Raw genomic sequence first — 110803 nt, 5'->3', positions numbered from 1 at the left:
GGCCGGTCGGACGCCGGATAGGTCGTGGCCAGGAACACCGGCGTGCCCAGCGGCACGAAACCCGCGTCGACCGCGATCGAACGCATGGGGGCCAGCGGCACCGCGTAGGCGCCCTTGGGACCTTGTTCCGGATCGACCACCGCCTCTTCGCGGAAGAACACCACCGCCGGGTTGGCGTTGAGCATTTCCGGCACGCGCTTGGGATTGCGCTGGGCCCAGGCGCGGATGTTCTGCATGGAAGCCTGGTCGGCCGACAACTCGCCGCGGTCGATCAGCCAGCGGCCGATGGAGGCGTAAGGCTGGCCGTTGTGGTCGGCATAGGCCACGCGGATGGTCTTGCCGGAATCGGGACCGTCGGTCAGCTGCACGCGGCCCGAGCCCTGCACCTGCAGGAAGAAGTTGTCGACGGGGTCATCCACCCACACCAGCACAGGCGGACGCCGGCCGGAGGACTCGATGGCGGCGCGCGAGTCATAAGGCACCACCCGCTTGCCGTCCAGCTTGCCGCGCACGCGCTTGCCCGCCAGTTCCGGATAGATCGAGCCCAGGTCGATGGTCAGCAGGTCCGCGGGCACGGTGTACAGCGGCCATTGATGGCTGCCGCCCTGGCGGCGCGAGCCGCGCACCAGGGGCTCGTAATAGCCTGTCACGGTGTTGGTGGCCGGCTTGCCGTCGGCGGCGTTCAGACGCCAGGGCTGCAGATAGGTCTGCAGGAAGCGGCGCACGCCCTCGCCATCGCCCGCGGCAGGCGCGCGGGACGGATCTGCGGCGGCCGCGCAGACCGGCTGCCAGGCCCGCGGCGTGGCGCGCGCGGGCGCGGCCAGGTTGCCGCTGGTCGGCCGCATCAGGCCGCGGCAATTGCGCAGGAACAGAGGCCAGAAGCGCGACAGGTCATCGTTGGTCCAGCCGGGCATCTCGGCCCAGTTGGCCGCCTTGTACTTGCCAGCCAGCGCACGCGGCGGAGTATCGGGCAAGGACGCCAGCGACGGCACCACCAGCGGGCCGTCGGCCGCGGGCGCGGACGGGCCGGGGATGCCGGTCGAACCGGAGTCGGGAGGAATGTCAGAGGGGGTGGAACATGCCGCCAGCAATACGGACAGCACGGACAGACTGAGAATGCGCTTCATGAGCAAATGAAAAAACGTGCGACGGATGGCCGGGCCATTCAATGCAGGGTACGCGGCATGGCCAGGACGAATTCGGAGATCGGCACTTCGAACGGTATGCCGTTCTCGCCGACGCAGTGGTAGGTGCCGCGCATCGTGCCCACCGGCGTGGGCAGGGGACAGCCGCTGGTGTACTCGAAGGTTTCGCCGGGCGCGAGCAAGGGCTGCTGGCCCACGATGCCCAGCCCGCGCACTTCCTGCACGCGCTGGTTGCCATCGGTGATGATCCAGTGGCGGCTGATCACCTGGGCGGGATGCTCGCCGGTATTGGTGATGCGGACGGTATAGGCGAACACGAACTGCTGTTCGCCAGGATCGGACTGTTCAGGCACGAAGCGCGGAGAGACAGAGACGCTCAGGTCGTAAGGTTTCACAGTCCTTCCCTGTGTGGTGCTGGCGGGCGGCCGTGGTACGGCGCCGGACGCTGGAAAAGACGCGGTTCCCGGACCCGCCGGGCCGGGCCATTCCCGGTACCGCGCCTCAAACTGCAATAATGGCACATTATGCCCTCCCCGATCCCGAACATCATGTCTACCCAACAGGCTTCCACCCGCATCACCCCCAGCATCCTGTCGGCCGACTTCGCCCGCCTGGGCGAGGAAGTCCGCAACGTCGTCGCCGCCGGCGCCGACTGGATCCACGTGGACGTGATGGACAACCACTATGTCCCCAATCTGACCATCGGCCCGATGGTGTGCGCGGCCATCCGCCCCCACGTCCAGGTGCCGATCGACGTGCACCTGATGGTGGAACCGGTGGACGACCTGGTGCCGATGTTCGCCAAGGCCGGCGCCGACTACATCAGCTTCCACCCTGACGCCAGCCGCCACGTGGACCGCACGCTGTCGCTGATCCGCGAAAACGGCTGTAAGGCCGGCCTGGTGTTCAACCCCGCCACCCCGCTGTCCTACCTGGACTACGTGATGGACAAGATCGACCTGATCCTGATCATGTCGGTGAATCCGGGCTTCGGCGGCCAGAGCTTCATCCCCGGCGCGCTGACCAAACTGCGCGAGGCGCGCGCGCGCATCGACGCCTGGACGCAGGCCGGCGGCCAGGAAATCGTGCTGCAGGTCGACGGCGGCGTGAAGATCGACAACATCGCTGAAATCCGCCGCGCCGGCGCCGATACCTTCGTGGCCGGCTCCGCCATCTTCGGCAAGCCGGACTATGCCGGCATCATCAAGTCCATGCGCGAACAGATCGCCATCGGCGAAACCACCGCCATCTAAGCTCCGGGAACCGACATGACCGCTTTTCGCGCCGCGCTGCTGGACCTGGACGGCACCCTGCTGGATTCGATTCCCGACCTGGCCTTCGCCGCCAACGCCATGCGCGTGGAGCTGGGCATGTCGCCGCTGCGCGAAGACGTGGTGGCCACCTTCGTGGGCAAGGGCGTGGACAACCTGGTGCGCCGCAGCCTGGCCGGCAGCCTGGACGCGGTCGACCCCACCGCCGCCGAGTTCGATGTCGCCCGCGCCGCCTTCTATCGCCATTACCACCTGTCCAATGGCGAAAAAGCGCAGATCTACCCTGGCGTCATCGACGGCCTGAAGCTCATGCGCGAGCAAGGGCTGAAGCTGGCCGTCGTCACCAACAAGCCCACCGAATTCACCCTGCCGCTGCTGCAACGCACGGGCCTGGCGGGCTTTTTCGATGCCGTGGTCTGCGGCGACACCTGCGAGCGCCGCAAGCCCGATCCGGATCAGGTGGTGCATGCCTGCGACCTGCTCGGCGTCGCTCCGCACGAAGCCGTGACCATCGGCGATTCCGTCAATGACGCGCAGGCGGGCCGCAGCGCCGGCACCCAGGTCCTGGTCGTGCCTTACGGTTACAACGAAGGCCGGGACGTGCGCGAGCTGGATGTCGATGGTATAGTTGACACGCTAGTCGCCGCCGCCCAGTGGGTCGCGCTCTGGAATCAAAACCAGAACGCGGCAAAAACAGGCTCCTGAACAACGGCGGCTCACCGCGAATTCAATACTGAACAAAGCTCAATGAACGTTTCCATCCAGAACCAAATGCTCGGCGCCTCGTGGCGCTGGTGGCGTTTGTCTTCCGGGTGGCGATGATCCCTCCCGGCCCTGGACGCGTATGCCGCCTAGTGCCGTAGCTGTGTAAACACAGAGCCAAGCCCGGAACCAGTAACCTGGACCGGGCTTTTTTGTTGCGCGCCTGGTCCGATAGCAGATAAATCGCTCACGAGACCCGACATGACCGAAATCGAATTCAAGGCCCTCGCCGCACAAGGCTACAACCGCATCCCCCTGGTCGCCGAAACCTATGCCGACCTGGACACCCCGCTGGGCATCTACCTGAAGCTGGCGCACGCCGGCCCCCAGGGCGGGCGCATGACCTGCCTGATGGAGTCGGTGGTGGGCGGCGAACGCTTCGGCCGTTATTCCTTCATCGGCCTGCCGGCCCGCACGGTGATCCGCGCCAGCGGCACCCGCACCGAGGTGCTGCACGACGGCAAGGTCGCCGAAACCCATGACGGCGATCCGCTGGCCTTCATCGAGCAATACCAGAGCCGCTTCAAGGTCGCCCTGCGTCCCGGCATGCCGCGCTTCTGCGGCGGCCTGGCGGGCTACTTCGGCTACGACACCGTGCGCCACATCGAGCCCTGCCTGGGCCCGGCGGTCAAGCCGTTCCCCGCCGGCATGGAAGGCGGCACGCCCGACCTGATGCTGATGCACGTGGACGAGCTGGTCATCGTCGACAACCTGGCCGGCCGCATCTACCTGATGGTCTACGCGGACCCGGGCCAGCCCGAGGCCTACAGCCGCGCCCAGCAGCGCCTGCACGACCTGCGCGCCCGACTGCGACGCCCGGTGGAAATTCCCTACAGCCACGCCAGCATGCAGACCGAAGAGCGGCGCGACTTCAAGAAGGAAGACTATCTGGCGGCCGTGCACCGCGCCAAGGAACACATCGCCGCCGGCGACCTGATGCAAGTGCAGATTGGCCAGGTCATCGCCAAGCCCTTCCGCGATTCCCCCCTCTCCCTCTACCGCGCCCTGCGGTCGCTCAATCCCTCCCCCTACATGTACTTCTGGAACTTCGGCGACTTCCAGGTGGTCGGCGCGTCGCCGGAAATCCTGGTGCGCCAGGAACGCGTGGTGGAAAACGGCGAACCCAAGTCGCAGATCACGATCCGTCCCCTGGCCGGCACCCGCAAGCGCGGCGGCACGCCCGAGGAAGACGCCGCCCTGGCCGCCGAACTGAAGGCCGATCCCAAGGAAGTGGCCGAACACGTGATGCTGATCGACCTGGCGCGCAACGACGTGGGCCGCGTGGCCCAGGTGGGCTCGGTCAAGGTCAGCGACACCATGGTGATCGAACGCTATTCGCACGTGATGCACCTGGTGTCCAACGTCACCGGCACGCTGAACCCGGGCATGAGCAGCATGGACGTGCTGCGCGCGTCCTTCCCCGCAGGCACCCTGACCGGCGCGCCCAAGGTCGAGGCCATGAAGATCATCGACGAACTGGAACCCGTGCGCCGCGGCATCTACGGCGGCGCGGCCGGCTACCTGAGCTACGGCGGCGAAATGGACGTGGCCATCGCCATCCGCACCGGCGTCATCAAGGACGGCACGCTGTACGTGCAGGCCGCCGCCGGCATCGTGGCCGATTCCAACCCTGAAGCCGAATGGGCCGAAACCGAAGCCAAGGCCCGCGCGGTGCTGCGCGCGGCGGAGCAGGTGCAGCACGGCCTGGACGAGCCCATCTGAGGCCCCGCCCCCACCGGACATATCCGGGCCGCCGGGCGGCCCCACAGGAGAATTAAATGCTGTTGATGATCGACAACTACGACTCTTTCACCTACAACCTGGTGCAATACTTCGGTGAACTGGGCGAAGACGTGCGCGTGGCGCGCAACGACCAGATCACGCTGGAAGAGATCGCCGCCATGAACCCGGACCGCATCTGCGTGTCGCCCGGCCCCTGCTCGCCGGCCGAGGCAGGCATCTCGGTGCCCGTGATCCAGGCCTTCGCGGGCAAGAAACCCATCCTGGGCGTGTGCCTGGGCCATCAGGCCATCGGCGCGGCCTACGGCGGCGACATCGTGCGCGCGCAGCAGATCATGCACGGCAAGACCGTGCAGATCTCGCATACCGGCACGGACATCTTCACCGATCTGCCCACCCCGTACACCGTGATCCGTTACAACTCGCTGACCATAGACCCCGCGACCCTGCCCGACTGCCTGGCCGTGACCGCGACCGCGCCGGACGGCGACATCATGGGCGTGCGCCACAAGACCCTGCCGCTATACGGAGTACAGTTCCATCCCGAGTCGGTGCTCAGCGAGCACGGCCATGCCCTGCTCCGCAATTTCCTGAACCTCGCCTAAGAAGGACGCATCGTGACTATTTCCCCCGCCGAAGCGCTGACGCGCTGCATTGAACACCGCGAAATCTTCCACGACGAAATGCTGCATCTCATGCGCATGCTGATGCGCGGCGAAATGTCGCCGCAGATCGCAAGCGCCTTGCTGATGGGCCTGCGCGTGAAGAAAGAGACCATAGGCGAAATCACCGCCGCCGCACAGGTCATGCGCGAATTCGCCACGCCCGTGGTCACGCCCAACCCCGCCGACCTGCTGGACATGTGCGGCACCGGCGGCGACGGCAGCCATACCTTCAACATTTCCACCACCGCCATGTTCGTGGCGGCGGCGGCCGGCGTGCCGATCGCCAAGCACGGCAACCGCAGCGCCTCGTCGTCCAGCGGCAGCGCCGACGTGCTGGAAGCCCTGGGCGCCAACCTGGTGCTGACGCCCGAACAGGTGGCCGAGTGCATCCAGGCCACCGGCATCGGCTTCATGTTCGCGCCCGCCCACCATGGCGCCATGAAGAACGTGGCCGCCGTGCGCAAGGAACTGGCCGTGCGCACCATTTTCAACATCCTGGGCCCGCTGACCAATCCGGCCGGCGCCGCCAACCAGTTGATGGGCGTGTTCCACCCCGACCTGGTCGGCATCCAGGTGCGCGTGCTGGAACGCCTGGGTTCGCGCCACGTGCTGGTGGTGCACGGCAAGGACGGCATGGACGAGGCCTCGCTGGGCGGCGCCACCCTGGTCGGGGAACTCAAGGACGGAAAGGTCCTCGAATATGAGATCCATCCCGAGGACTACGGGCTATCCATGATGTCCAACCGCAGCATCAAGGTGTCCAATCGCGAACAATCGCGCGAGCTTGTCATCGAGGCGCTCGAAAATGTCGAGGGCACCGCCCGCGACATCGTCGCGCTCAATGCGGGACTCGCCATTTATGCTGGCAATAAGGCCGATTCCATTCCCGAGGCATTGGCTCTAGCATTTGAACTTATCTCCACCGGCGCGGCGCGAGCCAAGCTGGAAGAATTCTGCGCATATACCCGGAAATTCCTGAAATGAACGATATTCTCGCGAAGATCCTCGCCGTCAAGGCCGAGGAAGTCGCCGCCGCTCGCCAGATGCGCAGCGAAGCCGAAGTCCTGCGCGAAGCGCAGGCGCGGCAGGACGTGCGTGGCTTTGCCCAAGCCATCGAAGACAAGATCTCGCAAGGCAAGCCCGGCGTCATCGCCGAAATCAAGAAGGCCTCGCCGTCCAAGGGCGTGCTGCGCGACCCTTTCAATCCCCCGGAAATCGCCGCCACCTATGCGGTGCACGGCGCGGCCTGCCTGTCGGTGCTGACCGACGTGCAGTTCTTCCAGGGCTCCCACGACCATCTGCGCCAGGCGCGCGCGGCCTGCTCGCTGCCGGTGCTGCGCAAGGACTTCGTGATCGATCCCTACCAGATCATCGCCGCGCGCGCCATGGGCGCGGACTGCGTGCTGCTGATCGTGGCCGCGCTCAGCCCGGCGCAACTGCGCGACTATGAAACGCTGGCGATGGAACTGGGCATGGACGTGCTGGTGGAAGTGCACGACGCCAAGGAACTGGACGTCGCGCTGACCATGAAGACGCCGCTGCTCGGCATCAACAACCGCAACCTGCGCACCTTCGAGACCAGCCTGTCGAACACCCTGGACCTGCTGCCCCGGATTCCCGCGGGCAAGCGCGTCGTAACCGAAAGCGGCATCCTCAAGCCGGAAGACGTGCAGCTGATGCGCCAGCACAAGGTCGACGCCTTCCTGGTGGGCGAAGCCTTCATGCGCGCCAAGGATCCGGGCGCGGAACTTGCGCGCCTGATGGGCTGACCGGCCGGCCCGGGAGCCCATGGACACCACCTTCCTGCTCAATTTCATCCAGGTCATCGAGCAGGGTTCGATCGCCGAGGTTGCGCGCAAGAACGGCCTGACACCGGCGGCGGTCAATCAGCGCATCAAGAAGGTCGAGGACGAACTGGGTTTCAAGCTGGTGGTGCGTTCCGGCCGCACCGTCAAACCCACGGTCGAAGGCGCGCAGATCCTGGCGCAGGCCAAGCACGTCATGGAAGAGGTGCGCAACCTGAAGGCCGCGTCCCAGGGGCCGGTGGTGTTCGGCCACCTGACCCTGGGCGCGTTCGATTCGGCCATGACCACGCTGATGCCCACGCTGCTGGCGCGTCTCATCGACCGGCATCCCAATCTCGAAATCAGCCTGGTCAAGGGCTATTCCGTCAATCTCTACAGCAAGATCTGCGACGGAGAGATGGACGCGGCACTGATACTGCAGCCGCAGTTCCAGATGCCCAAGAACCTGGAATGGCGCCGGGTGCGTGACGAGCCGCTGGTGGTGCTGGCGCCGGCCTCGCTCGCCGAGACCGACCCGCACCAGCTGCTGCGCGCCAATCCGCTGATCTGCTATGACCGCAAGCTGTGGGGCGGGCAGCTCGCCGCCAACTACTTCCGCCAGCACAGCATACGGCCCAAGATACGCATCGAAACCGCTTCCATCGAGGTCATCGCGCTGCTGGTAGGCCAGGGACTGGGCGTGTCCCTGGTGCCGGACGGCGCAGGCGAACTGCGCCCGGACTCCGGGCTGCGCAAGATCCCCCTGCCGGACGACGAGCACTTCCGCAGCGTCGGCCTGCTATGGAACCGGCAATCGGTCCGCGCCGCCCTGATCGAGGAAATATACGAGATCGCGCGGGCCGCCTGAGGCGGGGCCTCAGCAGGTTCCCTCGGCGCCCAGGATGACCGTGGACTGGCTGGACAGCGTGCCGCCGTTGCCGTGCGCCAGGGCCAGGCGCGCATCCCGGACCTGGCGCTCGCCCGCCTGGCCGCGCAACTGGCGCACCGCTTCGATCACCAGGAACACCCCGTACATGCCCGGATGGACGCAGGACAACCCGCCCCCGTTTGTGTTCACCGGCAGCCTGCCACCCGGCGCAATGCCGCCGCCGCGCACGAAGGCCCCGCCCTCGCCCTTGGCGCAGAATCCCAGGTCTTCGAGGAACAGGATGGTGTTGATGGTGAAGGCGTCGTATAGCTGCGCCACGTCGATGTCGGCTGGACGATAGCCGGCCATTTCGAACGCCAGCGCGCCCGACTGGCGCGCCGCGGTGGTGGTCAGGCTCTCCATCGCGGATATCTGGCGGTTCCATACGGCGGTCGCGCTGCCCAGGATGTAGGCGGGAGGCTGTGGCAGATCCCGGGCGCGGTCGGCCCGCGTCATCACGAAGGCGCCCGCGCCATCCGTCACCAGGCAGCAATCGCGGACAGTCAGCGGATCCGATACCCGGCGCGCGCTCAGCACCTCATCAATTGATAGTGGATCGCGCGAATATGCTTCGGGATTGAGTTGCGCCCAGCGGCGCGCCGCCACCGCAACTTCGGCCAAATCCTCGCGCCGGGTGCCAAACTCGTGCATGTGGCGCCTGGCGGCCAGCGCGTAGGCGCTGGGCGGATTCAAAGGTTCATACGGCATTTCGTAGGGCTGAGGGTCCAGCGCCTTGCGCGTGGCCGCAATCGCCGAGCGTCCGACGGCAGCTGTCTTCTGCGCGCTGCCGTAGCAGACCAGCACGGCATTGCACTGCCCCGAATCCAGCGCATGGGCCGCGGCCAGGATGTAGGACATGAAGCTGGAGCCGCCCAGGCAGGTTCCATCGATGTAGGTGGGGCGGATGCCCAGGGTCTCGATGACGGACATAGGCCACATGCTGGCCGCCACGCTGGAGGTCGCGATGCCGTCGATGTCGCGCATCTGCAAGCCCGCATCCCGCACCGCCGCATGGGCGGCCCGCACCAGCAGCTCCATGTCCGTGTAGCCCGGCGCCTGGCCGAGGCCGAAGTGGCCAACGCCGGCGATGACCGTCTTACCCCGCAATTGCCGGTAGTTCATTGCTGCGCCTCCTCGAACAACACGGCGGCGGCGCCGTCGCGTTCGCCGATTGCGGCCCTTACGGCCATGCCGATGCGCACCTGGTCAGGCGGCATGCCCACGACGTTGGACATCATCCGCACGCCCTCCTCCAGATCGAGCAGCGAAACGTTGTAGTCGCCGCCGGCCTCGGGCTTGCGCGCGACAGTGGTGCAACTGTAGACAATGGCCCGACCCGTCGGTGCGACCCAGGTCAGCGCCTCGCTGCCGCAATGTGGGCAGATTTCGCGCGGCTGGAACACGTGCCGCGCGCAATCGGCGCAGCGCTGGATCAGGAAGCGGCCCTGCGCCAGGTGGTCGAAGTACTGCTTCTGGGTGCCTGCATTGGCGGCTGCGCTGTTCATCGCGATTCTCCCTGGCTTGCGGGCTGCTGCAGCGCCGCGATTTCAGTGTCGCTGCATCCGAGCCTGGCGCTCAGGACGCTCTGCGTATCGGCTCCCAGCAAGGGAGCCGCGTTGCGGTAGGCGACCGGGCTTTCCGAGAAACGCATCGGACTGCGGACCTGCGGCACGCTTCCGCAGACTGGGTGCGGCAACGAGAATTTCAGGCCGCGGGCGCGCACCTGCGGATCCTCATGAACCTGGGCGATGTCGTTGATCACGCCTACCGGCACGCCTGCGGCATCCAGCAGGCCGACCCATTCGTCGCGGCCTCGCGTGAGAAACAGCCGCTCGAGTTCGGGAATGAGCACGCCCTTGGCGAGCACGCGCCCGGTATTGGTCAGGTAGCGCTCATCTTCAGCCAGATCGGGCCGGCCCGCCGCGGCGCAAAATTTCTGGAACTGACCGTCGTTGCCAACGCCCAGCACCACATGCCCGTCCGCCGCCTCGAACACCTGATAAGGGGCCAGGTTGACATGCGCGTTGCCTTCACGGCGGGGCACCTCGCCCGACAGAAAGTAGTTGAAGTTCTGCACGCCCAACGCCGCCACCTGGCAATCCAGCATGGAGATATCGATGTGTTGGCCCAGGCCGCTGCGGCCGCGCTCATGCAGCGCCGCGAGGATGGCGCTGGTGGCGTACATGCCCGCCATCAGGTCGGCGGCGGCGTTGCCGGCCTTCTGCGGACCGCCGCCAGGCAGCGCGTCCTTTTCCCCAGTGATGCTCATCAGACCGCCCAGCGCCTGGATCACGAAGTCATAACCGGGCTTTTCCGCGTAGGGACCGTCCTGGCCGAACCCCGTGATGGAGCAATAGATGAGCCTCGGGTTCAGCTCCCGCAGGCTGGCGTAGTCCAGGCCGTACTTGCGCAGGCCGCCCACCTTGAAATTCTCGACGAAGATGTCGCATCCGGCTGCCAGCCGGCGCACCGCGTCCGCGCCAGCCTGGGTTGCGATGTCCAGGGCCAACGACTTCTTGTTGCGGTTGGCGGCCAGGTAATACGCCGACTCCTGCGTGCGCCGGCCTTCGGCGTCCATCAGATTGGGCGGCCCCCAGCCGCGGGTGTCGTCGCCCGATAGCGGGCGTTCGATCTTCAGTACTTCGGCGCCCAGGTCGGCCAGGTTCTGCGTGCACCAGGGACCCGCCATGATGCGGGTCATGTCCAGCACGGTGATGCCGCTAAGCGGAGGTTCTCTGTTAGACATAGGATGTGTGTACGTGGATGACGGAAGGGAAAGCCTCAGCGAGGGTAAAAGCCGCCGCCGTCGCGCGCCTGGGCGAGCAGCAGCGGCGCGGGCGTCCAGTACTGCTCGCCTGCCAGGCTGGCGTAATGGCGGATGCGCTCGCAGAGGCGCGCCGCGCCGATCTGGTCCGCATGGAACATCGGGCCGCCGCGGAACCGCGGAAAGCCGTAGCCGTTGAGCCAGATGGTGTCGATGTCCTCCGGCCGGCTGGCGACGCCCTCCTCCAGGATCAGCGCCCCCTCGTTGATCATGGCGTAGAGGCAGCGCTCCAGGATCTCTCCGTCGGAAATCTCGCGCCGCCTGATGCCGCGCCGTTCCGCGTTGTGCACGATCAGTTCGGAAATGGCCGGGTCCACCGACCGTTTGCGCTGCGCATCATAGGTATAGAACCCTGCCCCGGTCTTCTGCCCCAGCCGTCCCGCCGCGACGATCTCGTCCAGGATGTTGCAGGCCACCTCGCGTGGGCTCAAACGGTCCAGCCGGCTTTGGCGGTTGCGCCAGGCCACGTCCAGGCCCGCCAGGTCGTTCAGCTGGAACTGTCCCATCGGAAAACCGAACTCGCACAGCACGCGGTCGACCTGCTCGGGCAACGCGCCTTCCTCCAGCATGAAGTAACACTCGCGGGTGCGTCGCGCCAGCATGCGGTTGCCGACGAAACCATCGGACACCCCCACCATCACCGCCACCTTACCCAGGCGCTTGCCCAAGGCCTGGATCGTGGCCAGCGCGCGCGGCGAACTACGCGCGCCGCGCACGTTTTCCAGCAGCTTCATGATGTGGGCAGGGCTGAAGAAATGCATGCCGACGACGTTCTCCGGGCGGCGCAGGTCCGCCGCCAACGCATCGATGTCCAGGAACGAGGTGTTGGTGGCGATCAGCGCATCCGGCCGCAGGTTCTCTTCGATGCTGGCCAGTACCTGCCGCTTGACGCCCATGTCCTCGAAGACGGCCTCCACCACGAGGTCGCAGTCGCACAGCGGCTCGTATTGCTGCGTCGGCGTCAGCGCGCCGTTCCGCGCACGCTGCGTGGCTTCGGTGATGCGGCCCTTCGCCACATCGTTGCTATAGGTCTTGCCTATGGTCTCGACGCTGGACGCCAGCACCTTTTCGTTCTGCTCGACCAGCACGACGGGGATGCCCGCATTCAGAAAGCACATGGCGATGCCCGTGCCCATGGTGCCGGCGCCGACCACGCCGGCCTTGCGCACCGGCGCCGCGTCCTCGGCGGGCAGGCCGGCGGGCTTGGTCGCGATGCGCTCGGCGAAGAACGCGTGGCGCAAGGCTTGCGCCTGCGGCGACGCCACCAGTTCCCGGAAGCGCTCGCGGCCATAGACCACGCTGTCCTCGAAACTCGAAGCGACGCTGCGCATGGCCACGTCGACGCAAGCCTGCGGCGCCAACTGGCCTCGATGGCTGACCTGGAACCTGGCGCGTGCGGCCTCGAACAACTGAGGTTCGCAGGCCGGAACCGGCAATTCCCGCGTGCGCCGCGCGCCCTGGCCCTCCGCCAGCAAGCGCTGGGCGTACGCAATGGCGGCGGCCCGGACATCCTCCTGTGCTAACGCGTCCGCCAAACCGGCTTCCAGCGCCTCGGCCGCGTCTATTGGTTTGCCGCCCGCAGCCATGTCCAGCGCCTTCTCGACGCCCGCCAGGCGCAGCAGCCGAGGAATACCGCCCGCCCCGGGGATGATACCCAGGGTGGACTCGGGCAGGCCCAGGCGGGCTCGCGCATCCACCACCCGGTAGTGGCAGCCCATGGCCAGTTCCAGCCCCCCGCCCAGCGCGGAACCGTGGATCGCCGCGACCACCGGCTTGGCGCTGGATTCGATGGCGTGTATCACCTGCGACAGGTGCGGGTCCAGCGGCGGCTTGCCGAACTCCTTGATATCGGCCCCGGCCACGAAGGTAGCGCCGGCGCAGGCAATGACGATGGCCCGGGTATCGTCATCGCCTGCCGCCTGCTCCATGGCCTGCAGCAGGCCGGCGCGCACCGCCTGGGACGTGGCATTGACCGGAGGGTTGTCGATGACGATGACGCGGATGTTTCCGCTAAGCGTGGAAATTACGGCTTGCATGGTTGTCCTGGAGTGATGGCGGCCTCGCCGCCGGTGTTCAGCGCGATGCCTGCAGCGGCACCTTGGCCGTCTTGATGACCTGAGCCCACTTGTCCTTTTCCTGGCTGATGTAACGCCCGAAGCCCTCGGGCGTATCGGTCTGCGGCTCCATACCCTGTTGCCGCAGCCATTGCGTGAAGTCGGGCTTGTCCACCATCTCGCGCAGCGCCGCGTTGAGTTGCGCGACGATCGGCTGCGGCGTGCCGGCGGGCGCGAGCAGCCCATACCAGCCTGCCGCCTGGAATCCCGGATAGCCGGATTCGGCCACGGTTGGCACCTCGGGCAGCGACTGGATGCGCTGCGCGGTTTCGACCGCGAGAGGCACCAATTGCCCCGACTGGATCAGCGGCACCAGCGTGATCGCGTTGTCGCTGACCGCGGAGATCAGGCCCGACTGCACGTCGACCAGCGCCGCCGAACTGCCCTTGTAAGGCACGTGCAGCATGTCCACGCCCGCAGTCGACTTGAGCAGTTCCATTGACAGATGCTGCGTCGATCCGGTGCCGGCCGACCCGAAGGTCAGCTTGCCAGGATCCTTCTTAGCCAGGGCCAGGAATTCACCCAGGGACTTCGGTCCGAGCTTGGGACTGACGGCAATGACCAGGGGCGAGACCGCCACGATGGTGATGGGCGCGAAGTCCTTGACCGGGTCATAGGGCAGTTGCTGGTACAGCGAAGGATTGATGGACATCGCGCCCGAGAAGGTCATGCCCAGGGTGTAGCCGTCCGCGGGCGCCTTGGCGATGGCGGACATGCCCACGATGGCGGCCGCGCCGGGCTTGTTCTCGATGACCACGGGCTGGCCGAATTTCTCCGTCAATCCACGGCCTATCATGCGCGCCAGCGTATCGGCGGCGCCGCCGGCCGCGGCCGGCACGATCATGCGGATAGGCTTGTCGGGATACGGCGCGGCCCAGGCGGCCGTCGCGGCCATGGCCGCGCAAGAGAGGGCAAGGCTCTGCAGGATGCGTTTCAAGATTGTCTCCTTATGCTTGTTATGTGTTGCGGCCGGGTTCAGCCGCGGCGGCGGGTGATGGTTCCCACCTGGACCTTCTTTCCGTCAGCCAGGGTGCAGGCGTAGGCCAGCTCCAGCCATCCGGGTTCGCTGCGGGTCACTTCGAATGCAACGTCCACGGCCTCCCCCGGCCGCGTGAACGCCACGAACTTCGCCTCGATCTCACTGCCGTCGAGCCACGTATCGCCAAGCAGATCGGCGGCCATGTCGAGAACTGGCGCCATCACCAGCGCCCCCTGCACGATGACTCCGCCGAAAACGCTGTTGCGCGCATATTCGGGATCGGTGTGCGTCCTGCCGGTGGTACCGTGCAGCGCGCCGAAGCGGTTGATGTCTTCCTGTTCCGCGCCGCGCGCAACGCTACGGAACTTGTCGCCTACCTTGAATTCCATGCCGGCCTCCTCAGTTGGGCCAAACCAGGCTGCGCTCCGCCACCAGAGCGACGCGCGCGTTTTCCAGCTTGCGGACGGTGATCTCCAGCACCACGAAACGCTTGTCGTTCTTCAGGTACTTGTCCTTCACCAGCACGCTGGCCTCCAGCTCCTCTCCTGGATACACGGGCGCCAGCAGACGGACTTTCTCGCGGGCGTGCAGCACGCCAGTCGGCCAGGCAAAGGCCGCGTGCTGCGGCTGAAAGCTGCCGACCAGCACCGGATGCACGCTGCGCACGGGCGCGCCGCCTTGCGCCAATACGGCGCGGCCGCTGCCGTCGAGGACCGGAGTGTGTTCGAAGGTGCCGATGAAAGCGTCGCTGTCTGCGGCGCCGATGCTGTAGCGGCTGGGAGGAAAGAGACGGCCTATTTCGAAGTCGTCGTAGAACAGCTCGTTGCTTGCCATGTCATCACCTGGGTTGAAGGGGATGCGGGCATCGTAAGCAGTTCTTCCCGTGTGCTGGGATAGTTAACCTATCTTCAAAAGATAGTTTTTGTGCACGCCTTGCGTACACGTGGAAAACATCGGCGCAGCCGCGCGCGCAAGGAACGGAAAATTCCGCTAGACCGGACGCGGCAGGCGGCGATAAAGCGTGCTGCGGTGTACGCCCAGCGCGCGCGCTGCGCGGCTGACATTGCCGCCGTGGGCGGCCAGGGCGTCGCGGATCGCGGCGTCCGTCATGGCTTGCAGATTGGTCGGGTCATCGCCGCCCGCAGCGGGCGGCGGTGGCGCCGCGCCACGGATATCGGCAGGCAGCATGTCGGCCTCGACGACACCGGCAGGTCCCGCCAGCACGTGCAGCGTGCGCAGCACGGCCACCAGTTGCCGGTAATTGCCGGGCCAGGCGTACGCAACCAGGGTTACTTCGATGTCGGGCGGCAGGACCGGCCCCGCGCCTTGCGCCGCCCACAGGCCGCGCAGCAGTTCCAGGCGGTCGGCGCGCGCGCGCAGCGGTTCCAGCGTGACGGTGTATTCGGCGATGCGGAAATACAGGTCCGGGCGCACCGGCGCATCGGGCCCTTCATGGGCCAGCGGCCGGTGCGTCGCGCATACCAGTGCAAAGTCCACGGCCACCGGCCTCGCCGCGCCCAACGGCGAGACTTCGCGCGTCTGCAGCACACGTAGCAGGCGCGATTGCAGCATCAGCGGCATGTCGCCGATCTCGTCCAGGAACAGCACGCCGCCGTGCGCCTGGCGCAGCAGCCCTTTGCTGCCCTGGCGCCGCGCGCCGGTGAAGGCGCCGTCTTCGTAGCCGAAAAGTTCGGATTCGATCAGGCTCTCAGGCAACGCTGCGCAGTTCACCGCCACGAACGGCCCGCAGGCGCGCTTGCTGCGCGCATGCAGCTGACGCGCGAACACTTCCTTGCCGACGCCGGTTTCGCCTTGCAGCAGAATCGACACACCCGCATCCGACAAGTGCACGGCGCGCGCCAGCGCGCCCAGGGTTGGGGCATCGAAACTCGGCGCAGCGGGGCGCGAGCCGGCCGCGGGCGGCAGTGACGGCAGTGACGGCGCTTGCGGGGCGCGCGAGCGCGGCCAGCGCAAGCGCGCGTGGTACACGACGCCCGAACGCGCCTGCACCCGGCCCGCCGCGTCGGGGCAGCGTTCCATGTCGCCGTCGAACACGTCGCCGTAGCGGTACACGCCCAGAGCCGTGGGCGCCAGGCCGAGCGCCTGCAAGGCGCGGCGGTTGGCGCCGATCAGCAGGTCGCCCTGGAAGGCCAGCAGGCCCTCGCCGGGCGCGCCCAGTCCGGAGCGATCCACATGCAGCCGCAGCACGGCGTGCTGCTCGTAGGCTTGTTCGAACAAGCGGTGCTCGATCAGGTCGACGGCGGCGCGCACCAGTTCCAGCACGTCGGGCCGCAGGTCGCGCGCCGGGCTGGACAGGTCCAGCACGCCCAGCGTGCGGCCCTCGCTGTCGGTAATGGGGACAGCAGCGCAGGTCAGGATGCGGTTGGGTTCGAAATAGTGTTCCGCCCCGTGCACGGCGATGGGCCGGCCTTCCACCAGGGCGGTGCCGATGGCATTGGTGCCTGCCGCCGCTTCGTCCCAAGGCGCGCCGGGCATCAATGCCACGCGCGAGGCGCGCTGGGCGAAACCGGTGTCGCCGTCGGAATCCAGCACCAGGCCCTGGGCATCGGACAGGATCACCAGGCCGCCGCTGCCGCCAGCCTGGCGGCGCAGCATGGACATGGCGGGTTCGGACAGCCGGCGCAGCGCCTCGTTGCGCTGCTGGGCCTCGCGCAGCTCGCCCTGGGTCATGAGTTCGGCGCGGCGCACGCCGCGCATGTCGAAGCCCAGGTCGGCGCAGCGCCGCCAAGACCGCAGGATGGGCTCGGCGACCACGCCGCCGGGCACCGCGCCTTGCTGGTTGAACAGCAGGCGCGCTTGCGTCAGCGCATGCTGACGGGATTGAGTGGCCATGCATGTCTCCTGGGACAGGCGTTCTGCGACACCTGTTCCGCGACGATGTCGCAAAAAGCGACAGGGAGCGAGCCCTCACGCCGCGCCCGCTACGCGGACTGCCTGCCCCCTGGGGAGCTGACCCGACTAGGGGCGGCCCGGCGGCGGGCCGGCCCTCTGGGGCATTGCTGCACGTCGCCCCGTTTTGGAAACCTACTTTCGCATGCAACCCGCAGGCTGTCCAGCGGGGAAGCACCGACTGGCACGCTCCTTGCTTGATACGGGACAGGCAGCCGACTGCCGCACCCCCACAATACCGGAGACAAGCATGGACATCGCGACCCGCATCACCCCCGACTCCTACGGCACCCGCCTGGACCTGAAAACCCAGTACGACAATTTCATCGACGGCAAATGGCAGAAGCCCGCCGACGGCGAATACTTCGACAACGTCACGCCGGTCACGGGCCAGGTGCTGACGCGCAATGCCCGCTCCAAGGAGCGCGACATTGAACTGGCGCTGGACGCCGCGCACCGCGCCGCGCCCAAATGGGGAGCGACCCCGGCCGCGCAGCGCGCCCGCATGCTGATGCAGATCGCCGATGTAATGGAGGCGAACCTGGAACGCCTGGCCACGGCCGAAACCTGGGACAACGGCAAGCCCATCCGCGAAGCGCGCGCCGCCGACATTCCGCTGGCAATCGACCACTTCCGCTATTTCGCTTCCTGCATCCGCAGCCAGGAAGGCTCGCTGTCCGAGATCGACCACGACACGGTCGCCTATCACTTCAACGAACCGCTGGGCGTGGTCGGCCAGATCATTCCTTGGAACTTCCCCATCCTGATGGCGGCATGGAAGCTGGCGCCGGCCCTGGCCGCAGGCAACTGCGTGGTGCTCAAGCCCGCCGAGCAGACGCCGCTGGGCATTCTGCTGCTGATGGAACTGATCGGCGACATCCTGCCGCCGGGCGTGGTGAACGTGGTCACGGGCTTCGGCCTGGAAGCCGGCAAGCCGCTGGCGTCCAACAAGCGCATCGCCAAGATCGCCTTCACCGGCGAGACCACCACCGGCCGGCTCATCATGCAGTACGCCTCGCAGAACATCATCCCGGTCACGCTGGAACTGGGCGGCAAGTCGCCCAACATCTTCTTTGCCGACGTGGCCGCGCAGGACGATGACTTCCTCGACAAGGCGGTCGAGGGCTTCGTCATGTTCGCGCTGAACCAGGGCGAGGTCTGCACCTGCCCCAGCCGCGCGCTGATCCAGGAATCCCTGTACGACAAGTTCATGGAACGTGCGCTCAAGCGCGTGGCCGAGATCAAGCAAGGCAATCCGCTGGACGCGGACACCATGCTGGGCGCGCAGGCATCCACCGAGCAGCTGGAGAAGATCCTGTCGTACCTGGACATCGGCAAGCAGGAAGGCGCCGACGTGCTGGCCGGCGGCTCGCGCGCGCAGATGCAGGGCGCGCTGGAAGGCGGCTATTACGTGCAGCCCACGGTGTTCAAGGGCCACAACAAGATGCGCGTGTTCCAGGAGGAAATCTTCGGGCCGGTGGTGGCCGTGACGACCTTCAAGGATGCCGACGATGCGCTGGCCCTGGCCAACGACACGCTCTACGGCCTGGGCGCGGGCGTGTGGTCGCGCGACGCCAACACCTGCTATCGCATGGGCCGCGCGATCAAGGCCGGCCGCGTGTGGACCAACTGCTATCACGCCTATCCGGCGCATGCGGCGTTTGGCGGCTACAAGCAATCGGGCATCGGACGCGAGAACCACAAGATGATGCTCAACCACTATCAGCAGACCAAGAACCTGCTGGTGAGCTACTCGCCGAAGAAGCTGGGTTTCTTCTGACCCCGCCATGGCCTGGCGCCGGGCCGCGAGGCCCGGCGCGCCTCAAAGGAGCCTGACATGGCAGAGCAAACGCCGCGCGTGGTCGCCACCGACGAGGCGCGCAGCCTGATCGAGACCCTGCGGGCCAAGCATGGCCCGCTGATGTTCCACCAGTCCGGCGGCTGCTGCGACGGCAGTTCGCCCATGTGCTACGCCCAGGGCGAATTCATGGTGGGCGGTTCGGACGTGCTGCTCGGCGAACTGGAAGGCTGCCCGTTCTACATGGGCGAGGACCAGTTCGCGTACTGGGAGCACACCCAGCTCATCATCGACGCCGTGCCCGGCCGGGGCGGCGCGTTTTCGCTGGACAGCGCGGAAGGCAAGCGCTTCCTGCTGCGTTCGCGGCTGTACTCGGACGAGGAGTGGGCGCGGGTGGCGCCCGTCAGCAAGGGCTGACTGGCCCCTGCCGGCGTATGGCGCGGGGCCCTAGCGGCCCCGCGAGCCGCCTTGCGGACTGCCCTTGTCCGGCATGCCGACTGCTGCGGCCTGTTTCCACTGGAACGACACGCGCCGGATGCGCGCGGCCCGGAATTGCGTGAACGAACGGCCGCCCGGCATGGGCGCGCCGCGATAGGCACTGCTGGCGTTTTTCATTGCTGAAGTTGGGTTGACGAAAAAACTTGTTTGGGCGGCGCTCAGGCGCGCGTGGCCGATGCATTCCAGGCGCTGGCGGGCGCCTCGCGGCGGGTCCATTCCAGCGCGTCTTCCAGGCGGTCGTTGCCCCAGAACATCTCTCCGTCCACAAAGAACGTGGGTGCGCCGAACAGGCCCAGGTTGCGGGCACGGTCGACCTGGCGGCGCAGCGCCTCCTTGGCCGCTTCGGACTTGCCGCGGGCGATCAGCGCCGCGGCGTCCAGCCCCAGGTCCGTCAGCAGCCCGTGCACCACGTCCTCGGACTGGATGTCCAGGTCGTGCTGGAAATTGGCGCGGAACACCGCCACGCAGAAATCGCGGCCCCAGGGCTCGTCCTGCCCCAGCAGCGCGATGCGGGCGGGCAGCACGCTCATGCGCGGAAACAGGCGGGGACGGTTGTAGACCAGGCCGTACTTTTCGGCCAGGCGGGCGATGTCGCGCATCATGTAGGCGCCCTTGCCCGGAAACAGCCGGAACGGCGTGTCGTTCCAGCCTTGGGCCTGGAAGATAGGACCCAGCAGGAAAGGGCGCAGATCGACCCGCACCCCGGCCTCTTGCGCCAGGGCGTCGATGCGTTCGATGGCCAGATAGCTGTACGGGCTGGCGAAATCGAACCACATCTCGATGCGGGGCGTGTCGGGCAGGGGCGCGGTCATGACTGGAGCTCCGGGGCAAGCTGCTACGAAATTAGCGCGACCTGCGCATCCGGCAGGCCGCTGAGAACGACATCGCGATCGCTGCCGACGGTGATGGAATCCCCGGCTTGAAGCACGCTGTCATCGAAGCGCCGGTACTCGGAAAGCCACAAGGTGCCGGCGTGACACACGATGCGGACGCCCGAGGCGTGCTTGAGCAGCATAGTCGAGCCGCCGGCCAAACGGAATGACATTCCCGCAGTGCAACATACCTGGATCATGGCGTACCCCTGGGCCGCGGCGGCGGCGATCGCGGCGGATTGCCGGGCTTTGCGCCCTTACACCCGTCGTCTGAGTCCTATTGAACGCCCTGGAGGTACTATTGCTCAAGCGACATTTCCGTCCGATACGCATGAGTTTTACGAATGCCATATCCGCTGGCCAAACTCCCGCCGCTTGATCTGGTCCGAGGCTTCGTGGCCGTGGGCCGCCGCATGAGCATCACGCTGGCCGCGCAGGATCTGCATGTGACCCAGTCGGCCGTGAGCCGCCAGATCCGGGCGCTGGAGGCCCACCTGGGCGTGGCCCTGCTGGTGCGCGGATTCCGCAGCGTGTCGTTCACCTCCGAGGGCGCGCAGCTGTTCCGAATGGCCGACGTGTGGCTGAGCCAGCTGGGCGACCTGACCGAGCAGCTGCGCGCACCCGAGCGCCGCACGCCCGTTACCGTCACCACGACCATCGGGGTGGCCTCGCTGTGGCTGTTGCCTCGTCTGGGGGACTTCCAGGCGGCGCATCCGCACATCGACGTGCGCGTGGCGGCCGACAACCGGCTGATCGACATCGACCGCGAAAGCGTGGACATCGCCATTCGCTACAGCCTGCGCGATGGCGTGCCAGACAGCGCGGCCTGGCTGTTCGGCGAGGCGGTGGTGCCGGTGGCCCACCCCTCGCTCAAGGCCCGCCTGCTGGATGCCGAGGAACTGCAACGCCATGTGCTGCTGGAATTCGACGACCCGACGCGCCCCTGGCTGCAATGGTCGGAATGGCTGAATGCGCGCGGCCTTTCCCGGGTGCCCGCCCGGGGCATGCTGCGCTTCAACCAGTATGACCAGATCGTGCACGCGGCGCTGGCGGGCCACGGCATCGCGCTGGGCCGGCTGGCGCTGATCGCGCCGATGCTGGCGGACAAACGGCTGGAGGCCGTCGGCGGCCAGGCCGCCAGCGCCACCGAGCACGCCTATTGGCTGGTGCGCAATACACGCCGCGCCACGCCGGACGCCGAGGTCGTCACGCGTTGGCTGATCGAACAGGCCGAAGCCACCGCGCGCGACCTGACCGTGTAGGCGCCGCGCCGCTACAAAATCCATACAGATCTTCATAACTTGGGATGGCTGCTCCGGTAGATTGCGGCGCTGGTCCGTAACCCTGCTCCCAAGATGTTGATTAGGCTTTTCCGTCCGGCGTTCGGGTGGCAAGACTGGTTCGTCAATTTTCAACGATCCTTTCTGGTCCTGCTGGCCCCCTGGCTGATCAGCGTCCTGGCGCAAAGCGCCGGGCGCGGCTACCTGCTGCTGCGCTATGCCGCGCCGGGGACCTATGACGCGTTGCCGCAGGACGTGCGGCGCACCCTGGCGACAGGGCTGCTGTTCGACATCAAGGTCGCCAGCATCGCCTGTTCGGCGCTGCTGCTGCTGTCCATGGCAGCGGCGGCCAGACCCGGCCTGCAACGGCGCTGGCAGCGCCATCTGCCGGGGCTGGGCGCAGCCATGGCGACGCTGTTCGCGGCCATCACGATCATCAGCGTCTTCTACTTCGCCACATTTTCCCGTTCGATCGACATCTTCGTGTTCGGGCTGGTGGACGACGACACCCAGGCCATCCTGATGACCCTGTGGCATGGCTACCCGCTGGCGCAGGCTGGCCTGCTGCTGGCGGCGGTGCTGGCGGGAACCTGGTGGCTCGGCCGCCGTTGGCGTGGCTGGGTGCAAGGCATGCTGTTCAAGCGCCGCGCGTTCATCCCCAGCCTGTTGCGGTTTGCGCTGATCATAGGCATTACCGTGCTGGCCTGCAGAGGATCGCTGGGCAAGTTTCCGCTCAACAAGGACGACACCAGCATCTCGTCGCTGCGCCTGCTCAACGACATCGCGCCCAATGGCGTCTCTGCCTTTTCCTGGGCCCTGTCCGACCGCGGCAACGACAAGCGCTTCGAACCCGTCACCTTGCGAGAGGGGCGCCAGCTCTATGAGCGCTTCCTGGGCTGGCCGGATGTTGGCCTGCGGCCCTTCATGGCCGCAACCGGGCCCAATCCGGCGGCTGCGGCGCGGCCTCCGCACGTGGTGCTGCAGGTCATGGAGAGCATGGGGGCACACCTGAACTCGTATGACCGTCCGGGGCGCGACGTGCTCGGCGCGCTGCGTCCGCACTGGAGCGAGGACTGGGTGTTCGAGCGCTTCGTGGCCGAAGGCAACGGCACCATCGAATCATTGAGCCTCCTGCTGGTGCGTAGCCCCATTGCAGCCGTCGGCCAATCGTCGGCGGTGGACACGCCATTCGCCAGCAATGCCTTCACGCCCTTTTTGCAGCGCGGCTACCGGGTCGTCTTCGTTACGTCCGGCGCCGCCACATGGCGCAACCTCGGCGTCTTCGCCACCAAGCTGGGCGCACATGAATTCGTGGACCAGCAGACCCTCAAGGTGCGCTATCCGCAAGCACGGGCCGGAACCTGGGGCGTACCGGACGAGTACATGTTCCGCTATATCGAAGAACGGCTGGCGCAAGGCAATCAGGACAGCCAGCCGCTCTTCATCGTCGCCTTGTCCACCACTCACCATCCGCCGTTCATCGTGCCCGAGGGCGGGCAGCGCGGCGGCCTGCCCCTGGACGATGTGGCCAGCCTGCCCTACTTCAAGACCTGGGATGCGCTGGCTGCCGCATTCGACACGCTGCGTTACGCCAACGATCAGCTGGGTCGCTTCCTGACGCGCCTGAAGGCATCGGACTATGCGTCCCGGACCATCGTCGCCGTGACCGGCGACCACAACATCCTGGGTATCGATTATCAGGACCCGAAGGACGCGGCGCTGGCGCGCGCGGTGCCGTTCTACCTGTACGTGCCGCCGGCCTACCGGGCGCAGGCGCGCTACGACCCGGCGCGCGTGGGCAGCCACAAGGACATTCTGCCCACGCTGTATCACCTGAGCCTGCCGCAAACAGCCTACTTCCGCAGTGGCTGCGACCTGCTGGCCGCCCAGCCCGATCCGGCCTGGTGCTTCGGCTTCAACAGCAAGCACGTGCTGCTGACCGATGAAGGCGTATTCCGGCCGGGCAAACCCGGCCGCATCCTGCCCTGGGCAGGTCCATCAGGGCTGGCGCTGGAGGAAGAGCAGGACGCGACGGCGGAACAATGGGCGGAGCAGGTTCGCCTGAACGCCTACACGGAGCTGCTGCACTGGCAGATCAACTACCAGGTGCAGGAATTGGGCCGCGCCGGCCAGGCGCGCTAGCGCCCAGGCCAGCCAGGGGCCTTCAGTCGACGCGCACTTCCGGCTCGCCCGCCCGCATGTCGCCGATGATGGCCGCCTGCTCGAAGCCGTGCTGGCGGAACAGGTCCAGCACGGCCTGCGCGGCGTCCGGCGAGCAGGCCACCAGCAGTCCGCCGGCGGTCTGCGGATCGGTCAACAAGGCCCGCTCCGTGTCGCTCACGCCCTCGCCCAGGCGCACGGACGCGCCATAGGAAGCCCAATTGCGGCCGGACGCGCCGGTGATGACGCCGTCCGCGGCAAAGGCCTGCACGCCGGGCAGCCAGGGCAGCGCATCGCGCCGCACATGCGCCGTCAGCTGCGCGCCGCGCGCCATTTCCAGCGTATGTCCCAACAGGCCGAAGCCCGTCACGTCAGTGATGGCGTGCACGCCTTCCATGGCGGCCAGCGCAGGCCCCGGCCGGTTCAGACGCGTGGTCTCGGTGATCATGGCGCGGTAGCCGGCGTCGTTCAGCCGGTTCTTTTTCAGCGCGGCCGACAGGATGCCCACGCCCAATGCCTTGCCCAGGATCAGCACGTCGCCAGCGCGCGCGTCGGCATTGCGCTTGATGCGGCCGGGATGCACCAGGCCCATCGCCGCCAGGCCGTAAATGGGTTCGACGGAGTCGATGCTGTGGCCGCCGGCCACCGGAATGCCGGCGTCCTTGCAGACCGATTCGCCGCCGCGCAGGATGTCGGCAATGACGCTATGCGGCAGCACGTTGATCGGCATGCCCACGATGGCCAGCGCCATGATGGGCGTGCCGCCCATCGCGTAGACGTCCGACAGCGCATTGGTCGCGGCGATGCGGCCGAAGTCGTAGGGGTCGTCGACGATGGGCATGAAGAAATCGGTGGTGGCGATGAGCGCCTGCTCGTCGTTCAGCCGATAGACCGCCGCGTCGTCGGCCGTCTCGGTGCCCACCAGCAGATCAGGGTAGCTGACCGCCGGGCCGAAGCGCTTGAGCAACTCGGACAGCACGCCGGGTGCGATCTTGCAGCCGCAGCCGCCGCCGTGCGAAAGCGAAGTCAATCGCGGCACCGCCGCGCTGGCAACATCCTGGGTGGTCATCTGAATCTCCATAGGTCAGTGGAAAAGGATAGCACCGCCCCCGGGATTGGCCCTATGATGATCCGGCAGCACGCAGCAACGGACGGCCGCCCGGCCCCGGGCGCACCGACAGCCAATCTTCACCGTGAGTGAGGGCTATATGGATCGCCGACATTTCCTCCGTTTCTCGGGCGCCCTGTGCGCCGCCAGCGCGGCCCTGCCCAGGGCGGCGCACGCGGGACTCGCCCCTGTCAGCGCCGGATGGCGCGCCTTCGAACTGACCACCGACATCACCGTGCAGGATCCGGGCGCGCACGCGCGCATCTGGATCCCGGTACCCTACTCCACTGACACCACCTACCAGCGCGGCGCGCAGAGCGCCTGGCAGGTCAGCGGCGGCGGCGTGGCCCAACTGACCCAGGCGCCCGGCTACGGCGTGCAGATGCTTGCCGTGCAATGGCCGGACGCGCAGGCGCCGCGCCAGGTCACGGTCACCAGCCGCTTCCAGACCCGCAACCGGCGCGTGGACCTGAGCCAGCCGCCCGCGGCCGACGTTCCCCGTGAAAGCGCGGCCGCGCTACGCGAATTCCTCCAGCCTACCGCGCTGCTGCCTACCGACGGCATCGTCAAGAGCACCGCCGACCGCATCACCCGCGGCCACCGCGGCGATCTGGCGCAGGCCCGCGCCATCTACGAATGGGTGGTCGAGAACACCTGCAGAACCGCGTCCACCCGCGGCTGCGGCGTGGGCGACGTGCGCTACATGCTCACGGCCAATGATCTGAACGGCAAGTGCGCCGACATCAACTCCCTGTTTGTCGCACTGGCCCGCGCCGCCGGCATACCGGCCCGCGATGCCTATGGCCTGCGGGTGGCGGACTCCGAGTTCGGCTACAAAAGCCTGGGCAAGGCGGGCGACGTCACCAAGGCGCAGCATTGCCGCGCCGAGTTCTATGCCGCGGGCTACGGCTGGGTGCCGGTGGACCCTGCCGATGTGCGCAAGGTCATGCTGGAAGAGCCGCCCGGCGAACTGCCGCTGACCGATGCCAAGGTTCGCGCCGCGCGCGTCATGCTGTTCGGCGCCTGGGAGATGAACTGGGTGGCATACAACCACGGCCACGACGTGGTCCTGCCGGGCGCTGCCCACGGTCCCGTGCCTTTCCTGATGTATCCCAACGGCGAAACCTCGGACGGCCGGCTGGACAGCCTGGATCCCGCCAGCTTCAGCTACAAGCTCAACGCCAGGCCGCTTTCCCTCTGAGTCCACCCGCTGCCCACCCACGGGGACCGCCATGATCAGCCGCCGTCTACTCCTGCAGTCCGGCCTGTCGCTGGCGGCCCTGCCCTGGTATGCCCGGGCCGCCAGCGACGATGCGCTCAAGAAGGCCACCGGCCCGGACTGGGCGCCCTGGACCGCATCCACGCCGCCGCTGGCCCTGCCCGATCTGGCCGGCCGCGAAAAGAAGCTCGCCGCCTGGCGCGGCAACGTGATCATCGTCAGCTTCTGGGCCACCTCGTGCGACCCTTGCCGCGATGAAATCCCCATCATGTCCGCCATGGCCAAACGTCACCGCGAAGAAGGCCTGCGCCTGGTGGCCGTGAACGTCGGCGATTCGGCGGCCAGGATCAACGCCTTTCTGGCGAAATGGCCGGTCGCGGGTACCGTGCTGCACGACAGGAACAGCACGGCGTCAAAGCAATGGGATGCAGTCGGCCTGCCCGCAAACTATCTGGTGGACCGCGGCGGATCCGTCCGATATTGGCATCTGGAACAACTGGACTGGAAATCGGACCGGGTTGGCGGCGTGGTGACAGGGATGCTGCGGGCTTAGCGCGCCGCGCAAGGGATGGCGGAAGGCAGCAGGAGTCGAACCTACCTGGGAACGTCTGACGCCCCCAACTGGGTTTGAAGCCCAGCCGTGCCACCGGGCACGAATGCCTTCCACGGTGGCCGCCCATGATACCGGGTTACTGCGCCTGCCGCGGGCTTCCGTAGGCGCTTTCCTGGCGCAACACGTGCGTGTCGCGCAAACGCCGCGTGTACCCCACGCGGTCGAAGAACTCCAGGATCTGGATCGCGCGCTTTCTGCCCAGGCCCGTAGCGTCGCGGAACGACGCGGCGTTCAAGCCCGCGGGCTGCGCCGCCAGGCCTTGCGCCAGCGCTGCCAACGCCGCCACCTGGTCGCGGTGATAGAACAGGTCCTTCACCACCTGGGCCACGTCGCCGCGCCGCAGCAGCTTGCGCAGCAGCTGCCGCATGCGGTCCTCGGGCTCGCCCAGCGTGCGGGCGAGATCCCGCACCCAGGGCGGGTCGAAGGCGCCGGCCGCCAGCAGAGGCAGCACGCGCCCGGCCAGCGCCGACTCCTCGGGCGCCAAGGTTGCGCTATGACCCGGCAGGTGCAGCCAGGGGCCATTGCGCACGATGCGGCCATCGCGCTGCAGATCGTCCAGCGCCGCCTGCCACAGCGCATCCGGGCCGACGGGCATGGCCATGCGGCGCAAGCGCGGGCCGTCAGGGCCTGGCTCGTCGGGCGCGCCTTGATGGAAGGCCGCCAGCGCCTGTTCCACGCGCGCGCGCAGCGCATCCCAATGGGCAGTCAGGATCAGGGTGCGCGGCGCCTGCGGCGTGCGCGCCTCCAGCCATACCGCAACGGGCGGCGCAGCGATCTCATTTACCGGTTTGCCCGTCAGACGCTGCAAGGCGTCTTCGTCCAGCCCCAGCGCAGCGTGCTCCAGCACGGGATGCAGGCCGGCGCCGTCCAGCATGGCCGCCAGCGCCTGCAGCCACTGCATGCGCGCGGCGGACCGGCGCTTGCGGTCAGGAGCGTTCGGGTCCAGCACCCGGCCACCGCCGACCGTGCGCGTGGCCTGCGCGTTGCGCACAATGTAGCGGTCGCCCGGCATGACGCAGACGGGTTCGTCGAACACCAGCTGCACCCAGCCGGACTGTCCCGGGGCAAGCGATTCCGCGCTCAGCGGCACCACGTGCGCCACGTGGCGCGCGGCGCCGATGTGCACATGCAGCGGCGCCCATGCGCGCACCGGCGCGTCGGCGGTTGCCAGCAGCGTCAGCGCCACGTCGACATGGCGCGACGGCAAAAAGCAGCGCGCATCCGCGATCCAGTCGCCGCGCGCGATGGCGTTCTTGTCCATACCGGCGAGATTCAAGGCGCAACGTTGGCCGGCCGCGCCGGTTTCGCTGCGCTGGTTCTGGGCATGGATGCTGCGCACGCGTACGCGTGTGCCGGCAGGCATCAGCCGCAGGTCGGCAGCGTCGTCGTCCGCACGCGCCAGTCCGGCATGGGCCGTGCCTGTCACCACCGTGCCGTGGCCGGCCAGGGTGAACACGCGATCGACGGCCAGCCGGAACAGGCCCGCGCTGTCGCGCTGGCGCAGGGCTTGAGCCTCGCCGTGCAGATAGTCTTTCAGTTCCGCCACGCCCGGGTCGCCGGCCTGCGACGCGCATACGGCGTATAGCGGCGCATCCTGCAGGAAGGTACCCGCGGACAGTTCGGCGATTTCCGCGCGCACTGCCTGCAGCCGCCCGGCATCGGCGCGGTCGGTCTTGGTCAGCGCCACCGCGCCGCGTTCCACGCCCAGCAGGGTCAGGATCGCCAGGTGTTCGCGCGTCTGCGGCATGACGCCGTCGTCCGCCGCCACCACCAGCAGGCCGAAATCAATGCCGCTGGCGCCGGCCGCCATGGTGTGCACAAGCTTCTCGTGCCCGGGCACGTCGATGAAGCCCAGCACGTCGCCGTTGGGCAACGGGGTGTAGGCATAGCCCAGCTCGATGGAAATCCCGCGCGCCTTCTCTTCCTTGAGCCTGTCGGTATCGATGCCGGTCAGCGCCCGCACCAGCGTGGTCTTGCCGTGATCGATATGGCCTGCGGTGCCGATGATCACGCCAGGCGCTCCGCGAGTTGCGCGGCGAAGGCCGGTTCGTCGCGCGCTTCCAGGCAACGCAGATCCAGCCATAGGGCGTCGTCCGCAATGCGGCCGATCACGGGCACGGGCAGGCGGCGCAATTGCGTCTCCAGTTTGTCCAGGTGCCGGCCGGCGCGGCCGCTGCCGGTGTAGCGCGCGGCCAGGCCGTAGCTGGGCAGCTGGTCCACGGGCAAGGCGCCGCTGCCGATCTGGCTGAACATGGGCACGGCCTCTACCGCGTAGTGCTCGCCCGCCGCATGCGCCAGGACGCCGCGCAGGCGCTCGGCCTGCGGCTGGATGTCGCGTTGCGGGCGGGTCAACAAGCGCAGCGTGGTCAAGCGATCGGCCAGGAATTCGGGCGCGCGGTACAGGCCCAACACCGGCTCCAAGGCCGCCAGCGTCAGCTTGCTGACGCGCAGCGCGCGCTTGAGCGGATTCTTCTTGATCTTGCGGATCAGGTCCTTGCGGCCCACCAGCAGGCCGGCCTGCGGGCCGCCCAGCAGTTTGTCGCCGCTGAAGGTGACCAGGTCCGCGCCGGCCGCGATGGTTTCGCGCACGGTGTCTTCCTTGGGCAGGCCGAACTGGGTCAGGTCGACCAGCGTGCCGCTGCCCAGGTCCACGGTAGCGGGCAGGCCGCGCGCGTGCGCCAGCGCCGCCACCTCGGCCACGCTCACGCTCTTGGTGAAACCGGTGACCGCGTAGTTGCTGCAATGCACCTTCATCAGCATGGCGGTACGCGGGCCGATGGCGTTTTCGTAATCGGCGGCATGGGTGCGGTTGGTGGTGCCGACTTCGACCAGCTTGGCCCCGGCGCGCTTCATGATGTCCGGGATGCGGAACGCGCCGCCGATCTCGACCAGTTCGCCCCGGGACACCACGACTTCGCGCCGGTCTGCCAGGGCATTGAGCATCAGCAATACGGCGGCCGCATTGTTGTTGACGACGGTAGCGGCCTCGGCCCCCGTCAGTTCGCACAACAGTTCGTCGATCAGGTCGTCGCGGTCGCCGCGCCCGCCGGTGTCCAGGTCGAACTCCAGGTTGGCGGGGGTGGTGAGGGCGCGCAGCACCGACGCCACCGCCTCGTCGGGCAGCAGCGCCCGGCCCAGATTGGTGTGCAACACCGTACCGGTCAGGTTGTACACGGCCCGCAGCCTGGGCTCGGCGGCGCGGGCCAGGGCCGCGGCCACGCGCGCCGCCACGGCGTCGGCTTCCAATTCCTGGCGCGGCAACCCGCCGGCCAGCGCGCGTTCGCGCATCGCGTCCAGGTCGCGGCGCAGGGCCGCCACCACCTGCGTGCGGCCGTGCCCGTCCAGCGCGGCGCGCATGGCCGGCGCATTCAGCAACCGGTCCAGCGACGGGATCTCCGAGACCGCGGCCACGCCGCCTGCGGGCGCTGGCGCGGCCATCACTGCTCTACTCCCGGCTCCGATCCGTGCCACAGCAACGGATTGCCGCTGGCCCGCGAATAGCCGGCCTCGCCGACCAGCACGTCCAGCATCAGGCTGGCCAGGTCGTCGGCCACGGGCTCCACCTGCAGGTCCTTGTCCTGGTAGAAGATCTTGCGATAGGTGTGGCAGTGGTCGCAGGTTTCGGCCTTGATGGCGGGCGTGCGGCCCTCGATGGCCTGGTAGGCCACCGATTCCACGTCTTCGCAGTGCGAGCATTTCACCCGCACCATGTGCCACTGGGTCGCGCACAGGCTGCAGCACAGGTAGCGGTAGCCTTCGAACTGCCCGCCCACGCGGACCACGCTGGCCACCGGCAGGCTGGCGCAAACGGGACAGACGCCGAAGGGACTGGCCACTGGCAACTGCTTTTCGTCGAAACGGCTGGCCAGATCGGTCCAATAGACTTGCAGGGCCGCCATCACGAAGGGAGCGGCGGCGCCGTCCACGCCCTGGTCCTGCTCGGACAGCACGGCCTCGGCCAGATCCTCCAGCGACTCCGGGGACTCGGTCAGCGCGCGGCGCAGGCCGGCGCAGACTTCGATGGCCTCGGCCGGCACGTCCTTGGCGCTGGCGACGTGGTCCAGCAGCTGGCCCAGGATGTTGCGCCACAAGGGGTCGCGCGGCCAGCCCACGGCCTGCAGGGGCGGCATGCCATGCGCCTGCGCCAGCGAAATGCGCTCCTCGGAGGCCGCGGGCGCGGCGCAATCCTGCAAGGCGCGGTGCTGGGCGTCGACCAGATGCGCCATCAGCAGCAGGTAGTCGGCCACCGGGCTATCCGCCGCCAGCTGCCGCAAGCGGGCTGCGCGCGTGGCAAAAACCGACGCGCGGTCCGGCAGGCTGACTTGGGGAATGCGGTTATGGTCTAGCGCTTCGATCTCGCCGCGCGGAAGAATTCGCTGCACTTGCGTCTCCAGATAAAAAAACACGGCTGCCAGCCTTCAAGGAGAAGGATAGCAGCCGTTGGGCGGATGCGTGGGCGCCAGGAGAGGCCCATTTGCCGCAGAGCAAGCGGGACGCGCCTGCCAGCGCGCCCCGTCAGCTTTATTTTCTGATTTGTTCGCGGAACCAGGCGCGGTGATGCTTCCACGCCCAACCCGCCGTCACATACCCGCGCAGCATCGCGGTCAGCGAACCCTTGACCCAAATGGCAGCGTAGATGTGCACGATGATGGCGCAGATCAGCACCAGCGCGCTGACGGCATGCACCACCGAGGCGGCGCGGATGATCCAGATCGGGAAGTAGAACGCGAAGTACTCGCGCCAGATCACGATGCCGCTGACGAACAGGCCCAGCATGCAGAGGATCAACACGTAGAACAGCAGCTTCTGGCCGGCGTTGTACTTGCCGACTTCCGGGAGCTTTTCCTCGCGGTTCTCGACCACGTCGTTCAGTTGCCGCATCCACTGGCGATCGGCCTTCGTCATGAGGTTGTGCCGCCACATGTGGCCGGCGAACACGACGAAGCAGACGAACATCACGATCCCGATGAAGGGATGCAGGATGCGCGTCCAGGGACCGCCCCCGAACAGGTTGGTCAGCCAGTACATGGACGGGTGGAACAACGCCAGCCCGGACAGTGCCAACAGGATGAACGTGAAGGCGATGATCCAGTGGTTGGTGCGCTCACCTGGCGTGTAGCGCTTGATCCGGCGGTGATGGCGGTCTTCACTCATGGCGCACCTCCTCTTCGGCACGGCGTTCGTCTTCCTCGGACACCTCGTTGCGGCCAACGCGGGCGTAGTGGAAGAAGCCCGCCAGCGCGGTCAGGGCCATGGCGGCCACGCCCAGCGGTTTGGCCAGGCCCTTCCACAGCGAAACCATGGGGCTGATCTGCGGGTCCTTGGGCAGCCCGTGGTACAGCCCGGGCTGGTCGGCGTGATGCAGCACGTACATGACGTGGGTGCCGCCCACGCCCTGCGGGTCATACAGGCCGGCCTTGTCGAAGCCGCGCGACTTGAGGTCGACGATCCGTTCCTCGGCGTGCTGCGTCATGTCTTCCTTGGTGCCGAAGACGATGGCGCCGGTGGGACAGGCCTTGACGCAGGCCGGCTCCTGACCGACGGCCACGCGGTCGGAACACAGGGTGCACTTGTACGCCTTGTGGTCCTTCTTGGAGATGCGCGGCACGTTGAACGGACAGCCAGTGATGCAGTAGCCGCAACCGATGCAGTTCTCTTCGTGGAAATCCACGATGCCGTTGTTGTACTGGATGATGGCGCCCGGCGAGGGACAGGCCTTCAGGCAGCCCGGATCCTCGCAGTGCATGCAGCCGTCCTTGCGGATCAGCCATTCCAGGTCGCCTTGCGGATTCTCGTATTCGGAGAAGCGCATGACGGTCCAGGAATGCTCGGTCAGGTCGGCAGGGTTGTCGTAGACGCCCACGTTGGTGCCGATCTCGTCGCGCAGATCGTTCCATTCCATACAGGCGCTTTGGCAAGCCTTGCAGCCGATGCACTTGGAGACGTCGATCAGCTTGGCCACCGAGCCCGTGACGGGCTCGCGGATGCCCGGCGGCGGCGTGGTGGTGGCGGAGCGCCGCTTGATGTCTAGGGATTGCATGGACATGTCGGTCTCCTTAGGCCTTCTCGACCTGCACCAGGAACGACTTGAATTCCGGCGTCTGGGAATTCCCGTCGCCCACGAACGGCGTCAGGGTGTTGGTGAGGAAGCCAGGCTTGGCCAGGCCCACGAAGCCCCAATGGATGGGGATGCCCACGTGGTGCACGGTCTTGCCCTCGATGGTCAGCGCGCGCAAGCGCTTGGTGACCAGCGCCACCGCCTTGATGTAGCCGCGGTTGGACGACACCTTCACGCGCGACCCGTTGGCAATGCCCAATTCCTTGGCCAGCGCCTCGCCGATCTCCACGAACTGCTCCGGCTGGAGGATCGAGTTGATGCGGACGTGCTTGGTCCAGTAGTGGAAGTGCTCGGTCAGGCGGTAGGTCGTGGCCACGTAGGGGAACTTGTCCACGGTGCCCATCGCGGCCAGGTCGTCCTTGAAGACCCGCGCGGCCGGATTGCTGGTGACGCCCTTGGCCTTCGGATACAGCGGGTTGTAGCCCAGCGGCGTCTCGAAGGGTTCGTAGTGCTCGGGGAACGGCCCTTCGGCCATGCCCGCCCGCGCGAAGAAGCGCGCCACGCCCTCGGGGTTCATGATGAACGGCCCCATGCCGCCGTCGGGATTTTCATCGCCCTTGAAGTCGGGGATGTCCGCGCCGGTCCAGAACTTGCCGTTCCAGGAGATCAGGCTGCGGCGCGGATCGAAGGGCTTGCCCGCCACGTCACAGGAGGCGCGGTTGTACAGGATGCGGCGATTGGCCGGCCACGCCCAGGCCCAGTTCAGGGTCTGGCCGATGCCGGTCGGGTCGCTGTTGTCGCGCCGCGCCATCAGGTTGCCGCCAGGGCCCCAGGCGCCCGCGAAGATCCAACAGCCGCTGATGGTGGAGCCATCGTCGCGCAGTTCCGCGAAGCCGGCCAATTGCTCGCCGGCCTTGCGGGTGACCTTGGACGGATCCTTGGGGTCGGTCAGTTCCACCAGTGCCTTGCCGGTGTATTCCTTGGCCAGCTCTTCAGCGGTGGGATTCTGCGGATTGGAGTACGGCCACGACAGGTTGACGATGGGATCGGGATACTTGCCGCCCTCGTCCTGGTACATCTTGCGCAGGCGCGTGAACAGCAGCGCCATGATCTCGATGTCGCTCTTGGCTTCGCCCGGAGGCTCCGCGCCCTTCCAGTGCCATTGCAGCCAGCGGCCGGAGTTCACCAGCGTGCCGTCTTCCTCGGCGAAACAGGTGGTCGGCAGACGGAAGACCTCGGTCTGGATCTTGGACGGATCCACATCGTTGGCCTCGCCCGCGTTGCGCCAGAACTCGGAGGTCTCGGTGACCAGCGGATCCATGATGACCAGGAATTTCAGCTTGGCGAAACCGGCGTTCAGCTTGGCCTTGTTGGGCGCGGCCGCCAGGGGGTTGAAGCCCTGGGCGATGTAGCCATTCATCTTGCCCTGGTTCATGAGCTCGTAGACCTGCAGCATGTCGTAGAGCTTGTCCAGCTTGGGCAGGTAGTCGAACGCCCAATTGTTTTCGGCCGTGGCGGACTTGCCCCACCAGGCCTTCATCAGGCTCACGTGGAACTTGCTGTAGTTCTGCCAGTAGCTAAGCTGATTGGGCCGCAGGGGTTTCTGCGTGCGCGACTCGATGTACTTGCCGTAGTCCTGCTCGGGCTCGTTGGGCAGGGTCATGTAGCCGGGCAGCAGGTTCGACATCAGGCCCAGATCGGTCAGGCCCTGGATGTTCGAGTGCCCGCGCAGCGCGTTCATGCCGCCGCCGGCGATGCCGATGTTGCCCAGCAGCAGCTGCACCATCGCGCCCGTGCGGATGATCTGCGAACCGATGGAGTGCTGCGTCCACCCCAGCGCGTAGAGGATGGTCGCGGCGCGGTTGGTGGTGGCAGTGGAAGCCAGCATCTCGCACACCTTCAGGAACTTGTCCTTGGGCGTGCCGCAGACGCGCTCGACCATGTCTTCGGTGTAGCGCGAGTAGTGCTTCTTCAGCAACTGGTAGACGGTGCGCGGATGCGCCAGCGTCGGGTCCGTCTTGACGTAGCCGTCGTCGCCGCGCTCGTAGTCCCAGCTGGCCTTGTTGTAGGTGCGCTTTTCGGCGTCGTAGCCGGAATACAGGCCTGCGTCGAACGCGAAGTCCTCGCGCACGATGAAGGAAAAGTCCGTGTAGTTGCGCACGTACTCGTGCTGGATCTTGTCGTTGTCCAGCAGATACTTGATGACGCCGCCCAAGAAGATGATGTCGGTGCCGGTGCGTATGGGCGCGTAGAAGTCCGCCACGGATGCCGAGCGCGTAAAGCGCGGATCCACGACGATCAGCTTTGCCTTGTTATGGGCCTTTGCTTCCGTGACCCATTTGAACCCGCAAGGGTGGGCCTCGGCGGCATTGCCGCCCATGATCAGTACTACGTCCGCGTTCTTGATGTCGACCCAATGGTTCGTCATCGCTCCACGGCCAAACGTCGGGGCAAGACCTGCCACCGTCGGGCCATGTCAGACACGGGCTTGGTTATCGAACGCCAGTATCCCCATGCTGCGCACAGTCTTGTGCGTGATGTAGCCGACCTCGTTGCTGCTTGCCGAGGCCGCCAGCATGCCGGTGGTCAGCCACCGGTTGACGGTCTTGCCGTCCGCGGTCTTCTCGACGAAGTTCGCGTCGCGGTCCGCCTTCATGAGCTTGGTGATGCGGGTCAGGGCGTCGTCCCACGACATCCGCACCCACTTGTCCGAACCTGGAGCCCGGTATTCCGGGTACTTCAGGCGGTTGGGGCTGTGGATGAAGTCGATCAGGGCAGCGCCCTTCGGACAGAGCGTGCCGCGGTTGACGGGGTGGTCGGGGTCGCCTTCGATGTGCATGATGCTGGCACGGGCGTTCTTGGAGCCGTCGCCCAAGCCGTACATCAGCAGTCCACAGGCGACCGAACAGTAGGGACAGGTGTTGCGCGTTTCAGTCATGCGCGCAAGCTTGTACTGGCGGACTTCGGCCATGGCCGTGCCGGGGGCTGCCCCCAGCAAAGCCAGGCTGGAGCCTGCCAGCGTCGCACCGGTCACCTTGAAGAACTGGCGGCGATTCATGTTGACCATGAAACACTCCTCTCCTGGTGAAATGGAGGAAGCCGTTGGCTGGCCGAAGCAAAAAGCCCTACGGTTTCCAAGGATATTTTTCCAAGTATAGGCTTTGCGGGACGGACGCGCCATGGCATCCGGCCCCAAAGAGACCTTCCTTATGTCTGAAATTTGGCGGCGAAATAGGGTTTTTTCGCAGATTTTGGATGATCCTGCGGCTGCTACCATTCCCGGCTGCCTGGACTGGCCCCCACGCTCCCCATTCGGGGACGCCGCGCCTCCAGCCTTCCATCCTGTTTTCCGCATGACCGTAGGAGCGCCGATGCGCCGCCTTGTTGCCCTGGCCCTGTCCATCACCGCCGCGCTCGCGCCCGCCACGCTGACCCGCGCGGCCCCGGCCGCGCTGACTCCCGCGGCGGCGGCCACCGAGGCCGCCCACCAGACGGGCATGGAAGGCTATCTGTACTTCTATCCGCTGGTCACGATGGACCTGACCCGCCGCCAGTTCACCCATCCGTCCCGCGGCAACGACGGCGCGCCGGCCAACACCTTTCTGCACGCGCGTGCGCTGCCGCAGCCGGGCGCCGCCACGCCCTGGGCCAACCCCGACATGCTGCGCAGCGTCGGCTGGCTGGACCTGACGTCCGGGCCGGTGGTGCTGTCGGTGCCGGATACCCAAGGCCGGCTCTATACGCTGACGCTGCTGGACATGTGGACCGACGTGTTCGCCACGCTGGGTAAGCGCAGCACCGGCACGGCCAAGGGCAATACCGTGATCGTTCCACCGGGCTGGAACGGCGTGCTGCCCTCGGGCATGGCGCGCATCGATGCGCCCACCGCCTATGTTTGGGCCAAGAATCTGATCCAGGCCGATGGGCCTGCCGATTACCCCGCGGTCCACGCCTTGCAGGACGGCTTCCTGGTGACGCCGCTGGCGCAATGGAACCTGCCCGCGCAGGCGCAGCGGTTGAAGGCCGATCCTTCCCTGAATCTGCGCATCCCCGTGCGCGAGCAGGTCGAATCCATGCCGACCGACGCCTACTTCGAATATGCGGCGGAGCTGCTGCGCAAGAACCCGCCGCATGCCACCGACCAGCCGGTGCTGGCCAGGCTGCGCGGCGCCGGGCTGGTCGCCGGCCGGCCATTCGACTTCGCCCAGCTCGACCATCCTGCCAAACAGGGCTTGCGCCGCGGCCTGCGGGCGGCGCGCGAGCGCATGACGGCGGCAGCCGGCGCCACGGTGCGCAGCGTCAACGGCTGGCACCAGGAAACCGCCAGCATCGGCGTCTACGGCAATTCCTATCTGCGGCGCGCCCTGGCGGCGCAGGCGCAGCCGGGCGCGGGCCTGCCCGAAGACCTGAGCGTGCTGCTGCTGGCGGCCGACAGCCAGGGCGCACCGCTGGATGGCGCGCATGGCTACACGCTGCATTTCGAAAGCGGCCAATTGCCGCCCGCCGCGGCGCTGTGGTCGCTGGCGGCCTATGACGCGCAAGGCATGCCGTCGGCCAATCCGCTGAACCGCTACGCGCTGGGCGACCGCGACCCGCTGCGCTACAACGCCGACGGTTCGCTGGACCTGCGCATCAGCCATGCGCCGCCCGCGCCCGAGGAACAGTCCAACTGGCTGCCGCTGCCTGCCGCCGGCGCGGTCAGCGTGCTGCTGCGCGTGTATGCGCCGGAATCTGCCCTACTGGACGGATTGTGGACGCCCCCCGCCCTGCTGCGCGACGCCCCGCCCGAAGAAGCGACGCAAGAAACCCCGGAAGCCGCTGAAAAGACGCAGCCATGACAGGCGCCTGCCGCTACCATAGGCGTTTTATCCAAGATTGAACGCCCGCCATGGACGAAGCCTTTAGCCACCAATTGTCGATGACCATCCTGATGACGCCGGACATGGCGAATTTCTCAGGGAATGTGCACGGCGGAACCATCCTCAAGTACCTGGACCAGGTGGCCTACGCCTGTGCCAGCCGGTACGCCGGCCAATATGTGGTGACCCTGTCCGTGGACCAGGTCGTGTTCCGCGAACCGATCCACGTGGGCGAACTGGTGACCTTTCTGGCGGCGGTGAACTACACCGGCCGCACGTCCATGGAAATCGGCATCAAGGTCGTCACCGAGGACATCCGCAAGAAGCTCGTGCGCCACACCAACAGCTGCTATTTCACGATGGTTGCGGTGGATGATCAGGGCGCGCCGACCGCGGTGCCGCCGCTGGAACCGCGCAACCTGGAAGAGAAGCAACGCATGGAAGCCGCCCGGCTGCGCCGCGAACTGCGCCAGGAAATGGAACGCCGGCACGGCGAGATCAAGCGCGAAACCACGCACGACGCGCAACCCTGAAACGGAATTCCCTGCCCGCCCAAAACAAAACGAGCCCAGCGGGCTCGTTTTTTCATGCGCGGCCTTTGAGGCCAGGCCGCTTTCAGGCGCGTTCAACCGAGGCCGGAGGCGACGGCGGCGCGGCGGCGGGTTCGCGGTCGCGGCCCACCATGCGTTTCAAGCCCAGCCACTGCTGCGACCAGAAGCCGCGGCCGTAATCACGCCCGCCCAGTTCCGCCTGCTGGTCATGAATGCCCGTGGGGCCGTAGCCCACGCCGAAGCGGGCGGTGCGGAACAGTACGTCCCAGATGGGAAACAGCGCCGCAAAGTTGTAGCCGCCCACCGGACCCGGCGTGGAGGCGTCGTAGGCGATGGAATGGTGGTGGCGGTGAAAGCGCGGGCTGACCAGCAGGCGCTCGCCGATGGCGCCGAAATGCATGCGCAGATTGGCGTGCGAGAAACTCTGCGCCAGCTGAGTGATGGCCACCACCATGACGAACTGCGCCGGCGGCACGCCCACCAGTTGCGACACGAACACCACCAGCACGTCGCGCAGCATATCGTCCAGCAGGTGGTTGCGGTCGTCGCTCCAGATGGTCATCTGGCGCTGGCTGTGATGCACGGCGTGCAAAGCCCAGAGCCAGCCGAAACGGTGCTGGGCACGGTGGTAGATGTAGTCCACCGCGTCGAACAGCAACAGGTAGATGATCAGGCTGACCCAGGCCTTGTCCGTCACGCCGGGCCAGTACTGGTCCAGCTGGAAAGGCGCGAAACCCCAGACGTGCAGCTGACCAAACACGCTGTCCCACAACGGGTCGATGGTGAAGAACAGCAGCAGGCGGAAAGCGCCCAGCCGGTGGATCAGCGTGTACAGCACGTCGATGCCGATCTGGCGACGGTCGGTAACCGCCTCCACGGGGCGCAGGCGCTGCAGGGGACCGAACACCAAAACCAGCACGACAATCTGCAGCAGGCCGACCAGCAGCCACATGGTGGCGTCGTAGCCGTCCTCGATGAAGTTGCTCATGCCCAGGTGGAACAGCGCGGGCTGAATCGCCGTTTCGAAGAGCCATTGCTGGCACTCTCCGAACAATTGACTAAGCGTATCCATGATCAGTGATGATTAGCGATCCAATCGCGATAGGACGGGTGCGTGTCCAAGGTAGCAAAACAATAGCCCTTGCGCTGCAAACCTTCAATCAGCGGCTCCAGCACGGCTGGCGCCCACGGATCCTGGCGCGACCAGATGCCCAGGTGGGCCAGCAGGATATCGCCGGGCTTGATGGTGCGCAGCGCCTGGTCCAGCAGGCGGGCGTTGGGGTATTTGTCACTGGGCAGTTCATCGCCCAGGAAGCCGGCGGGCGCCCAGCCCACGTGCTCGAAGCCGCAGGCCTTGGCCGCCTTCAGCAGCGCAGGCGAGGTCTTGCCGCCCGGCGCGCGGTAGATCGGCAGCATGTTCTTGCCCGTCATCTGATGGAAACGGGTGACGGACCGCTTGATCTCGGCGCAATACTGCTCGGGCGTCCATTCGGCGCGCTTGCCCGCGTCCGGGCCGGCGCTGGGCTTGACGCGGAACTTGCCGCCAGGAAGATCCGCCTGCCAATAGACGTGGTCATAGGTGTGCGAGCCGAAGACATGGCCTTCGGCCGCGCGCGCCTTCCACCAGGGCGCCCACACGTCATCCAGGCTGGAGCCGTCGGTCAGCGTGCGCTCATTGGCCAGGAAAAAAGTGACCTTGACGTTGTGCCGGGCCAATACGTCCGCGATCAGCGGGGCCACGCCCATGTGGCCGGTATCGAACGTCAGGTAGACAGGCTTGTCGCAGGTCGCTGGCGCTGCCATTCCCATGCTGGGAAAGGCCAGCGCAAGCATCACCGCGGCGTGGACGCGCTTATCTCGTAGGAGCATGGTTCAGCGTCCAGACGCCGTGAGGCGACTTGCCCACCGGCACCTGATTGACCACCTTCTTCTGCTCCAGGTCCACCACGGTGAGCTTGCGGGCCCAGCGCGAGGTGACCAGCAGGGTCTTGCCATCGGCCAGCACGTCCATGCAGTCGGGACCGCCGGGCACCGGGAAGGTGTCGGTGACGGCCAGCGTCTGCAGGTCGATGCGGCTGATGGAGTTGGCGGTGCGGTTGCTGACGAACAGGTGGCGGTGGTCGCCCTGCGCGCGGAAGGCGTGGGCGCCCGCGGCGGTCTTGATGCGCGTCACCAGCTTGGCCGGGCCGTTGCTGACGTCGTAGGCCTCGACGTAGGAGTCGCCGGTCAGCGCCACCAGCAGGGTTTTCTGGTCGGGCGTCAGGAATACGTCCGCAGGCGTCTTGCCCACCGACACCGTCCATTTCGGCGTCTGCGTGGCCAGGTCGATGGCGATGAGCTGATCGCTGTCCTGCAGCGTCACGTAGGCCGTGGTGCTGGCCTTGTCGATCATGATGTGACTGGGCGTCTTGCCAGCCTGGATGCGCTTGACCAGTTTGAGGTCGAAGCCTTTTTCCAGCGGATGCCAGGAATAGATGTCGATGTGGTCCAGGCGGTTGGCCGCGGTCACGAACCACTTCATGTCCGGCGAGAACTGCAGCTGGTAGGGATCGACGATGCCGGTCAGCGTGCGCTGCACTTCACCGGTCTTGGGATCCATCAGCGTGATCGAATCGCTGGTGGCGTTGGCCACCATGAGCGACTTTTCGTCGGGAGTCAGGTACAGGTGATGCGGCTCCTTGCCCGTGGGCACGCGCCGCAATTCCTTGTAGGTGGCCGGATCGACGATGCTGACGTTGGCGTCCAGGGAGTTCAGGACGAAAATCGGGGCCGAGGCCGCCGCGGCGCTAAGCGCCATCCCTACGCCGAAGAGGGCGTAGCGGACAAAATGCATGGGGTTCAATTTCTAGGTCCGGCAAAGGGGTATCGGGCAGGGTCCCGGTGCTCGCCATTTTAGGCACAGCGGGCTGACAAAAGGGCGTCGCGCTACCCGATGCGGACAAACGGACACGCCTGTTGCGACCCAGCAACAGGCGTGTCCCGATTACTCTTCGGAAGCCGGAAAAATCATTTGCTGCCAACGGGTTGCGCGTCGGCGTCGGTCCAGGTTCCGGCACTGATATCGCGTTCCCGCAAGGCCGCGGCGCGTGCCGCGGACGCGGGTCCCAGGTCGGCTTCCAACACGCGCCCGTCGGGACCGACGACGAAGGAGTCGATGCCCGTCTGCCCGTAGCGCGCCGGCCAGGCCACGATTCGGTACGAGCCTCCGTCCGCGCCCGGTATCACCTTGTACCGGTAGCCGTAGTAAGCGTCGTCCAGCGGCACCTCCGGCCCCATGCTGAGCGCGTCCAACCCGTAGGCCTGCTGCGGTGCGCCCGGCACCTCGGGCCAGTACAGCCCGTCGCGTTGTCCCGGACGGCTGACCAGGCGGCTCGCGTAGCGTCCCTGGCCCACGCTGTCCTTGTATCGCCCCTGCGCGGCCTGCAGCTCGCGCAGCGTTTCGATGGCGGTCAGTTCGTTGCGGCCGATGGCGCGGCGGCGGATTTCCGCCGTGCCCGCCGCCGGGTCGAAACGCCAGCCCTGCCCGGCGCGCACGATGGGTACGGGCAGCGTCCAGCCCGAATCCCCGACCGCCAGCCAGGAACGGCCGCCATCGGCCACGATCTCGTGCTTGCGCGACCAGGCCGCCAGGAAACGGTAGATGTCGTCCTGCGCCACGCCGCCCGGCACGATCTTGCGATGATTCGGCCCCAACACCTTGGCCAGTTTGTCGAGGTCACTGGTGGCCATGGCGTCGACGAAGGCGTCGGCGGCGGCCTGCGGACTCGGATAAAGGCTTTGCGCCGCGGCGGGGGCCGCAAGGCCCAGCGCCAGCAGCGACGCGGCGCCCAGCGCGCGCAAACGAGCAATGGTCATGAGAGTTCCCTTGTCCATGATGCTTATCTCCGGCCGCCGAAATGTCCGCCGCCGCCACCGCCGCGTCCGCCGCCCCCATGTCCGCCGCCGCGCGGGCCGCCACCGCCGCCGCGGCTCATCTCGCTGCGCGTGTGCTGCTGCCGCATCTGGTCGCCGTTGCCGGCGCCGCTCAGCGCGTTGGCGCTATTGGAAGCGCGGCCGCGGTCGCGTGCGGCCGCTTCGTCGGCGCGCTGGCGCTGGGCCGCGGCCTGGCGGTCCTGCGTGGACACGCTGGAGGCAGGCCGGCTGTGCTGCGCCTGCCCGCCGCCCTGCGCCCGGTCGCGGGCGCCTTGTCCGCCCTGCCCGCCTTGTCCGGCCCGCTGCCCTTGTCCCTGCCCGCGATTGGCCGCGGCGTCTCCCCTGCCCGCCCCCTGGCCGCGCCCCGCGCCCGGTTCGGAATGGCCGGGTATGGACTGCCCGGTACGGCCTTCGAACGACTGCGCCGCGCGCTGGCGCGCGGCATCGCGGGAGTTCGGCGCTGCCGCTGCGCCCGGCGCGCGGCCCCCCTGCGCCCGGTTCTGCACGCCGGCCTGACGCTGGCTGTCGAAGCGCTGGCGGCTGGCCTGGTCGGCATACGGCGTATTGCCGCGGTTGGCCGGGTTGTGCTGCCAGGTCGTTCTATTGTTGTTGATGTTGTTGCGGTCGATGCGCTGGTTGACGTTGATGTTGTTGTAGCGGTTGACGTCGATGTCGACGTCGTTATGCCCCCAGTCGAACCCGCCCCACATGGAGTTGACCGCAGCCACGCCCAGGCCGAAGCCGATGCCGGCCACCAGCGAGGTGGCGAACACCGAGCCCGGAGGCGGCGGATAGTAGTAAGGCGGATAGGAGGGATAGGCCCAGGTGCCGTACACCACCGTCGGGTTGTAGCTGGGCACGTACACCACCTGCGGATCGGCCGGCTCGATCACCACGACGGTCTTGTCGTTGGTGGTGCTGGAGGTGACCTTCTGCTGCGGCGTGCTCTTCAGGTTGCCGGCCTTCTGCGCCTGGACGCGCAGCCGCTGGACCGAATCCATGACGGCGTCGGGCTGCGCCAGGAAGGCGTCGCCCACGGATTTCACCCAGTCAGGCTGGCGGCCCATCATGTCCATGACCGAGGGGAAGGCCACCAGGGATTTGACGCTGGGATCCCAGGACTCGCCCTCGACCGCCTTGACGGCCTGGTCTCCGGATTCCGAGGTGTGGGCGGCCGACCATTTGGCGGCCGCCGCGACATCGTCGGGGTAGGTCGCACCCATGAGGATTTGCGAGAGCAGCGAATCCGGATACAGCGCCACGGGCGCCATCAACTGATCCAGTTGCGCGTTGTCCAGCTTGGTCTGCGCCGTGGCGGGAAGGCAGACCGCCAACCCCAGGCATAACCAGCCGATGAACCATTGTTGCAGTCGACGCATTTTCCGTTCTCCGTGTATCGCCAAGCGTAAAGCCACAAGCCAGGAGGAACTGCCGGATATCGCGCTGACAATATATGCCTAACCCCGGCGCAGGGGAAGCGCCGGCGTGGGTCTGCCTCGGTTCACAGTTTGGCGACGGAAACCTCGGTCGCCTTGACGAAAGCCAGCACCTCGGTGCCGACCTCCAGGCCCAACTCCTTGACCGACCGGGTGGTGATCACCGAGGTCACGATGCCGGCCGGCGTATCCACGTCCACCTCGGACACCACCGGACCCAGGATGATCTCCTTGATCTTGCCGCGGAACTGGTTGCGGGCGTTGATGGATTGAATGCTCATGGTCTTGCTCCTGGGGTAAAGGGCGGCGTCATGCCGCCCATGGGGGAATCGCCGGGCGCGGTTTCAGACCGCCAGCCTCAGGTGCCGGATCTGGATGACGGGCGCCAAGGGACGGCCAGCGTCCGGCGTGTCTTGTTGACGCAAGGCGGCGCGCAGCACGCGGGCCTCCAGGGCGGCGACAGCGGCCGAACCGCGCACGCGGGGACGCGCCAGGCCGACGCGCTCGTCCAGCGCCACGCCGCCTTCGTCCAGCACCAGGATGCGGTCCGCCACCGCCACGGCCTCGGCCGCGTCGTCGGTCGCCAGCACGGCGGTAAAGCCCTGCTGGCGCCAGAGATCCTCCAGCAGCCGCTGCGCCTCGATGCGGCTCAGCGAATCCAGCTCCTGGAAAGGCTCGTCCAGCAACAACAAGCCGGGACGGCGCGCCAGGGCCCGGGCCAGCGCCACGCGCTGGCGCTGCGGTTCGGATAGCTGCGCGGGCCACTCGCCGCCGCGGCCGTCCAGTCCGACCTGCCGCAACGCTTCGGCCGCCGGCGCCGTGCCGGGCAACCCCAGGGCGACGTTGTGCAGCACGGTCTTCCAGGGCAAAAGGCGTGAGTCCGACAGCAAGAGACGCACGCGGGCGTCGGGCTCCCAGACGGGAAAGTTGTCGAACAGCAGCGGCGGACGGCCCGGCTCGCCACCTTGCTCGCCGCTGGGCGCAAGCTTGCCGGCCAGCAGATGCAGCAAGGTGCTCTTGCCGCTGCCGGCGCGCCCGACCACGGCCACGAACTCGCCGGCCGCGATCTCCAGGTCCAGCGGCTGCAAGGCAATGCGGTCGCCGTGGCGCTTGGCGAGCTTGCGCAAGGTCACGCGCAGCGCAGCCTGCGGCTCGGCCTCGGGCGCTTTCGTCCGGCTCCGTCGGCTGGCGCACGTCCAGGTGCTGCAATAGCTCGAATTCGTTGGGATTGATGAACATCATCGCGGCCTCCAGCGCAGCAGCCAGCGCTCCAGCGCGCTTACCAGCGCCCCCGAGCCCACGCTGAGAGCCGCGTAGAGCGCAATCGCCAGCAACAGCGTCGTCGCACCCGGCGGACCGCTGCCCAGCCATTGCGGAATTCCCAATCGCGTCGGCGTCGCGAACAGTTCCAATGCGATCAGGATCAGCCATAGAAGTCCCAGCCCCTGCCTCAGGCCCGTCAGGATGAACGGCAATGCGCCCGGCAGCAGCACATGCCAATAGAGCGCCCAGCCGTTCAAGCCATGAGACCGACCGGTTTCGACCAGCGCCGGATCCGCCGCGCGTATGCCGCGCACCGTCTGGTACAGGAGCGGCGCAAGCAGGCTCAACGCCGGCAGCGCCGGCCTGGCCGTCTCGCTGCCGCCCAGCCAAAGTGCGGCGAGCAGCGCGCCTCCCAGCCAGCGCAGAGCCGGGGCGTCGGGAGCGTTGCGGGCGTGGGCGCGGCGCATCGGTCAGACGCTGAAGGCGCCCGCCAACGCGAGCCGGCCCAGATCGTAGGATGGGCTGGAAACGGCGACGCGCGGCAAGACCAGCTCGGACAGACGCTCCACCGAGTCATCCAGCCGCCGGCTGACCTCCCCGTCTATCTCGCGCGCGCCGAATTCGTCCAGGCGAACCTGCGTATCGGTGGCGTAGACGCCCGCCAGGATGTGGCGCGCGCCCAGCGCTGACAGCACGGGCTTCAAGCCATACTCCAGCGCCAACAGATGCGCCGGGCTGCCCCCCGTGGCGATGGGCAACACCACCTTGCCGGCCAACGCCTTGGGATCCAGCAGGTCCAACACCGCCTTCAACCCGCCGGAAAAGGAAGCCTGGTAGACCGGCGAGGAAATCACCACCGCGTCTGCCGCCGCCACGCGTGCGCGCAGCGCGTTGGCCGCGGGGCCGGCGTAGTTGCCTTCTATCAGGTCTTCGGCGGGGATATCGCGCAAGCCCAGTTCTCCCACGCTCAAGCCCCGCCGCTGCAGGATCCCGGCGGCGTGCCGCAGCAGCACCGAGGAACGGGAGCGCTGCGATGGACTGCCGGCGATGGCAAGGACGCGGACGTGAGCCTGGTGACGTGGCGATGACATGAAGGGTCGTTTCCGGCGGTGGGTTCAAGAAGTCGAACCGATTCTGTCATCGCCGCGCGGCGCCGAAAAATACTTAGTCGATATGAGGTTATGTTGAAGCGCGGGTTCGGCCGCTTTGGGAAATATGCGAAGACTGCCGCCCGGACGCCTCGTCCGTATGCAGGACTGGCTTGCACCTGGCGGCGAGCCTATACTGGATTGGCTAGTTGCTCCCGATTCCTTTTCCTAAAGGAGAGGCAACATGTATAAGCACCTGCTCGTCGCCGTGGACGGCTCCCTGCTGTCTGAATCGGCTTTCAAGCGCGCTCTTGTTTTCGCCAAGGAAATGGGAGCCACCGTCACGCTCATCCGCGCCATTCCGGAGGACCATCTGCTGGTCTACCAGGCCGAAATGCTGGGCACCACGCAGGCGCACCACACCGACCAGGCGCGCAAGAATGCGCAAACCTACCTGGACAACCTGGAAATGGAAGCGCGCCACGCGCTGGTGCCGTGCAATGCCGTGGTCACGGTCAACGACCATCCGCACGAAGCCATCGTCGAGGCGGCGCAGAACCAGGGCTGCGACCTGATCGTCATGGGTTCGCACGGCCGCCACGGCATGACGGGCTTCCTGCTGGGCAGCGAAACCCAGCGCGTGCTGGCGCGCACCAAGCTGCCGGTGCTGGTGTACCGCTAGGCGCGGCCGCTCAGGCCGCAGCCAGCGCGTGCTGGAAGGTGAAGCTGTCGGAGTACATGTGATCCAGGCTGGCGCCGCGCGCGGCCAGCAGGCTCTTGGCTTGGTGGATCATGTCCGGCGCGCCGCACAGGTAGAAGGCGTGCTCGGACAGATCCTGGTGGTCCTCCAGGACCGCTTGCTGCACATGGCCGCGGCGGCCCTGCCAATCGGCGCCCGCGCGCGACAGCACCGGCACGAAGTTGAATTCGTACAGCCGCCCCGCCCAGCTTTCGATCTCGTCGCGCAGATACAGGTCTGCTTCGGTGCGCATGCCCCAGTAGAGCGTGACGGGCGGGCAGTCCTCGTTGTCCAGCAGCGATTCCAGAATGGCCTTGATCGGCGCGATGCCGGTCCCCGTGGCCATCATGATGAGCGGCCGCCAGTCTTCCTCGTGGTAGCTGAATACGCCCAGCGGCGCTTCGATCTCCACGCCGGCGCCGGCTTGCGCCTGGCCCAGCCACTGATCGGTGTAACGGCCGCCGGGAATGCGACGCACATGGAAATCCACCAGGTTGCCGGCGGGCGCCGAAGCCATGGAAAAGCTGCGCGTCTCGCCGTCGGGCAGCACCACGTTCATGTACTGGCCCGGCACGTACTCCAGGCCCGCTTCTGGCAGCGCCAGCGTCAGGTGGATGACGTCATCGCAGAAGCGCTCGATGCGGTGGATGGTGGCGGGCAGGCGGCGCGGTTCGGGAAACGACTGCCGGCTGCTGGCCACGCTGATGCAAAGATCGCCCAGGGGCCGGGCCTGGCAGGCCAGCGCGTAGCCTTCGGCCGCTTCTTCGGGTGTCAGGGCCATGGGGAACTCTTCGTACTCCACGGCGCCGGATTCCAGCTTGATGCGGCAGGTGCCGCAGCCGCCGAAGGTGCACTCGTGCGGCAGCTTCACCGCCGAGCGTTCGGCGGCCTGCAGCACGGATTCGCCTTCTTCGACCTGGAACGACTCGTCGGTTTGCAGGATGTGCACGCGGTATGCCATGGCCGGCCTCGCTTATTTCTTGATGTCAGCCTCGACCAGCACTTTCATGCCGCGCGGCTCCAGCAGCGTCGCCAGTGCCGCAAGCGCGGCCAGACCAGCCTTGGTGTCCTGTTCGCCGTTGCCGCCGCTCAGGCCCACGCCGCCGATCACTTCGTTGTTGACCACAATGGGAAAGCCGCCGACAAACACGGCGAACTTGCCGTCAAAGCTCCACTGGATGCCGAACGCTTCGTTGCCGGGCAGCGCGGGACCGTTGGGCGGCGTGTTGAACAGATGCGTGGAACGCTTGTGCCCGGCCGCTGTGAATGCCTTGTTCCAGGCAATCTGCGGGCCGGTGATGCGGGCGCCGTCCATGCGTTCCAGCGCGATGGGATAGCCGCCGTCGTCGACGATGCAAATCGTCTCCAGCACGCCGATCTCTTCCGATTTGGCAATGGCCGCGCGCACCATCATGCGCGCTTCTTCAAGTTCCAGACGATAGACCTGCTTCATGGGGATGACCTCCTTTGCTTGCGTGTAGGGACCGCAGCCTCAGCCGGCGCGGTAGACAGTCTTGATCTGCGTGTAGAACTCCAGTCCCACGCGCCCCGATTCGCGGAACGTGGAAGTGCTGGAGTGCTTGAGTCCGCCGAACGGCGCGTTGATCAGGTTGCCGGTGGTGGTCCGATTGATCTTCACGGTGCCGGCCTGGATGTCGCGGGCGAAACGGTGGGCATAGCGCGCATCGGTGGTGGCGATGGCGGCCGACAGGCCGTATTCGGTGTCGTTGGCGCGGGCAATGGCGTCTTCGTAGCCGTCCACTTCAATCAGCGCGATCACCGGGCCGAAAATCTCTTCACGGGCGATGCGCATCTGCTGCGTGACGTCGGTGAACAGCGCGGGCGACACGTAATAGCCGCGCTCGAACCCGGCACCCGTCAGGCGGTCGCCGCCGTACAGGTGCGTGGCCTCCTGCTTGCCGACCGCCACGTAGCCCAGCACGTTGTCCAGCTGCTTGGCGGTGGCCAGCGGCCCCAGGTCGAAGTTGCCGTCCAGGCCGTTGCCTATGGTCAGCGTCTTGATGCGGGCCAGCAGCTTGTCGGTGTAGGCCTGGCGCACGCGCTTGTCCACCAGCACCCGGCTGGTGCCGGTGCAGGCCTGGCCGCTGAGCGAAAAGCCGCCCTTCACAGTCAGGTCCACGGCTCGGTCCAGGTCGGCGTCCGCCAGCACGATCAAGGGATTCTTGCCGCCCAGTTCCATCTGCGTGCGGGTGGTCAGGCCGGCGGTCCTGTGTATCTGCTCGCCCGCGGCGGTGGAGCCTGTAAAGGAAATCGCCCGTACCGCGCGCGCACCGGTGATGGCCTCGCCCACGGCGCCGGCCGGGCCGGTCAGGAAGTTCAGCACCCCGGCCGGCAGGCCTGCCTGCACGAAGGCTTCGGTCAGCCGGTAGCCCGACATGGGTGCGTCGGACGAGGGCTTGAACACCACGGTATTGCCCGTGATGAGCGCCGGGGCAATCTTGCGGGCGGGGATGGAAATGGGGAAGTTCCAGGGGGAAATCACCGTCACCACGCCCAGCGGTTCGCGCTGGCTGTAGACCACCATGTCCGGATCGTCGTTGGGATAGGTTTCGCCCGTGAATGACTGCCCTTCCACTGCGTAGAAGCGGATCGTCTGCGCCGAACGCAGCACCTCGTCCCGGGCCAGGTTCAGGCTCTTGCCCTCTTCGCGGGTCAATTCGCGCGCGATGTCGTTGGCGTGGTCTTCCAGATACTGGGCCGCGCGGAACAGGATGGCGGCGCGCTTGGAGATCGGCGTATCGCGCCAGCCGGCGAAGGCGGCCTCGGCGGATGCCACCGCCTGGCGGGCGTCTTCGGCGTCCGACACCTGGAAACGGCCCACGATGTCGCTGGTGTCGGCCGGGTTGATGTTGGGCGCCGTCTTGCCGGTGCCGCTGGGCACCCAGCTGCCGCCGATGTGGTTCAGGAATGTTTGCTGCGAGAGATCGTCCACGGAAGCTCTTCCTTAGTCTGCGCCCGTCTGGCCGCGAGTGCCTGGGCGGGTTGGCTTATGAACATTGTATACTTTAATCAATATGGATCGATACGTGTAAACCCCCGCTCCGGAGAGGTCGCCACCTGGAAAAAAGGGTCCCCGCAGGGACCCCAAAGCAGCGCCACAAACAGGTATCAGCTCCAGATCAGCACGGCGCAGATCGTGGAGACGAACAGCGCCAGCAGCACCGGCACCAGCAAGGCGCGCACCAGCGACAACACGTTCACCCGCGCAAAGCCCGCCACCGCGATCAGCGAGGACCAGGCGATCAGCGTGCCGCCGCCCGTCCAGACCGCGCCCATCTGGCCCACTGCCGCCAGCGTCGCCGGGTCCACGCCCACTACAGGGCCCAGGGCGCCGGACAGGGTGCCGGTCAGGGGCAGGCCGGCGAAGCCCGATCCGTCGATGCCGGTGATCATCCCGACCAGCAGCACGCCGAACGCCACGAGGAAATGGTTTTCAGGGATCAGGTGCTGGCCGGCGGAGATCACCTCGAACAGCAGGCCCGGCGCCTGCGCTTGCGGCACGCCCAGGATCTGCGCGGCGGTTTCATTGGCGCCCACGAAGAAGAAACCCGCGATCGGCAGCACCGAGCCCATGGCCTTGAAGGCGAACACGAAGCCGTCGGTGACGTGTTCCGGACAGACATCCAGCATCTTGCGCGGGCCTTCCGCGGCCAGGGTCACCAGCATCATCACGACAAAGGCCACGCCGCCCACCAGCGCCGCCGCATCGCCGCCGCGCAGCGCGGGCAGGGACGGGAACAGGCGCGGCAGCACCATGACCGCGATCACCGCGAGAAAGGCCAACGGCGTCACCACGGCAAAGGTCTTGGACCAGCGCACGCGGCGGCGCTCTTCGTCGCTCAGGGCCGGGCCGCTGGGCAAGGCAGGGTCCGCGCCCATGGTGCCCCGGGCCAGCTCGGCCTTGTCGAAGGAGCCGGACTGTTCGATGCGCGCCAGGCTGCCGTCCTGCGCGCGGGCCTGCCAGGCGGACAGGAGCCCAGCATCGGCCGGCACGATGTGCTTGCGGATCAGCAGGTAAGCGGCCACCAGCGCGACCCCGCCGGTGATGAGCGATAGCACCAGCGCGCGGTCCGCGACCACGGCGGCGCTGACCGCCGCCCCGGCAGCCTTGGCGCTGATGCTGGGCGCCACGCCGATCACGTAGTCCGAGGACAGCGCCATGCCCTGGCCGGCGATGGCGATGGCCATGGCGCCCGCCAAGGGTGGCAGGCCCGCCGCGATGGCCGCGGGCAGCAGGATGGCGGACACCAGCGGCACCGCCGGCGTCGGCCAGAAGAACAGCGAGATCACATAAGTACAGAGGGCGATGATCAGGAAGGACGAATGCCCGCCCCGCATGACGCGGCGAAACGGCTGCACCATGCGCACGTCCGCCTGCAGGGTTTTCAGCGCATTGAGCAGCGCCGTCATGAAGGTGATCACCAGGAAGATGTTGAAAAGCTCCTTGGCCGCCACGAAGCTGGCCGAGAAGATGCCTATCAGGGCGCTGATCGGATTGCCCGTGATGGCCAGCACCACCAGAAAGGTGCCGATGACCGACGGCACCACCACGTTGGCCCGCAGAATCATCGTCAGGATGATGGCGGCCACGCTGATCAGGTACATCCAGTGAGCAGCGTTAAGCACTACGTCCGCTTGCATGTGCTATTCCCCTTGTATGCGTGGCAGTTATGTCGCCACGTTCGGTATACTATATTTCGTTTGTAGTCATACCAATCAAAATATGCAGCGCCTAGGGAAAGCGATAATTCTGAAAAATCCATGAATAGCTCCGAAAAATCAGGGGATTACCCTAGTTTTTGAAGCACTTCATGAAATTCGGAAAAATCCTGGATAGACTATCGTATACATAGTAAAGACTACTCCAGGCATGCCATCCTCCCTGCCGTATCCCGATCTTCTGCAGTACGCCACCATGGCCGCCGTGGTGTTCGGCGCCGCGATCGCGCAGGGCGTGGGCGGCGTGGGCTTCGCGATGTTCGCCGCGCCGGTGGCGGCCATGTTCTTTCCGCAGTTGGCGCCGGGGCCGCTCTTGACGCTGGGCGGCTTCATTTCGCTGCTGACCGCATTGCGCGAGCGGGCCGCCATCGACTGGCCTTCGGTGTCCTACGCGCTGGCGGGACGCGCCGTCGGTACGCTGATCGCGATCTACGCCATGACGCGCTTCGCGCCGCAGGCGCTGGGGGTGCTGTTCGCCGCCCTGATCCTGGTGGCCGTGGCGCTGAGCGCGGCCGGCCTGCACTTTTCCGCCACGCCCGGACGCGTATCCGGCGCGGGCGTGGCCTCGGGCATCATGGGCACCATGACCTCGGTGGGCGCGCCGCCCATCGCCATCGTGATGCAGCACGCGGCGCCGCCGCGCCTGCGCGCCACGCTCGGCATGGTGCTGTTCCTGGGATCGATCTTCTCGCTGGCCATGCTGGCATGGGCCAAGCGGTATACGGGCTATCACGCCGGACTGGCGCTCAGCCTGGCGCCTTTCCTGCTGGCCGGTTTTGCGGTCTCCAACCGGCTGCGCCACCGTCTGCCGCCGCGCGCGGTGCGCGGCGTGCTGCTGGCGGTATGCGCCTTGGGCGCGCTGGGCGTACTGGCAAAGGCTTTTTGGGGACACTGATGCGGTGCGCCCCCAAGCCATGCAGCTACACCCGGTAATACAATGGAGACTGTATCCATTAAGCCAAACCTGCTCGCCATGACAACCTCACCCGTCAGCCCGCAAGCCGCAGCAACGCAGCATTCCGCCTCGCTGAAGATCGGCGAGCAGCATCCGCAGTTGTTTGCCGTCATCCGCGACAAGCTGCGCGAGCGCATCCTCAGCGGCGAGTTCACGCCCGGCGACCGCCTGGTCGAGGGCCGCCTGTCCGAGGAAATGGGCGTCTCGCGCATCCCCGTGCGCGAAGCGCTGCGCGCATTGGCCGCCGAAGGCCTGGTGACCATCGAGCCGCGCCGCGGCGCGTCCGTGTCGGTGCTGTCCGACGCCGTCGCCTACGACATGGTGGAGGTGCGCGCCACGCTGGAAGGCCTGAACGCCAAGCTCGCGGCGCAGCGCCGCGATGAGAAAACCGTGGAACGCCTGCAGGCCTTCCTGCGCGAAGGCACGGAAGCGGCGCGCGGCGAACAGCTGGACAAGTTCCTGGCGCTGAATTCCCAGTTCCACGAAATGCTGGCCACCATCGGCGGCAACGTGGTGCTGACCGACCTGATGCGTTCGTTGCGCGACCGTACGGCGCTGCTGTTCGCGCCCAGCAATATGCTGCGCGCCAAGCAGAACTGGGATGAGCATTCGCAGATCCTCAACGCCGTCATCGCCGGCAACGGCGACCTGGCCGCGCTGCTGGCCAGCCAGCACGTGCATAACGCCGCCAAGGCCTATACGGAAGCCCAGCAGCAGCCGCACGCGTCGGTGGCCTGAACGGGCCTGCCGCGCCTGAAACTCATCACACCGAGCCGGCCGCGCGGCCAGGAGCCAGCGCCGGTCGGCCAGGGCCTTGCAGCCCTCAGGTCGCCGCTTCCACGGGATCGGACGCCGCGCCGACCACCACGCCCTTGCCGTTCTGGATCACCCACGACACCTTCACATCGCCATTGACGAAGGTCTGGCAGGCCATGCGGTAGCCGGCCTCGAAGTCTTCGGGACGCAGATGCTTGCGCTCCTTCGGCTTGATGGCGTCGGTGTTTTCCAGCCCTTCCTCGATGCGGCACTTGCAGGTGCCGCACAGGCCGCCGCCGCACTTGAAGGGAATGCCGCCCTTTTCCTTGAGCGACACGCGCAGCAGATTGCTGTTCTCGGGCGCCGTGGCGACCTTGCCGCCATTGGAGATGAATGTGATCTGGACCATGTTGTTCAGTGCTCCGCGGCGACCGCGCCGGAGCGCAGCGTCAAGGTCGATTCCATGCTGCCAAAGCGCGTCAGGTGGGCCAGTTCCTTGCGGGCGGCTTCCACCGACGCGAACTTCTCCAGGAATTTGGAGGGCACGCGGTTCACCACGTAGGGCGGCGTTTCCTCGGTGACGATGAGCTTGGTGTCGCCATGCAGGCGGGCGATGCGGTAGACGGCCAGCGCGCGGCCGTAGAACGCGTAATCGTAGGTTTCAAGGATATCCACCGCGCCATCGTCCGCTTCCGTGCGGAATACGCCGGGCTTGGTGGTCAATATGACGTATACCGGGTCCATTGCCGCTATGCCTCCACGTCCTGGACCAGCTCGATGTCACTGGTAAGCCAGAGCTGGCACGCCAGCCGGTAACCCTGGTCGATGCGTTCGCCCAGCTGCTTTTTTTCCTTCCAGTTCACCGGCGGCAGATGCTCGGCCCCGGCCAGCACGCGGCAGGCGCACTTGGCGCACTTGCCCATGCCGCATTCGTAGCGCAGATGCGGATACGGAAACTGCTTGATGCCGGCCCGCACCACCAGGTTGGTGTTGTCCTTCACCACGTCGGTGTAGGTCTGGCCGCCCTTATGAAACACGATGGTAGGCATGGATACTCTGCTCTGGGGTCTGCGGGGCCGCGGCCGTCCGGCGCGAAAGCGCCAGACGGCCTTGCGGTGTGCTCAGGCGGCAAGGCCCAGTTCGGGCAGCGTGATTTCCTGCTGCACGTAGTCGGTGTAGAGCGCGGTCGTGTACAGCAGCCGCATCTGCGCGCCGATCTCGCAGATCTTCAGGCAGCGCTGCTGCAGGTCCACCGTGTTGGCGTGCTCCAGCACGATCTGGTAGCCGCGTTCGCCGTGGATTTCGTCGGACACGATGTGCAGGTCGAAGAACTCCACTTCCTCGTCGGTGAAACCGTACTTCTCGCGCAGGGTCGGGGTCTGCTTGCGGTAGATGGACGGCACTTGCGATTCCAGGCCCACCACCAGCCCGGCCACCGCCACGATGGGGTCCTCGCGCATGGCCACGGCGTAGCACCAGCTTTGCAGGGCGCGCGTGGTGGGCGACATGTTGTCGGGGTTGGTGACGCGTTCGCGGGTGGTGCCGCAGGCTTCGGCAAAGCGGATCAGCAGGTCCGTGTGGCGGTCGCCCCCGATTTCCTCTTCATACATATTGGCCAGCAGGAAGTCCTTGGCCTCGGTGTAGGAGTCGGGCGTGCGGGCGTACAGATAGCCCAGGTAGTCGGCGAACGGGCCCACGTAGTGGTAGTGGTTCTCGGCCCAGCGCTGCAGATGCTGGCGGCTGAGCTTGCCTTCTGCCCAGGCGATGGAAAAGGGCGAAGCGTTGGCGCTCTTGCCCTTGATCGCGTTTTCCAACGCGGTACGGAATTCATCTCGGTTCATCAGTTCAGCCATGACTCGCTCCAGGTCCATTGGTGAGGATTCCAGGCTGGTCTAAGCCCGGGCATGTTGAACATTGTATACCGTCTACTATTTTGAACTGCTAGGGCAATCCCGGAGATTGGTCAAACGCTGCCCAATAAACAGGGACAGTCTTTATGGATCAATGACTTGGCGCGCGCACGCGGGGGCTGGCCGGAATGCGCGCGCACTGGTACAATGAATACACTTTCAATGCAATACGGAAATACCATGAATACCCGCCATCCCCTGGGAGACGCCCCGATCGGCCAACAATTGCTGACGCATTACGCCCGCCGCGACGCCGTGCGCCACGCCACCCCGCTGTTTCCTTCGTCCTGGGCCGAGCTCTTCGCGCCGTTCCGCAACGCCCGCCTGCAGCCGCTGCGCGCAGCCAAGCCCGCCGCGCACGCGCACGACGACGCGCCGGTCTGCCAGGCAGGCTGATTCCCTGATGGAAGCCCGGCTGATTCGGCCGGGCAGAAAGACGAAAAGCGCCTAGGCGCCGCGCAACGCGGCGCCCCGCCGCCGGTTCCAGGCGGCCAGCGCCAGCACCAGGAAGAATCCCAGCGTATAGGCCAGCATGTCCCACCAGTCGGGCACGCTGCCCAGGATCACGCGCAATACCGGCTGCTCCAGCCGCCAGCCGAAATACCGGGCCAGGTACTGCCCCAGTTCCACCGCGTAGCCGGTGCACAGCGCGGCCAGCGCCAGCGGCAGCACGCCCGCGCGGATGAAGCTGCGATACACCAGATAGGCCCAGCCCACCGCCACCACGTCGCCCACGAAGCCCCGCAACAGGGGATAGGGCGCGCCCAGGGTGGCGATCAGCGCTTCCAGCGCGGTTACGGCCAGCAGCGCGGCAAAGGCGCGCTTGTTGAAGGTCAGGGTCATCGGTGCGAAAAACGCGGAAATTGAAACGGGCAGCGCGGACGTTAACGCATTTGTCAGGCCGCCGCGCGTAGGCTCGTCTGAACGCGCCGGGGCAGGGCGCTGACAAGAACGAGGAGACACCAAGATGAGCACATCCGACCCGAATGGGCGCCGGCGCTTCCTGCGCCAGGCCTGTACGCTGGGCGCCACCGGCACGCTGGCCGGCCATGCGCTGACCAGCCTGGCGGCGCCGGCCACCGTCACGCTGCCGTTCGCCAACGGCGAGCGCGACCTGATCGCCTATCCGCAAAAGCGGCCCCTGATCCGCCAGACCTCGCGCCCGCCGCAGCTGGAAACGCCGTTCGCGGTCTTCAATGAGAACATCATCACGCCCAACGACGCGTTCTTCGTGCGCTACCACCTGGGCAACATCCCCACCGCCATCGACCTGAACACCTACCGCATCAAGGTCAGCGGGCTGGTGGACAAACCCCTGGAGCTGTCGCTGGCGGACCTGAAGCAGCAGTTCGGCAAGCCCGTGGAACTGGTGGCTGTCACCCAGTGCTCGGGCAACAGCCGCGGCTTCTTCGCGCCACGCGTGGGCGGGGGGCAACTGGGCAACGGCGCCATGGGCAATGCCCGCTGGCTGGGCATCCCGCTCAAGCGCGTGCTGGAAAAAGCCGGCATCCGCGCCGGCGCGCGCCAGGTGACGTTCGAGGGCATGGACCGCCCGGTGCTGCCCGGCACGCCGGAGTTCATCAAGGCGCTGGACGCCGCCCATGCGCTGGACGGCGAAGTCATGCTGGCCTACGCCATGAACGGCGCCGACCTGCCCATGCTCAACGGCTATCCCGTGCGCCTGGTGGTGCCGGGGTACTACGGCACCTACTGGGTCAAGCACCTGGCCGACATCAAGGTGCTGGACAAGGAGTTCGACGGCTTCTGGATGCAGAAGGCCTACCGCATTCCCGACAATGATTGCGCCTGCACGCCGCCGGGCAAGGCGCCGGAGAAGACGCGCCCCATCGGCCGCTACAACGTGCGCAGCTTCATCACCAGCCTTGCCGAAGGCGCCCGCGTCGCCCGCGGCAAGCCGGTACAGGTGCGCGGCATCGCCTTCGATGGCGGCAAGGGCATACGCGAGGTCCAGTTCTCGTCGGACGACGGCAAGACCTGGCAGGCCGCCAAGCTCGGCCGCGACCTGGGCCGTTATTCCTTCCGCGAATGGCACGCCGATTTCACGCCCAAGACCGCCGGCGACTACACGCTGAAGGTCCGCGCCACCAACACGGCCGGCGAAACCCAGCCGCTGGACCCGCTGTGGAACCCGGCCGGCTACATGCGCAACGTGGTCGAAGCCGTCCGCGTCACCGCCGCCTGAGGAGAGCGCCATGAACCGCCTTATCCGTCGCTGCCTGCCGGCGCTCGCGCTGGCCTGCGCCTGTCTCTCCCCGGCCGCCCAGGCCCTGGAAATCAAGCTGCCCCAGGAAACCGCCACGCTGCATTCCGGCACCGGCGCGGGGGCCCAGCATGCGGCCCTGTGCCTGATGTGCCATTCGGTGGACTACGTATCGTCGCAGCCGCCCATGCCCCTGGGCTTCTGGGACGCCGAGGTCAAGAAGATGGTGGGCACCTACGGCGCCCCCATACCCGCCGACCAGGTGCCGTTGATCGTGGAATACCTGAACCAGGCCTATCCGCCGGCCCCTGCGCCGGCCCCGGCCGCCAAGCAATAGGCGGCCTCCCTGCAGCAGCCCCGGGGCGGCGCGCGACCGCCCCGCAGCGCCGCGCGCGCTCCCTTCGATCGCTGGCTTAGGCGTACCATTACCCGACCCAGACCACGTCCGAAAGGAGCGCCCGCGCGGCGCCCCGGAAGAACCCCATGCTGCAACCCGTTTCGGCCAACACCGATCTGCCCGCGGACGCGCCAGCCGCCCCCGCCCCCGTGCTGCAGGTCAGCACGCTATCCCCCTTCGCGTTTCCGGCGTTCCGCATCATCTGGATCGCCAACCTGTTCGCCAACCTGGGCACCTGGGCGCAATCCGTCGCTGCCGCATGGATCATCACCACCGAGCAAAGCAGCCCGCTGATGGTCGCCATGATCCAGGTGGCCGCCGCCTTCCCGCTGGTGGCGCTGTCCATCCTGACCGGCGTGCTGGCGGACAACTACGACCGCCGCAAGGTCATGCTGACCGGCATGCTGCTGGAGCTGACGGGCGGCGTCTTCATCACCATCCTGGCCTTTGCCGGCCTGCTGCATCCCATCACGCTGATCGCGTCGGTGTTCTGCATCGCCATCGGCAGCGCCATCGTCACGCCAGCCTGGCAGGCTGCCGTGGGCGAACAGGTGCCGCGCGCGCACGTCGGCAGCGCGGTACTGCTGAACAGCGTCAACTTCAACGTGGCGCGCGCGGTAGGCCCGGCCATCGGCGGCCTGCTGCTGGGCGCCATGGGCGCGCCCTGGGTGTTCCTGCTGAACTGCTTTTGCTACGGCGGCCTGATCTGGGCGATCTGGCGCTGGAAACGCGACCTGCCCGTGCGCCGCCTGCCGCCCGAAGGCATCCTGGAAGGCGTGGTCGCCGCGCTGCGCTACACCCAGCATTCAACCGTCACCCGCGTGGTGATGCTGCGCTCGTTCGCCTTTGGTCTGTCGGCCAGCGCGCTATGGGCCTTGCTGCCGCTGCTGGCGCACGAACACGAAGGCGGCAGCGCCCTGCTGTACGGCTACATGCTGGGCGCACTGGGCCTGGGCGCGATCCTCGGCAGCGCCGTGGTGCGGCGGGTCCAGGCGACCTTGGGCGCGAGCGGCCTGATCAGCGTGGCGGCGGCCCTCCTGGCCGCGTGCCTGCTGGCGCTGGGCCTGGCCGGCACCCTGTGGGTGGCTTTTCCCGCGCTGCTGCTGTCCGGCAGCTGCTGGATCGGCGTGCTGGCCACCTACAACACCACCGTCCAGATGCTGGTGCCGGACTGGGTCAAGGCACGCGCGCTGGCGCTGTACCAGACGGCCATCTTCGGCGGCCTGGCGGCTGGCTCCTTCATGTGGGGCCATTTCGCCGGCACCATGGGCGTTTCCGGCGCCCTGGCCACCGCCGGCATCATGCTGGGCATCACCGTCGCGCTGATGTACCGCTCGCGGCTGCCCGAACATCTGGACACCACGTCGCTGGCGCGCGCGGACGCCACCGAGCCGGCGATGGCCGCGGTCGGCTTCAACACGCAGCACGGCGCGGTGCTGGTCGCCGTGGAGTACCTGATCGAAAAGGAAAAGCTGTCCGCGCTGATCGGCGCGGCGCATCCGCTGCGCCTGATGCGGTTGCGCAACGGCGCGCAGCAATGGCAGCTGTTCCGCGACCTGGAGCGCGAGGGCGTCTGGCGCGAAGTCTTCCTGGTGGAAAGCTGGATGCAGTACCTGCGCATGATCGACCGCATGACGCTGGAGGACAAGATGGTGCTGGACAAGGTGCGCGCGCTGCACGCCGGCGACAAGCCGCCGGTGGTGTCGCGCAACGTCAGCTATCTGGCCATGAACGAGGCGCAGGGCTTCTCGCTGCGCCGCGATCCGGAGTCTCTGTAGGCGCCGCGCCGGCGGGCCTGCCGGGCTTCAGGCGGCCGTTTCGGGCGCCCAGCCCGCGGCCGTGCGGCGCATGCGCGGCGACTCGAACGCACAGGCCACCGGAATCGGCGCGCCATCCGCGTCCACCAGCCGCTCGCGCCAGCGCTCGCCCTGGCACATGGCCACGACGATGCCCGCCACTTCCGCGCCGCAGCGCGCCAGCAGTTCCAGCGCGGACAGCATCGTCTGCCCCGTGCTGACGGCGTCGTCCACCACCAGCACGCGGCGCCCCGCCAGGCTGCCCGCCAGATTCGGATCCACGTACAGCAGCTTTCCGGCATCCGGCGTGGTCAGCGACTGTACCGGCACGGCCAGGCGTTCGTCGTACCAATACTTGCGCGAATAACCGAAGGGCACGTAGCGCGTGAACCCCAGGCCGCGCGCCACCATGGGCGCGAAAGCGAGGCCCAGCGTCGGCAGGCCCACGACCACCTCGGCCTTGAAGGCGCGCGCGCGCTCGGCCATGAAGCCGGCCAGGGCATCGACCACCTCCAGGCTGGCATGGTTGGCAATCAGCGAGGCCACGCAGCGATCAGGGTCGCCGGGCACGCCGCGCAGCGGCAGCACCAGGTAGCGGCCGTCAGGCAGCCGTGCTGGATAGCCGCGGGAATAGGGCGGACCCACCGGCAGCGCCAGCGCATCGGCGCTGACGATCTCCTGCCAGTAGTCGGTGGTGGCGTCGAAGGCCGGCGCGCCGGCGGCAATCGGGTCGTGTGAGGCAGTCATGCGTCGCGGAAAATAGCGGCTGCCGGTCAGCGCGCGCCGGCGGCCAGATAGGCTTCCGCCAGCGTCACCCAGTAGCTGGCCGTGACCGGCAGGATGTCGTCGTTGAAATCGTAATCGGGGTTGTGCACCATGCAGCCGCCTTCGCCCTCGCCATTGCCAACGATGAAATAGCTGCCGGGCACCTGCTCCAGCATGAAGGCGAAATCATCGCTGGCCTGCAACGGCTCCAGGTCAGGGATCAGCAGGTGTTCGCCCAGCCAGCCGCGCGCGACCTCGGCCGCGAACTGCGTGGCGGCGCGGTCATTGACCACCGGCGGATAGCGCCAGCGGTAGTCCACGTCGACGCTGGCGCGGTGCACGGCGGCCTGCGCCGTAGCGATCGCCGTGATGCGCTGGCGCAGCAGCGCGCGCGTTTCAGGGCGGCGTGCGCGCACCGTCAGGCGCAGCTCCACCGACTTGGGAATCACGTTGGGCGCGTCACCGCCGTGGATGGCGCCTATGGTCACCACCGCCATGTCGTTGGGATCGATCTCGCGCGAGACGATGGTCTGCAAGGCCAGCACGATGCTGGCCGCCGCCACGATGGGGTCCACCGCCACGTGCGGCATGGCCCCATGGCCGCCCACGCCGCTGACGGTCAGGATCACCGTGTCGGACGAGCTGTACATCACGCCGGAGCGGAAGCCGAAATGGCCGGCCGGATAGCCCGGCTCGTTGTGGAAGCTGTAGACGGCGTCGCAAGGAAAGCGTTCGAACAGGCCGTCGGCAATCATCTTCTGCGCGCCGCCATGGCCTTCCTCGGCGGGCTGGAAGATCAGGTGCACGGTGCCGTCGAAACGGCTGCGTTCGGCCAGCGCGCGGGCCGCGGCCAGCAACGTGGCCGTGTGGCCGTCGTGGCCGCAGGCGTGCATCTTGCCGGGATTCTGGCTGGCGTAGGGCAGGCCGGTGGTCTCATGGATGGGCAGGGCGTCCATATCGGCGCGCAGGCCCAGCCGGCGCGCGCCGCTGCCCCGGCGCAAGGTGCCCACCACGCCGGTCACGCCCAGGCCGCGATGCACTTCGTAGCCCCAGGCCGCCAGCCTTTCGGCCACCAGTTCGGCCGTGGCGACCTCCTGATAGGCCAGTTCGGGATTGGCGTGGATGCGATGGCGCAGCGCCACCATCTCTTCCTGGATGGCCTGGATCTCGGGCAGCACGGGGGGTGTATTCATGGCATGGCTTCCTGCAAAGGGGCAGGCCTATTCCTGCTGGATGTTGGCGCTCTTCACGATGTGCGCGTACAAGGCTTTTTCCTTCTTCAGGAAAGCGGCGAAATCCTGCGGCGTGCCCTGTCCGGGCATGGCGCCGCCTTCGGCCAGGCGCTTTTGCACCTCGTCCATGCGCAGCACCGCATTCAGCTCCAGGTTCAGCCGCTCGACCACGGCGGGGTCGGTGCCAACCGGCACGAACACGCCGGTCCAGGTGTTGAGTTCAAAGCCCTTGAGCGCCGGCGTCTCGCCAAACGCCTGCACCTGCGGCAACGTGTCCACGCGCGCGGCGGACGTCACGCCCAGCGCGTGCAACTTCTTCTGCTGCACCAGCGGCGTGGCGCTCGTGGTCACCAGCAGGCCCAGGTCCACCTGGCCGCCCATGACGTCGTTGGTGATCTGCGCGCCGCCGCGGTAGGGCACATGCACCAGTTTGACCTTTGCCTGGTCCTGCATCACCTCCATCGCCAGATGCAGCACGGTGCCCACGCCCGACGAAGCGTAGGTCAGCGTGTCGGGTTTCTCGCGCGCCAGCGCGATCAGCTCGTCCATGTTCTGCACCGGCAGGCCCGGACGCGCCAACAACACCACGGGCGCGGTGGTCACCAGCGCCACCGGCGCAAGATCGGCTTCGGCGTCGTACTTCACGGCCGAGTTGATCAGCCGGGCCACGCTGATCGGGCCGTCAAAGCCCATCACCAGCGTGTAGCCGTCCGGCTTGGCATGCACGGCCTTGGTCACGCCCAGCACGCCGCCCGCGCCCGCCACGTTGTCGACGATGACGGACTGCTTGAGGCGGTCCGACAGCTTTTGCGCCACCAGGCGCGCCGTGGTGTCGACGTTGCCGCCCGGACTGAACGGCACGATCAAGGTCAGGGGCCGGGCGTCGGGCCAGGTGTCGGCGCCGGCCGCAGGGGCAAGGCACAGCGCGGCGACCAGCGCGGACACGGACAGGAACAGGAACAGGCGTTTGAACATGGAAGGAGCGGGGTCGGAGCGAGGAACGCGCGTGGAACCGGCAGCGCGGAGGAGGGCGACGGCGCCATCCTAACCAGATCCTGGTGATAACTGAAATGCTATATTTTTATAGATTCATCAGGCAAATCTATGACCAAGCGCCCTGCTTCCGATGGCCACGCTGCCCCCGCCCGCCAGCCCACGCTACGCCAGCTGCGCGGTTTCAAGGAAGTGGCCCGCCACGCCAGCTTCAGCCGCGCCGCCGAGGCCCTGGCGCTGAGCCAGCCGGCCCTGTCCGCCGCCATCCGCGAGCTGGAAACGCTGATGGGCGTGGCCCTGTTCGAGCGCAGCACCCACCATGTGCGCCTGACGCCCGCCGGACAAGCGGCGCGCGCGCAGATCGAATGGCTGCTTAACAGCTATACGCAGGGCGCCGAAGACCTGCAGCGCCTGCTGGACACGCAGGCCGCCACGGTGCGCATCGGCTGCATTCCGTCCACCATGCACCTGCTGGCGCCGGTGGTGGCGCAATGGCGCCTGCGCCATCCCGAAATCGTGCTGATCCTCAGCGACCACCTCAACGACGAACTCATGGCCGCGCTGGGCAATGGCGAACTGGATATTGGCCTGGGCCTGGACTTCGGCCTCACGCCCGGCGTGGCCGCGGCTTTCGTGGCCGAGGACGACCTGGTCGCGGTGCTGGCCGATACGCACCGGCTGGCGCGGCGCCAGGCGGTGACCTGGCAGGATTTGAAGGCGGAGCCATTGGCCGTGCTGTCGCGCGGCAGCACCTACGAAATGATCGTGGCCACGCTGCGCCAGCTGGGCTCGGACCTGGCCGCGACCGACACCCTGAATTACACCGACACGCTTTACAGCCTGGTGCGCGCGGGATTGCGCGTGGGCCTGATCTCGCGCCTGTACACGCAGGGGCAGCGGCAGGACGGCCTGGCCATCGTGCCATTGCAGCGTCCGCGGCTCACGCGGCGCATTTGCCTGATGATGCGCGCGCCCGAACAGCAGGCCCGCGCCGCGGTGCGGCTTTGCCACGCCGAACTGGCCCAATTGCTGCGCGAACGCGCAGCCATCCGGACACCCTAGAAAGCCGGACGCGGGCGCTCAGCCGCCCGTCCGCGCACGCCAGGCCACGGCGCGTTCGGCCCAGGCCTGATGGATCGCGTTCATGTTGCGCGCCAGCGTGGCGGCATCGCCGAAATTCACACGCGACCCCTGCAAGTGCAGCTGCATGCGGACTTCCTCCGATTCGAGCGCCCGCGCCACCTGCTGCTGCAGTTGCTCGACGCGGGCCGGCGCCACGCCGCGCGGCGCGAACAAGCCGGCCACACCGCCGCGCTCCAGTCCCGCGAAGCCCTGCTCGGCAAAGGTGGGAACATCGCCCAGATCGGCATGGCGGCCTGGACCCGAAATCGCCAGCAGGCGCAGCCGCCCGGCGCTTGCCGGCTCCCGCAATTCGGCCAGGGATGTCAGGCCCAGCGCCAGATAGCCGGCCTGCAGGTCGGTCACCAATGGCGCGCCGCCGCGATAGCACACTGCCGTGGCCGCCACGCCGAAACGCTCGGCCAGCAGCTCCACGGCCAGCTCCGGCACGCTGCCGGGCGCAGGCACGCCCACCGGCAGCGGCCCCTCGTGTCCGCGCAGATCCTGCAGCTTCAACCAACGCGAATCCGCCCTGACCGCCAGCGCAATGGCGCTCTGGTCGGTCGTCTGTGCCACCGCCGCGAAATCATCCGGCGACGCAAAGCCGGCCTGCGCCACGATATGCGGCAAGATGGCCAAGGTGTGCTCGTTGGTGAACAGCAGGGTATGCCCATCCGGGCGCGCGGCCAGCAGCTCCTGCGCCGCCAGCAAGCCCCCCGCGCCGGGCCGATTTTCGACCAGCACCACCTCGCCCAGGCCGGCCTCCAACTGCCGCGCCAACAAACGGGCGATCACATCCACCCCGCCCCCCGGCGGAAAGCCGACCAGGATGCGAGTCAGAGGCACGGCCCCAAGACGCCCTGCCGCCGCAGCGCCCAGAACGCCCAGCGCGAGCGCCGGCAAGAGCCGGCGACGGCGCTGGGATACGCCAAATTGCATGGTCGACCACTCCTTGGAAACGCGGCCCGGTGCCGCGCAGGCGGCAGGATAAGGAGAAACGCCCTGCAAGGAAAGCCAGCTCCCCACCCGGTCCGCGGGCCGGATCCCTTAACACGTTCTAGAATCAGTGATCGCAGCTTCCGGCCCTCTGTCCGGACGCGTTGCCCCCCGTGGTCCCGTACATGCTCTCGTTCTCCCGCAATACCGTCTATCCGGCCGGCGTCGGCCTGCCGGCAGCCGAACGCCCGGGCGCGCTCCTGGCCGTCATGCTGGCCCTGTGCATGGCCAGCCTGGACACCGCCATCGCCAACACGGCGCTACCCACCATTGCGCGCGACCTGCAGGCCAGCGATGCCGGGTCCATCTGGATCGTCAGCGGCTATCAGCTGGCCATGGTGGCGGGCCTGCTGCCGGCCGCGGCGCTGGGCGAAATCCTGGGCCACCGGCGAGTCTATATCGTGGGGCTGGCGATCTTCATCCTGTCTTCGCTGGCCAGCGGCCTGGCGCCGTCCTTGCCCACGCTGGTGATCGCGCGCGTGCTGCAAGGCCTGGGCGCGGCCGGCGTCATGAGCGTCAATGGCGCGCTGCTGCGCTTCATCTACCCCTCGCACCTGTTGGGCCGCGGCCTGGGCCTGAACGCCATGGTGGTGGGCATCTCCTTCGCGGCGGGGCCGACCGTGGCTTCGGCCATCCTGCTGCTGGGATCCTGGCACTGGCTGTTTCTGATCAACGTGCCCATCGGCCTGCTGGCGTTCGCGCTGGGCCTGCGCAAGCTGCCCGGGACCGCGCGCGCGCCGCATCGCTTCGACGGCCTGGCCGCAGTGCTGTGCGCCCTGACGCTGGGCCTGTTCGTGCTGGGGTCCAACGAATTGGCGCACGCCGCCCCCTGGCCGCGCGTGGCGCTGGAATGGGGCATCGCCGCAGCCAGCCTGTGGCTGCTGATGCGCCGGCAGGCCGGCCACCCCGCGCCCATCCTGGCGGTGGACCTGCTGCGCCGGCCCTTGTTCGCGCTGTCCGCAGCCACAGCCGTGTGCGCGTTCGCGGCGCAGGCGCTGGCCTTCGTGTCGCTGCCGTTCCTGCTGCAAGCCACGCTCGGCTACAGCCAGGTGCAGACCGGCTTTCTCATCACGCCCTGGCCGGTAGTGGTGGCGATCATGGCGCCGATAGCGGGACGGCTGTCGGACCGCTATGCGGCCGGCGCCCTGGGCGGCGTGGGTTTAGCCCTGCTGGCGCTGGGCCTGGCCTCAATGGCGCTGATGCCGGCCTCGCCATCAGTCTGGGACCTCTGCTGGCGCATGGCGCTGTGCGGCGCCGGCTTCGGCTTCTTCCAGTCGCCCAACCTGCGCGCCATCATGATGTCGGCGCCGGCCTCGCGCGCCGGCGGCGCCAGCGGCATGATAGGCACGGTGCGGCTGCTGGGCCAGGCCTCGGGCGCGGCCCTGGTGGCCGCCTGCTTCAACATTTCCAGCACGCACGGCGCCATTGCCGCGCTGTGGCTGGGTTGCGTGTGCGCCGCGCTGGCCTGCGTCGCCAGCTTTTCGCGGCTGCGCTTTGACGCGAGCGAGCCGGCGCAGGCCGGCTCGACGCGCTAGCGCCGCGCTATTCCCGCACGTAGCACGGGTACTGCGACTGCTGCGCGCGCGCACGCGCCGGATCCACCTCGATCACCACGATGGATTCGGTATCGCTGGTTTGCGCCAGAGGTTCGCCATCCGGCTGGAATGCGAATGCCGTCCCCCCGAATACCTGCCCCGCCGCCGTGCGCCCCGCTCGGTTCGAGCTGACCACATAACAGCCCGACACCAGCGCCGCCATGGCGCCCGCCGTCAGCCAGCGGCGCGTCGACGCGCTGCTGGCTCGCGGCGCCACGATCAGCTCGGCCCCCGCGCGTCCGTAGGCGCGCGAGCGCTCGTTGAACATCAATTCGGTGCATAGCTGCACGCCCAGGCGTATGCCGCCCACCTCGAATACCTCGAAGCCGTCCATGGCGGCATGGAACCAGGTCGCTTCGAAATAGCCCGGTTCCTCCGGGAAGTACTGCTTGTGGTGCAGCCGTGTGTAGCGGCCGTCCTGCAAGGCGAACGCCTCGTTGGCCAGCCGTCCACCCGCATGCACCGGCCGCGACGACACGACGGCCGGCACTCCCAGCGCCGCCAGCGCACCCAGGCCCGCCTCGTGGATGCGCACCGACGCTGCCGCGCGATCCGCGTCGTATTGCGGGTCCGCGGCCACCCAGGGGCCGAACGGCATTTCACTGGTCACCAACAGATCCGGGGCCAGCTCGCCGATGCGTTCGGCGATGCCTTCCCAGGTCGCGCCCTTGGGCTCCAGATCGGCCGGCCCTTCCATCATGCATATCCGCATACCCACATCCAATCTGATCGCGCGCTCCGGGATGAACGCGTCATCCACGGATGGTAGACCGCCTGCGGCGACTGCGGACGCGCGCGGGTCCAAGCCGTCCGTTGCGGGCGCGATCCTGTCCGGATCTGCCCGTTTCAGGCAAGCGTTGCGGCGTCGACCAGCGCGCCATGCCGGACCACCCGCTTGGGCAGATCGCCGCCTATCCAGTAGGCCAGTTCGGCGGGATGCCGCACCTCCCAGGCGACGAAGTCCGCATACTTGCCGGCTTCCAGCGTGCCATGCGTGGCCTGCAGGCCCAGCGCTTTGGCCGCATGCGCCGTCGCCCCCGCCAACGATTCTTCGGGCGTCAGGCGGAACAGCGTGCAGGCCATGCTCAACATCAGCCGCAGCGACAGAGCGGGCGAGGTGCCGGGATTCAGGTCGCTGGAGATGGCGATGGGTACGCCATGGCGGCGCAACAGGTCGATGGGAGGCAGCTTGGTCTCGCGCAGGGCGTAGAACGCCCCAGGCAGCAGCACCGCCACCGTGCCGGCCTGCGCCATTGCCAGCACATCGCTTTCGGTCAGGTATTCCAGATGGTCCGCCGACCAGGCGCCATAACGTGCGGCCAGCGTCGCGCCGTGCAACGAAGACAGTTGCTCCGCATGCAGCTTCACGGGCAGCCCCAGTTCACCCGCGGCCTGGAACACCCGTTCGACCTGCGCCGGCGTGAATGCCAGATGCTCGCAGAAGGCATCCACCGCGTCGATCAGGCCCTCGGCCGCCAGTACCGGCAACATGCGGCGCGCAACTTCATCGACGTAGTCGTCGGCCCGCCCGGCATACTCGGGCGGCAGCGCGTGCGCGGCCAGGCAGGTCGCGCTGACGGTCAGCGGCAAAGTCTGGCCCAGGCGCCGCGCCACCCTGAGCATCTTGCGCTCGTTGGGCAGGTCCAGCCCATAGCCCGATTTCACTTCCAGCGTGGTCACGCCGTCGCGCATCAGATGCAGGGCGCGCCTGCGCGCGCTGGCGTAGAGTTCGTCCTCGCTGGCGGCGCGGGTGGCGCGCACGGTGCTGGCGATGCCGCCGCCTTGCGCGGCAATGGTGGCGTAGTCCACGCCTTGCAGGCGCTGCTCGAACTCCAGGCTGCGATCGCCGCCAAACACCAGATGGGTGTGGCAATCGATCAATCCGGGCGTGACCCATGCGCCGCCCAGGTCATGCTCGCCCGCAACGTCCGCTGGCGGCAGCGTTGCCTCGGGACCGATCCATTCGATACGGTTCTCGCGCGTGACGATGGCGGCCCGTTCGATCACGGAGTATTTGCCTTGCGCCATCGTGGCTGCGTGGCAATTGCGCCAGACCTGTTTCATGCGTAGGCTCCTGTTGCGCGCCGGCGTTAAAGACTGGGCAACAGGCCCGCCGGCACCAGCGCCGTCAGACCCTGGCCCGCGATGAGCAGACTCGCCGCCTCGATGTCGGGTGCGAAGAAGCGGTCCCGCTCATAATGCGCCACTTTCTCGCGCAACAGGCCGCGCGCACGCTCCAGCTTGGGCGCGGTCTTCAGGCCCTGGCGGAAATCCAGGCCCTGGCAGGCGCCGAGCCATTCGATCGCGAGGATGTCGCGCACGTTCTCGGCCATGGGCCAGAGCCGCTTGCCCGCATTCGGCGCCATGGACACGTGGTCCTCCTGGTTGGCCGAAGTCGGCAGGCTGTCCACGCTGGCCGGGTGCGCCAGCGCCTTGTTGTCGCTGGCCAGCGCCGCCGCGGTCACCTGGGCAATCATGAAGCCGGAGTTCACGCCGCCGTTGCTCACCAGGAACGGCGGCAGCTGCGACATGTGCTTGTCCATCATCAGCGAAATACGGCGCTCGGACAGCGCGCCGATCTCTGCCAGCGCCAACGCCAGGTTGTCCGCCGCCATGGCCACGGGCTCGGCATGGAAGTTGCCGCCCGACACCACGTCGCCCTGCTCGGCAAACACCAGCGGATTGTCCGAGACCGCGTTGGACTCGATCTCCAGCACCTGGGCCGCATGGCGTATCTGCGTCAGGCAGGCGCCCATGACCTGCGGCTGGCAGCGCAGCGAATAGGGGTCTTGCACCTTGTCGCAGTTTGCGTGTGAATGCCCGACCTCGCTGTCCTCGGTCAGCAGATCGCGGTACACGGCCGCCACGTCGATCTGGCCAGGCTGACCACGCGCGGCGTGGATGCGGGGATCGAACGGTGCGCGCGATGCCAGCATGGCTTCCACGCTGAGACTGCCGCAGACCAGCGCGGCAGCCAGCAGATCCTCGGCCTCGAACAGGCCGCGCAGCGCATAGGCCGTCGAAACCTGCGTACCGTTCAAGAGCGCCAGGCCTTCCTTGGCCGCCAGCGTCAGGGGTTCCAGCCCCGCCTGGGCCAGCGCTTCGCGCGCGGGCAGCCAGGCGCCGCGATGGCGCGCCTTGCTCTCGCCCAGCAGCAGCAGGGACATGTGCGCCAGCGGCGCAAGGTCGCCCGACGCGCCCACCGATCCCTTCAGCGGAATATGCGGATAGACCTCGGCGTTCACCAGCGCGATCAACGCGTCGATGACCTTGCGGCGGATGCCCGAATAACCCCGCGCCAGGCTGTTGATCTTCAACACCATGATCAGCCGCACCATCGCGTCGTCCAGCGCCTCGCCCACTCCGGCCGCGTGCGACAGCACCAGCGAACTCTGCAGGGCTTCCAGGTCCTCGCGCGCGATCCGCGTCGTGGCGAGCAGCCCGAATCCGGTGTTGATGCCGTAGGCCGTGCGGCCTTCATCGATGATGCGTTCGACGCAGGCCACGCTGGCCTCGATCGGCCCGGCGGCAGCCGGGTCCAGCGTCACGCGCGCCGGCTGCTGATAGACGCGCCGCAGGTCCGCCAAGGTCATGTGGCCGGGTGTCAGATGCAATTCCATTGTTGTTCTCCTAGGCGAGTGCCGGCGTCAAAGCGTATGGGTGGCGCGGGCGGCGCCACGATGTTGCGGTACGGCATCCCGGCGCGCGAACAGGTAATACAGGATGCTGGGCACGACCAGGCCGATGATCCACGAGATATCCACCCCGCCCAGGCGCTCGACCATCGGACCCGTGTAGAGCTTGGTCGAAATGAAGGGCATCTGCACCAGCACCCCGAACAGATATATCAGGATCCCTGGCCAGTTCCAACGGCCATAGCGCCCATTCGGATCCGACAGCGCTTCCACGTCGTATTGCTCGCGGCTCACGAAGTAGTAGTCGACCAGATTAACCGCGCTCCACGGCACGAAAAACGCCAGCAGGAACAGGATGAAGGACTTGAACGCGTTCAGGAAGGAATGCTGCCCGATCAGCGCCACCGCCGTGGCCGCTGCGACGATCACCAGCACCAGCAGCGCGCGCTGCCGGCGGGAAATCTCCACATGTCCGCGAAAGCCGCTGGCGATGGTCGCGATGCACATGAAGCTGCCGTAGGAGTTCAGCGTCGAAATCGTGACCTTGCCGAACGCGATGGTGAAGTACAGCAGCGCGGCCATGGCTCCCGTGCCGCCCAGCCCGACGATGTAGGCGACCTCGCGCCCGGCAAACTGGCCGGCCGCCATGGCCGCAGCCAGCACGCCCAGCACCATTGCAATCTGCGCGCCCAGCACCGAACCCAGCCCTACCGCCAGGAAGGTCTTGAACGACGAGGTCCGGCTCGGCAGATAGCGCGAGTAGTCCGCGACGTAAGGCCCATAGGCGATCTGCCACGATGCCGCCAGCGACACCGACAGCAGGAAGGAACTCCACGTGAAGTGGCGGATCTGCAGCAACTGGCCCACGTCGCCCAGCGCGATCACGCGGCTGAACAGGTAGAAGAAGGCAATGATGCCCAGCACCGTCGCGATCCGCCCGATGATGTGGATCATGCGGTAGCCGAACAACGTCACCCCGGCGATCACGGCGGCGAATATCAGGATGCCGGCCGTATCGCTCACGCCGAACAACTGGCCCAGGGCCTGCCCCGACAGCACCGTGCCCGTGGCCGTGAATCCCAGGTACATCAGGCACACCAGCACGATGGGGATCGCCGCGCCATAGACGCCGAACTGCACCCGGCTGGAGATCATTTGGGGCAATCCCAGCTTGGGTCCCTGGGCAGCATGCAGCGCCATCACCGCGCCGCCAAAAACCTGGCCGACGAACAGCCCGATCAGCGACCAGAAAACGTCTCCGCCCAGCACCACCGCCAAGGCTCCGGTGATGATGGCGGTGATCTGCAGATTGGCGCCCATCCACAGCGTGAACTGGCTGTAGAGCTTGCCGTGGCGCTCCGTTTCGGGAATGAAATCGATCGAGCGCCGCTCGATGAGCGGCCCCCTTGCTGCCTGGCTGTCCTGAGTCATTGCGTAGTCTCGGTCATGGCGTATGGACGGGCGCGGTCGCGGCCCGCAGGTATGGGCGGCGCGGTATCAGCGCTTGCCCGCAAGCATGGGCAGATTCAGGCCCTGCTCCTGCGCGCATTCAATGGCGGCTGCGTAGCCCGCGTCGGCATGCCGCATGACGCCCGTGCCCGGATCGTTGGTCAGCACGCGGGCGATGCGCTCGGCCGCCTCGTCCGTGCCGTCGCAGACGATGACCATGCCGGCATGCTGCGAAAAACCCATGCCCACGCCGCCGCCATGGTGCAGCGACACCCAGGTCGCGCCGCTGGCCGTGTTCAGCAGTGCGTTCAGCAGCGGCCAGTCGGATACCGCATCCGAACCGTCGCGCATCGATTCCGTTTCACGGTTGGGGCTGGCGACAGAGCCGGAATCCAGATGGTCGCGGCCGATGACGATGGGCGCCGACAGCTCGCCCGTGCGGACCATTTCATTGAACGCCAGGCCCAGCTTGGCGCGCTGGCCCAGGCCCACCCAGCAGATGCGCGCCGGCAGGCCCTGGAAGCTGATGCGTTCGCGCGCCATGTCCAGCCAGCGGTGCAGGTGTGCGTCGTCCGGGATCAGTTCCTTGACCTTGGCGTCGGTCTTGTAGATGTCTTGCGGATCGCCCGACAGCGCGGCCCAGCGGAACGGGCCCACGCCGCGGCAGAACAATGGCCGGATGTAGGCGGGCACGAAACCCGGAAAATCGAACGCGTCCGCCACGCCTTCTTCCTTGGCCATCTGGCGGATGTTGTTGCCATAATCGAAGGTCGGAACGCCCTGGCGCTGGAAGGCCAGCATGGCCTGCACGTGCACCGCCATGGACTGCTTGGCCGCCTTGATGACCGCGGCCGGTTCGCGCTTGGCGCGCGCGCGATAGTCCTGCCAGGTCCAGCCGGCCGGCAGATAGCCGTTCAGCGGATCGTGCGCGCTGGTCTGGTCCGTCACCATGTCCGGGCGCACGCCGCGGCGCACCAGTTCCGGCAGGATCTCGGCGGCGTTGCCGCACAGGGCGATGGAAACGGCGCGGCCTTCCTGCGTGTACTTGGCGATGCGCGCCAACGCGTCGTCCAGGTCGCGCGCCTGTTCGTCCACATAGCGGGTGCGCAGGCGGAAATCGATGCTGGTCTGCTGGCATTCGATGTTCAGCGAGCAGGCGCCAGCCAGCGTGGCCGCCAGCGGTTGCGCGCCGCCCATGCCGCCCAGGCCGGCGGTCAGCACCCAGCGCCCTTTGAGGTTGCCTCCATAGTGCTGGCGGCCCGCCTCGACGAAGGTCTCGTACGTACCCTGCACGATGCCCTGGCTGCCGATGTAGATCCAGCTGCCCGCCGTCATCTGGCCGTACATGGCCAGGCCCTTGGCATCCAGTTCGTTGAAGTGTTCCCAGGTGGCCCAGTGCGGCACCAGGTTGGAGTTGGCGATCAGCACGCGCGGCGCGTTGGCATGGGTCTTGAAAACGCCTACCGGCTTGCCGGACTGCACCAGCAGGGTTTCGTCTTCGTTCAGGTTCTTGAGCGATTCGACGATCTTGTCATAGCAATCCCAGTCCCGGGCGGCGCGGCCGATGCCGCCGTAAACCACCAGTTCCTTCGGGTTCTCGGCCACGTCGGGATCCAGGTTGTTCATCAGCATGCGCAAGGGGGCTTCGGTCAGCCAGCTCTTGGCGTTCAGTTGCTTGCCGCGCGGTGCGCGGATGACCACGTCGCGGTATCGGTTCGAGTTGTCCAAGAGGCTCTCCTTGATCAGTTCGGTTGCGCGCCTGCGTGGCGCTGCGCTTGTCTGGATCATAGGATGCCTATGCTTGTATATACAAGTCAATATGAGTCGATTTTTCTCAGGGATTACCCGAATAAAAAAGCCGAGGCGACAGCACCCCGGCTTTCATCGGCAACAACGGAATACGGCCGCTCCAGGCGGCCGCGCAATCAGACGCTACGCGGCAACAGTTCGATCACGCAGGCGTCCAGCGGCGCTTCGGCCTCCAGCCGGTACTCGGCCAGGCAGTCCATGGACTCGGCATGCAGGCAGTCGTAACGCGACGGCAGCACTTGCGGCTTGCCGTCGATGCGCACCGTAAGCGCGCCGCCCGCCGTCAGCACCAGCACATCGCGCGCGGCGCTGTGGAATGTCCATGGCCCCGCGCCCGCCACCCACTGCAGCCGGGCATGCCAGCGCGCCGGCGCGTAGATCAGGTTGAAGTCGCGTATCGGCCCATCCAGCAGACGGCACTGCACTTGGGCCTCGCCTGCGAAGGCATAGGCCTGGCGCGGCGTGAGCGGCGTCTGCAGGCTGCCGTCCACCGTCAGCTGGATGCCCGAGCCCTCCAGTACCGTGATGATGCGCTGATAGCCCGTGAACGCGGAAAAGCCGCCGTCCTGTGCCACATCGGCGATGGACAGGCGCCAGTCGAACCCGGCCGCGCTGCCGCCGGGATTGCAGACGACTTCCTGCGTGGTGCCGCCGCCGTTGCGCCAGGGCATGCGCGGATAGTCGGCGGCGCGATACAGATGGACTTCGGGTTGCTTCATGAGGTGAACTTGCCTTCCAGGCGGTGCCGGGAACCAGGGTGAATCAAACGGGCCAGGGTGACGGCGCGATCGCCCGACCAGGTGCGGCGGCTGATCAACAGACAGGGCTCGTCGCGCTCGATCTGCAACAGCTGGCATTCGCGCGGCTTGGCGAGGATGGCCTCGACCACGTGCTCGCCTTCGCTCAGCGGCGCGACGCGCGTCAGGTATTCGTACGGCGTGCTATGCGTGAAGTCCTGCTTCAGGTAGTCCGGCGCCAGGCCCACATTGACGTAGCGGTCCTCCAGCTGGATCGGCAGGTCGTCTTCGTAGTGCACGATGATCGAGTGGTACACCGGCTGCCCGGCGCGGATATCCAGCGCCAGCGCCTGTTCGGCGCCTGCAGGCTCTTCGGCCAGACGCACCACGCGGCTGTGGTGACGATGATTGCGCGCCGCGATCTCGTCGGCGATGTTATTGACGGCGAACAGCGCCGAGCGCGCCTTGGGCTGGGCCACGAAGGTGCCCACGCCCTGCATGCGCACCAGCAGTCCCTCGGCCGTCAACTCGCGCAAGGCGCGATTGATGGTCATGCGGCTGAACCCGAGCTCATCGACCAGTTCGCTTTCCGACGGCACCCGGTAGTGTTCCGGCCACGCGCCGCTGCGGATCTGCTGCGCGATCATTTGCTTGACCTGCGCATAGAGTGGCGCAGGCGGCGCATTGGCCTGGATGGGCAATTTGGGGGGATTGGAAGCCATGGGAGATCCTGTAATGCGGCGCCAGGCGACGGATGGCGGTCAGCGCCTAGTATAGACAGGTACAGACGGCTCGCGGATCCGCAGACCCCGCGCGGCCCCGGCTTGTCGCCCGCGCCGCGCCTAGGCATGGTCCCCGGCGCGGGAGTACCGTAGTGGACGTGGGCAGCCAGATTTTCTATACTCCCCCCCTGTATTCATCGGAGCCTGCCGTGCCGCACTCCCCGGAAGAGAAAAAACGCGTCGTCACCCGCTTGCGCCGCATCCAGGGCCAGGCGCTGGCGCTGGAGCGGGCCGTGAACGAAGGCACGGAATGCGGCGCGCTGCTGCAGCAGCTGGCCGCCTTGCGCGGCGCCGCCACCGGCCTGATGGCCGAGGTGCTGGAAAGCCATCTGCGCGAAACGTTCCTCCAAACCGCCCAGGGCGGCCGCCAGGACGCCACGATCGAACCCGAAGCCGAGATCGATCTCTTGATGCGCCTGGTCCGTTCCTATCTGAAATAACGCCATCTGACATACGTGGAGCCCTAACTATGAAATCACGCGCAGCAGTCGCATTCGGACCCGGCAAGCCGCTGGAAATCGTTGAAATCGACGTCGCCCCGCCGCAGCACGGCGAAGTGCTGGTGAAGATCACCCACACCGGCGTCTGCCACACCGACGCCTTCACCCTCAGCGGCGACGATCCGGAAGGCCTGTTCCCCGCCGTGCTGGGCCACGAAGGCGCGGGCGTGGTGGTCGAAGTCGGCGAAGGCGTGACTTCGCTGAAGCCCGGCGACCACGTCATCCCGCTCTACACGGCCGAATGCCGCGAATGCAAGTTCTGCCTGTCCGGCAAGACCAACCTGTGCCAGAAAGTGCGCGCCACGCAGGGCAAGGGCGTCATGCCCGACGGCACCTCGCGCTTCAGCTATGAAGGCAAGCCGCTCTACCACTACATGGGCTGCTCGACCTTCAGCGAATACACCGTGGTCAACGAGATCTCGCTGGCCAAGATCAATCCTGCCGCTCCGCATGAAAAGGTCTGCCTGCTGGGTTGCGGCGTCACCACCGGCCTGGGCGCCGTGCACAACACCGCCAAGGTCAAGGAAGGCGACACCGTCGCCGTGTTCGGCCTGGGCGGCATCGGCCTGGCCGTGATCCAGGGCGCGGTGCAGGCCAAGGCCGGCCGCATCATCGCCGTGGACACCAACCCCAACAAGTTCGTGCTGGCCAGCGCCATGGGCGCCACCGACTGCGTCAACCCCAAGGACCACGACAAGCCTATCCAGGACGTGATCGTCGAAATGACCGACGGCGGCGTGGACTTCTCGTTCGAGTGCATCGGCAACGTGCACGTCATGCGCGCCGCGCTGGAATGCTGCCACAAGGGCTGGGGCGAGAGCATCATCATCGGCGTGGCTGGCGCCGGCCAGGAAATCAGCACGCGCCCGTTCCAGCTGGTCACGGGCCGCGTCTGGCGCGGTTCGGCCTTCGGCGGCGTCAAGGGCCGCACACAGCTGCCGGGCATGGTGGAAGACGCCATGAGCGGCAAGATCGACCTGGACCCGTTCGTGACCCACACGCTGCCGCTGGAACGCATCAACGAAGCCTTCGACCTGATGCATGAAGGCAAGTCGATCCGCACGGTGATCCACTACTAAACCCGCGTCTTGCGGCAACGACGGGCCCGGCGCGACATGCGCCGGGCCCGTTGCTTTTGCATGACAGGCTTGCGACATGTCGTCGCGCAACATGACAGCACTGTCATTCATTTCGGCGTCATCTTGACCCGCGACCATTCGCCCTCCGATGACAGAGGGGTACACGCGAATGAACACGTGGAAGAGGAACGCAGGCGCGGCCATGCTGAGCGCACTGGCGCTGCTGGCCGGCTGCGGCGGCGATGACGATGACGACAAGCCCGTCGAACAACCCGAGCAGCCGGCTCCCGGCCGGCCGATGGAACTGACGATCCTGCACATCAACGATCATCACTCCAACCTGGATAGCAAGAAGAAGGACCTCAAGCTCAAGAACGCTGCCGGCGCGCGCGTCGCCGTGAACGCCGATACGGGCGGCTTTCCGCGAGTGACGGGCGCGATCAACGCGCTGGCTGCGCAATCCGCCAACGTGCTCAAGCTGCACGCGGGCGACGCCACCACCGGCACGCTGTACTTCAACCGCGCGGGCGAACCGGGCGAGGCCGACGCGGCCATGATGAACACCGTCTGCTTCGACGCCATGACCCTGGGCAACCATGAGTTCGACAAGGGCGACAGCGGCCTGAAGCGCTTCATCGAACTGCTGCACGCGGGCGCCTGCCAGACGCCCGTGCTGAGCGCCAACGTCACGTTCGCCGCCGGCTCGGCGCTGAATCCCTCGCGCGCCCCCGGCATGGTCAAGCCCGCCGTGGTCCTCAAGCGCGACGGCCAGGATATCGGCCTGGTGGGCCTGACCATCGCCGCCAAGACCCAGCAGTCCTCCAGCCCGGACGCCGGCACCGTGTTCTCGGACGAGACCATCGCCGCGCAGCAGCAGATCGACGCGCTGCGCGCGCAGGGCGTCAATAAGATCGTGGTGATGAGCCACATCGGCTACAGCTATGACAAGCAGGTGATCGCGCAGCTGAGCGGCGTGGACGTGGTGGTGGGCGGCGACTCGCACACGTTGCTGGGTCCCGCTTCCATGGCGGACTATGGCGTGGGCTCGCCCGCGGGCGCCTATCCCACGGTGCTCCAGGACAAGGACGGCAAGCGCGTCTGCCTGGTGCAAGCGTGGGAATACTCGCAGGTGGTCGGCGAGCTGAAGGTGAGCTTCGACGCCAACGGCGACGTCACCGCCTGCGCCGGCACGCCGCATGTGCTGATGGACGGTCCGCTGAAGGTCGCCGGCGCCGCACCCTCGGCAGCCGACGAGGCGGCGATCCAGACCGACATCCAGGCCAGTGGCTTCCTGCGCATGCAGACGCCGGACGCGCAGGCCGCGGGCGTGCTGCAGCCGTTCAAGGCCAAGGTCGACCAGTTCAGCCGCAGCCTCGTCGCTTCGGTGCCGCAGGAACTATGCTCGCGGCGCGTGCCGGGCGGCCCCGGTTCGCGCGACTACAGCCGCTCCAGCGCCGCCTGCAACACGCTGGGTAGCGTCAGCCTGCGCGGCGGCGACATCCAGCAGCTGGTGGCCCAAGCCTACCTGGACGTGGCCAACGCCAGTTATGGCGGCGCCGACATCTCGCTGCAAAGCGGCGGCGGCGTGCGCGTGCCGCTACTGGGCAACGTAACGGCGGCCAACGTGATCGAAGTGGTGCCTTTCGGCAATATGCTCTGGCGCCTGGATGTGACCGGCGCCGAGGTCAAGAGCATGCTGGAAGACGGCATGCAGGCAGTCTACGGCGCGGGCGGCTCCACCGGCCCCTATCCTTATGCCGGCGGCCTGCGCTGGGACGTGAATGCGGCCCAGGCCCAGGGCAGCCGCGTGTCCAACATCGAAGTCCGGGATCAGGCCAGCGGCAACTGGCTGCCGCTGGACGCGGGCCGCAGCTACAAGCTGTTCGTGCTGAGCTTCAACGCCACCGGCGGCGACGGCTACAAGACCCTGGCCAACGTGCCGGCCTCGCGCCGGCAGGACATCGGCGTGCTGGATGCCGACGTGCTGCAGGCCTACATCGACAAGCAGGCCAAGGACCCGGTCAGCGGCCTGCCGGTGCTGAATCTGCTGCCCGTGAGCCTGTACAGCACCAAGACGTACAGCGAGTAGCGGCAGACCCGGGCGCGGCCATCAGGCCGGCTGCGCCCGGCTTTCGCGGTAGACGCGCTCGGTATTGCCGACGAACGTCGTCAACGAGAACTCCCGCAGCGCGGTGCTGCGGGCCTCGGCGCCCATCACGCCCAGGACCTCGCGGTTTTCCAGGATCTTCGACAGCGCTTCGACGATGCTGTCCACCGAGGCCGGCGGCACCACCCAGCCATCGCGGCCATCGGTGACGTTCTCGGGCAGCCCGCCCACGGCGCTGACGATCACGGGCTTGCCTGCGGCCATCATCTCGCGGCAGGCAAAGGAAATCGTCTCCAGCTTGGACGACAGCACAAAGCCCACGTCCAGCGCCGACAGGAAGGGGCTGACGTCCTCCATCAAGCCCGTAAACACCACCTGCTCCGACATGCCCAGTTCGGCCACGCGGCGCATCTGCTCCGCGTCGGGCAGCTTGCCCGCAATCAACACCACCACCTGCCGCCGCTTGTTGTCGGGCAGCATGGACACGGCGGTCACCATGTCCAGCCAGTTCTTGTAGACCGCGGTGCCGGCATTGCTGCCTATGACCAGCCGACCCTGCATGCCGTCGGGCAACAGGCTGCCGCGCGCCTGCGCCGCCTCCCGGCGCGAGGCCGGACTGCACTTTTCCGTATCCACCCCGTTGTGCACCACCCGCAGGTCCTCGTTGCGGAAGACCGACTGCTTCATGCGGCGAAACGTATGGGTGCACACGCAGATGACGCGGTTGGTGCCCCATTTGGCGCGCACCCGCGCACCCAGGCTGTTGGCGCTGCGGTCGGTGTGCTGCGTGTAGACCATGAAGGGACGCCGCGCCCCCATGCCCACGGTCGCCAGCATGCACAGGCGGTGGTCGGCCGAGCCGTTGACGTGGACCACGTCGAACTGTTCGTCGCGCAGCAGGGCGCGCAGACGGCGCAGCGCGCGCAGCTGCTGCAGCGGACGGCCCTTGAATTCCAGGGCCAGCGTGCGCACGCCGGGCAGGGCCGCGGCCTCGGCCAGCAGGCGGCTGCTGGCGGGCGCGGCCACGGTCACCTGCGACTTCTCGCACAGGATGCGCGCCAGCGACATCACGTAGGTGGTGTGGCCGCCGCCATCGCCTTGGTGGAAATTGGTGTACAGAATCTTCATGGGGTCATACTCGAAAACGGCTGCTCGGGCAGCAGGCAGCTCCAGTCGCGCTTCTCGAACACGTCGTCCCCCAGCCGGCTGGCGGGCGACAGGTTGTAGACCTTGATGCCGCGTTCGCCGAGCAGCCGGCTGGCTTGCCGGAAGGCGGGTTCGATGTGTCCGGAGAATTGCCGGTCCAGCGCGGTGGACAGCTGCGTTGCCGCGCTTTCATAGAATCGGGGTCCCGCCGCAGCCGTCAGGTCCAGGCCGTGCAGGTATATGGTTTTCGCGCCCAGCCACGCCAGCAGCTGCAAGCCCGTATAGGCCACGGTGCCGCCGCCGAACAGGCCGCGCGGCGGGTCCAGGCTGAAGCCGTGCGCATGCACCGGGTTGCGCGCGTCGAACAGCACCAGTCCGGGGTCGTCGGCCAAGCGCGCTTCCAGCTGCTCGGGGCGCGCGCGCGGCTGCAGCGCGCGCTGGTGCACTTCTTCGAACAGCGCGATGCGGCAGCGCACGTCCTTGCGGTCGAACAGGAAGCCTATCCAACGGTAGACCTCGGGCGTGACGAACAACATCAGATCCTGCGCCAGCACTTGCGCCACCAGATCGCGCCTGCGGTTGACGAAACCGGCATCGAGCATGGCGTAGTAGTCAAAGCGCAGGGTAGGGTGCTGACGCCGCAGCGCGATCGAGCCGTTGACGCCCATCGTCACATCCAGCCGGCAACGCGCGTAGTCGATCTGAGCCACCGAGGGGCCGCTCAATATCAGATGGGCGTCGGCGGCGATGTCGCGCGGCAGTTGATCCAGCGGGGTGGTGGCAGGGCCTTGCACGCCGCGCAGTTCACATCCTGTCAGCCGCTCCTGCCCACCGCGCTGAACCGTCACAAAGGGCCACAAGGTTTCGTTGTGCCGGTATGCGGCGGGCCGAGTGTGGCGATAGAAGTAACGCAGGCCCTTGGTCAGCGGACGCGAACACAGCAAACGTGGAATGAGCCCGGGACTAGGCATGAGCAATGTTGCGCGGAAGCCGCGAAATAACCTTGTAAGCGGCGAATTCTACGCAGGCAGACCTGTCGAAAAAGCGAGTGAACCCTTGAAGATGTAACGCTTTTATGGAAACTCCAAAACGTCCCTAAATTTGTTGCCGACGCTTTCCACAGAGCACGGCATCGCGGCGCCCCAAAACTTTCGATTACGTTTTGCCGCAAAGATTAGCCTGCTGGGCACAGCCATGCGCTAGCTGCGGGGCCGCGCCTGCGGCCTTCCGCTACGATGCGGGTATCGCAATGTCCCGATTCAAGCAATCAACCCTGGATAGGAAGAATTTCGATGTCTACGACCGCCACCCTGAACACGGCTGCCGCCCACGCACCCCGCCTGAGCGTGCCCGCGTTCCGCGCGCGCAAGCGCCAGGAGCCGCTGGTGATGCTGACGGCCTACACGGCGCGCATGGCCGAACTGCTGGACCCGCATTGCGACGCCCTGCTGGTGGGCGACAGCCTGGCCCAGACGATCTACGGACTGCCTTCCACCGTGCCCGTCACGCTGGACATGATGATTGCGCACGGCGCCGCCGTGGTGCGCGGCTCGCGCCGGGCGCTGATCGTCGTCGACATGCCTTTCGGCAGTTATGAGGAAAGCCCCGAGCAGGCCTTCCGCTCCGCCGCGCGCATCATGAAGGAAACCGGCGCGGGCGCGGTCAAGCTCGAAGGCGGCCAGAGCATGGCGCCGACCGTCGCCTATCTGTCCGCGCGCGGCATCCCGGTCATGGGCCATGTCGGCCTGACGCCGCAAGCCGTGAATATCCTGGGCGGCTACGGCGCGCGCGGCCGCGGCGAAGCCGAATACGCCCGCATCGCCGCCGACGCCGCCGCCGTCGCGGACGCCGGCGCCTTCTCGCTGGTGATCGAAGGCGTGGTCGAGCCGCTGGCGGCGTCGATCACCGAGGCCGTCGCCTGCCCGACCATAGGCATAGGCGCATCCGCGCGCTGCGACGGCCAGGTGCTGGTGGTGGACGACATGCTGGGCATGTTCGAGCGCACCGCGCGCTTCGTGAAGCGCTACGACGACCTGGCCGGCCGCATTCAGCAGGCGGCGCAGACCTATGCCACCGAAGTCCGCGCGCGGACCTTCCCCGAATCGGCCCATCTCTACGGCGTGGCGGGCGGCGCCTGATGGCTGCGCGCGTTTCTCGCTAGAATCTTCCCCATGCCTTTCTACGCACACACCTCATGAGCACGCCCCGCATGGACACGCCCCAATTGCAGGACGCCATCGCGGACGCCATCAGCACCGCCACGCGCGGCGCCGGGCGCGTGAACATCCTGGTCGCGGGCAAGACCGGCGTGGGCAAGAGCACGCTGATCAATGCCGTATTCCGCGGAGACCTGGCCAAGACCGGCGCGGGCAAGCCCGTCACCCAGTCGACCCAGGAATTCACCCGGGCCGGCCATCCGCTCACCATCATCGACACGCGCGGCCTGGAGGTCGGCGACTACGAGCGCTCGCGCCAGCAGCTGGCGGACCTGATCCAGGAACGCTCCGCCGCCGACGATCAGGACCGGCACCTGCACGTGGCCTGGCTCTGCATCCAGGACAGCAGCCACCGCGTCGAAGACGCGGAAATCGAACTGTGCAACATGCTGTCCGATGCCGGCATCCCCGTCGTGGCGGTGCTGACCAAGGCGCGCAAGAACAGCCCCTTCGTCGACGAAGCGCGCAAGCTGCTGCCGCGCGCCAAGCAGGTGGTGGCGGTGCGCGCGCTGCCGGAATGGATCGAGGAGCTGGACGCGGAACTGCCGCCCATGGGCCTGGACAACCTGATCGAGGCCACCGCCCTGCACATCCCCGAGGCGCAGCAGCGGGCCTATGCCAACGCGCTGTCCACCCGCAACAAGAAGGCCCTGGAAGTAAAAAAAAAGCGGGCTGAGATAGAGGTCAACGTGGCCGCGGGGCTGGCCGCGTCGGCCGCCGCCGCGCCCATCCCGTTCTCGGACGCCGTTGCGCTGGTGCCCATCCAGGTCGGCATGATCGCCAAGATCGGCATCACTTTCGGCATGGAACTGAATACCGCCGCCATCACCACGCTGGTCACCTCCACGCTGGGCGCGTCCGCGGCCACCCTGATCGGGCGCTCGGTGGTCTCCGGGCTGCTGAAATTCATCCCCGGCGCGGGCAGCGCAGTGGGCGGCACCATTGCCGCCACCACCGCCGGCGCCATCACCAAGCTGCTGGGCAATGCCTACGTGGCCGTGCTATACGACTTCTGCCTGAAGCATCCGGGCAAGGACATCGACATCGCGATGATCGCCCAGGCCTTGAAGCAGCGCGTCAGCTTCTGAAGCCCGCTGCGGCCGCACTGGTATCCGTGCACTAGTGTCAAGCGGCACCTGGCGAATTGCGCCGCAGCTGTAGCGCCAGATCTATACTTTTCAGACCGCCCCCGCCGCTGCGACGCGCCAGCGGCCCGGACGTCCCGCGCCGCGCGCCGGATGCTCTTGCGCAGGCCCAGGCAGCCTGCGCGCAGGGAGACGTTCATGACTCGCAAATACATCGATTGCCGCGAATACCCCAGCGCAATGAACTGCACGGTGGCGCTGGCGGCGGATTCCGAAGGCGAATTGCTGGAAGCCGCCGTGCAGCATGCAACCACGGTGCACAAGCATGCCGACACCCCCGAGTTGCGTACGCAGCTGAAGTCGCTGTTCCACGACGGCACGCCGCCAGTTGAAATACCCAGCCGCACATGAGGCGGCCGCCATTGGCGCCGGCGCGGTTCGCCACGCCGGCGCTTGCGCCCATCAAAGCGTCACGGAAGCGTCCCGGTTTGCGCGGACGGCTCCGCGCGCGCCGGCATCAGGCCCGGGCCGCAACAGGTTGAGCGGCCCGCACCGCTTCGAACAGATTCTTCGGATCGGGCAGTTGCGGCGCAACCTCGATGCGGGCGCCCACGCCATGGCGCACGGCGGCGTCGCGCAGCCAGCGCAACGCCGAGAAGTCTTCCAGTGCAAAGCCCACCGAATCGAAGATGGTCACGTCGGCTGCGTTCTTGCGTCCGGCGGATTGGCCCGTCAGCACCCGCCACAATTCCGTCACCGCGAAGTCGGCAGGCATCTGCTGCAGGTCGCCCTCGATGCGTGTCTGCGGCTCGTATTCCACGAACACCGGGCCCGCGCGCAGCACGTCCGCATGCAGTTCCGTCTTGCCCGGGCAGTCGCCGCCGACAGCGTTGATGTGCATGCCAGGCTCGACCATGTCCGCGGTCAGGATGGTGGCGTAGGCCTTGTCCGCTGTCACCGTGGTGACGATGTCCGTGCCCTTGACCGCCTCTGCCGCACTATCGAAGCGCACCACGCGCAAGCCGGGCACTGAAGCCAGATTGCTTTCAAGCTTGCGTGTGGCGCCTGCGTCCACGTCATAGACGTGCAGCGTGTCGACGCCGAGGATGTAGTGGAAGGCCAATGCCTGGAACTCGCTCTGCGCGCCGTTGCCGATCAGCGCCATCCTGCGCGACTCCGGCCGGGCCAGCGCGCGCGCCGCCAAGGCGGAGGTCACGGCCGTGCGCAGCGCGGTGGTCAAGGTCAGCTCGCTGATCAGCAGCGGCTCGCCCGTGCTGACCTGCGCCAGCGCGCCGAATGCCATCACGGTGGACAGGCCGGCCTGCGGATTGCCCGGGTGGCCGTTCACGTATTTGAAGGTGTAGTACTCGCTGTCGGCGGTGGGCATCAGTTCGATCACGCCGGTTGCCGAATGGCTGGCCACCCGCGCGCTCTTGTCGAATTCCTGCCATCGAAGAAAGTCCGACAGCAGATAGTCCAGCAGACCGGAAAAGACCTGTTGCGGGCCTTGCAGGGCCACGATTTTGGCCACGTCGGAAGTTGAAAGCAGCGTCGTCAATTTGTTCTCCCCGAGTTATGGAACAGAAATTCTGGGGGATGGGCAAACCAATTAATAGTGACAACAATCAACACAAAACGCTAAGATTCTGCCATTCTGATAGCAATAATTAGCACTTTTCACAATGGACACGCTAGATCAGAACCTGCTCGGCCTGCTGCGCGCCGATGCCCGCATGTCGGTCGCCACGCTCGCGAAGAAGCTGGACGTCTCGCGCGGCACCATCGACAACCGCATCCGCAAACTGGAAGAGCGCGGCATCATCCGCGGCTACACCGTGCGCCTGCGGCCAGAGGTGGAAACCGAAGATATCGTCGCCTGGATGAGCATTGCCGTCGAAGGCCACGAAACCCGCAAGATCGTGAGCCTGCTGATGGGCGAACCCGCCGTGGCGGGCCTGCACGACACCAACGGCCGCTGGGATCTGCTGGCCGAGTTGCGCGTACCCACCATCGACCAGCTGTCCGAAGTGCTGGACCGCCTGCGCACGCTCAAGGGCATCGCCGCCACCGAAACCAGCATCCACCTCAAGACCTTCAAGGCGCTTTGAGCGCCGGCATACGGGGAAACCCGATATAAAACTTTGCATGGGCCCCATGACGCCGCGTTATGCATAAGGTCGCGGCGGCTTGTGTCCGCCCGACCGAATTCCCCGCCAGATCATCGTCTTAGCGTAGCGCCCCGCGCAATTTCCCTGGCTCGCCGCCAGTCGCCACAGCGGTTCCGGATTTCCGCCCGTGCATGCATGCTTGCGCCTTCAGCCTGGAGATCCACATCGTGAGTAATGCATACCCCGCCCGCAAGATGGGCCTGGCGGTCGCCCAGATGGGCGCTGTGAACCTTGCCGATTCCCGCGCGGCCGTGGTCCGCCGCCTGGTCGAAATGATGCGCGAGGCCGCCGCCCGCCGCGCGGAGTTTGTCGTTTTTCCCGAGCTGGCGCTGACCACGTTCTTTCCGCGCTACTGGATGGAAGACGCCGAGGCCGTCGAGCGCTACTTTGAAAAAAGCATGCCCAACGCCGACGTGCAGCCGCTGTTCGACACCGCGCGCGAGCTGGGCATAGGCTTCTACCTGGGCTACGCCGAACTGACGCCCGAAGGCCGCCAGTTCAACACCGCCATCCTGGTGGACCGCAGCGCCAGAATCATCGGCAAGTACCGCAAGATCCACCTGCCGGGCCACTCCGACCACAAGATCGGCGCGCCGTTCCAGCACCTGGAGAAGAAATTCTTCGAAGTCGGCGACCTGGGCTTCGGCGTCTGGGAAACCAGCGACGTGAAGATCGGCATGTGCCTGTGCAACGACCGCCGCTGGCCCGAGACTTATCGCGTCATGTCGCTGCAAAGCGCCGAGCTGATCGTGCTGGGCTACAACACGCCGTCCCTCAACATCCACTGGAACGAGCCCGCGCACCTGCGCACCACCACGCATGAGATCGTGCTGCAGGCCAGCGCCTACCAGAACGCGGTGTGGGTCGGCGCGGCCGCCAAATGCGGCCATGAAGACGGCCACCACATGATAGGCAGCTCCATGATCGTTGCGCCTTCCGGCGAGATCGTGGCGCGTTCCAGCGGCGAAGAAGACGAGGTGATCACCGCCCGCATCGACCTGGCCATGGGCCAGGCCTTCCGCGACCATGTGTTCAACTTCGCCAAGCACCGCAATCCGCAGCATTACAAGCTGATTGTCGAGCGCACCGGCGCGGGCGATCCGCTGCCCCCGGCGGCCATCGACTGAAGGCGACGCCTGCCCGCGGCGCGGGCGGGCGCCCTCCGCGCTGCTAGACTGCCTGCTGGCCCACAGACCGACCCGCAGCAGGCAACAACCATGCGCTTCATCGACACCGAACAAACCCGCAACGCCCTGTCCTTCGACGCCGTCATTCCCGCCTTGCGGGAGGCCTTCCGCGGCAGCGCCACCGTGCCGCCGCGGCATGTCCACGCCATCCAGTCGGGCAATGCGCACGGCACCTCGCTGATCATGCCCGCCTGGAGCGACCGCGGCTATTTCGGCGTGAAGATCATCAACATCTTCCCCGAGAACACCCACCAGGGCCTGCCCGGCCTGCACGCCACCTACAACCTGTACAGCGCCACCACCGGCGTGCCAATAGCCCAGGTCGACGGCGACATCGTCACCGTGTACCGCACGGCGGGCGCGGCCGCGTTGGGCGCGGATTACCTGGCGCGCGCCGACGCCAGCACGTTGCTCATCGTGGGCTCCGGCCGCATCGCCGGCCTGGTGGCGCAGGCCATGCGCACCGTGCGCCCGATCCAGCGCGTGCTGGTGTGGAACGTGCGTGCGGCCGGCGCCGAGAAGCTGGCGGGCGAGCTGCGCGCGCAGGGCTTCGATGCCGCGGCCGCCGCCGACCTGGAAAGCGCCGCACGCCAGGCCGACATCATCAGCTGCGCCACGCTGTCCACCGTACCGCTGATCCACGGCGCCTGGCTGCGTCCCGGCGTGCACCTGGACCTGATCGGCAGCTTCAAGCCCGAAATGCGCGAGACGGACGCGGCCTGCTTCGACGGCACCTCGGTCTACGTGGACACCGGCGAAGCGCCCACCAAGTCCGGCGACCTGCTGGCCGCCTTCGAGGCCGGCGCGCTCAAGCGCGAGGACATCCGCGGCGACCTGCACCAACTGGCTACCGGTGAGCTGCCAGGCCGCCGCGACGATCAGGAAATCACCGTGTTCAAGGCCGTGGGCAGCGCGCTGGAAGACCTGACGCTGGCGACACTGGTGTACGAATCGGTCAGCGGCGAACGCGCCTGAACGCGCAGCGTCCGCGCCCCTATTCGAAGCCGCGCGGGCCCAGCGCCTGGACCATGTAGTCGATGAAGGATTTGATGCGCGAAGAGATCGCGGTGTTGCGGTAGTACACCGCGTTGATCGGCTGGCGCACGTCCTGCGTCTGCTTCACCAGCAGCTGCTGCAAGGCGCCGCTGGCGCGGTCTCCGCGCGTCATGAAATCCGACAGGCAGACGACGCCGCCGTCGTTCAAGGCCAGTTGCCGCAGGGTTTCGCCGCTGAACGCGCGCACGTGCGGCTTGATGTGCAGGGCCTGGCCGTCGGCCTCCAGCAGAGGCCATTCGTTCAGCGCTTCCAGCTGGCTGAAGCCCAGCAAAATGTGCGCAGCCAGATCGGCCACGCGCCGCGGCGTGCCATGCGCGTCCAGATAACCGGGACTGGCCAGCACGCGCACGCGGCTGTGGCCCAGCGGCACCGCATGCAGCGATGAATCCTTCAGGCGTCCGATGCGGATGGCCAGGTCGGTGCGGCGCTCCAGCAGGTCGATGTTGCCTTCGTTGCTGTTCAGTTCCAGCTCCACCTGCGGATAGCGCTTGCGATAGCCCGGAACCAGCGGCGCGATCACATGCAGCATGAAAGGCGAGGCTGCGTCCACCCGCAAGCGCCCGGCCGGCTGGTTGCGGCGCAGGCTCATCAGTTCCTCGCTTTCTTCCACCGCGGCCACGATCTTGCGCGCCTGCTCCAGATAGGCGCGGCCTTCCTCGGTCAATTCCAGCCGCCGCGTGGTCCGGCGCATCAGCGTAGTCTGCAACTTCTCTTCCAGCCGGCTCATGGTCCGGCTGGCGGCGGAAACGGTCTGTCCCAGCACATCTGCGGCAGCGGTGATGGAGCCGCTGTCCACTATGGCGATAAAGACCTGCATTTCATCGAGGGTCGTCTTCATTCTTGCATTTATATCAAAAGTCTTTCGTGCATACCGGACTTTTTCCGCAAGTATCCGACGGGCACACTGCAGGCATTCCCGGGTATCTGCGCCCGGATCCGCGAACCCATCAGGAGTTACCCATGAACATTCCCGCCTTCGGCGTCGGCACCTTCCGCTTGCAAGGTCAAGCCGTCATCGATTCCGTGCGCAACGCGCTGGATCTTGGCTACCGCGCCATCGACACCGCGCAAATCTACGAAAACGAAGCCGAGGTCGGCCAGGCCATCGCCGAATCCGGCGTGCCGCGCGAGGCACTATTCGTCACGACCAAGATCTGGGTGCCCAACTACGCCCGCGACAAGCTCATCCCCAGCCTGAAGGACAGCCTGGCCAAGCTGCGCAGCGACTACGCGGACCTGACCCTGATCCATTGGCCCGCGCCTGGCAACGGCGTGTCCATCGAGGAATTCATGAGCGCGCTGGCCGAGGCCAAGACGCAAGGGCTGACCCGCCAGATCGGCATCTCCAACTTCCCCATCGCCGAAACCCGCGCCGCCATCGCCGCCGTGGGCCGCGAGCAGATTGCCACCAACCAGATCGAACTCAGCCCCTACCTGCAAAACCGCAAGCTCGCCGCCTTCCTGCAGGAACAAGGCATCCCGGTCACGTCGTACATGACGCTGGCCTATGGCAAGGTGCTGAAGGATCCGGTCATCGGCCAGATCGCCCAGCGCCACGACGCGACGACCGCGCAGGTCGCGCTGGCCTGGGCGCTGCAACTGGGCTATGCCGTCATTCCTTCGTCGACCAAGCGCGAGAACCTGGCCAGCAACCTGCTCGCCCAGGACCTGCGGCTGACGGACCAGGACATGGCGCAGATCGCGGCGCTGGAGCGCAATGGGCGCGAAGTCAGTCCCGAGGGCCTGGCGGCGCGGTGGGATTAAGCCGCAACTAGTGAAAATGCACCATTGCAAATCCAGGGCCTAATACTTTCAGATACTAGCGAACCGGCTTAGGCGCGCCTATATATCGCACTTACGGGCGCAATCTTCACTGTCGTCATGTCGTCTTGCCTCAAAACGCCGCCCTCGCGCTGAAAGCCTGTCTCCACTGGAGTACGCCATGGCTGCAAAGAAGCAAGCGGGGCGCGCCGCCCCGGCACGCAAGACGGCGGACAAAAAAAGGCAGGCCGCCACAGTCAGCACGGCGGCGGCCAAGACGCCCCGGCCCGCAGCGAAGCGCAAAAGCCGCAAGCCGCCGCCAGCGCTGCCGTTTCGCCGCACCGCCAAGCCCGACGCCTTCGACGTCCGCGACCTGCCGTTCCGCCCCAACATCTCGGTCACGCCCAAGACCGAGATGATTCCCGCAATGGGGTTGACGGTGAAGCACCAGGAAGACACCTCGGCCTGCACCGGCTTCGCCTTGTCCACCGTGGTCGAATACCTGCTGCGCAAGTCGGAGCGCGAACCGCGCCCGGCCATTTCGCCATTCATGCTGTACTCCATGGCCAGGCGCTATGACGAGTTCCCGGGTTCCGTCGACGACACGGGATCGAGCCTGCGCGGCGCACTCAAGGGCTGGTTCAAGCACGGCGCGTGTTCCCAGGAATTGTTTCCGGCCCTGGCCATGCCAGCGGCGGCCAACGAGACCGCCGACGACTGGTGGCTGGACGCCGTCAAGCGCCCGCTGGGCGCCTACTACCGCATTGACACGCGCAACATCGTCGAAATGCACGCGGCGCTCAACGAGGTCGGCATCCTGTACGCCAGCGCGGGCTGCCACGCCGGCTGGGACGATGGCCATGGCGTCACCCCGCAGAAGGCGCCGTCCACGCCGGGAGCCCAGCCGTTCTGGATCATCCCGCCCGACAAGCAGGACGCCGCCACCGACGGCCATGCCTTCGTCATTGTTGGCTATACCCAGGACGGCTTCCTGATCCAGAACTCCTGGGGCGAGGAATGGGGAACCCATGGCATGGCGGTGCTGACCTACGACGACTGGATGCGCAACGCCATGGATTGCTGGGTGGTGCAACTGGGTGTGGTCACGCACGAGCACACCAAGATATCGAACAGCATCACGCTGCGCACCGACGGCAAGAAGGTCACGCTGGCGGCGGGAACCGTGTTGCGCAACCGCGAGATCTCGCCCTTCATCGTCAACGTGGGCAACAACGGCAAGCTCAGCAACAGCGGCACGTTCCGCACCACACCCGACGATCTGCGCGCCATTGTCGACGTCCATATGAACGCCGCGCGCGAGAAGTGGGGCTTGAAGGACAGGCCCATGGACGTCTGCGTCTATGCGCATGGCGGCCTGGTGGGTGAAGAAGATGCGGCGGAAGCCGCCGCCGAATGGATACCGCTGCTTTACGAGAAGCAGATTTTTCCAGTCTTCCTGATGTGGGAAACGGACTTCATCACCACCGTGAAGAACATCATCCAGGACGCCGCCCACAGCGTGCCGCGCACCACAGGCGGCCTGGGCGAGCGGCTGGAGCGCTGGTGGAACCAGCGCCTGGAACGCTGGCTGGCCCGGCCTGGCACCGTGATCTGGGGCGAGATGAAGCAGAATGCCCAGGCCATGAGCGAACCGGCGCCCAAGGGCCTGACGCAGGAAGAAGCCGCGATGATCATGCTGTACAAGCACTTCAAATCGCATGTCAGCGAGGGCCGTGTGCGCCTGCACATCGTCGGCCATTCGGCCGGCGCCATCGTCGCCAGCCACTTCGTGCACCGCTTGACGGCGGACGGCGGCAAACTGGAGTCGCTCAACCTGATGGCCCCGGCAGTCACGCTGGACACCTTCCAGAAACTGGTCGTGCCGCACCTGAAGACGCGGGTAAAGCGCTATCAGCAGTTCCATCTTTCCGACCGTGCCGAGGAAGACGATCCCACCTGCGGCCCGTACCGCCGTTCGCTGCTCTATCTGGTGAGCGAATCCTTCGAAGGCGGCACCACCACGCCGCTGCTGGGCATGGAGCGTTATTTCAGCAATGCCGGCATTCCTTGCGACGCCGTGCATATATCACCCGCGGGCAGCCCCGCGCCCGGCTCGGCCAATCCGCCCGTGGCGGCCAGCACGCACGGGGGCTTTGACAATGACAAGGGCACTCAGCAGCAGATCATTGCGTTCATCAAGCGTTGAGGGCAGGGACCAGCCGGTCGCTATCTCAACTCCAGCGTCGCACCTATGACCTTCATCGTCGGCATCAGCTGGCGCCACGCATCCTTGGACATGGACGATGGCCGTCTGAGTTCGGCCGCGGCGGGATCGTCCAGCAGGTCGCCCTTGCAGGCGAACACGATGCTGTTGGTCATGTCGTCATCCACCACCTCGAACATGGACGAACCGAACGAGGCCCGCACCCGGTCCATGTAGTCATGATGGTCCGGGTGATTGACGTGGAAATTGATCACCAGGATGCCGTCCTCGCGCAAAGCGCGGAAACAATCGGCGTAGAACTCCGCCGAGCACAGCGGGCCCGGAATCCCGCCGATGCCGAACCCGTCCAGCAGGATCACGTCGGCATGGTCCGACAGGCCGCGCATATGGTCGGCCGCGTCGGCCTGCAGCACGCGGAAGCGGTCGTCGTCGCGCGGCACCATGAAGGCTTCGCGCAGGGCAATGACTGCCGGATCGATTTCCACCACGTCGATAGCGCTGTCCGCCAGATAGCGATGGCAGAACTTGGGCAGCGAGCCGCCGCCCAGCCCCACCATCAGGATGCGGGCGGGAGCCGGATTGAAAAGCACGAAGCCCATCATCATCCGCGTGTACTCCAGTTCGAGCGCATCGGGGTTGAGGGTGGACATGCTGCTCTGGATTTCCTGCTGCGTGAAATGCAGGGTGCGGCGGGTGCCCGAGTTCTGGATAAAGGGCCGGGGAGCGGCCGCTTGCGGCTCTGCAGGCGGGAAATCTGAGGAGGTTTGGGCGTCGTCGGGCATGAAACGGAGTGGCGTGCAGGAAAATGGGAAAAGATACCACTGCGCCGCGCACCCACCCAGCGATGTAGTCTCTTTGGCTGATACCGACGTCCATGATTGCAGCGTAAGCTCGCCGTGCAGGAAGCTGAGCGCCCGGCTTCGGAACGCGGACCCATGGCAATGGCTGGCATACATACCCATTACGACACGCTCCAAGTTTCGGAAAATGCCAGCGATGAAGTCATCCGCGGCGCATACCGCTATCTCTCGCAGAAATGGCATCCGGACAAGAATCCTGACAATCCCGAGGAAGCCAAGCGCGTCATGGCGCGCCTGAACGAGGCCTACGCGGTGCTTTCCGATCCGAAACGCCGCCAAGAGCATGACGCGTGGATCGCCGAGCAACGCGCCGCCGGCGCGCCCGGCGGCAACGGTGGCGGGACGAACGGGAAAGCGCCGCCGGGCTCCGGATCCACCGATACGCTGCGCGACTATTACGCCACCGAAATCGCCAAGGGACGCAATTTCTGGATATGGCCGCTGGCCTTCATCGGCTGCGCCATGGCGTTGGGCCTGGCCGCCAACCTCGTTCCATCGCTGGCCAGCCTGCTGATGAAATACCGCTACCTCACCCTGCTGCTGCTGCTGGCCGGGGCATCCGCGGTGACGACCTCGGCCAGGAAAAAGCACCGCGATCAACTGCTGCAACAGCACGAGACCCGGATTCTGGAGCAACGGTACACGGAACACATGCGGCAAAAGACCGTACGGCAGGTGGTCATCGGCGTCTCGGCCGTATTGGCAATCAGCGGCCTGCTTGCCTATTACGGCATGGGCTGGAATGAACGGCAAGACCAGCTCCAGGCCGCCAAGCCGGACAGCAAGAAGCCTGCACCGGCCAAGCCTGCGTCCCTCCAGATCGAGAACGCCTGCGGCCGGGACTTGAGATTCGCGGTGCACTATCTGCCCGACGGAGGCGAATGGCGCACCGAAGGCTGGTGGAACGTGGAAGCCAACAGTTCCACCGGCCTGCGCGGCGACCTGGGATTGATCGAATCCACCAACGCCATCTTCTACTACTACGCCGAATCGCTGGATCGGAAAATAGTCTGGCAAGGCCGCGACGACGACGAGACCGACGCAACCTATGCGTTCAAGGGGCGCAACTATCGCTTCGACCGGGTTCGCCTGGCCCGCGACGCCGATGGCAGCTATCAGCTCAAGCTCACCTGCTAGCGCATCAGCCGCGGACGTTCAGATCAGCAGCACCGGACAAGGCGCGTGGGCAATGACCCGCGAACACACCGACCCCAACAATGCGTCCAGGAACGGCGCCCGATGGTGCGACCCCATCACGATGGCCGTGGCCCCCACCTTGACCGCATGCGCCACGATCTTGTCCGGCGTGTGGCCCGTAAGCTCGTGGCACTCGAAGCCGACCTGGCCCGCGCGCAGGATCTCGACCACGGACTTCATTGCCTTGTCGCTCTCTTCGTGGTGCCAGGCGTCGATGTCGGCCTGGCCGATGAAGGCTTTGACGTCGCCCGTCACGTCGGGCTCGCAATGCAGTACATGCACCGTGAAATCCCGGTTCAGCAAAGGGCCGTCAACCAGATAGCGCGCCGCGGCATCGCTGTGGCTGGACCCATCGGTGGCAAGAATGATCGTGTTCATGACAGATCTCCGGTTCATGGGACTCATCCCTTATGGCGCGCAGCCCTGGCCGCGGCCCGTCTGGGCAGGATCAGGCTGGCGCCCACGGATGCCAGCAGGATAAGGCCTACCGCCCCTAGCGACCACTGCACCGGCACATGGAACCATGGCGCGGCCAGCATCTTGCCGCCGATGATGATGAGCACCGCGGCAAGTCCGTGCTTGAGGTAGCGGAAACGTTCGCGCATGTCGGCCAGCAGGAAGTACAGCGCCCGCAGGCCCATGATGGCGAAGATGTTGGAAGTAAAGACCAGGAACGGGTCGGTGGTGACGGCGAAGATGGCGGGAATGCTGTCGACCGCGAACACCACGTCGCTCGCCTCTATCATCAGCAGCACGACGAACATGGGCGTGGCATGCCGCAGGCCGCCGATGCGCACAAAGAACGACTCGCCGTGATAATCCTTGGTGATGCGCATCGACGAGCGCAACAGGCGCACCAGCGGATTGCGGGCAATGTCAGGCTGATGGTCCGCCCGGGCCAGCATCTTCGCTCCCGTCGCCACCAGCAGCACGCCGAACACATAGAACAGCCAGTCGAATCTCGACAGCAGCCAGACGCCCGCCAGGATCATGCCGACCCGCATCACGATGGCGCCCAGCACGCCGTACAGCAGTACCCGGCGCTGCAATTCCAGCGGCACCACGAAATAGCCGAAGATCAGCGAGAACACGAACATGTTGTCCACGGACAGGGACAGTTCGATCAGGTAGCCGGTATAGAACTCCAGCGTTTTCCGGTGCGCAATGTCGCGCCCCAGGGTGGCATCCAGATACCACCACATCAGGGCGCCGAACAACGCGGCCAGCGCCATCCATACGCCCACCCAGAACAACGCTTCGCGGGGCCGCACGCGGTGCGCATGGCGGCCTCCGAGCACGTAGAGATCCAGCGCCAGCACGACCAGCACAAAGCCTACGAACCCCGCCCACATCGGCAGGGTGGCAAAGGTCTCGACCCGATTCATCAGGACCTCCCGCCGTCGCTGCAAAACCGCTATGCGACAGCCAGCGGTACACAATGCATGTACGAATTCAGTCTAGAACTTCGGGAAGCGCCGAACAATTCGCCTGGATCGAACTGACGCTCAGGTTTTTCGGAACCTTCGCGGCATGTGGGGCGCCGACATTGGCAACTCAGCCCAGGTATTCCACGTTGCCGCAGACGGAAATGCTCTGGCCGCTGATGATGGCGCCTGCGTCTGAACACAGATACGCCACCTGATTGGCCACGTCCTGCGGGCTGGTCATGCGGCGCAACGACACCTTGTCCACAAGCTGCTCGCGCATCGCGTCGTTGCTCACGCCGCCAGCGGCGGCGCGGGCCGCAATGACCCGCTCAACCCGGTCGCCCGACACCACGCCCGGCAGCACGGAATTGACGCGGATGTTCGACGGCCCCAGCTCCATGGCCCAGGTCTGCGTCAGGCCGGCCAGGCCGAACTTGCTGGCGCTATAAGGCGTGCGCAGCGAAAAGCCCAGGCGGCCCGCGACGGACGAGATGTTGACGATGGATCCGCCGCCTGCCGCGCGCAGCAAGGCCACCGCGCTGCGCGCGCACAGGAAGGTTCCGGTCAAATTGACATCCAGCGTGCGCTGCCACGCGTCCAGCGTGGTTTCCTCCAGCCGGTTGGTGGGGCCGGACACGCCGGCATTGTTGACCAGGGCATCGAGCTTGCCCCATTTCCGCGTCAGTTCGCCGAACATGGCTTGGACCTGCGCTTCGCTGGATACGTCCGTCACGCTGACGCCCAGGCGCGGATGCGCGGCGGCAGCGGCCTTGCATGCCGCTTCGTCCACGTCGCAGACATGCACCTCGGCGCCCGCCTCCAGAAACGTGCGTGCGATCGCCAAGCCTATGCCTTGCGCGCCCGCGGTGATGAGGACGCGCTTTCCTTGCAGTGAATTGCTCATGGCTTTTCCTGGTCAGAGCGCGAACTCGGGCCGGATTCCGCTCTTGAGCGGCAGTCCCAGGATCTCGCGCGCTTCGGCTGGCGTGGCGGGTTCCATGTCCATTTCACGGATGATGCGCACGATGCGCTCGGTCAATTGGACGTTGGTAGCCAGTTCGCCGTGGCGGTAGTACAGGTTGTCTTCCAGGCCGACCCGCGCATGGCCGCCCAGCAGCAGGGCGGCCATGTTGGCCTCCAGTTGCGCGGGGCCGATGCCGCTGACGCAGAAAATGCTGTTCCTGGGCAGCAGGTCCACCATCATCTGCAAATGCCGCACCGAGAACGGCATGGCGTTCTGGAAGTTGCGGTGCACGTTCATGACCAGGTTGATGAAATGCGGCCCTTCGTCCAGTCCCTCTTCGATCAGCGTCGTGGCGTCCTGCAGGATATGCGTGGGGCTGAAGACTTCCCATTCTGGCTTGATGCCGCGCGCCTGCATGCCGGCGGCCAGTTCGCGGGCCTTGGTGAGCGGCGTGTTCATCAGGTATTCGCGGTCGCCGAACGCGAGGTTCAAGGTCGTGGCGTCCAAGGTGCACATCTCGGCGCCGGCGTCCATGCCCTTGAGCCGCTCTTCCCACAGGATCTCCCACGTGCCGGGAGAGGTTTCCTTGACCATGTCGCCATGCACGCCGCCGCCGGTGGAGTTGTTCAGCACGATGTCGCAGCGGTCGCGGATGAACCGGTTAATTTCCCGGTACACCGAAGCGTCGCAGGTCGCCTGGTCGTCGGGACGGCGCGCATGCAGCGCCACCACGCTGGCGCCCGCGTTATAGCAGCGGTACACGTCCTCCGCGATTTCCAGCGGCTGCGTGGGCAGGTGCGGATTCTGGCTTTTGAATGCCATGCCCCCGGTCGGGGCGATGGTCACGATGACTTTACGTTTGCTCATGAGGGTCACTTCCAGAGCGCGCAGCGGCTCTCTTCCTTGGTGGTAAAGGCCTGGTTGCCGTCGATGGTCTGCACGACGTTGAAGTAGTCCCAGGGCTCCTTGGACTGTTCCGGCGTCTTGACCTGCAGCAAGTACATGTCGTGCACGACGCGCCCGTCCGGCCGCACCACGCCGTTCTTGATGTAGACGTCGTTCAGCTTGTTTTCGCGCAGATAGGCCAGCACGCGGTCGGCGTCGTCCGTGCCCGTGGCCTTGACCGCGCGCAGGTATTGCAGCGCCGCGGAGTAGTCGGCCGCCTGCAGCGAGGAGGGCATGGCCTTGCGCTTTTCAAAGAAGGCGCGGGCCCAGGCGCGGGTCTCGTCCGACGCGTTCCAGTACCAGCTGTCGGTCAGGTACATGCCTTGCGAGGCGGGCAGCCCCATGGCGTGGATATCGTTGATGAACATGATCAGGCCGGCCAGGCGCATGGTCTTGGTGATGCCGAACTCGTTGGCGGCCTTGATCGAGTTGGTGGCATCCGCGCCGGCGTTCGCCAGGGCCAGGATCTCCGCCTTGCTGCTTTGCGCCTGCAGCAGGAACGAAGAAAAGTCGCTGGCCGACAGCGGATGCTTGACCGATCCCACCACCGTGCCGCCGCCGGCCTGGATCACCTTGGTCGTGTCCGCCTGCAATGCGTGGCCAAAGGCGTAATCGGCAGTCAGGAAGTACCAGCTCTTGCCGCCTGCCTTGACCACGGCCGCGCCCGTACCGCGCGCCTGCGCCACGGTGTCGTAGGCGTAGTTCAGCGTGTAGGGCGTGCATTGTTCATTGGTCAGCGCCGGCGCGCCCGCGCCCACCACGATGATGGGCCGCTTCTTGTCAGCGGCGACCTTGGACATGGCCAGCGCCGTACTGGAATTGGTGCCGCCGATCAGCATGTCCAGACCTGCCTGGTCAAACCATTCACGCGCCTTGGCTGAGGCGATGTCCGCCTTGTTCTGATGGTCGGCCGTCAGCAGCTCGATCTTCTTGCCGTTGATCTCGCCGCCCATCTCCTGGATCGCCATCTTGATGGCCTCGGCGCCGCCGGGGCCATCCGGCCCCGAGTACACGCCCGACATGTCGGTGATGAAGCCGATTCGAATAACATCGTCTGAAATCTGCGCCTGGACCGCAGGGGCGTGCAGCAGCGTCACGGCCAGGCCGCAGGCCAGGGCGCTGCGGGACATCATGCCTTGCATGGGCAACATGCTTGTCTCCTCTTGTGGGTTTTGGCGTCTGGCACCTCGGCTATTCTGGTGCCGGCCCCAGACCGCGGACAGTCATCATGGTGACAAAGCGCCCTAGGGTTTACCTGAGCGGCGCCACAACGGCTACGAAGGAGGCACACATGGGCGAACGGCTTGCCGACGCCGGCGACGAACCCTTGAGCGCACGGCGGCGGCGCGCGCAAGGCGCGGTGGACAAGATGCTTGACGTCGTCCCTTGGTACAAGGGCCTGCCGGAACTCGAACGCGACCTGATCCGCGCCGAATTGCGCGTGGTGACCCTGGCCGCGGGCGAGTTCCTGTTCCGCGCGGGCAGCCGTTCGCCAGGATGGTACGGCGTGGTGCAAGGCCTGGTGAAATGGTCCTCGCCCGGCGCGGACGGCAAGTCCCTGTCCCTGGCCGGCTTCAGCACCGGCAGCTGGTTCGGTGAAGCCACCATGATCCGTCGCGAGCGGTTCGAGTACGAGGTGGTTGCGCTGCGGCCCAGCCAGATCGTGATATTGCCGCGCGAGACCTGTGAACGGCTCTGGAACAACAACATCGAATTCACCAAGGCGCTGATGATGCATCTCGCGCAGCGCGTGGACTGGCTGATGAGCAGCTTCACGTCCAACGTGCTGCTCGACGTCGACACGACGGTGGCGCGCGCGGTCGCCGCGCAGTTCAACGCGGAAAGGCATTCCGGCACCAATGGACGGCTGAAGGTCTCCCAGGAAGAAATCGCCGGCCTGTGCGGCATTTCGCGGCAACGCTGCAATGCAGCGCTTGCGCGACTCGCCCGCGCGGGCGTGCTGGAAACCTACTATGGCGGGCTGGCCATCCTTGATGTGGACGAGTTGCACCGGCTTGCCAATGTCAAGAAGAGCGCCTAGGAAGCTGGCGTCGACGGTACAAGAAAAGATGCCAGTCAGAACAGAAATTCTGTCTTTGCGCCTGTTGGGGACAACTCTATAGTTGCCGCGGAAAAAAACCAACCGCTTATCCGCACTTGAGGAGTTCCCATGAAAGCCCCGTCCGCGCCCTCTGTTTCGCTCCTGGAGCCCTATGCCGGCGCAGAGGACCTGCCCCTGTACACGACCACCGTCTCCGTAACCGGCGGCGCCTCCGGACACGGCAGATCGTCCGGCAGAGCGGTCTCCAACGACGGCGAACTGGAACTCGAACTCAGGCTCCCCAAGGAGTTGGGCGGCAATGGCGGCGGCACCAATCCCGAGCAATTATTCGCAGCCGGCTTTGCCGCATGCTTTCATGGCGCCATGAAGCTGGTCGCCACGAAGAACCGCGTCCCGCTGCCGGCGGATTTCGCCATCCACTGCACCACGACTTTCGCGCGCGAAGCCTTCGACGGCCTGTTCTGCATCAAGGCCAGGCTGGAGATTTCCTTGCCCGGGCTGCCCAAGGACGTCGCCCTGGCGTTGGTCCACGAGACGGAATCGATCTGCCCGTACTCGAAGATGGCGGACCAAGGGATTGCGTCGTCGGTGCATCTGAGTTGAATGCCACAAGCGTTCCGGCTCAATCTTCCAGCACGACCAGGCAGGACACATCCGGCTCGCGCTGAGTGGCGATGAAGCGTTCAAACTTCAGCGTCTCCATGCTGAACACGCCGAGCTTGTCATTGTCCTGGCTGACATAGGCCAATGGCCGGGTCGGATGGTAGCTCAGCGCGATGGCGCGAGCCTCCATCGGAACATGCCCCAGCTCGCGAAGATCCGCCGGATCGACGATGGACAGGCTGCGTTCACCGTAGTTCGTGACCACCAGCCTGCCGTCGCGATAAAGGTAAAGGCGCGTTGCATCATCCCTCGACGGCGCGGATCGCAGCACCGTCATGGTCGCGGTGTCGATCGCGCACAAGGTGTTGCTCCAGCGGCAGGTAACGTAAAGCGTCTGTTCGTCGGTGCTGAGGGCATAGCCCTCGGGCTTCTCGCCCGGCGCACACGGCACTGGCGCAAAGGTCGCGTCGAAGGGCCGGATTTTCGTCACGGTGTGCGACAACAGGTTCATCGAGTACGCAGTCTCCCCATCACGGCTGAGCGCGAAAAGATGGCTCTTGATGCCTCCCGTCGATACGGCGCGGCGCGGCGCCAGGTCGCTTTCAGGATGATCGAGCACCAGCAGCTGTCCGCGGTCTTCGCTGAGCACAAAAAGCCGTCCTTCGCGATCCATCTGCATGCCGTGCAGGCGGTTGAAGGGCGCAACGTCTATGGTGCGGACCAGCCGGCGCTCGCGGATGTCGATCTGGAAGATCTTCGTGCCGCCCGCGCCCAGATGGCCCGAGGTCTCGACGCCGTAGTGTCCGACGTAGGCGTAGCGCCTGGCGGGGTCCACCACGAACTCGTGCGGATACTCTTCCAATTGAATGCTGTGCAGACGTACGCCGGTGGCAGCATCATAGAAACTGAAACAATGGCTGCACTTTTCCACCAACAGCAGGATTTCCTGGCTCATGGGCGCTGTACTCCTTCGGTATCAAGGGTAATTCGGTAGAGCGACGTGGACGCCGCGATGTAGAGCTGGTTGCGCAGCTTTCCGCCGAAAGTAAGATTCCCCACCTTCTCGGGAACGGCGATGCGGCCCAGGCAGGTTCCGTCCGGCAGCAGCACCTGGACCGAGTCGGCGCTGCTGATGTACAGCCAGCCGTGGCGATCCACGCGGAACCCGTCGGGCAGACCCGGACTCACGTCCGCGACCACGCGAAAGTTGGAAAGCGAGACGCCATTCACGTCGAATGCGACGATCCGGTGGTTGCCGCCGCCATCGGCACGCAACGCGGCCGACGTGTCGCTGACGTACAGCACGGACTCGTCCGGCGAGAACGCCAATCCGTTCGGCTCCTCCACCAGGGCACTTGCCGCATGCAGATGCCCGGTCTTCGGGTCGAAGCAGAACACATGGTTGGCGTCCTGTTCGCTGGGCGACTTGTGTCCCTCCCGGTCGCTCAGAATCCCATACGGCGGATCGGTGAACCATATGGTGCCGTCGCTGCGGACCACCACATCGTTAGGCGAATTCAGCCGCCGGCCTTCATGCCGGTCCACCACGATCTCGTCGCGGCGGCTGGCGTCCAGGCCCTTTGCGCTCAAACGGGTGCGCACGATCGCGCGCAGGCCGTGCGAGCAATGCAGCAGATCGCCGTTGAGATCGCGCACATGACCATTGGTGAACTCGGCTGCTTCGCGCCAAACCGTCATGCCATCTCGCGCCGACCAGCGCAGCATTCGGTTGTTGGGGATGTCGCTCCACAGCACCGAGTCGTCTTCGCTGATCCAGACTGGTCCCTCGCCCCACACGGCGCCGCTGCACAACCGCTCCAGGCGGGCGCCGCGCGCAACCGGCTCCAGCCTGGCATCCAGTATCGCTATTTCGTCCATCATGAAAACGGCCCTCTCGCCCGATTCAGTTCTTGCTCCCCCGATGCCATCCCCTTCCCGAGCTTGCGAACGCCCCAGCCCACGGGCTTGAGCGTCGCGCCGGGAAGTGAGGGGTCAAGGCCCCAGATGGCCTGGTACGTATCGATGCAACGCCCCTGGCGTTGCAGGCGCACCGCAAGGCTGAGCAGGCCGCCCCACCAGCAGGCGAGGACGAGCCACATCCAGCGCGGCGCATCGGCGGTCCACAAGCCCATCGCGATGGCGGCCATGGCCAACAGCAATGCGAGGTATCCGAGCGACTTGTGTACCCGTTCGAACCAGATGCGGCGCGGTGTCATGTCGTAGTGATCGCCATGCAGATCGATGGCCGCGCCATGCACATCCCTGCGCGGCGCAGTGGGACCGCCCTTGGTTCCCCGCAGATGGCCGCCCAGGACTTGCAGCAAGCCCAGCGCGAACAAAAACCATCCCAGGGCCGCATGCACATCCCGGACCGCGCCGCCGTAGCCATCCTGCTGCCACACCAGACAGATCCCGATCACGGTCACGGCTTGCGCGCAGTAATTGCACCACCGGTGGCCGTGCCACCAGGTCTTGTTGTCCAGCGTTGCGGGCCAGTGCTGCCTGGGCATGACTTTGAAGAATCTGGCCAGCACGACCGCCAGCGGCACCAGGACGCCCCAGGCGAACGTCATGATCCGCCCATGCCAGGACACCGCCGGCGCGATGAAATGCCCGGCCGCGCCGCTGATGGGCGTGGCGAGCCATTCGTAGAGATCGTGCAGCATGGCCGCGGCTCAGTGGCCGGTCCCGATGAGCTTCACGGCTTCCCCGGGTATGGGGGTGTAGCTGCTGCCGCCGCGGGCCAGGATCTTCTGCACGCCGCCATGGGCCTCAATCAACGCTCCCTGCTCGCGCTTGGCTTCCTGATCGGTCAGTGCCGGGTCGCAGATGTTCTCCAGCTGCCGGCGAAAGCCTCGCACAACTTCGCCCATGGCGGGATCCTGCGCGACATCGCGGACCTCCTCGGAGTCCTGTTCCAGGTCGAACAGTTCAGGCTCGAAACCTGTGTAATGGATGTACTTGTACCGGCCCTGGCGCAGCATGTAGGCAGCGCTGACGCCGCCTGCCGCGTGATACTCGCTGAACACCGCGCGCCCGGGGTCATACGGCGCGTCCGCGATATCGAAAAAAGAACGGCCAGGCATCCCCGCTGGCATTGGCATTTCCGCGCCCACTGCCTGCAGGATGGAGGGAAAGAAGTCCACATGCGACACCGGCGTGGCCACACGCCTGCCGGCGGCGACGCCGGGGCCGCTGGCCAACATGGGGACACCGGCGGACTCTTCGTACATGGTCGATTTTCCCCACAGCGCGCGCGCGCCGAGATTGTCGCCATGGTCCGAAACAAAGACCACCCGCGTCGTCCGCGCCAGGCCGCTCTCCTCCAGCGCATGCAGGATCTGCCCGACGTTCGCGTCCAGGAACGAGCACAGGCCGTAATAGGACGCGATGGCGATGCGCCGCTGCTCGTCGCTTTCAAAATACGAATCGAATCCGTAGCAATCGTTCCACGCCTTTATCCACGGGTGATAAGGCACGCGCTTTCCTGGCAGTTCGATGTCGCAGCCCGCGTACATCGCGTAGTACTCCGGCGGGGCGATCAGGGGCGAATGCGGCGATATGAAAGACGTGTACAACACCCAGGGCTTGTCGTGCCGGGCGCGGCTGGCCTCGCGCAGCCATGCCACCGTCCTGGACGTGATGTCGCGGTCGTAGCGGGTGTAGCTGCTCTCGCCCGGCCCGATGCTGCGCGCAAGGTCCGCCGATTGATGCCGCGTTGGCAGCGGATCCCGGATCAACCCGTAGAGGTCGCCCACGCCTGCCTCGATGTGCATTGGAATAATCTGCTCGGAAAAGCCGCCGTCGACGTCTTCTCCGCTGTAATGGAGCTTGCCTATAGACGTGACGCGATGGCCGGCATCCCGCAGCACGTGCGCCCAGCTGGGCATGCGGCCGTCATAGGCAATGGCGTTATCCCAGCAACGATTCTGGTGCACATGGCGTCCCGTGGCGAAGGCGGCGCGCGCGGGCACGCAGATGGGAGAGCTGGAATACGCGTTGTCATAGACGGTGCCGCCCGCCGCCAGACGGTCCAGATTGGGCGTCTTGACCAGAGGGTGTCCGTTGTATCCGAGCACTTTCTTGTTGTGCTCGTCGTCCATGATGATGAGTAGATTCTGCGCCTGCATCATTCTGCCTTCAGCTTGTTTTCTTGGATGACCTGCTTCCAGCGGACAGACTCCTGCGCCACGAACGCCTCCAGCTGCTTGCCGCTGCCTGGAGCCGGCTCGGCGCCCGCCTTCTCGAACTGATCCCTCACGGCAGGCGATGCCAGCGCGATCTGCAAGGCGTTTTCCAGTGCGGCGCTCACGGACGCGGGCAACCGCGCCGGACCGAACAGGGCATGCCAGTTGTCGATCGCGAAGCTCGGCAAGCCAACCTCTGCCGCCGAGGCCACGTCCGGCAAGGCGCTGGAACGCTTGGCGGCGGTCACGAAGAGGGGCACCACGCGCTTGCCCTGCGCCAGTGTCGTCGCGGCGGGAATGCCGGCGAAGGTCATGTCCACCTGGCCAGCAGCCACGGCCGTCATGGCCGCGCTGCCGCTCTTGTACGGAATGTGCAACAGCTTGCCGCCGAGCTGGCGCTGCAGCAGCACGCCCGCCAGGTGCTGCGGTCCACCTATGCCGGGCGAGGCATAGCTCATCTCCGTCGCAGCTCCCTTGGCCTGAAGCTGCGCATAATCGTTCACCGCCAACGCGGGCGAAGCCACCAGCACCAGCGGCACCGACGCCACCATGCCTATCGGCGTGAAGCTCTTGGCGGGGTCGTAGTCGACGGGATAGAACGACGGCGACAGCACCATGTTCGAGACCGTGCCCATCAGCAGCGTGTACCCGTCCTTGGGCGACATTGCCACGCTCTTCGCGCCTATCACCCCGGCCGCGCCGGCCTTGTTCTCGACGATGATGGACTGGCCCAGCAACGGGCCCATTTCATGGGCAAGCACCCGTGCCAACGCATCGGGCGCGCTGCCGGCCTCGGACCCCACCACAATCTTGATCGGATGCGACGGATACTTGTCGTCGGCCGCCGCCGTGGCGGCGAACACACAGCAGGCGGCGGCGAACAGCCAGGCCGACGGCGCGGCCCCGCGCCTTGCGGTAGCGCTTGCGGCCCGATAGCTTGCGATTGATCTCATGCCTTGTCTCACTCTTTCTTTTTTGAGGATGGCCTGGCGGCGCTTCCGTACCGCAATCATTCGCGCGCAATGCATTCCCGTAAAATGAAAAGTGTTGATGAATCGATAGCCCCTGGTTATTTGTAAACATGCCATCCACGCCCGTCTCGCATTTGCTGAACCGCCTGAGAATGCGTCAGATGGCGCTGCTGCTCGCCATCGACGAAGGCGGCACGCTGGGCGCCGCGGCGCGCGCCATCGGCATGACCCAGCCCGCCGCGACCAAGATGCTGCACGAACTGGAAGAGACACTGGGACAGGAACTCTTCGACCGCGTAGGGCGCGTGCTGAAGCTGAATGCCGCCGGCCGGCTGGCGTTGATGAGCTTCAGGGGCATGACGGGCACGCTCGAACAGCTGCAGCGCGGACTCAACGAACTGCGGCTCGGCCGGGCAGGCCGGCTCTCCATCGGCAGCATCATGGCTGCCTCGCCCATGTTCCTGACGCGCTCGCTGGCCAAACTCAAAGAGCAATACCCGCTGCTGTCGGTAGGCATCGAAGTCGGCACCAGCGACAGGCTGATGGAACAGCTGGACCGTGGCGAGCTCGACGTGGTGATCGGCCGCGTGCCCGGCGCCGCTGGCGCCTACCGCTTCCGCGCCCTGGCCGAAGAGGCAATCACGGTCATCTGCGCGCCCGGTCATCCATTGGCTCGCGCGCGCGCGCCGACCTTCGACCGCATCAAGGAGTTCCCGTGGGTACTACAACCCGAGGGCAGTCCCATGCGCGAAGTCATCACGCAGGAATTCATGAACCACCACACGGCCCTGCCACCGGGGCTGATAGAGACCTCATCCACGCTCATCACCGTGCACCTGGTCATCCACACGCAGATGATCGCCGCCTTGCCCCAGCCGGTAGCCAGGGGCTTCCAGGCGCACAAAATGATCGGGCTGGTGAAGTACCGGATGCAGAACCGGCTTGCATCCTACGGCAGCATCGTTCGTTCGGACCGGCCGCTGTCGTCGCAGGTCGAGCATTTCCTGCGGTTCATACATGAGGAGGGTGCAGTGGCCTGGTGAGGGGCAGGGTCCGCGATGGGCACCTTCACCGCATACACGACAAGCGCCAGCGCGGCGCAGCAACCCAGCAACAGATCCAGGCGCTGCGCCAGCCCCGCCAGCACCAGCGCCCCGCCCAGCAGGTTGTAGTAGAACAGGCTCAGGATCGCGCCTGCCGTGCCCGCGGCGTGTGCATAGTCGCGCAGCGCGTGCACCAGGATGTTGGGGATGGCGATCGCGTAGGCCGCCGCGATCAGGGCCATGCCGATCAGGAATACGGGATGCCGGATCCAGACCGCGACCAGTCCGGCGCCCAACGCCAACAAGGCAATGCCCAGCAGGACGAGGCGTCCCGAACCCCAGCCTCGCCGCAGCAAGGACGTGTTCAGGAATGCGCCGCATAGCGAAGCCAAGGCCAGCGCCAGACCGCTTTCGCCGAAGCCCAGCCAGGCGTCCTCCAGCTGTTCGAAGAGAAATGGCCCCAGCTGGTAGTAGCCGAAGATCGCCAGGTTGAAGACGGCGATCAGCGCCGCGCTGCGCCAGATCGCGCGGTCCTGGAACATGGCGCGCAGGACTGGCCAGAAAGGCCGCGCGGCGGCGCGGGCGGGGCGGGTTTCGGGCCAGCAAGCCAGGCTGGCGCAGTACAGCACGATGGCAAGCAGGAGCAGCGTGGCGAAGACTCCCTGGACGCTGCCACGCGCCGCGATCTCCTGCCCGACGGACATGCCCACGGCCGGGCTCACCGCCAGCGCGATCCCGAGCATGGAAAAGACACGAGCCAGATCCAGCGCCTGGTAGCCATCGCGCAAGGCGGTCTGCGTTACGATGGAGCCCACCGCAGCGCCAAAGGCGGAGATCAGGCGGGCCGCGAGCAACTGCCCGAAATCGCCTGCGATCATTGCGCCGCCCGCGCCCAGCGCGTAAAGCGCCAGCCCGGCAAGCAGCGCCGGCCTGCGGCCCCAGAGATCGCAGGCGCGGCCCCAGGCCACCACGCCCAGGGCAAAAGCCACAAACCAGAACGACAGCGTCTGCGACGCCTCCGCGGGCGTGGCGCGATACGCTTGGGCAATCAACGGCAACGCTGGGCTGTACAGGGTTTCCGCGATCTGGGGAAAACTTAGCAACAGGATAACTAGCGGCAGGGGCGGACGGCTGGGCATGGCGGCATCGGTAAACAGAGAGCCTGTTTTTAGCCGGGCGTCGCCATCGCCGTTGTAGCTCGACAGACAATAAACATCGGAACTCGGACAAATGGCCAGGCTTGCACCCACCGACGCGTTCAACCCCGACACCATGGCCCAGCCGGTGACGGGCATCGCGTCGCGCCTGATACAGCACGACTCCGGCCCGCATAGCCACGGCCGAGGCCAGCTGCTCTTCGCCCACGCCGGCTCCATACGCCTCGCAATGCCGGGGTTGATCGCGGTGTTGCCTCCCATCCGCGTGGCATGGATACCGCCAGGAACCGAGCACCGCGTCCTGATCCGCGGCGAAGTCGAGTACCGCTCGATCTATCTGGACCTGGAGCGTGTCGCGGCGCCGGCGGCCGCCGCCGCCATACTCTCGATGACGCCGCTATTGCGCGAGGTCTTCGAGCGCATCAGCCTGGAACCCTTCGACACCGACTGGTCCCAGGGCGCGCCGCGCAACCTGCTGGCCGTCTGCATGGACGAATTGCGCGCGGCAAGACGGGAACCCATGCTGCTGCCCGTACCCACGGACCGCCGCCTGGCCGGTCTGGACCTGGAGGAACTGCCGCCCGAACTGGAAGCCCTGTCGCAACGCGTCGGCGCGAGCGCGCGCACCATTACACGCATCTTCCAGCGCGAGACCGGCATGAGCTATCAGGCCTGGCGGCAGCTCTGGCGCCTGCTGCGCGCGGTGGATCTGCTGGTTGCGGGCCAGAGCGTGACCGCAGTGGCGTTCGATCTGGGCTTTTCCAGCGACAGCGCGTTCATCGCGTACTTCCGCCAGATGACGGGGGAAACGCCGGGGCGGTATGTACTCAACGAGCGATGAATTGCAGTAGCCGCTACGCACGCGGCAAAGCTACGCGGCGAGCCTGTCCGCCGCCGCCTGCAAGCCGCCGAGTATGCCGTCTGCCACCGCCTGCGGAAATCCGGGCGGCAATCTGGCGCGGACCATGCGCACCGCCTCGGGCGTGCGCGCGATCAGATCGTCCACGACGAACTGGACTCCCTGGCCGTCCGGCGTCACGACGCCATGTCGCGCGCCCACCGTCAGCCAGTGGCGCCGCTGGATGTCGCGCATGCGCCAATGCGGGTTCTTCGAACGCACCGCCATCGCCATCTTCGCGCGGACGGGCGACAGTTTGCCTGGCCCTTCGCCCAGGATCGGATAAGCGGACAGCACGTCGTATAGCGGCGTAAGTTCGTAGGCCCCGCCAGGCCGCAGGAACAGGCTGAAGTTCTTCGCGTGGCCGTCCGTTGCGCACAGCATCCAGAACAGGACCTGGGCCTGGAAAAACGTCCGCCGGTCTTGCTCTGCGTGGCGCGAGGTTTCGAGCAGACTCATGATGCGGTCGATGCCGGGTCCGCCGTCCGCCTCGTACTTCAGGTGCGGCGGGGTGCCGGTGGCCTGGCACATGTCTTCCTGCGGCAGGCGGATGAGACTACGCTTTCCGTTTTCGGCGTCCTGCCAGCGGCGGTCGAAACGTTCGACGGCGAGCACCTTCACGTCTTCGAAGCTGAGTACTTCCGTGCGCGCCACGGGCATGCCGTAGGCAGCCAGGATCTCCGAGCACAGCCATTCGTTTTCCACCGATTCGCTCAGGTCGAACTTCATATTGCCGACCAGCCCCAACGGCAACTTGAGGATGTGAGTCGTCGGCGTGGCGCCTTGGGGCAAGCACCATTGCCCGTCCATCCGCAGCAAGGCGGTCTTCTCTTGCGCACCTGCGATGGAGATGCGGAAATCATCCTCAGCGATGGCCAGGCCGCCGAGAGGCGCCGGCGCCAGAACGCTGCGCAACAGCTGCGCAACCTGGGCATCGTTCAAGGGCGAGGCTTGCACCGACGTCACGTCGGCAGGCGCTGTTCCCGCAGGCAGGATCTGCAAGGCGCCCGCGCAATCGCGGCCGATCTCGGCAAGCAAGGCGAACGCGTCGGTCGAGCCTGCCCGAAACCGGCGCGCAACCCGTTCGCGGATTTCCTTGCTGTCGGGCAGCAGGTTTTCGAAGTATGCGCGGACGACTTCGCCCCGATGCGGGCCATTGCCCGGCGTGAAGGGCAGGGACAGCGACAAGGGCCTGCCCGGCGCGGAGGCGACCCAGTCCTTGTCGTACTGCAGGACCTCGCCGGCGTGGGGTCGATTGCTCCATTCTCCGACATAGGTGCCATTCATCCATAGGCCCAGGACCTGCGTGTGTGAACGTCGCCCCATGGCTTTACCAGCTGGGTTCGGATGTTGTTTCGGGTCCCGGCTGCGCCCCTTGCTGGCGCAAGACCATTTCGACCCCCAGGATGCTCAACAGCTGCAGCAGCCGGTCTGCGCTGACCTTGTCGGCATTGCGCTCCAGGGCGGACAAGGTCTGTTGTGTGACCCCAAGGCGCAAGGCCGTGGCCGCCTGGGTCAAGCCGGCCTCTTTGCGGAACCCCTGGAGCAGGGCCGGCAATTGTGTCGCGGTGCGTACGGTGAAATCCATAATACAAATCCCAAGCTGTATTTCAGATATACAAAGTCTAGGCTGTAAACCTGAAATACACAATGTGATTTGTGGTTCTTTTACAGCCTATGATTTGTATTTCTTAAAAACAAATCATAGGCTGTATTTCACGGATAACGCCAGACTTCAACCCGCATGGTCCGGCTCCGCTTCTGCGAACCGGGCGACTACCGGCCTGCTGATCCCCCGCAACCCGTCCCGATCCTGGACACCGGCAACGGCGTATCGCCGCCCGTATTCCCCGCGTACTTGCGGATCTTCTCCGCCAGCTCCGTCGTAGGCTTTTCGTAGCCGTAGCAATAGGGCGGCGTCGGCGCAGCCTCGGGCCTGTAGTCCTGCAACACCGGCTTCGCATCGCCCAGGTACAGATTGTCCTTCAGGCGCAGGAAGGCCTTGTAGTCCCGCGTATAGCCGTGTTCGTCCTTCCGCGTTTCATAGGCGCCGCGGTCCGATTCGCCGTTTTCCAGCGCGCTGCGCTTGGCGGCGATGGGAATGTAGTGGCAGTAGTTCACGTTGATGCCTTCCACCGTCGGGAAGAACTCGGGCTCCACGCATTTGCGCTGCGTGGAGTTCTTGAAGATGTTGCCTTCGACCAGCGCCTTGGCCTCCAGGCTGAAACTCATGCCGTAGAAATCCCAGTCTTCCAACAGATTGTTGAAGAGATGGAAGGTGCCGAATTGCCCGCGCGGATTGCGCTGCACGGTGTTGAGGAAGTAGTTATGGTGCAGCGTCACGCGCGCGATCGAATCGCGGTCGTAGTTTGCGTAAAGGTTCTTCGAGGTGATGTTGTTGAGCAACATGACCTTGTTGGAATTGTGGAACTTGGTCCATGAGATCGTCACATCAGTCGAACCGTTCTTCACGTTCAGCAGCCGGTCCGACATCCGCGACAGATCCATGTGGTCCACCCATACGTCGCGGCTGTTGTTGGCCACGTTCACGGCTTGCGTCAGCCGCGACAAGCGTCCGTCTATGGTCAGGTGCGTGAGGATGACGTTCTTGCTGCCATATACGCCCAATCCGTCGTCGATCAGGGTCACGCGCTTGCCGCGCCCGTCGATGGTCGTGTTGGACGGCACGCGCAGCTGCTTATCCAGGACGATGGTCATGTCGGAGGCGAAGCGTATCCATGTGGGTCCCTTCTTTGCCTGCGCGAGCGCGGCGCGCAGCGTTCCGGGACCCGAGTCCTGATCGGACGTAACGTCGATGAACTTTCCGCCCAGGCCGCCCGTGGCCTGGGCGCCGTAGCCCTCGCGCTGCTGCAGCAGCGCGGCGACGGACGGACAATGCTCGTCCGGACTTTTGCATGCGTCGGCGGCGGCCGCAGCCCCGCCGTACGACATGGCCAGGACAAGCAGCCAGCGCGCGGTCTTGATTGCAGCCTTCATCGGCATTCGCTCCTATTGCTGCGCGGACTTGTCCGCGGCCGTGACGTGGCGCCAGATGCCGCCGCTCAGGCGCAGGTTTTCCGGAGGACCGGCAAGATGCTCCCTGAGCCGTTCGAAATAGGCCTGCTGCCAACGCAGGGAATACGCCTCGGCGTCCTCGCCAGGCTTGGGCGCGGGCAACATCTCCAGCGTATAGGCGACGCGACCGTTCTCCCAGCGCGGTGCGTAGAACACCGAGGGCACGCCCATGCGATGCGCGAGGTGGGCCGCGAAGCCGGAGTACGTCACGTCCTGTCCTTCGAAGGTGGTCCGTGGCGCCGCCGGATTGGCCGCCCCGTCTATCGCCAGGCATAGCACATAGCCCGAAGTCAACGCGCGCATGCAGGCCTTGGCGACCTGCGCCTCGGTCTGGTCGGCAGTGGAGATCAGGGCTGCGGAGTAGCTGCTCTGCGCGATGCTGGGCGCGGTCGCCAGCCAACGCGACGGAATGCCCACCAGTT

Annotated in this window: 109 protein-coding genes and 1 tRNA gene (2 of these 110 cut by a window edge); 40 read left to right on the top strand and 70 right to left on the bottom strand. The window is 66.5% G+C overall.

Annotated elements, in window-relative coordinates; genetic code table 11:
- Positions 1–1127, bottom strand: partial view of a murein transglycosylase A gene (locus IB257_RS09295; protein WP_054455234.1) — the 5' portion only. Its footprint begins 175 nt before the window's first position; the window shows 1127 of its 1302 coding nt (coding positions 1–1127); it begins with the start codon at positions 1125–1127; its stop codon lies off the left edge, out of view.
- A gap of 38 nt (positions 1128–1165) precedes the next feature.
- A complete protein-coding gene (gene apaG, locus IB257_RS09290; RefSeq protein WP_039882644.1) occupies positions 1166–1540 on the bottom strand; it encodes a Co2+/Mg2+ efflux protein ApaG in 375 nt (124 codons plus the stop codon).
- A gap of 129 nt (positions 1541–1669) precedes the next feature.
- Here apaG and rpe point away from each other — a divergent pair, with 129 nt between their 5' ends.
- From rpe to IB257_RS09255, 7 genes are all read left to right on the top strand, one after another.
- Positions 1670–2398 carry a ribulose-phosphate 3-epimerase gene (gene rpe, locus IB257_RS09285; RefSeq protein WP_054455236.1) on the top strand — a complete coding sequence of 243 codons (729 nt, stop codon included), beginning with the start codon at positions 1670–1672 and terminating at the stop codon, positions 2396–2398.
- 15 nt (positions 2399–2413) lie between these two features.
- Positions 2414–3121: a phosphoglycolate phosphatase gene (locus IB257_RS09280; protein WP_192492212.1), complete on the top strand. Its 708-nt coding sequence runs from the start codon at positions 2414–2416 to the stop codon at positions 3119–3121.
- A gap of 258 nt (positions 3122–3379) precedes the next feature.
- Positions 3380–4900 (top strand): anthranilate synthase component I, encoded by a 1521-nt coding sequence (gene trpE, locus IB257_RS09275; RefSeq protein WP_054455241.1) that lies wholly within the window; start codon positions 3380–3382, stop codon positions 4898–4900.
- A gap of 56 nt (positions 4901–4956) precedes the next feature.
- Positions 4957–5523 (top strand): aminodeoxychorismate/anthranilate synthase component II, encoded by a 567-nt coding sequence (locus tag IB257_RS09270; protein ID WP_042795593.1) that lies wholly within the window; start codon positions 4957–4959, stop codon positions 5521–5523.
- A 12-nt stretch (positions 5524–5535) separates the two neighbouring features.
- Positions 5536–6567 (top strand): anthranilate phosphoribosyltransferase, encoded by a 1032-nt coding sequence (gene trpD, locus IB257_RS09265; protein WP_054455246.1) that lies wholly within the window; start codon positions 5536–5538, stop codon positions 6565–6567.
- A complete protein-coding gene (gene trpC, locus IB257_RS09260; protein WP_054455247.1) occupies positions 6564–7352 on the top strand; it encodes an indole-3-glycerol phosphate synthase TrpC in 789 nt (262 codons plus the stop codon). Before trpD ends, trpC begins: the two co-directional genes overlap by 4 nt.
- A gap of 19 nt (positions 7353–7371) precedes the next feature.
- On the top strand, positions 7372–8235 hold the full coding sequence (locus IB257_RS09255; protein WP_054455250.1) for a LysR family transcriptional regulator: 864 nt from the start codon (positions 7372–7374) through the stop codon (positions 8233–8235).
- Between the two features lie 9 nt (positions 8236–8244).
- Here IB257_RS09255 and IB257_RS09250 read toward each other — a convergent pair whose 3' ends face one another.
- The 8 genes from IB257_RS09250 to IB257_RS09215 form a co-directional block, all read right to left on the bottom strand.
- Entirely contained in the window at positions 8245–9417 is a 1173-nt protein-coding gene (locus IB257_RS09250; RefSeq protein ID WP_054455252.1) for a thiolase, read from the bottom strand.
- Positions 9414–9800 carry a Zn-ribbon domain-containing OB-fold protein gene (locus tag IB257_RS09245; RefSeq protein WP_192492211.1) on the bottom strand — a complete coding sequence of 129 codons (387 nt, stop codon included), beginning with the start codon at positions 9798–9800 and terminating at the stop codon, positions 9414–9416. Before IB257_RS09245 ends, IB257_RS09250 begins: the two co-directional genes overlap by 4 nt.
- The gene (locus IB257_RS09240) at positions 9797–11041 is read right to left on the bottom strand and encodes a CaiB/BaiF CoA-transferase family protein (RefSeq protein WP_125473349.1); all 1245 of its coding nucleotides are present in this window, start codon (positions 11039–11041) and stop codon (positions 9797–9799) included. The genes IB257_RS09245 and IB257_RS09240 overlap by 4 nt, the downstream gene beginning before the upstream one ends.
- A gap of 35 nt (positions 11042–11076) precedes the next feature.
- The gene (locus IB257_RS09235; RefSeq protein ID WP_192492210.1) at positions 11077–13155 is read right to left on the bottom strand and encodes a 3-hydroxyacyl-CoA dehydrogenase NAD-binding domain-containing protein; all 2079 of its coding nucleotides are present in this window, start codon (positions 13153–13155) and stop codon (positions 11077–11079) included.
- Between the two features lie 37 nt (positions 13156–13192).
- Positions 13193–14170 (bottom strand): tripartite tricarboxylate transporter substrate binding protein, encoded by a 978-nt coding sequence (locus IB257_RS09230; protein WP_054455259.1) that lies wholly within the window; start codon positions 14168–14170, stop codon positions 13193–13195.
- Positions 14171–14208: 38 nt separating this feature from the next.
- Positions 14209–14601, bottom strand: a complete 393-nt coding sequence (locus IB257_RS09225) for a MaoC family dehydratase (RefSeq protein ID WP_119451209.1) — start codon at positions 14599–14601, stop codon at positions 14209–14211.
- A 10-nt stretch (positions 14602–14611) separates the two neighbouring features.
- Complete coding sequence (locus tag IB257_RS09220; RefSeq protein ID WP_054455264.1) at positions 14612–15046, bottom strand: MaoC family dehydratase; 435 nt, start codon at positions 15044–15046, stop codon at positions 14612–14614.
- 156 nt (positions 15047–15202) lie between these two features.
- A complete protein-coding gene (locus IB257_RS09215; RefSeq protein ID WP_192492209.1) occupies positions 15203–17065 on the bottom strand; it encodes a sigma-54-dependent Fis family transcriptional regulator in 1863 nt (620 codons plus the stop codon).
- Between the two features lie 307 nt (positions 17066–17372).
- On the opposite strand from IB257_RS09215, the gene adh reads away from it, so the two are divergent.
- Positions 17373–18902: an aldehyde dehydrogenase gene (adh, locus tag IB257_RS09210; protein WP_054455268.1), complete on the top strand. Its 1530-nt coding sequence runs from the start codon at positions 17373–17375 to the stop codon at positions 18900–18902.
- Between the two features lie 57 nt (positions 18903–18959).
- Positions 18960–19337: a DUF779 domain-containing protein gene (locus IB257_RS09205; RefSeq protein WP_054455269.1), complete on the top strand. Its 378-nt coding sequence runs from the start codon at positions 18960–18962 to the stop codon at positions 19335–19337.
- Positions 19338–19367: 30 nt separating this feature from the next.
- Here the strand turns inward: IB257_RS09205 and IB257_RS09200 are convergent, their stop codons facing one another.
- From IB257_RS09200 to IB257_RS09190, 3 genes are read right to left on the bottom strand one after another with little or no spacing between them, the layout of a single operon-like run.
- Positions 19368–19535, bottom strand: a complete 168-nt coding sequence (locus tag IB257_RS09200) for a hypothetical protein (protein ID WP_166738452.1) — start codon at positions 19533–19535, stop codon at positions 19368–19370.
- A 41-nt stretch (positions 19536–19576) separates the two neighbouring features.
- The gene (locus IB257_RS09195; protein ID WP_192492208.1) at positions 19577–20230 is read right to left on the bottom strand and encodes a 2-hydroxychromene-2-carboxylate isomerase; all 654 of its coding nucleotides are present in this window, start codon (positions 20228–20230) and stop codon (positions 19577–19579) included.
- 23 nt (positions 20231–20253) lie between these two features.
- Positions 20254–20463: a DUF2917 domain-containing protein gene (locus IB257_RS09190; RefSeq protein WP_082401069.1), complete on the bottom strand. Its 210-nt coding sequence runs from the start codon at positions 20461–20463 to the stop codon at positions 20254–20256.
- 171 nt (positions 20464–20634) lie between these two features.
- On the opposite strand from IB257_RS09190, the gene IB257_RS09185 reads away from it, so the two are divergent.
- Entirely contained in the window at positions 20635–21552 is a 918-nt protein-coding gene (locus IB257_RS09185; protein ID WP_175164092.1) for a LysR substrate-binding domain-containing protein, read from the top strand.
- A gap of 93 nt (positions 21553–21645) precedes the next feature.
- Complete coding sequence (locus IB257_RS09180) at positions 21646–23712, top strand: LTA synthase family protein (RefSeq protein WP_192492207.1); 2067 nt, start codon at positions 21646–21648, stop codon at positions 23710–23712.
- 22 nt (positions 23713–23734) lie between these two features.
- Here the strand turns inward: IB257_RS09180 and selD are convergent, their stop codons facing one another.
- Complete coding sequence (gene selD, locus IB257_RS09175) at positions 23735–24799, bottom strand: selenide, water dikinase SelD (protein WP_054455282.1); 1065 nt, start codon at positions 24797–24799, stop codon at positions 23735–23737.
- 139 nt (positions 24800–24938) lie between these two features.
- On the opposite strand from selD, the gene IB257_RS09170 reads away from it, so the two are divergent.
- A complete protein-coding gene (locus IB257_RS09170; protein ID WP_192492206.1) occupies positions 24939–26039 on the top strand; it encodes a transglutaminase-like domain-containing protein in 1101 nt (366 codons plus the stop codon).
- 31 nt (positions 26040–26070) lie between these two features.
- Positions 26071–26610 carry a TlpA disulfide reductase family protein gene (locus tag IB257_RS09165; protein WP_192492205.1) on the top strand — a complete coding sequence of 180 codons (540 nt, stop codon included), beginning with the start codon at positions 26071–26073 and terminating at the stop codon, positions 26608–26610.
- A gap of 16 nt (positions 26611–26626) precedes the next feature.
- Here the strand turns inward: IB257_RS09165 and IB257_RS09160 are convergent.
- The 7 genes from IB257_RS09160 to fdnG all read right to left on the bottom strand — a co-directional run bounded on the left by IB257_RS09160 (position 26627) and on the right by fdnG (position 35795).
- A tRNA-Sec gene (locus tag IB257_RS09160) sits at positions 26627–26722 on the bottom strand.
- A 24-nt stretch (positions 26723–26746) separates the two neighbouring features.
- Complete coding sequence (gene selB / locus IB257_RS09155; protein WP_054455287.1) at positions 26747–28681, bottom strand: selenocysteine-specific translation elongation factor; 1935 nt, start codon at positions 28679–28681, stop codon at positions 26747–26749.
- Positions 28678–30108 carry an L-seryl-tRNA(Sec) selenium transferase gene (gene selA, locus IB257_RS09150; protein WP_192492204.1) on the bottom strand — a complete coding sequence of 477 codons (1431 nt, stop codon included), beginning with the start codon at positions 30106–30108 and terminating at the stop codon, positions 28678–28680. The genes selB and selA overlap by 4 nt, the downstream gene beginning before the upstream one ends.
- On the bottom strand, positions 30108–31052 hold the full coding sequence (gene fdhE / locus IB257_RS09145; protein ID WP_192492203.1) for a formate dehydrogenase accessory protein FdhE: 945 nt from the start codon (positions 31050–31052) through the stop codon (positions 30108–30110). Before fdhE ends, selA begins: the two co-directional genes overlap by 1 nt.
- Before the next feature lie 139 nt (positions 31053–31191).
- Positions 31192–31824, bottom strand: a complete 633-nt coding sequence (locus IB257_RS09140) for a formate dehydrogenase subunit gamma (RefSeq protein WP_054455291.1) — start codon at positions 31822–31824, stop codon at positions 31192–31194.
- Positions 31817–32716, bottom strand: coding sequence for a formate dehydrogenase subunit beta (gene fdxH / locus IB257_RS09135; protein ID WP_054455293.1), 900 nt, complete (start codon positions 32714–32716; stop codon positions 31817–31819). Before fdxH ends, IB257_RS09140 begins: the two co-directional genes overlap by 8 nt.
- Positions 32717–32726: 10 nt before the next feature.
- A complete protein-coding gene (gene fdnG, locus IB257_RS09130; RefSeq protein ID WP_147400263.1) occupies positions 32727–35795 on the bottom strand; it encodes a formate dehydrogenase-N subunit alpha in 3069 nt (1022 codons plus the stop codon).
- 304 nt (positions 35796–36099) lie between these two features.
- On the opposite strand from fdnG, the gene IB257_RS09125 reads away from it, so the two are divergent.
- Together IB257_RS09125 and IB257_RS09120 are read left to right on the top strand one after the other, a co-directional pair.
- Complete coding sequence (locus tag IB257_RS09125) at positions 36100–37566, top strand: DUF1254 domain-containing protein (RefSeq protein ID WP_192492202.1); 1467 nt, start codon at positions 36100–36102, stop codon at positions 37564–37566.
- Positions 37567–37616: 50 nt separating this feature from the next.
- Positions 37617–38120: an acyl-CoA thioesterase gene (locus tag IB257_RS09120; RefSeq protein ID WP_119451221.1), complete on the top strand. Its 504-nt coding sequence runs from the start codon at positions 37617–37619 to the stop codon at positions 38118–38120.
- 82 nt (positions 38121–38202) lie between these two features.
- Here IB257_RS09120 and IB257_RS09115 read toward each other — a convergent pair whose 3' ends face one another.
- The 9 genes from IB257_RS09115 to ssuE form a co-directional block, all read right to left on the bottom strand.
- Complete coding sequence (locus IB257_RS09115; RefSeq protein WP_054455301.1) at positions 38203–39210, bottom strand: sterol desaturase family protein; 1008 nt, start codon at positions 39208–39210, stop codon at positions 38203–38205.
- A 2-nt stretch (positions 39211–39212) separates the two neighbouring features.
- On the bottom strand, positions 39213–40007 hold the full coding sequence (locus IB257_RS09110) for a polysaccharide deacetylase family protein (protein WP_166738279.1): 795 nt from the start codon (positions 40005–40007) through the stop codon (positions 39213–39215).
- A complete protein-coding gene (locus tag IB257_RS09105) occupies positions 39991–40971 on the bottom strand; it encodes a beta-propeller fold lactonase family protein (protein ID WP_054455303.1) in 981 nt (326 codons plus the stop codon). Before IB257_RS09105 ends, IB257_RS09110 begins: the two co-directional genes overlap by 17 nt.
- A 173-nt stretch (positions 40972–41144) precedes the next feature.
- Complete coding sequence (locus IB257_RS09100; RefSeq protein WP_054455305.1) at positions 41145–42011, bottom strand: DUF2950 family protein; 867 nt, start codon at positions 42009–42011, stop codon at positions 41145–41147.
- Between the two features lie 5 nt (positions 42012–42016).
- The gene (locus tag IB257_RS09095) at positions 42017–43429 is read right to left on the bottom strand and encodes a DUF3300 domain-containing protein (RefSeq protein WP_119449916.1); all 1413 of its coding nucleotides are present in this window, start codon (positions 43427–43429) and stop codon (positions 42017–42019) included.
- Positions 43430–43551: 122 nt separating this feature from the next.
- Positions 43552–43767: a molybdopterin-binding protein gene (locus IB257_RS09090; RefSeq protein ID WP_054455309.1), complete on the bottom strand. Its 216-nt coding sequence runs from the start codon at positions 43765–43767 to the stop codon at positions 43552–43554.
- 63 nt (positions 43768–43830) lie between these two features.
- Complete coding sequence (locus tag IB257_RS09085; protein ID WP_370540099.1) at positions 43831–44619, bottom strand: ATP-binding cassette domain-containing protein; 789 nt, start codon at positions 44617–44619, stop codon at positions 43831–43833.
- A gap of 105 nt (positions 44620–44724) precedes the next feature.
- The gene (locus IB257_RS09080; protein WP_192492201.1) at positions 44725–45216 is read right to left on the bottom strand and encodes an ABC transporter permease subunit; all 492 of its coding nucleotides are present in this window, start codon (positions 45214–45216) and stop codon (positions 44725–44727) included.
- Positions 45217–45219: 3 nt separating this feature from the next.
- Positions 45220–45840 (bottom strand): NADPH-dependent FMN reductase, encoded by a 621-nt coding sequence (gene ssuE, locus IB257_RS09075; RefSeq protein ID WP_192492200.1) that lies wholly within the window; start codon positions 45838–45840, stop codon positions 45220–45222.
- A gap of 241 nt (positions 45841–46081) precedes the next feature.
- On the opposite strand from ssuE, the gene IB257_RS09070 reads away from it, so the two are divergent.
- A complete protein-coding gene (locus IB257_RS09070; protein ID WP_054455315.1) occupies positions 46082–46519 on the top strand; it encodes a universal stress protein in 438 nt (145 codons plus the stop codon).
- A gap of 10 nt (positions 46520–46529) precedes the next feature.
- Here IB257_RS09070 and IB257_RS09065 read toward each other — a convergent pair whose 3' ends face one another.
- The 4 genes from IB257_RS09065 to IB257_RS09050 all read right to left on the bottom strand — a co-directional run bounded on the left by IB257_RS09065 (position 46530) and on the right by IB257_RS09050 (position 51238).
- Entirely contained in the window at positions 46530–47537 is a 1008-nt protein-coding gene (locus tag IB257_RS09065; RefSeq protein ID WP_054455317.1) for a 2Fe-2S iron-sulfur cluster-binding protein, read from the bottom strand.
- A gap of 12 nt (positions 47538–47549) precedes the next feature.
- The gene (locus tag IB257_RS09060; protein ID WP_119449912.1) at positions 47550–48029 is read right to left on the bottom strand and encodes a heme-binding protein; all 480 of its coding nucleotides are present in this window, start codon (positions 48027–48029) and stop codon (positions 47550–47552) included.
- 39 nt (positions 48030–48068) lie between these two features.
- Positions 48069–49529 (bottom strand): aldehyde dehydrogenase family protein, encoded by a 1461-nt coding sequence (locus IB257_RS09055; protein WP_054455318.1) that lies wholly within the window; start codon positions 49527–49529, stop codon positions 48069–48071.
- 176 nt (positions 49530–49705) lie between these two features.
- On the bottom strand, positions 49706–51238 hold the full coding sequence (locus IB257_RS09050) for a hypothetical protein (protein WP_175162036.1): 1533 nt from the start codon (positions 51236–51238) through the stop codon (positions 49706–49708).
- A 229-nt stretch (positions 51239–51467) separates the two neighbouring features.
- Here IB257_RS09050 and IB257_RS09045 point away from each other — a divergent pair, with 229 nt between their 5' ends.
- Both IB257_RS09045 and IB257_RS09040 read left to right on the top strand, forming a co-directional pair.
- Positions 51468–52211: a sulfite exporter TauE/SafE family protein gene (locus tag IB257_RS09045; protein WP_054455320.1), complete on the top strand. Its 744-nt coding sequence runs from the start codon at positions 51468–51470 to the stop codon at positions 52209–52211.
- Between the two features lie 78 nt (positions 52212–52289).
- Entirely contained in the window at positions 52290–53009 is a 720-nt protein-coding gene (locus tag IB257_RS09040) for a GntR family transcriptional regulator (protein ID WP_054455322.1), read from the top strand.
- An 85-nt stretch (positions 53010–53094) separates the two neighbouring features.
- Here the strand turns inward: IB257_RS09040 and IB257_RS09035 are convergent, their stop codons facing one another.
- The 4 genes from IB257_RS09035 to IB257_RS09020 form a co-directional block, all read right to left on the bottom strand.
- Positions 53095–53445, bottom strand: coding sequence for a 2Fe-2S iron-sulfur cluster-binding protein (locus IB257_RS09035; protein ID WP_054455325.1), 351 nt, complete (start codon positions 53443–53445; stop codon positions 53095–53097).
- A complete protein-coding gene (locus IB257_RS09030) occupies positions 53442–53771 on the bottom strand; it encodes a hypothetical protein (RefSeq protein ID WP_054455326.1) in 330 nt (109 codons plus the stop codon). The genes IB257_RS09035 and IB257_RS09030 overlap by 4 nt, the downstream gene beginning before the upstream one ends.
- 5 nt (positions 53772–53776) lie before the next feature.
- Positions 53777–54076 carry a 2Fe-2S iron-sulfur cluster-binding protein gene (locus tag IB257_RS09025; RefSeq protein WP_054455328.1) on the bottom strand — a complete coding sequence of 100 codons (300 nt, stop codon included), beginning with the start codon at positions 54074–54076 and terminating at the stop codon, positions 53777–53779.
- A gap of 72 nt (positions 54077–54148) precedes the next feature.
- The gene (locus tag IB257_RS09020) at positions 54149–54880 is read right to left on the bottom strand and encodes a TenA family transcriptional regulator (RefSeq protein WP_054455904.1); all 732 of its coding nucleotides are present in this window, start codon (positions 54878–54880) and stop codon (positions 54149–54151) included.
- Between the two features lie 237 nt (positions 54881–55117).
- Here IB257_RS09020 and IB257_RS09015 point away from each other — a divergent pair, with 237 nt between their 5' ends.
- Positions 55118–55333, top strand: coding sequence for a hypothetical protein (locus IB257_RS09015; RefSeq protein ID WP_054455330.1), 216 nt, complete (start codon positions 55118–55120; stop codon positions 55331–55333).
- 51 nt (positions 55334–55384) lie between these two features.
- Here IB257_RS09015 and IB257_RS09010 read toward each other — a convergent pair whose 3' ends face one another.
- Entirely contained in the window at positions 55385–55780 is a 396-nt protein-coding gene (locus IB257_RS09010; protein ID WP_175162034.1) for a DUF2809 domain-containing protein, read from the bottom strand.
- A 124-nt stretch (positions 55781–55904) separates the two neighbouring features.
- Between IB257_RS09010 and IB257_RS09005 the strand changes: the two genes are divergently transcribed.
- From IB257_RS09005 to IB257_RS08995, 3 genes are all read left to right on the top strand, one after another.
- Positions 55905–57140 carry a molybdopterin-dependent oxidoreductase gene (locus IB257_RS09005; protein ID WP_119449908.1) on the top strand — a complete coding sequence of 412 codons (1236 nt, stop codon included), beginning with the start codon at positions 55905–55907 and terminating at the stop codon, positions 57138–57140.
- Positions 57141–57150: 10 nt separating this feature from the next.
- Positions 57151–57495, top strand: coding sequence for a hypothetical protein (locus IB257_RS09000; RefSeq protein ID WP_054455334.1), 345 nt, complete (start codon positions 57151–57153; stop codon positions 57493–57495).
- Between the two features lie 146 nt (positions 57496–57641).
- Positions 57642–59333 (top strand): MFS transporter, encoded by a 1692-nt coding sequence (locus IB257_RS08995; RefSeq protein ID WP_119449907.1) that lies wholly within the window; start codon positions 57642–57644, stop codon positions 59331–59333.
- A gap of 27 nt (positions 59334–59360) precedes the next feature.
- Here the strand turns inward: IB257_RS08995 and IB257_RS08990 are convergent, their stop codons facing one another.
- The 3 genes from IB257_RS08990 to IB257_RS08980 are packed head-to-tail and all read right to left on the bottom strand — an operon-like array spanning position 59361 to position 62323.
- Positions 59361–60098 carry a phosphoribosyltransferase gene (locus tag IB257_RS08990; RefSeq protein WP_119449906.1) on the bottom strand — a complete coding sequence of 246 codons (738 nt, stop codon included), beginning with the start codon at positions 60096–60098 and terminating at the stop codon, positions 59361–59363.
- A 26-nt stretch (positions 60099–60124) separates the two neighbouring features.
- The gene (locus IB257_RS08985) at positions 60125–61309 is read right to left on the bottom strand and encodes a M20 aminoacylase family protein (protein ID WP_125470590.1); all 1185 of its coding nucleotides are present in this window, start codon (positions 61307–61309) and stop codon (positions 60125–60127) included.
- A 27-nt stretch (positions 61310–61336) separates the two neighbouring features.
- On the bottom strand, positions 61337–62323 hold the full coding sequence (locus IB257_RS08980) for a tripartite tricarboxylate transporter substrate binding protein (RefSeq protein WP_192492199.1): 987 nt from the start codon (positions 62321–62323) through the stop codon (positions 61337–61339).
- Between the two features lie 129 nt (positions 62324–62452).
- Here IB257_RS08980 and IB257_RS08975 point away from each other — a divergent pair, with 129 nt between their 5' ends.
- Positions 62453–63403, top strand: a complete 951-nt coding sequence (locus IB257_RS08975) for a LysR family transcriptional regulator (protein ID WP_175180383.1) — start codon at positions 62453–62455, stop codon at positions 63401–63403.
- Positions 63404–63421: 18 nt separating this feature from the next.
- On the opposite strand, the gene IB257_RS08970 is transcribed toward IB257_RS08975, so the two are convergent.
- Positions 63422–64399, bottom strand: coding sequence for a tripartite tricarboxylate transporter substrate-binding protein (locus IB257_RS08970; protein ID WP_175212813.1), 978 nt, complete (start codon positions 64397–64399; stop codon positions 63422–63424).
- Positions 64400–64581: 182 nt separating this feature from the next.
- Here IB257_RS08970 and IB257_RS08965 point away from each other — a divergent pair, with 182 nt between their 5' ends.
- Positions 64582–65991: an MFS transporter gene (locus IB257_RS08965; protein WP_054455906.1), complete on the top strand. Its 1410-nt coding sequence runs from the start codon at positions 64582–64584 to the stop codon at positions 65989–65991.
- Positions 65992–65998: 7 nt separating this feature from the next.
- Here the strand turns inward: IB257_RS08965 and IB257_RS08960 are convergent, their stop codons facing one another.
- The 7 genes from IB257_RS08960 to hutC form a co-directional block, all read right to left on the bottom strand.
- A complete protein-coding gene (locus tag IB257_RS08960; RefSeq protein WP_225588862.1) occupies positions 65999–66751 on the bottom strand; it encodes a carbon-nitrogen hydrolase family protein in 753 nt (250 codons plus the stop codon).
- A gap of 146 nt (positions 66752–66897) precedes the next feature.
- Positions 66898–68115 (bottom strand): imidazolonepropionase, encoded by a 1218-nt coding sequence (gene hutI, locus IB257_RS08955; RefSeq protein ID WP_175212814.1) that lies wholly within the window; start codon positions 68113–68115, stop codon positions 66898–66900.
- 26 nt (positions 68116–68141) lie between these two features.
- A complete protein-coding gene (hutH, locus tag IB257_RS08950) occupies positions 68142–69671 on the bottom strand; it encodes a histidine ammonia-lyase (RefSeq protein WP_054455350.1) in 1530 nt (509 codons plus the stop codon).
- Between the two features lie 27 nt (positions 69672–69698).
- Entirely contained in the window at positions 69699–71117 is a 1419-nt protein-coding gene (locus IB257_RS08945) for a cytosine permease (RefSeq protein WP_175212815.1), read from the bottom strand.
- A gap of 66 nt (positions 71118–71183) precedes the next feature.
- On the bottom strand, positions 71184–72863 hold the full coding sequence (hutU, locus tag IB257_RS08940) for a urocanate hydratase (RefSeq protein ID WP_054455354.1): 1680 nt from the start codon (positions 72861–72863) through the stop codon (positions 71184–71186).
- 197 nt (positions 72864–73060) lie between these two features.
- Entirely contained in the window at positions 73061–73663 is a 603-nt protein-coding gene (locus IB257_RS08935) for a HutD family protein (RefSeq protein ID WP_119449897.1), read from the bottom strand.
- Entirely contained in the window at positions 73660–74403 is a 744-nt protein-coding gene (hutC, locus tag IB257_RS08930) for a histidine utilization repressor (RefSeq protein ID WP_054455358.1), read from the bottom strand. Before hutC ends, IB257_RS08935 begins: the two co-directional genes overlap by 4 nt.
- Positions 74404–74612: 209 nt before the next feature.
- On the opposite strand from hutC, the gene IB257_RS08925 reads away from it, so the two are divergent.
- The 3 genes from IB257_RS08925 (at position 74613) to IB257_RS08915 (ending at position 78131) form a co-directional block, all read left to right on the top strand.
- Positions 74613–74903 (top strand): metal-sensing transcriptional repressor, encoded by a 291-nt coding sequence (locus IB257_RS08925; protein ID WP_054455908.1) that lies wholly within the window; start codon positions 74613–74615, stop codon positions 74901–74903.
- A gap of 29 nt (positions 74904–74932) precedes the next feature.
- Positions 74933–76042: an S-(hydroxymethyl)glutathione dehydrogenase/class III alcohol dehydrogenase gene (locus IB257_RS08920; protein WP_054455360.1), complete on the top strand. Its 1110-nt coding sequence runs from the start codon at positions 74933–74935 to the stop codon at positions 76040–76042.
- Between the two features lie 169 nt (positions 76043–76211).
- A complete protein-coding gene (locus tag IB257_RS08915) occupies positions 76212–78131 on the top strand; it encodes a bifunctional UDP-sugar hydrolase/5'-nucleotidase (RefSeq protein ID WP_175212817.1) in 1920 nt (639 codons plus the stop codon).
- A 21-nt stretch (positions 78132–78152) separates the two neighbouring features.
- Here the strand turns inward: IB257_RS08915 and IB257_RS08910 are convergent, their stop codons facing one another.
- Together IB257_RS08910 and IB257_RS08905 are read right to left on the bottom strand one after the other, a co-directional pair.
- Positions 78153–79277, bottom strand: coding sequence for a glycosyltransferase family 4 protein (locus IB257_RS08910; RefSeq protein ID WP_054455364.1), 1125 nt, complete (start codon positions 79275–79277; stop codon positions 78153–78155).
- A complete protein-coding gene (locus tag IB257_RS08905; protein WP_054455366.1) occupies positions 79274–80266 on the bottom strand; it encodes a hypothetical protein in 993 nt (330 codons plus the stop codon). The genes IB257_RS08910 and IB257_RS08905 overlap by 4 nt, the downstream gene beginning before the upstream one ends.
- A 321-nt stretch (positions 80267–80587) precedes the next feature.
- Between IB257_RS08905 and panB the strand changes: the two genes are divergently transcribed.
- From panB to IB257_RS08890, 3 genes are all read left to right on the top strand, one after another.
- Complete coding sequence (gene panB, locus IB257_RS08900) at positions 80588–81433, top strand: 3-methyl-2-oxobutanoate hydroxymethyltransferase (protein ID WP_125470602.1); 846 nt, start codon at positions 80588–80590, stop codon at positions 81431–81433.
- A gap of 56 nt (positions 81434–81489) precedes the next feature.
- Positions 81490–82599 carry a YcjF family protein gene (locus tag IB257_RS08895; protein ID WP_119449893.1) on the top strand — a complete coding sequence of 370 codons (1110 nt, stop codon included), beginning with the start codon at positions 81490–81492 and terminating at the stop codon, positions 82597–82599.
- Positions 82600–82794: 195 nt separating this feature from the next.
- Positions 82795–83007, top strand: a complete 213-nt coding sequence (locus tag IB257_RS08890) for a DUF1059 domain-containing protein (protein ID WP_054455373.1) — start codon at positions 82795–82797, stop codon at positions 83005–83007.
- A 106-nt stretch (positions 83008–83113) separates the two neighbouring features.
- Here IB257_RS08890 and IB257_RS08885 read toward each other — a convergent pair whose 3' ends face one another.
- The gene (locus IB257_RS08885; protein ID WP_192492198.1) at positions 83114–84154 is read right to left on the bottom strand and encodes an ornithine cyclodeaminase; all 1041 of its coding nucleotides are present in this window, start codon (positions 84152–84154) and stop codon (positions 83114–83116) included.
- A 124-nt stretch (positions 84155–84278) separates the two neighbouring features.
- On the opposite strand from IB257_RS08885, the gene IB257_RS08880 reads away from it, so the two are divergent.
- The 3 genes from IB257_RS08880 (at position 84279) to IB257_RS08870 (ending at position 86926) form a co-directional block, all read left to right on the top strand.
- On the top strand, positions 84279–84704 hold the full coding sequence (locus IB257_RS08880) for an Lrp/AsnC family transcriptional regulator (protein WP_119449891.1): 426 nt from the start codon (positions 84279–84281) through the stop codon (positions 84702–84704).
- A 254-nt stretch (positions 84705–84958) separates the two neighbouring features.
- A complete protein-coding gene (locus IB257_RS08875) occupies positions 84959–85891 on the top strand; it encodes an N-carbamoyl-D-amino-acid hydrolase (protein WP_192330735.1) in 933 nt (310 codons plus the stop codon).
- Positions 85892–85981: 90 nt separating this feature from the next.
- Positions 85982–86926, top strand: a complete 945-nt coding sequence (locus IB257_RS08870; protein WP_192492197.1) for an ornithine cyclodeaminase family protein — start codon at positions 85982–85984, stop codon at positions 86924–86926.
- Between the two features lie 19 nt (positions 86927–86945).
- On the opposite strand, the gene IB257_RS08865 is transcribed toward IB257_RS08870, so the two are convergent.
- The gene (locus tag IB257_RS08865) at positions 86946–87845 is read right to left on the bottom strand and encodes a LysR substrate-binding domain-containing protein (protein ID WP_125470605.1); all 900 of its coding nucleotides are present in this window, start codon (positions 87843–87845) and stop codon (positions 86946–86948) included.
- A 122-nt stretch (positions 87846–87967) separates the two neighbouring features.
- Between IB257_RS08865 and dkgB the strand changes: the two genes are divergently transcribed.
- Both dkgB and IB257_RS08855 read left to right on the top strand, forming a co-directional pair.
- Positions 87968–88771: a 2,5-didehydrogluconate reductase DkgB gene (dkgB, locus tag IB257_RS08860; RefSeq protein ID WP_192492196.1), complete on the top strand. Its 804-nt coding sequence runs from the start codon at positions 87968–87970 to the stop codon at positions 88769–88771.
- A 178-nt stretch (positions 88772–88949) separates the two neighbouring features.
- Positions 88950–90974, top strand: coding sequence for a hypothetical protein (locus tag IB257_RS08855; protein WP_192492195.1), 2025 nt, complete (start codon positions 88950–88952; stop codon positions 90972–90974).
- A 20-nt stretch (positions 90975–90994) separates the two neighbouring features.
- Here the strand turns inward: IB257_RS08855 and IB257_RS08850 are convergent, their stop codons facing one another.
- Positions 90995–91774 carry a fused MFS/spermidine synthase gene (locus IB257_RS08850; RefSeq protein ID WP_119449885.1) on the bottom strand — a complete coding sequence of 260 codons (780 nt, stop codon included), beginning with the start codon at positions 91772–91774 and terminating at the stop codon, positions 90995–90997.
- Positions 91775–91933: 159 nt separating this feature from the next.
- Here IB257_RS08850 and IB257_RS08845 point away from each other — a divergent pair, with 159 nt between their 5' ends.
- Complete coding sequence (locus IB257_RS08845) at positions 91934–92989, top strand: DnaJ domain-containing protein (protein WP_181953335.1); 1056 nt, start codon at positions 91934–91936, stop codon at positions 92987–92989.
- Between the two features lie 18 nt (positions 92990–93007).
- Here IB257_RS08845 and IB257_RS08840 read toward each other — a convergent pair whose 3' ends face one another.
- The 5 genes from IB257_RS08840 to IB257_RS08820 form a co-directional block, all read right to left on the bottom strand.
- A complete protein-coding gene (locus IB257_RS08840) occupies positions 93008–93427 on the bottom strand; it encodes a universal stress protein (protein WP_054455392.1) in 420 nt (139 codons plus the stop codon).
- A 23-nt stretch (positions 93428–93450) separates the two neighbouring features.
- Positions 93451–94434: a TerC family protein gene (locus IB257_RS08835; RefSeq protein WP_192492194.1), complete on the bottom strand. Its 984-nt coding sequence runs from the start codon at positions 94432–94434 to the stop codon at positions 93451–93453.
- Between the two features lie 169 nt (positions 94435–94603).
- Positions 94604–95380 (bottom strand): SDR family oxidoreductase, encoded by a 777-nt coding sequence (locus IB257_RS08830; protein WP_192492193.1) that lies wholly within the window; start codon positions 95378–95380, stop codon positions 94604–94606.
- Positions 95381–95392: 12 nt separating this feature from the next.
- On the bottom strand, positions 95393–96307 hold the full coding sequence (locus tag IB257_RS08825; RefSeq protein WP_192492192.1) for a 3-keto-5-aminohexanoate cleavage protein: 915 nt from the start codon (positions 96305–96307) through the stop codon (positions 95393–95395).
- A 5-nt stretch (positions 96308–96312) separates the two neighbouring features.
- A complete protein-coding gene (locus tag IB257_RS08820; RefSeq protein WP_370540098.1) occupies positions 96313–97536 on the bottom strand; it encodes an ABC transporter substrate-binding protein in 1224 nt (407 codons plus the stop codon).
- A 140-nt stretch (positions 97537–97676) separates the two neighbouring features.
- On the opposite strand from IB257_RS08820, the gene IB257_RS08815 reads away from it, so the two are divergent.
- A complete protein-coding gene (locus IB257_RS08815) occupies positions 97677–98426 on the top strand; it encodes a Crp/Fnr family transcriptional regulator (protein WP_225588860.1) in 750 nt (249 codons plus the stop codon).
- Positions 98427–98555: 129 nt separating this feature from the next.
- The gene (locus tag IB257_RS08810) at positions 98556–99050 is read left to right on the top strand and encodes an Ohr family peroxiredoxin (protein WP_054455400.1); all 495 of its coding nucleotides are present in this window, start codon (positions 98556–98558) and stop codon (positions 99048–99050) included.
- Between the two features lie 19 nt (positions 99051–99069).
- Here the strand turns inward: IB257_RS08810 and IB257_RS08805 are convergent, their stop codons facing one another.
- The 5 genes from IB257_RS08805 to IB257_RS08785 are packed head-to-tail and all read right to left on the bottom strand — an operon-like array spanning position 99070 to position 104190.
- Positions 99070–100005 (bottom strand): YncE family protein, encoded by a 936-nt coding sequence (locus IB257_RS08805; protein WP_192492191.1) that lies wholly within the window; start codon positions 100003–100005, stop codon positions 99070–99072.
- Positions 100002–100928 (bottom strand): SMP-30/gluconolactonase/LRE family protein, encoded by a 927-nt coding sequence (locus tag IB257_RS08800; protein ID WP_192492530.1) that lies wholly within the window; start codon positions 100926–100928, stop codon positions 100002–100004. The genes IB257_RS08805 and IB257_RS08800 overlap by 4 nt, the downstream gene beginning before the upstream one ends.
- A complete protein-coding gene (locus IB257_RS08795) occupies positions 100928–101716 on the bottom strand; it encodes a cytochrome b561 domain-containing protein (protein ID WP_225588859.1) in 789 nt (262 codons plus the stop codon). Before IB257_RS08795 ends, IB257_RS08800 begins: the two co-directional genes overlap by 1 nt.
- Before the next feature lie 9 nt (positions 101717–101725).
- Positions 101726–103183 carry a sulfatase-like hydrolase/transferase gene (locus IB257_RS08790; RefSeq protein WP_370540097.1) on the bottom strand — a complete coding sequence of 486 codons (1458 nt, stop codon included), beginning with the start codon at positions 103181–103183 and terminating at the stop codon, positions 101726–101728.
- Positions 103180–104190: a tripartite tricarboxylate transporter substrate binding protein gene (locus IB257_RS08785; protein WP_225588858.1), complete on the bottom strand. Its 1011-nt coding sequence runs from the start codon at positions 104188–104190 to the stop codon at positions 103180–103182. Before IB257_RS08785 ends, IB257_RS08790 begins: the two co-directional genes overlap by 4 nt.
- A 128-nt stretch (positions 104191–104318) precedes the next feature.
- Here IB257_RS08785 and IB257_RS08780 point away from each other — a divergent pair, with 128 nt between their 5' ends.
- Positions 104319–105251 (top strand): LysR family transcriptional regulator, encoded by a 933-nt coding sequence (locus IB257_RS08780; RefSeq protein ID WP_192492190.1) that lies wholly within the window; start codon positions 104319–104321, stop codon positions 105249–105251.
- Here the strand turns inward: IB257_RS08780 and IB257_RS08775 are convergent.
- The gene (locus IB257_RS08775; protein WP_192492189.1) at positions 105158–106390 is read right to left on the bottom strand and encodes an MFS transporter; all 1233 of its coding nucleotides are present in this window, start codon (positions 106388–106390) and stop codon (positions 105158–105160) included. The two genes, IB257_RS08780 and IB257_RS08775, sit on opposite strands and share 94 nt — an antisense overlap.
- Before the next feature lie 91 nt (positions 106391–106481).
- On the opposite strand from IB257_RS08775, the gene IB257_RS08770 reads away from it, so the two are divergent.
- Complete coding sequence (locus IB257_RS08770) at positions 106482–107249, top strand: helix-turn-helix transcriptional regulator (RefSeq protein WP_192330593.1); 768 nt, start codon at positions 106482–106484, stop codon at positions 107247–107249.
- A 30-nt stretch (positions 107250–107279) separates the two neighbouring features.
- Here the strand turns inward: IB257_RS08770 and IB257_RS08765 are convergent, their stop codons facing one another.
- The 4 genes from IB257_RS08765 to IB257_RS08750 all read right to left on the bottom strand — a co-directional run.
- On the bottom strand, positions 107280–108632 hold the full coding sequence (locus tag IB257_RS08765) for a type II toxin-antitoxin system HipA family toxin (RefSeq protein ID WP_192492188.1): 1353 nt from the start codon (positions 108630–108632) through the stop codon (positions 107280–107282).
- Between the two features lie 4 nt (positions 108633–108636).
- Complete coding sequence (locus IB257_RS08760) at positions 108637–108897, bottom strand: helix-turn-helix domain-containing protein (RefSeq protein ID WP_054455917.1); 261 nt, start codon at positions 108895–108897, stop codon at positions 108637–108639.
- A 185-nt stretch (positions 108898–109082) separates the two neighbouring features.
- Positions 109083–110303 carry a polysaccharide lyase family 1 protein gene (locus IB257_RS08755; RefSeq protein WP_054455409.1) on the bottom strand — a complete coding sequence of 407 codons (1221 nt, stop codon included), beginning with the start codon at positions 110301–110303 and terminating at the stop codon, positions 109083–109085.
- A gap of 12 nt (positions 110304–110315) precedes the next feature.
- On the bottom strand, positions 110316–110803 hold the final stretch of the coding sequence (locus tag IB257_RS08750) for a Vi polysaccharide transport protein VexE (RefSeq protein ID WP_175180367.1). It continues 1417 nt past the right edge of the window; 488 of the gene's 1905 nt are visible here — the last part of the coding sequence; its start codon lies off the right edge, out of view; its stop codon occupies positions 110316–110318.

Source organism: Achromobacter sp. ACM03 (assembly GCF_014851665.1).
Lineage (GTDB): Bacteria > Pseudomonadota > Gammaproteobacteria > Burkholderiales > Burkholderiaceae_B > Achromobacter > Achromobacter aegrifaciens.
The sequence above is the reverse complement of the archived record's forward strand: the minus strand, read 5'-3'. Positions and strand labels throughout refer to the sequence as shown.

What these genes read in the sequence shown, in the direction of transcription:
- IB257_RS09255 (WP_054455250.1), top strand. Translation starts at nt 7,372, where the DNA reads ATGGACACCACCTTCCTGCTCAATTTCATCCAGGTCATCGAGCAGGGT.
- hutH (WP_054455350.1), bottom strand. Translation starts at nt 69,671, where the DNA reads ATGGAATTGCATCTGACACCCGGCCACATGACCTTGGCGGACCTGCGG.
- IB257_RS08790 (WP_370540097.1), bottom strand. Translation starts at nt 103,183, where the DNA reads ATGATGCAGGCGCAGAATCTACTCATCATCATGGACGACGAGCACAAC.
- IB257_RS09100 (WP_054455305.1), bottom strand. Translation starts at nt 42,011, where the DNA reads ATGGACAAGGGAACTCTCATGACCATTGCTCGTTTGCGCGCGCTGGGC.
- IB257_RS09205 (WP_054455269.1), top strand. Translation starts at nt 18,960, where the DNA reads ATGGCAGAGCAAACGCCGCGCGTGGTCGCCACCGACGAGGCGCGCAGC.
- IB257_RS08935 (WP_119449897.1), bottom strand. Translation starts at nt 73,663, where the DNA reads ATGAAGCAACCCGAAGTCCATCTGTATCGCGCCGCCGACTATCCGCGC.
- IB257_RS09050 (WP_175162036.1), bottom strand. Translation starts at nt 51,238, where the DNA reads ATGCAAGCGGACGTAGTGCTTAACGCTGCTCACTGGATGTACCTGATC.
- IB257_RS09090 (WP_054455309.1), bottom strand. Translation starts at nt 43,767, where the DNA reads ATGAGCATTCAATCCATCAACGCCCGCAACCAGTTCCGCGGCAAGATC.
- hutC (WP_054455358.1), bottom strand. Translation starts at nt 74,403, where the DNA reads ATGGCTTCCAATCCCCCCAAATTGCCCATCCAGGCCAATGCGCCGCCT.
- IB257_RS09000 (WP_054455334.1), top strand. Translation starts at nt 57,151, where the DNA reads ATGAACCGCCTTATCCGTCGCTGCCTGCCGGCGCTCGCGCTGGCCTGC.
- IB257_RS09280 (WP_192492212.1), top strand. Translation starts at nt 2,414, where the DNA reads ATGACCGCTTTTCGCGCCGCGCTGCTGGACCTGGACGGCACCCTGCTG.
- IB257_RS09220 (WP_054455264.1), bottom strand. Translation starts at nt 15,046, where the DNA reads ATGGCAAGCAACGAGCTGTTCTACGACGACTTCGAAATAGGCCGTCTC.
- panB (WP_125470602.1), top strand. Translation starts at nt 80,588, where the DNA reads ATGTCTACGACCGCCACCCTGAACACGGCTGCCGCCCACGCACCCCGC.
- IB257_RS08970 (WP_175212813.1), bottom strand. Translation starts at nt 64,399, where the DNA reads ATGCAATTTGGCGTATCCCAGCGCCGTCGCCGGCTCTTGCCGGCGCTC.
- IB257_RS09140 (WP_054455291.1), bottom strand. Translation starts at nt 31,824, where the DNA reads ATGAGTGAAGACCGCCATCACCGCCGGATCAAGCGCTACACGCCAGGT.
- IB257_RS08780 (WP_192492190.1), top strand. Translation starts at nt 104,319, where the DNA reads ATGCCATCCACGCCCGTCTCGCATTTGCTGAACCGCCTGAGAATGCGT.
- adh (WP_054455268.1), top strand. Translation starts at nt 17,373, where the DNA reads ATGGACATCGCGACCCGCATCACCCCCGACTCCTACGGCACCCGCCTG.
- hutI (WP_175212814.1), bottom strand. Translation starts at nt 68,115, where the DNA reads ATGAAACAGGTCTGGCGCAATTGCCACGCAGCCACGATGGCGCAAGGC.
- IB257_RS09025 (WP_054455328.1), bottom strand. Translation starts at nt 54,076, where the DNA reads ATGCCTACCATCGTGTTTCATAAGGGCGGCCAGACCTACACCGACGTG.
- IB257_RS08820 (WP_370540098.1), bottom strand. Translation starts at nt 97,536, where the DNA reads ATGTTGCCCATGCAAGGCATGATGTCCCGCAGCGCCCTGGCCTGCGGC.
- IB257_RS08825 (WP_192492192.1), bottom strand. Translation starts at nt 96,307, where the DNA reads ATGAGCAAACGTAAAGTCATCGTGACCATCGCCCCGACCGGGGGCATG.
- fdxH (WP_054455293.1), bottom strand. Translation starts at nt 32,716, where the DNA reads ATGTCCATGCAATCCCTAGACATCAAGCGGCGCTCCGCCACCACCACG.
- IB257_RS08965 (WP_054455906.1), top strand. Translation starts at nt 64,582, where the DNA reads ATGCTCTCGTTCTCCCGCAATACCGTCTATCCGGCCGGCGTCGGCCTG.
- IB257_RS09105 (WP_054455303.1), bottom strand. Translation starts at nt 40,971, where the DNA reads ATGCATTTTGTCCGCTACGCCCTCTTCGGCGTAGGGATGGCGCTTAGC.
- IB257_RS08770 (WP_192330593.1), top strand. Translation starts at nt 106,482, where the DNA reads ATGGCCAGGCTTGCACCCACCGACGCGTTCAACCCCGACACCATGGCC.
- IB257_RS08815 (WP_225588860.1), top strand. Translation starts at nt 97,677, where the DNA reads ATGGGCGAACGGCTTGCCGACGCCGGCGACGAACCCTTGAGCGCACGG.
- IB257_RS08775 (WP_192492189.1), bottom strand. Translation starts at nt 106,390, where the DNA reads ATGCCCAGCCGTCCGCCCCTGCCGCTAGTTATCCTGTTGCTAAGTTTT.
- IB257_RS09185 (WP_175164092.1), top strand. Translation starts at nt 20,635, where the DNA reads ATGCCATATCCGCTGGCCAAACTCCCGCCGCTTGATCTGGTCCGAGGC.
- IB257_RS08920 (WP_054455360.1), top strand. Translation starts at nt 74,933, where the DNA reads ATGAAATCACGCGCAGCAGTCGCATTCGGACCCGGCAAGCCGCTGGAA.
- IB257_RS08800 (WP_192492530.1), bottom strand. Translation starts at nt 100,928, where the DNA reads ATGGACGAAATAGCGATACTGGATGCCAGGCTGGAGCCGGTTGCGCGC.
- IB257_RS08810 (WP_054455400.1), top strand. Translation starts at nt 98,556, where the DNA reads ATGAAAGCCCCGTCCGCGCCCTCTGTTTCGCTCCTGGAGCCCTATGCC.
- IB257_RS08890 (WP_054455373.1), top strand. Translation starts at nt 82,795, where the DNA reads ATGACTCGCAAATACATCGATTGCCGCGAATACCCCAGCGCAATGAAC.
- IB257_RS08840 (WP_054455392.1), bottom strand. Translation starts at nt 93,427, where the DNA reads ATGAACACGATCATTCTTGCCACCGATGGGTCCAGCCACAGCGATGCC.
- IB257_RS08755 (WP_054455409.1), bottom strand. Translation starts at nt 110,303, where the DNA reads ATGAAGGCTGCAATCAAGACCGCGCGCTGGCTGCTTGTCCTGGCCATG.
- IB257_RS09020 (WP_054455904.1), bottom strand. Translation starts at nt 54,880, where the DNA reads ATGGCTGAACTGATGAACCGAGATGAATTCCGTACCGCGTTGGAAAAC.
- IB257_RS09060 (WP_119449912.1), bottom strand. Translation starts at nt 48,029, where the DNA reads ATGAAGCAGGTCTATCGTCTGGAACTTGAAGAAGCGCGCATGATGGTG.
- IB257_RS09045 (WP_054455320.1), top strand. Translation starts at nt 51,468, where the DNA reads ATGCCATCCTCCCTGCCGTATCCCGATCTTCTGCAGTACGCCACCATG.
- IB257_RS09115 (WP_054455301.1), bottom strand. Translation starts at nt 39,210, where the DNA reads ATGGATACGCTTAGTCAATTGTTCGGAGAGTGCCAGCAATGGCTCTTC.
- IB257_RS08945 (WP_175212815.1), bottom strand. Translation starts at nt 71,117, where the DNA reads ATGACTCAGGACAGCCAGGCAGCAAGGGGGCCGCTCATCGAGCGGCGC.
- IB257_RS08880 (WP_119449891.1), top strand. Translation starts at nt 84,279, where the DNA reads ATGGACACGCTAGATCAGAACCTGCTCGGCCTGCTGCGCGCCGATGCC.
- IB257_RS09180 (WP_192492207.1), top strand. Translation starts at nt 21,646, where the DNA reads ATGTTGATTAGGCTTTTCCGTCCGGCGTTCGGGTGGCAAGACTGGTTC.
- IB257_RS08895 (WP_119449893.1), top strand. Translation starts at nt 81,490, where the DNA reads ATGAGCACGCCCCGCATGGACACGCCCCAATTGCAGGACGCCATCGCG.
- IB257_RS09070 (WP_054455315.1), top strand. Translation starts at nt 46,082, where the DNA reads ATGTATAAGCACCTGCTCGTCGCCGTGGACGGCTCCCTGCTGTCTGAA.
- IB257_RS08975 (WP_175180383.1), top strand. Translation starts at nt 62,453, where the DNA reads ATGACCAAGCGCCCTGCTTCCGATGGCCACGCTGCCCCCGCCCGCCAG.
- IB257_RS09015 (WP_054455330.1), top strand. Translation starts at nt 55,118, where the DNA reads ATGAATACCCGCCATCCCCTGGGAGACGCCCCGATCGGCCAACAATTG.
- IB257_RS08785 (WP_225588858.1), bottom strand. Translation starts at nt 104,190, where the DNA reads ATGAGATCAATCGCAAGCTATCGGGCCGCAAGCGCTACCGCAAGGCGC.
- IB257_RS08995 (WP_119449907.1), top strand. Translation starts at nt 57,642, where the DNA reads ATGCTGCAACCCGTTTCGGCCAACACCGATCTGCCCGCGGACGCGCCA.
- IB257_RS08915 (WP_175212817.1), top strand. Translation starts at nt 76,212, where the DNA reads ATGAACACGTGGAAGAGGAACGCAGGCGCGGCCATGCTGAGCGCACTG.
- IB257_RS09245 (WP_192492211.1), bottom strand. Translation starts at nt 9,800, where the DNA reads ATGAACAGCGCAGCCGCCAATGCAGGCACCCAGAAGCAGTACTTCGAC.
- IB257_RS09200 (WP_166738452.1), bottom strand. Translation starts at nt 19,535, where the DNA reads ATGAAAAACGCCAGCAGTGCCTATCGCGGCGCGCCCATGCCGGGCGGC.
- IB257_RS08910 (WP_054455364.1), bottom strand. Translation starts at nt 79,277, where the DNA reads ATGAAGATTCTGTACACCAATTTCCACCAAGGCGATGGCGGCGGCCAC.
- IB257_RS08985 (WP_125470590.1), bottom strand. Translation starts at nt 61,309, where the DNA reads ATGAATACACCCCCCGTGCTGCCCGAGATCCAGGCCATCCAGGAAGAG.
- IB257_RS09110 (WP_166738279.1), bottom strand. Translation starts at nt 40,007, where the DNA reads ATGCTCCTACGAGATAAGCGCGTCCACGCCGCGGTGATGCTTGCGCTG.
- IB257_RS09065 (WP_054455317.1), bottom strand. Translation starts at nt 47,537, where the DNA reads ATGGCATACCGCGTGCACATCCTGCAAACCGACGAGTCGTTCCAGGTC.
- IB257_RS09120 (WP_119451221.1), top strand. Translation starts at nt 37,617, where the DNA reads ATGGACGAAGCCTTTAGCCACCAATTGTCGATGACCATCCTGATGACG.
- IB257_RS08805 (WP_192492191.1), bottom strand. Translation starts at nt 100,005, where the DNA reads ATGAGCCAGGAAATCCTGCTGTTGGTGGAAAAGTGCAGCCATTGTTTC.
- IB257_RS08830 (WP_192492193.1), bottom strand. Translation starts at nt 95,380, where the DNA reads ATGAGCAATTCACTGCAAGGAAAGCGCGTCCTCATCACCGCGGGCGCG.
- IB257_RS09270 (WP_042795593.1), top strand. Translation starts at nt 4,957, where the DNA reads ATGCTGTTGATGATCGACAACTACGACTCTTTCACCTACAACCTGGTG.
- trpE (WP_054455241.1), top strand. Translation starts at nt 3,380, where the DNA reads ATGACCGAAATCGAATTCAAGGCCCTCGCCGCACAAGGCTACAACCGC.
- IB257_RS09195 (WP_192492208.1), bottom strand. Translation starts at nt 20,230, where the DNA reads ATGACCGCGCCCCTGCCCGACACGCCCCGCATCGAGATGTGGTTCGAT.
- IB257_RS08765 (WP_192492188.1), bottom strand. Translation starts at nt 108,632, where the DNA reads ATGGGGCGACGTTCACACACGCAGGTCCTGGGCCTATGGATGAATGGC.
- IB257_RS08870 (WP_192492197.1), top strand. Translation starts at nt 85,982, where the DNA reads ATGCGCTTCATCGACACCGAACAAACCCGCAACGCCCTGTCCTTCGAC.
- IB257_RS08980 (WP_192492199.1), bottom strand. Translation starts at nt 62,323, where the DNA reads ATGTTCAAACGCCTGTTCCTGTTCCTGTCCGTGTCCGCGCTGGTCGCC.
- IB257_RS09080 (WP_192492201.1), bottom strand. Translation starts at nt 45,216, where the DNA reads ATGCGCCGCGCCCACGCCCGCAACGCTCCCGACGCCCCGGCTCTGCGC.
- IB257_RS08905 (WP_054455366.1), bottom strand. Translation starts at nt 80,266, where the DNA reads ATGCCTAGTCCCGGGCTCATTCCACGTTTGCTGTGTTCGCGTCCGCTG.
- IB257_RS08795 (WP_225588859.1), bottom strand. Translation starts at nt 101,716, where the DNA reads ATGCTGCACGATCTCTACGAATGGCTCGCCACGCCCATCAGCGGCGCG.
- IB257_RS09005 (WP_119449908.1), top strand. Translation starts at nt 55,905, where the DNA reads ATGAGCACATCCGACCCGAATGGGCGCCGGCGCTTCCTGCGCCAGGCC.
- IB257_RS09190 (WP_082401069.1), bottom strand. Translation starts at nt 20,463, where the DNA reads ATGTCATTCCGTTTGGCCGGCGGCTCGACTATGCTGCTCAAGCACGCC.
- IB257_RS08875 (WP_192330735.1), top strand. Translation starts at nt 84,959, where the DNA reads ATGGGCCTGGCGGTCGCCCAGATGGGCGCTGTGAACCTTGCCGATTCC.
- IB257_RS09170 (WP_192492206.1), top strand. Translation starts at nt 24,939, where the DNA reads ATGGATCGCCGACATTTCCTCCGTTTCTCGGGCGCCCTGTGCGCCGCC.
- IB257_RS08850 (WP_119449885.1), bottom strand. Translation starts at nt 91,774, where the DNA reads ATGCCCGACGACGCCCAAACCTCCTCAGATTTCCCGCCTGCAGAGCCG.
- IB257_RS08960 (WP_225588862.1), bottom strand. Translation starts at nt 66,751, where the DNA reads ATGATGGAAGGGCCGGCCGATCTGGAGCCCAAGGGCGCGACCTGGGAA.
- trpC (WP_054455247.1), top strand. Translation starts at nt 6,564, where the DNA reads ATGAACGATATTCTCGCGAAGATCCTCGCCGTCAAGGCCGAGGAAGTC.
- IB257_RS09225 (WP_119451209.1), bottom strand. Translation starts at nt 14,601, where the DNA reads ATGGAATTCAAGGTAGGCGACAAGTTCCGTAGCGTTGCGCGCGGCGCG.
- ssuE (WP_192492200.1), bottom strand. Translation starts at nt 45,840, where the DNA reads ATGTCATCGCCACGTCACCAGGCTCACGTCCGCGTCCTTGCCATCGCC.
- IB257_RS09095 (WP_119449916.1), bottom strand. Translation starts at nt 43,429, where the DNA reads ATGCGTCGACTGCAACAATGGTTCATCGGCTGGTTATGCCTGGGGTTG.
- IB257_RS09030 (WP_054455326.1), bottom strand. Translation starts at nt 53,771, where the DNA reads ATGGACCCGGTATACGTCATATTGACCACCAAGCCCGGCGTATTCCGC.
- rpe (WP_054455236.1), top strand. Translation starts at nt 1,670, where the DNA reads ATGCCCTCCCCGATCCCGAACATCATGTCTACCCAACAGGCTTCCACC.
- IB257_RS09165 (WP_192492205.1), top strand. Translation starts at nt 26,071, where the DNA reads ATGATCAGCCGCCGTCTACTCCTGCAGTCCGGCCTGTCGCTGGCGGCC.
- IB257_RS08990 (WP_119449906.1), bottom strand. Translation starts at nt 60,098, where the DNA reads ATGACTGCCTCACACGACCCGATTGCCGCCGGCGCGCCGGCCTTCGAC.
- IB257_RS09235 (WP_192492210.1), bottom strand. Translation starts at nt 13,155, where the DNA reads ATGCAAGCCGTAATTTCCACGCTTAGCGGAAACATCCGCGTCATCGTC.
- IB257_RS09010 (WP_175162034.1), bottom strand. Translation starts at nt 55,780, where the DNA reads ATGACCCTGACCTTCAACAAGCGCGCCTTTGCCGCGCTGCTGGCCGTA.
- IB257_RS09240 (WP_125473349.1), bottom strand. Translation starts at nt 11,041, where the DNA reads ATGTCTAACAGAGAACCTCCGCTTAGCGGCATCACCGTGCTGGACATG.
- IB257_RS09215 (WP_192492209.1), bottom strand. Translation starts at nt 17,065, where the DNA reads ATGGCCACTCAATCCCGTCAGCATGCGCTGACGCAAGCGCGCCTGCTG.
- IB257_RS09040 (WP_054455322.1), top strand. Translation starts at nt 52,290, where the DNA reads ATGACAACCTCACCCGTCAGCCCGCAAGCCGCAGCAACGCAGCATTCC.
- IB257_RS09250 (WP_054455252.1), bottom strand. Translation starts at nt 9,417, where the DNA reads ATGAACTACCGGCAATTGCGGGGTAAGACGGTCATCGCCGGCGTTGGC.
- IB257_RS08855 (WP_192492195.1), top strand. Translation starts at nt 88,950, where the DNA reads ATGGCTGCAAAGAAGCAAGCGGGGCGCGCCGCCCCGGCACGCAAGACG.
- selD (WP_054455282.1), bottom strand. Translation starts at nt 24,799, where the DNA reads ATGACCACCCAGGATGTTGCCAGCGCGGCGGTGCCGCGATTGACTTCG.
- dkgB (WP_192492196.1), top strand. Translation starts at nt 87,968, where the DNA reads ATGAACATTCCCGCCTTCGGCGTCGGCACCTTCCGCTTGCAAGGTCAA.
- selA (WP_192492204.1), bottom strand. Translation starts at nt 30,108, where the DNA reads ATGGCCGCGCCAGCGCCCGCAGGCGGCGTGGCCGCGGTCTCGGAGATC.
- IB257_RS08835 (WP_192492194.1), bottom strand. Translation starts at nt 94,434, where the DNA reads ATGAATCGGGTCGAGACCTTTGCCACCCTGCCGATGTGGGCGGGGTTC.
- IB257_RS09125 (WP_192492202.1), top strand. Translation starts at nt 36,100, where the DNA reads ATGCGCCGCCTTGTTGCCCTGGCCCTGTCCATCACCGCCGCGCTCGCG.
- IB257_RS08865 (WP_125470605.1), bottom strand. Translation starts at nt 87,845, where the DNA reads ATGAAGACGACCCTCGATGAAATGCAGGTCTTTATCGCCATAGTGGAC.
- IB257_RS08845 (WP_181953335.1), top strand. Translation starts at nt 91,934, where the DNA reads ATGGCTGGCATACATACCCATTACGACACGCTCCAAGTTTCGGAAAAT.